The organism is Pseudarthrobacter sp. WHRI 8279, assembly GCF_040224115.2.
Taxonomy (GTDB): domain Bacteria; phylum Actinomycetota; class Actinomycetes; order Actinomycetales; family Micrococcaceae; genus Arthrobacter.
Window position 1 is genome coordinate 3,820,649 of record NZ_CP168162.1, and the last position, 113,654, is coordinate 3,934,302.

Consider the following 113,654-nt stretch of genomic DNA (forward strand, 5'->3'; position numbering starts at 1 on the left):
TTCGGGCAGCTTGTCCAGGATGTCCTCGGCCACCCTGCGCACCTTGATGTTGCGGTGGCTCGACGCCTTGGCCAGGATGGCGAAAGCCTCGTGGTAGGAGCACCTGTTCTGGGCCATGATCACTCCGCACGCCACGTTGATGGAGGTCCGGCTGTCCAGGGCTGAGCGCAGGTCCGTGGCGGTGGACCTGGCTGAATGCAGGCTGACGGCAACTTCCAGGCTCTTGGCCGCAAGGCCTGCGAAGCTGCGGGCTTCGGAGATGACCTGAAGCGGGAACGCCTTGGCGTCCTGGGCAAACAGTGCCAGGGCGGCAGGTGCGTCAGCCGGGCCGGTACCGTCGCCGTCGGCATCGGTTGCGATCCGAAGCCTGATCCCCATGGCACTGCCGAAACCCGCCATCTGCAGCTGGGTGGAATACCGCGGCCAGCGGAAATCACCGTTGCGCTGGAGCACGGCCACCGGATGGTGGCCGGCCAGCACCTCGTGCAAAGGGCCCTCGCCAGCCTGCTGCTCCCACTCCAGGAGCTCCACAACGCCCCCGGAGGTGCCGGTAACGGCGGAATTCCTCTTCGGCTGGTGCACCACAACACCGCACTCAATCCTCAGGCCCGTGGCCCGGACAATTGTCCGGACGGCTGCCGCGGCGAGCACGTCAAGGGATTCACGTAAGTTGTGGGTGCCGCTGACAAGGTCGAGGAGGATGCCGTCCTGGGCGCCGCTGTCGGCCGCCGCGGCCTCGCCCGCCGCGGCCAGGGCCGCCGGAGCGTGCTGTGCAGGCCGGCGGCCTTTGCCCTTCTGCGCATGAAGAGGGCCGGCGACGGCTGGGGGAGAGGCCTTGGTCTCAAAGGCCTCCTCGTCGCCGGCCCCGTTTAGTACCCGTGCCCTGCGGGCCGGGAAAGCCGAACTTATGTTTTGTGCGTGCATTGCAGTCTCACACCCCCTCGTGAGACAAGTACTACGAGTCAGAAGTCGTCTTGCCTCTGAGAAGAACTTAGTTGGGCCATCCGCGCCGGTGAATGCGTAAGGGATACCCGTTTTTCAGATTAGGTACTACTTGGATTTCGGCCGGCGCCGCATTCGTTTCGCCTTTGCCGCGGGTGGCCGGGAATAGGGCTGCCCGAATCCCGGCCTGCCTCCACTTGCCACCTTCCCTGCAGCTGCTTGACTCCTGCCACGGCAGCGCCAAGAATGTTTCTATAACGTTGTACAAATGAGAAACGAGGAAGTTTTCGTGACCGCTGCAGAACCAGCCACCGCCAGGATCACCATGGACCCCGCCTTCGCTGTGGGGCCGGTCCGGCGGCGCACTTTCGGTGCCTTCGTGGAGCACCTTGGCCGTTGTGTCTATACCGGGATCTTCGAGCCCGAACACCCGAAGGCGGACCAGGACGGTTTCCGCAGCGACGTGCTGGAACTGACCCGGGAACTCGGAGTCTCCACCGTCCGCTATCCCGGCGGCAACTTCGTGTCCGGCTACCGCTGGGAGGACGGCGTGGGTCCCGTGGACAAGCGCCCGGTCCGGCTGGACCTCGCCTGGCACTCCACCGACCCCAACCTGGTGGGCGTGGACGAGTTCGCCAAGTGGTCCGCCAAGGCAGGCGTCGAGCCCATGATGGCCGTGAACCTGGGCACCCGGGGCACGCAGGAAGCGCTTGATCTGCTGGAGTACTGCAACATCGACGGCGGCACGGCCTTCTCGGACCAGCGCCGGGCCAACGGCGCAGAGGAGGGCTACGGCATCAAGATGTGGTGCCTGGGCAACGAAATGGACGGCCCGTGGCAGATCGGCCACAAGAACGCCCTTGAATACGGGCGGCTGGCGGCAGACACCGCCCGCGGCATGCGGATGATCGAACCTGACCTGGAACTCGTGGCGTGCGGCAGTTCGGGGCCCACCATGGACACTTTCGGTGAGTGGGAGCGCGTTGTCCTCTCCGAAACCTACGAGCTGGTGGACCTGATCTCCGCCCACCAGTACTTCGAGGACTTCGGCGACCTGCAGGAACACCTCTCCGCCGGGCACCGGATGGAAACCTTCATCCAGGACATCGTCAGCCACATCGACCACGTGAAGTCGGTGAAGAAGTCCACCAAACAGGTCAACATCTCCTTCGACGAGTGGAACGTGTGGCACATGAGCCGCGACGAGTCGCGCGCGCCCACCGGCAAGGACTGGCCGGTGGCCCCGGTCCTCCTCGAGGACACCTACACCGTGGCGGACGCCGTCGTCGTCGGTGACCTGCTGATCACCCTGCTCAAGAACACGGACCGCGTCCACTCAGCCAGCCTGGCCCAGCTGGTGAACGTCATCGCGCCCATCATGACCGAGCCCGGAGGCCGCGCCTGGAAGCAGACCACCTTCCACCCGTTCGCCCTCACCTCCCGCCACGCCTCCGGGACGGTGCTTCAGCTCGCCGTCGAATCCCCGCTGGCCAGCGGCGGCAAGACCGCCGGCTTTGCCGCCGTGTCCGCCGTCGCAACGTACGACGCCGGCAAGGGTGAAGCCGTGGTGTTCGCCGTCAACCGCTCCGCCACGGATGCGCTGGGCCTGGATGCCGTGGTGTCCGGCCTGGGCAGCGTGCGCGTGCTTGAAGCGGTCACTTACGCCAACAAGGACCCGTACTGGCAGGCAACCGCCGATGATTCGACGTCGGTCCTGCCTACGGAAAACGTCACGGTCAAAACGGACGGCGGCAGGCTCACTGCGGACCTGCCGGCCGTATCCTGGTCCATGATCCGGCTGGCCGTCAACCAGTAACCCTGTCCAGGAGTTTTTGTCCAGGTATGCGGAGATAAACCGCCCACAACCCTGCATATCTGGACAAAAACTCCACGGGGCGGGACGGCATGACGGCGGCGCCACGCCTCTGGGAGGATGGACGGCATGGAACTGCACATCACGGGTGATCCCGCCGCGGACAAGTTGTTGAGTGAGGACGCCTTCGCGTTGCTGACAGGGATGCTGCTGGACCAGCAGGTGACCATGGAATCGGCCTTCGCCGGTCCGGAGAAAATCAGGGCACGGATCGGATCCGTGGAGCCCGGGGCCATCGCCTCGCAGGATCCGGGCGAGTTCGTGGAGATGTTCAAGGAACGTCCGGCCGTCCACCGCTTTCCCGGCTCGATGGCGGCCCGCGTGCAGGCGCTCGCTAAGACCGTGCACAACGAGTGGGACGGCGACGCCACCGCCATCTGGACCAGGGGCAACCCGGACGGAGCCGAGGTGCTGCGCCGGCTCAAGGCCCTGCCCGGCTTCGGTGATCAGAAAGCCAGGATCTTCCTTGCGCTGCTCGGCAAGCAGTGCGGACTGCAGGCTCCCGGGTGGCGTGAAGCGGCCGGGCACTACGGAGAGGAAGGCTCCTACCTCTCCGTGGCAGACATCGTGGATCCGGAATCCCTCGCCAAGGTGCGGGCCAGCAAGCAGGCCGCCAAGGCAGCCGCGAAAGCGGCGAAGGCCTGACCGCACTTCATACGCCGCGCCGCATACGCCGCGCCGCAGTGACCATGCGTGGCCGGCGGGTGCAGCGTGGCCGCGAAATTCTGCAACGATGTATGGCAGGAACTGGCGGAACCACCTAAAGGAGCCATGATGGCGGTCACCATGAATGACGTTGCGAGGGCGGCGGGGGTGTCGCTCAAGACGGTCTCCAACGTGCTCAACGACTACGAGTTCATTCGCCCTGCCACCAAGAAACGGGTCCAGGACGCCATCGCGGAGTTGGGCTACGAGGCAAACCTGACGGCCCGGAGCCTGCGTTCCGGGAAAACCAGGATGCTGGGCCTGGTCCTGTCCGACCTCTCGGCGCCGTACTACGCGGAACTTGCCTCCAGGCTGATGAAGGCCGCCTCCCGCCGCGGCTACCGGGTCCTGGTGGAACAGTCGGACGCAGCGGGAGAGGTGGAACTGAACGCCCTGCAGGGCCCGTTCCGGCAGCTCACCGACGGCCTGCTGTTCACCCCATTGGTTATCGACGCGGACACCATTGCCGCCCGGCTGGGAAAGAAACCCCTGGTTTTGCTGGGCGAACACATCCTGGATCCCCGGTTCGACCTGGTCACCATGAAAAACGGGGAAGCCGCTGCCGCCCTGACCGCCCACCTGCTGGCCGGCGGACGCCGCCGGATCGCCGTCATAGGCGCCCACCCGGACGAGTCCGCCGGCAGCGCGGGCCTGCGCCTCAACGGCTACCGCAAGGCCCTGGATGAGGCCGGCATTCCCTTCGACCCGGCGCTGATCGCCCCGTGCGACTGGCGCCGGGACAACGGCGCCGCCGCCGTCGCCGGGCTGCTGGACAGCGGCGTGGAGTTCGACGCCGTATTCGGCCTGAACGACGTCCTGGCCCTGGGTGCCATGCACGAGCTGCTGATCCGCGGCGTCCAGGTGCCCCGGGACGTGGCGGTGGCGGGCTTCGATGACATCGACGAGGCCCGGTTCGCCTCGCCTTCCCTGACCACCGTCTCGCCGGGCATGGAGGAGATCGCCGAACGGTCCATCAGCCTGCTGATCGACCGGATCGAGGGGCGGGAGGCGGAGGGCCAGGCAGCGCACATCGAAGCCGGATTCCAGCTGGAAGTCCGAGAGTCGGCGCCCCAGGTGTCCTGAACCAGGTTTCGCCCGCCCAACCTCGGGGTACTTCTCCGGCAGACCAACGAGGAAAGGTGGCCCCATGATTGCCCTTCTTGTCATTGACATGCAGAACGCGTTTTTCGAGGCGCCGGAACTTGCCGCGCAGCAGGAGCGCCTGGTGGCGTCCTGCAACAAGCTGATGGAGGGCTTCGAAGCGAGCGGCCACAAGGTCCTGCTGGTGGGGACGGAACACGAGCGGGATAAATCCACCTGGTCACTGAACATGCTGGACGATGACCAAGGCTTCATTTTCCGCGGCAGCAGCCAGGCGCAGGCGGTGTCCGGCTTGGCCACCGGGGGCCTGCCGCAGCTGACCAAAACGCGGGACAGCGCGTTTGTGGGAACCAACCTGCTGGCCAGGCTGCGCAACTGGGGCGCTGAGGAGATCGTGCTCGCCGGAGTTTCCACACACAACTGCATCGCCCAGACGGGCGCGGACGCGTTCGCCCACAACATCCGTGTCACGTACGCCAAGGATGCGATGGCCTCGGAGGACAGCCAGGACGCAGCGGACATGCTGCGCATCCTCTCCACAAGCTACCGCCAGCCGGTCCAGTCCAGTGACGAAATCCTGGCACGTCTCGGTCAGCCGTAACACCCCGGCTGCTCCGGCGGTGACGCCCGCTGCCGGTCTTAGCCGCTGAGCCTCCCCACCTTTTGGAGGGCACGACGGCGTGTCCCGGCCACGCGCCGTCGTCCTCGCCTTCCAGAGCGTGAAACTTGGGGAAATTCAGCGACGCGCACCCGTGCCCGGTGAATGGAGAGCCGGGCATAACAAACCTGAAACGTGGCGGAAACGTCCGCAACCTACTGTGGGTCCCAAGCCGCCGCAAGCGGCCCGTTGAAGGGACCAACATGCACCTGATGCCGCGCGAGCAGGAAAAGCTTTTGATCGTGGTGGCCGCCGACCTCGCGCGCCGCCGCCAGGCCCGCGGCCTCAAGCTCAACTACCCCGAGGCTGTGGCCATCATCAGCTACGAACTGATCGAGGGAGCCCGCGACGGACGCAGCGTAGCTGACCTCATGAGCTACGGCACCACCCTTCTGGGGCGGGAGGACGTCATGGAAGGCGTGCCCGAGATGATCCACGACGTGCAGATCGAGGCAACCTTTCCCGACGGCACCAAGCTCGTAACTGTCCACGATCCGATCCGCTGAGAGGGCACGCCATGATTCCAGGAGAGTACGTCTTCCGGTCCGGGTCGGTGACGGCCAACGCCGGGCGTGAGGCCATCGAGGTTGCAGTCACCAACACCGGAGACCGCCCCGTGCAGGTGGGCTCGCACTTCCACTTTGCCGAGGCCAACGCCGCGCTGGCCTTCGACCGGGAAGCCACGTACGGGCGGCGTCTGGACATCCCCGCCGGGACCGCGGCACGGTTTGAACCGGGGGACTCGCGCAGCGTCCGGCTGATAGAACTGGCCGGCGCCCGCGAGGTGTACGGGCTCAGCAATGCAATCAACGGAAAGCTCGACGGCGCCACCCGCCTGGGCGGGTCCGTCACGGAAGGGGACGGCAAATGAGCTTCGAGATCCCCCGCCGGCAATACGCCGACCTTTACGGCCCGACGACGGGCGACGCCATCCGCCTGGCGGACACCGACCTGTTCCTGGAGATCGAGAACGACCTCACCGTCTACGGCGAGGAGGTTGTCTTCGGCGGCGGCAAGGTGATCCGTGACGGCATGGGCCAGAACGGCCAGGTGGTGCGGGATGAGGACGTCCCGGACACCGTGATCACCAACGTGGTGATCCTGGACTACACCGGGATCTACAAGGCGGACGTTGCCATCAGGGACGGGCATGTCTTCAGGATCGGCAAAGCCGGCAACCCGCAGATCACCGACGGCGTGGATATCATAATCGGCGCCAGCACCGAGATCATTGCCGGTGAACGCAAGATCCTCACTGCCGGGGGAGTGGACAGCCATATCCACTTCATCTCCCCGGACCAGATCCCCACGGCGCTGACCAGCGGCATCACCACCATGATTGGTGGCGGAACCGGCCCTGCCGAAGGCACCAAAGCCACCACCGTGACGCCCGGAAAATGGCACATCCAGCGCATGCTGCAGGCCGCCGAAGGCTTCCCCATGAACATCGGCCTGTTCGGCAAGGGGCACGCCTCCGCCGTCGAACCCCTGGCGGAGCAGATCCGCGCCGGGGCCATTGGGCTGAAAGTGCACGAGGACTGGGGCTCCACCACCTCCTCGATCGACACCTCCCTCACCGTGGCTGACGAGTACGACGTCCAGGTGGCCATCCACACGGACACCCTCAACGAGTGCGGCTTTGTGGAGGACACCATCCGCGCCATCAACGGCCGCGTCATCCACACGTTCCACACCGAAGGCGCCGGAGGCGGGCACGCCCCGGACATCATCAAAATCGCCGGAATGCCCAACGTCCTGCCGGCATCCACCAACCCCACGCTGCCGTACACGCGCAACACCATCGAAGAGCACTTGGACATGCTCATGGTGTGCCACCACCTCAACCCGGACATCCCGGAGGATGTAGCCTTCGCCGATTCCCGGATCCGTGCCGAGACCATTGCCGCCGAGGACGTCCTGCAGGACCTGGGGATCTTCTCCATCACGTCCTCGGACTCCCAGGCGATGGGCCGGGTGGGGGAAGTGGTCACCCGTACGTGGCAGGTTGCGGACAAGATGAAGAAGCAGCGCGGGGTCCTGGCAGCTGACGACGGCGGCTCCCACGGCAGTGCGGGCAGCGACAACTTCCGCCTCAAGCGCTACGTGGCCAAGTACACCATCAACCCGGCCATCGCCCAGGGCATCGCGGACTCCGTGGGGTCCGTGGAGGTGGGCAAGTTCGCGGACCTGGTCCTGTGGGATCCTGCCTTCTTTGGCGTCAAGCCGGAGCTGGTGATCAAGGGCGGGCAGATCGCCTACGCGCTGATGGGGGATGCCAACGCCTCTATCCCCACCCCGCAGCCGCGCACCATGCGGCCCATGTTCGCCGCGTTCGGGAAAGCCGTGCAGCAGTCCTCCATCACCTTCCTGTCCAAAGCCGCGATCGACGCCGGGGTTCCCGCGGAGCTTGGGCTGGAGAAGGTCATCCGGCCCGTTTCCGGCATCCGCTCCCTCACCAAGGCGGACCTGAAATACAACGACGCCACGCCGGACATCCAGGTGGACCCCGAAACGTACCAGGTGACGGTCGACGGCGAAGACGTCACCTGTGAACCGTCCGATGTGCTGCCCATGGCCCAGCGCTACTTCCTCTTCTGATTTCTTCCAAGCCCTCGGAGACCCAGTGATCATCGAAAAAATCCTCGGCAACCTGCACGAGCTGCCGGACCCGGCCACCTACGCGAGCCTGCACCAGGAGAAAGTGGTGTTGCCGAGCGCGCAGCTGGTCAAGCGGATCCAGCGCGCCACCACGGACCACGGCAAGGAAATCGGCATCCGGCTCCCGTCCGGCTCCGGCGACCTGCGCGACGGCGACATTTTGCACGTCGAGGACGCCAACATGATTGTGGTGTCCGTGCTGCCCACCGACGTCCTGGTGATCGCGCCACGGACCATCCACGAGATGGGCGTCGTGGCCCACTCCCTCGGCAACCGGCACCTCCAGGCCCAGTTCTTCGATGCATCGTCGGAATACCAAGCTGAAGTCATGGTGTGCGCCTACGACCACACCGTCGAGGACTACCTTCTCCACGTGGGTGTGCCCTACTCCCGCCAGGAACGCGTCATGCCTGTACCTTTCCGCCATGCTGAGCACAGTCATTAGCTACCAGTTGGCGCTCCAGCAGCTCACCGACTCCGCGCTTCCTACTGGGGCCTTTGCTCACTCTCTTGGTTTCGAGACTTATGTCGACGGCGGCGTGGTCGCTGATGAGGCTGGTTTCGGGGTGTGGTTGTCCGCGTTCGTATCTCAATCGCTTACTTACTCCGACGGGCTGGCTATCCGGTTCCTGTACGAGGGGTGGGATGTTGGGGAGCTGGATGAACTGTTGTCCGCCTCACTGTTGCCTCGGCAGCTTCGGGAGGCTTCCGTGAAAATGGGCGGGCGGCTGCTGGAAATTGGCGCGGAGGTCTTTCCCTCGCCTGCGCTGGAACTGTACCGGGACCTGGTGGCCACCGGCCGGGCCGCGGGGCACCAGCCGCTGGCGTTCGCCGTCGTCGCCCGTTCGCTGGGGGTGCCGCTGCAGGAGGCGCTCGCCGCCTACCTTTTTGCCTCCGTCACGTCCCTGACGCAGAACGCCGTCCGCGCCATCCCGCTCGGCCAGAACGCCGGGCAGCGGCTGCTTCGCCAGGCGGCCGACGACGTCGCTGCCGCGGTCGAACGGGTCTCCCACCTGACGCCGGACGACTTTGGGGCCGTCACCCCCGGACTGGAAATTTCGCAAATGCGGCACGAACGCCAACGTGCCCGGATGTTCATGAGCTAGCAGGAGGACAATATGACTGAACCTATCAAGATCGGCATCGGCGGGCCCGTGGGCGCAGGGAAGACCCAGCTCGTGGAGCGGCTCACCCGGCACATGAGCGTCGAGATCTCCATGGCCGCCATCACCAACGACATCTACACCATCGAGGACGCCAAAATCCTGGCCGCCAACGGCATCCTTCCCGTGGACCGCATCATCGGCGTCGAAACCGGCGGCTGCCCGCACACCGCCATCCGCGAGGACACCTCCATGAACACCGCCGCCATCGAGGAACTCAAAGCCCGCCACCCCGACCTGCAGGTCATCTTCGTCGAATCCGGCGGTGACAACCTCTCCGCCACCTTCAGCCCCGAACTCGTGGACTTCTCCATCTACATCATCGACGTGGCCCAGGGTGAGAAGATCCCGCGGAAGGCCGGCCAGGGCATGATCAAATCCGACCTCTTCATCATCAACAAAACCGACCTCGCACCCCACGTCGGCGCCGACCTCAACGTCATGGAACGGGACTCGCGGGAATTCAGGGGCGCCAAGCCGTTCTGCTTCACCAACCTCAAGACCGACGAAGGCCTCGACAAGGTCATTGATTGGGTGAGGCGCGACGTCCTGATGCTCGACCTCGCGTCATGACCACGACGGCGGCCGCCGGGCCCGTCCACGGCGTGGCACCTATGGGGGTGCTTGAGCTTCGGGTCGCTGTGCGTGGGGAGCGTTCAGTAGCCGCGCACCAGTACCATCAGGGTGCTCTTCGCGTTTTGCGGCCTCACTATCTCGATGACTCGGGGCAGGTTTGTTATGTCGTGGTGAATCCTGGCGGGGCATATCTTGGAGCGGATCTCTTTGTGCTGGATGTGGAGGTCCAGGATGGGGCCGACCTGCTGTTGACTACCCAGTCCGCTACGAAGGTTTACCGGACTCCCGGGTCCTTTGCCGAGCAGCGGATGACCCTTCGGCTGGGGGAGGGGGCCCGGCTGGAGCTGATGCCGGACCAGCTCATCGCCTACCGGGAGGCCAGCTACCGGCAGCGTACGCACATCACCTTACGGCCGTCGTCGTCCCTGGTCATGGCTGAAGTGGTGACTCCGGGATGGTCTCCGGACGGCGCCGCTTTCCGGTACGAGGAAGTACGGCTGCGCAACGATATCCGTGTTGAAGGCCCTGGCGGAACCCGGCTCCTGGCCCTCGACAATCTCCTGATCCGGCCGCCGGCCGGGGATGTCACGGGAATGGGGTACATGGAGGGCTTCAGCCACGTGGGCTCGCTGGTGGTGGTGGACCCCAGGGTGGACCAGGCGCTCGCCGACGACCTGCATGCACTGACCCTGGACCGCGATGCCCGTGCAGGCGTTTCCCTGACCGGCACGGTCTGGGGAACCACCGGGCTGGTACTGCGTGCCCTCTCCAACAGCACCGGCGAACTGAACTGCCTGCTCAATGCCTGCGCCAACCTCCTCCGGAAGCGATGGCACGGGCAGGAACCCCTGAACCTGAGGAAGCACTGATGACAGTCCTCACGAATTTCGCCACGCTGTACCGCCGGCGGGAATCGCTGCCGCTACGGACCCGCCTGATGTTCACCTTCGGTGCCGTGGCTGCCTTGCACGCGGCCGCCGTCGTCATCCTGCTGGCCGGCAACGCCGCAGGCTCCGGCGCGGAGCCGCTCATGTGGGGGTTGGTGCTCACGGCCTACCTCGCCGGCGTCAAGCACAGCTACGACTGGGACCACCTCGCCGCGATCGACAACTCGACCCGCAAGTTTGTGGCGCAGCGCCAGGACCCGGTGAGCGTGGGCTTCGCCTTCAGCCTCGGGCACAGTTCGGTGGTGACGCTGGCAGGGATCCTGGTCATCGCAGGAGCCGGCCTGGTGGGCCAGTTCATGCAGGACGGGACCACGGGCAACCTGGTGCTTGGCCTGATTGGAAGCGGTGTTTCGGGGCTGTTCCTGCTGGCCATGGGCCTCTTCAACGGCTCGGCCTTCGCCCGTTCAGCGCGGGCCTTCCGCCGGGCCCGTGCCGGGGCGGCGATAGGGTCCAGCGACCTTGAGCCGCACGGACTGGTGGCGCGGCTGCTGGCCCGGCCGCTGTCCAGGGTGCGGCGGCCCCGGAACATCTACGTGATCGGATTCCTGTTCGGGCTGGGCTTCGACACCGCCACCACCATCGGGCTGCTGATGATGACGACGGCGGCCTCGCTGGCGGGAGTGCCACCGTTCGGCCTGCTCGCCCTGCCGCTGGCGTTCACAGCGGCGATGACCCTCTGCGATTCCGTGAACGGGGTGGCCATGATGCGGATGTACCGTTCCGCGCTCGATGACCCGCAGCGGCGGCTGGGCTTCAATGCCCTGGTCACCGGCATCTCGGCGGTGTCCGCCCTGTTCATCGCAGCAATAACGCTGGGCGGGTTCACTAATGCCGCCTTCGCGCTGGAGGATCCCCTGACGGTGTGGCTGGGATCAATAGACCTGGGCGACGCCGGCCTGCTGCTGGTGGCGCTGCTGCTGGCGGTGTGGGGAGCGGCAGGAGTGACGGGGCGCCTGGCGGGCAGCCGCAGGCCCTGAACGCCCAGGCACTCAGCACCTCAGGCGGCCACCCGGCCCCTGGCCTGCCGGCGCTGCCTGCTCTTCCCCTGGGCCCGCCGCGGGGCGCGCGGCCCAGCGAGGACCTCCCCGCCGTCGGGAATTGCGGAGTCTGCGTGGACCTGGGCCCCGTGCTCGATCAGGACCCCGGAGCCGATCCGTGAGTGGCTGCCGATGTTCGCACGGTTTCCAACCACCGTTCCCCGGCCGATGCGCACGCCGTCGCCAATAATGGCACGATCGCCGATCGTGGCATCGCGGTCAATCCAGCTGCCGTGGCCGATCCGGCAGCCGGAACCCACCTTTGCCCCCGGCTCCACATACGTCATGGGTCCGATGCGGGTAGTTTCCGGGACCGAGGCTCCGGGGGCAACGAGCCCGCCGCCGTTAACATGCCGGACGTACCGGGTGACCTTCCCGGCGTCGTCCTCCACTGAAACAAACTTCGCGTTCATTCAATCCCTCGTTAACCGGAGCGGCGCTTCAGCCGCACACTGGGTTAACGGTTCACAACTCAAAGGGATTCCCGAACGGCGCCGGGCAGCCCTTCCGCTACGGCAAGGCCTCCCCGTGCTGCGCGCCTTCTTCCTGGTCAGGGGCGGCAATCTCCTCCGTCAGCAGCAGCGCGGTCCCCTGGTAGGCAGGCAGTTCGAGGAAGAAACTGTGCAGGTCGTCAACCTGGCCAACTGTTGCGCCGCTGAAGAGGTCGTGGACGGTGGCGCCGGGAACCAGGTGGCTGGACTGGATGCTGCCGGAAATATCCTGGTCGGAGAAATTCAGCACTGTCACCTCCAGCGCCCCGCTCCCCAGCCGGATGACCATCACCAGCAGGCCGCGGTGTGAAACGTCCGGCACGTCCAGCAGGGCCCCGGTGGCGATGCCGTGTTCTTCGCGGACAGCCAGGATCCGCTGGAGCCGCCTGGCGTAGGAACCCGGGTTCTGCAGCTGGTCGGGGAGCGGGCCATACAGGCTGCGGGCGCGCGGCATGCCCGAGGAGGAGGATTCAGCGTCCGGGCTGGTGCCCATGATGTCGTGGGCCCCGCGGTTGATCCAGCGGGTGTCGCCCTGGGCCGTGAGTTCCTCGACGCGCTTGCGGTCCAGCGCGGTGATGCCGGCAAGGTCCCAGCCGGACAGGGCGAAGACGCCCGGCTGCAGGGCGTTGTACATGGAGAGGAGGATGTGCACGTCAAGGATCTGCGCCTCCTGCTCTGGAGTGACAGCGTCAGGGTCCTGGACCCCCAGGGCGGCCATGATGAAGCTGACCGTTGTGCAGGCGATCCCGTTGGTGGTGAACACCGCGTTGTAGGGGGCGTTCTCCCCGGTGAGGCGTTCCCGCATGGTCTGCTGGACCTGCTCCGCGAGCTGCGCCCCCGTAAGTTCCTGGCCGTTGAGCTCAAAGATCTCGTCCCGGTGCCCGGCGGCGAAGTGCATCAGCTCGTAGGTCAGTTCGTCGTGGTTTTGCAGCGCGTGGACCAGTGACGCCTGGTCCACTCCGATCTCCATGGACAGGCGGAGCGTCAGGCGCAGCAGCTCGGTGTCGGCGGTGACCAGCGCGTAATGGTAGGCCGGCCGGGTGATGAAGTCGTAGGAAAGGTCCGGGCCCGCTTCCGAGGTCGCCTTGATGTCGTCGATGGTCAGGTTCAGCTCCTGGAAGGAGAACCCGCCCACCTTGCGGATCATGGATCCGATGAGCTGGTTGGCTGCCTCGGAGAGGGGATGCCCCTCGGACCAGCCGGGCTGCTCCTCCGCACTCTTTTCCACGCCAAGGAAGCCGTTCGCGTCGAGCCTGAGCGCACCGGTGCCAAGGTCAACCAGGGAGTGCAGTGCGTCGCCGACCACCAGGCGCATCCCGGCAAAAGTGGGATCCAGCCAGTTGATGGAGGGCTGGCCTGCCTTGAAGTAGTGGAGGTAGACCCAGCGGCGGGTTTTCCCTGCGGTGTCAACGATCGCCCGGGTTGCGCTCCAGTTCGTCTCCTTGACGCCGGGCTCGTAGAAGATGACCCGCTGCAACCGGCCGATGATGTATCCGGCCTTCTGCAGGGCCTGCTCGGAGTCGGGGCTCAGGTTTACCGAGTCCTGCCCCTCGGGGACGTCCGGCAGCAGGTGCCAGTCCTCCTCCGGGATGTCAATCATGTGGTAGATCCCCGGGTAGTCCCGGAAGTTCATTTCGGCAAGGCGGAAGTCGGCGCCCTTCCCGGTGTGCCCGGGAACAATGTCATCGATGATCGTGCCGCCGTGGTCTGCGGCCACCTGGCACATGGAGCGGAACTCGTCCTCCGTGCCAAACACGGGATCGATTGCCATGCTGATCCGGTCAAAGTGCCCGTCCACGCTGGGGGTCTGCGACCAGCCGCTGATGCCGCCGGCCAGTTTGACCGGGCCCGTGTGGATGGCCCTGATCCCAATCTCGCTGAACGCTTCCCACATGGCCGGATCGCCCAGGGCGGAGAGGAAGGACTGGCTGGACCTGGTGATGAAGGACAGGGGATAGGCGGTGAACCATACGGGTGCACGCTCAACCGCAGCCCGGGGATTGGGATGCGCGTAAGAGTTCTGCCACATGCTGGCCTGCCCTGAGAGCTGCCGGGCCAGCGTGTTGGCGTCTCCCAGCATGGCCTGGTTCCGCAGCCACTCAACGTAGGCGGCGTTGCGCCCGTCGAATTCGAAGGACGGCCTGGTGGCGAAATATTGGCGCCGCCGCGCAGTGGGCCTCAGCGCCTTGGGGCGGGCCGGATACAGATGTTCATCGAAATTGACGTCCGGGTCCACTGACGGTTCAGCAGCTGCTTCCTCGTTTTCGCCGGCAACGGTCTCCGCTTCAAAAACTCCGTCGCTGGTCTTCGGTTCCCGCATTGAGTCCTCTTTCTACAGTTGGTCCCGCGGTCCCAAGGCGTAATGCCTGGCCACCCGGCTCTTAGTCCAACGTACCCGGGGGCGGCCGGACTATTCGCGCGAATTACGAAACTACCAAGTAGAAACTAAGACACAAGGTTCGCGGCGGCCGTGTCCATGTGCTCCAAAATGGTCTTGCGGGCCAGGGTGGCGTCGCCCGTGTCGATGGCGGCCACGATGTCCCGGTGGCGGTCCACACTCATGTTGCTGACGCCTTTTTCCAGCCCCGCGAACATGATGGACATCCTGATGGACCCTTCAAGCGACTCCCACGAGTGGAGGAGTGTCTCGTTCCCGGTCAGCCTGCACAGGGTGCGGTGGAATTCAAGATCGGACTCGATGCGTTCCTCCAGCGTTCCGTTGGCGGCTGCCGCCATCGCGTCTATGGCTTTGTGCAGTGATTCGGTGACCTGCTGCCGCTCCGGCAGTTCGCACAGGGTGCGGGCGGCGAGTGACTCGAGGGCCGCGCGCACGGCGTAGATGTCCCGGATTTCCTTCTCGTCCAGGTGCCGGACTGACAGCCGCCCGCGCGGCCCGGCGGCGAGCAGGCCCTCCTGTTCAAGCTGGCGGAGGGCCTCGCGGAGTGTGCCCCGGCTGATCTGGAGCATGTCCGAGAGTTCGGTTTCCACCAGATGCCTGCCGGGCTCCAGCTCCCCGCTGGTGATCGCGGTCCTCAGCGCCGCGAGGGCCTGCTCCCGCAGGCTCCGCTTTTGCAGTCCCAGCAGCGGTGCTGTCACTCCGGCCATCGTTTTGTCCTCAATGTTGGAAGTCGACTGTTTACAGTCGGCGTAGTTTCGATAGTACGGCAGAAGCACGGCCCCGGCTGGAACCGGTGCCGTGCTTCCTTGGGCCCCTGGTGTCAGCCGAGCTCGGCCAGCACCTTGGCGACGATCCGGTCCACCGCCAGGCCGTAGCGGTCGTGGAGGGTGGGCAGCGCGCCGGCGTCCAGGAACTGGTCCGGCAGTGCCACGGGGACCACGCGCTTGCCCAGGCCGGCCGTAACGACGGCGGAGGCAACGGTCTCGAACAGGCCGCCCACCACCGAGTGGTTTTCCAGTGTCACGGCCAGCCGGTCGGTGTTGATTTCCGCCAGGACGGTGGCGGCGTCGAACGGCTTGATGGTGGGGGCGTGCACGACGGCGACATCCACGTTGTGTGCCGCCAGCGCCTTGGCTGCCTGCAGCGCCCGCATGGTCATCAGGCCGGACGAGATGAACACGACGTCGTTGCCGCCGCGCAGCACCTTCGCCTTGCCCAGCTCAAACGTGTAGCCGTACTCATCCAGGACCGTGGGTACATTTCCCCGCAGCAGGCGCAGGTACGTGGGACCGTCGCTGGCAGCCAGTTGCGGGACGGCCTGCTCGATGTCGATCGAGTCGCAGGGGTCCACGATGGTCAGGTTGGGCATGCCGCGGAAGATCGCCATGTCCTCTGTGGCCTGGTGGCTGGGCCCGTACCCGGTGGTCAGGCCCGGCAGGCCACCCACGATGTTCACGTTCAGGTTCGGTTCGGCGGCGTCCAGGCACAGGAAGTCGTAGGCCCGGCGGGCGGCGAATACGGAGTAGGTGGACGCGAACGGCACCAGCCCGGTTTCGGCCAGGCCGGCGGCTGCGCCGAAGAGCAGCTGCTCCGCCATGCCCATCTGGAAGAACCGCTCCGGGAACGCCTTGGCGAAGATGTGCATGTCCGTGTACTTGCCCAGGTCAGCGGTGAGGCCCACGATTTTGTCGTTTTGATGAGCGGCTTTGACCAGGGCGTGCCCGAAGGGGGCGGATGCCGTCTTCTGGCCAGGGTCGGCGAAGGACGCGATCATCGCCGAGGTCTTGAGCTTCGGCTTGGCGGCTGTTGACGTGGCTGCAGGTGCCGGCGCGGCCGTGGTGTTGGTGCTCATGCTGAAGCCTTTCCTTCATAACCGGCGGTCAGCTGCTCGCGGCAGATCTGCCATTCGTGTTCGTCGATGCGCATGAAGTGCGCCTTTTCGCGGTTTTCCAGCAGCGGAACTCCGCGGCCCACCTTGGTGTCGCACAGGATCACCGAGGGACGTCCGACGGCGGCGGCCTGGGCGGCCGCGTTGTCGAACGCCGCCAGCAACGCGCCGACGTCGTTCCCGTCCACCCGCTGCGTGTACCAGCCGAACGATTCCCACTTTTCGGTGACCGGCTCGGTGCGGAGCACGGTGTCTGTCTTGCCGTCCGCCTGGAGTGCGTTGATGTCCACCATGGCGGTGAGGTTGCCCAGCTGGTGGTGGTGGGCGCCCATGGCTGCTTCCCACGTGGAGCCTTCATCCAGCTCGCCGTCGGACAGGAAGTTGAACACCCTTGCTTCTGAGCCCTGGTACCGCAGGCCAAGGGCCATGCCGACGGCGATAGTCAGGCCGTGGCCCAGGGAGCCGCCGGAGATTTCCATGCCGGGCGTGTAGGTGGACATTCCGGACATCGGCAGCCGTGAGTCGTCTGAGCCGTAGGTCTCCAGCTCCTCCACCGGGACGATCCCGGCTTCGGCAAGGGCCGCATAGTGGCCGATGGCATAGTGGCCCGTGGAAAGCAGGAACCGGTCCCGGGCCTCCCAGTGCGGGTCCTCGGCGCGGAAGCGGAGCTGGTCACCGTAGACCGTGGCCAGCATGTCCGCCGCGCCCAGGGCCTGGCCCACGTAGCCCTGGCCCTGGACCTCGCCCATGTTCAGGGCGTGGTGCCTGATCCGGTACGCGGCGCTGCTGATCTTTGCGAACCGTTCCTGCGTCACCCCGTTCTGGACGGTGTGTTCCTGGATGGTATCCGTTGGCATGTCTCGCTCCGTGGTTGTTTCGTGGGTGGCGGTCATTAGACGCTCACCGTGTTCGGGGTGCTTTTGGTGGCTTCCTCGGCCAGCTGGCGCTCGCGCTTTCCCCAGGTTTCCCGGGTGACCACGGCGGCCCAGAGGCCGATCGCGGCGTAGAAGCTGAAGAGGAGTGCCGGGCCCATCCAGCCCAGGGCGACGAAAAGCAGGGTGGTGACGAAGGGCGTGAAGCCGGAGACCATGGCTGAGATCTGGTAGGCCAGGGAGGCTCCGGAGGAGCGGGTCTTGGCCTGGAACAGTTCGGGGAACCATGGGCCCTGGGCGCCGGCAAGGGAGTTCTGGCAGACGGCGTAGGAGATGACGATCGTGGCGATGACGAAGATGAACAGGCCGGTGTTGACCAGCAGGAACATCGGGATGCCGAACAGGGCGGCGAAAGCGCAGGACCAGACGTACAGCGGCCGGCGGCCGATGCGGTCCGTGAGGCGGGCCCAGGCCATGGTGGCGAAGATGCCAATGAAGGATGCGATGCAGAGGGCTACGAGCGTTTCGGTCTTGTCTGCGAGCTGCTGCGTGTGCAGGTAGGAAATCATGTACGTGATTGACACGGCGTAGCCGGCAGTCTCGGCAATGCGGAGGCCAATGCCGCGGACGATGCTGCGCCAGTCGGTCCTGATGACCTCGATGATGGGCGACTTCACAATGGAGCCGCTTTCCTTGACCTCATCGAAGACGGGTGACTCAGGAACCTTGGACCGGATGATCAGGCCGACGGCGACGAGCACGATGCTTGCGAGGAACGGGACGCGCCAGGCGAGCTCGCCGCCGAGGTTCACGCTGACCAGGAAGACGAGGTTGGCCAGCAGCAGGCCCACAGGGAAGCCGGCCTGCACGATACCCGTGTACTTGCCCTTGGACTTCCACGGCGCGTGCTCGTAGCTCATCAGGATGGCGCCGCCCCATTCAGCACCGAAGGCAAGGCCCTGGACGATGCGTACAAACACCAGCAGTGCCGGCGCCAGCAGGCCAACCTGTTCGTAGGTAGGGAGCAGGCCGATGAGGAACGTGGCCACTCCCATCAGGATCAGGGAGGCCACCAGGACGGGCTTGCGGCCCACCTTGTCACCCAGGTGACCGCCAATGATGCCGCCGATGGGGCGGGCAGCGAAGCCAACGCCGAGGGTGGCGAAGGCAGCCAGGGTGCCGGTGACCGGATCACCGGTGGGGAAGAAGGCAGTCCCGAAGTACAGCGCAGCGGCGGTGCCGAACCCGATGAAGTCGTATGTCTCAATGACAGCGCCGACACCTGAGCCGATGGCGACGCGCTTGGCGTCCTTGGTGCCATGGACATGCCCGCGCATTTTCAGAGCTTCATTGCTCATGGTGGTTCCCTTTCGAAAAGCGGCCGGATCGGATCCCCGCTGTCGACTGTTAACAAAATGATAGCTCCCAGTGTGACCTAGGCCATGCCGACTGTCAACAGTCGACTTCGAGAGTTGACTGTTGACAGTTAACTAAACTAATGTGGTGCCCATCACTAGTCATGGGCGTGGCCCGGGCTTGGCACGAACAAGAGGATCAATGATGTTCCATTCGCGGCTTGGGTGCTCATCCATCAGCTTCCGGCACCAGGAACTGGCTCTGGCCCTGCGCACCATGAAGGACCTTGGCTTCGAGGAAATCGACCTCGGCGCCCTTCCCGGGGTGTGCGACCACGTGCCCTACAACCTTGATCCTGAAGCGGTGGCCGCCGTCGCTGCTGAGGTTTCGGCGTCGGGCCTTCGCGTGCGCTCAGTGAACGGCGACATCGGGGACCTCAACGCAGTGCTCGACGCCGATGCCCGGTCAGCGCGGACACAGCACCTTGACGCCCTGCTGACCTTGGCCGCGGATACGGGCGCCCGGGCGCTGGTCCTTCCCTGCGGCGCCCTGGACCACACCCCGGTCCGAGGCCTCGACGAGGACCTGGACACCATCGCCGGCCAGCTGGTCAACGCCAGTGAACGCGCTGCCGGCTTCGGCGTTGAACTCTGGACCGAATCCCTGCACTTCCTGCGGTTCTGCTGGAACCTCGAGCGTGCAGGACTCCTGGCTGACCGGCTGGCGGGATCCGGCGTCGGAATCGTTATGGACTTCAGCCACATCACGGCGGCCGGCGAGGACGTCCATGCCTACCTCGACCGGCACCAAGGACGCATCAGCCACGTCCATTTGCGCGACGCCGTCCCGGGAAACATCAACCTCAGCATCGGCAATGGCACAGCCGACTTCGCAGGCGGCCTCAAGCGGCTGGCCGCGGACGGCTATACCGGACACTTCTCGCTCGAACTCGAAACCCGGGACGTCACCCACAGCGAGCGCCCCGCCGCGGCCGCCAAGGCCGCCAGCTTCATTACCGACCTCATCTGACCATCGACCCAAAGAAAACCCAAGGAGCACCATCATGAGCACCATCCAGCGCACCGCCGTCCTCACCGGGGCAACCTCGGACCGGGGCATCGGCATCACCACCGCCCGCCGCTACGCCAGCCAGGGCTGGGCCGTTGTCATCCTGGACCTCGACGGCGAGAAGTCCGCCAAGGTCGCCGCCGACATCGGCAATGAATTCAACGTCCCCGCCTTCGGCCACGAGATCGACGTCGCCAACGAAGCGTCCGTGACCGCCGCGCAGGCCGCCGTCGCCGCCGAAGTCACCGCCGGCAACCTGCCGCCGGTGGGCGCCCTGGCCAACATCGCCGGCATCACCTCGCCCGTTCCGTTCCTGGAAACCACCCTTGAGCTCTGGCACAAGGTCATGGACGTCAACGCCACCGGCACCTACCTGGTAACCAAGGCCTTCCTGCCGGACATGATCGGGAACGGCTGGGGCCGCATCGTGAACATGTCATCGGTCTCCGCCCAGCGCGGCGGCGGCGTGTTCGGCAAGGTTCCCTACTCCGCAGCCAAGGCCGCCATCCTCGGCTTCACCAAGGCGCTTGCCCGCGAGCTCGGCGCCACCGGCGTCACCGTCAACGCCATTACCCCGGGCGCCGTGGACACTAACATCCGCGTAGGCAGCACCGAGGAACAGGAAGCCGCCATCAACGCCGGCATCCCGCTGGGCCGCAACGCCACCACGGAGGAAGTCGCGGCCGTGATCACGTTCCTGTCCTCCGAGGACTCTGCCTACCTCACGGGCACCACCGTGGACATCAATGGCGGAAGCCACATGCACTAGGAGCCCACCGGAACCCACCTCCACCCGGACGACCGCACGTCAGAGAGCCCACCATGACAAAAATTTTCAATGACCCCTCAGATTTCGCCGAGGAGGCCCTGGCGGGCTTTTGCGACGCCCACGCGGACCTGGTGCGCCAGGTCCCGGGCGGCGCGGTGCGGCGCTCCCGCCCTGCGCAGCCCAAGGTTGCCGTCCTTGCCGGTGGCGGGTCAGGGCATTACCCGGCTTTCGCCGGCCTCATCGGAACAGGTTTGGCCGACGGCGCCGTGGTGGGCAATATCTTCACCTCCCCTTCGGCGCAGCAGGCGCACGCCGTGGCCAAGGCAGCAGAGTCCGGAGCCGGCGTCGTCTTCACCTACGGGAACTACGCCGGGGACGTGATGAACTTCGCCATGGCCAGCGAACGCCTGGCTGCAGAGGGCATAGCCGTGGAGAACGTCCTGGTGACGGACGACATCGCCAGCGCGCCGGCGTCGGAATCAGAAAAGCGCCGCGGCATCGCCGGCGACTTCACCGTCTTCAAGGTCATGGGGGCCGCCGCCGAGCGCGGTGACAGCCTGGCCGACGTCGTTCGCCTGGGCCGCAAGGCCAACCGCCTCACCCGCACTATCGGCAGCGCCTTTGCCGGTTGCACGTTCCCCGGTGCGGATTCACCGCTGTTCTCCCTGCCCGACGGGCAGATGGGGCTTGGCCTGGGAATCCACGGCGAACCCGGACTTTTCGATACGGACCTGCCGCCGGCAAAGGCGCTGGGTGAAGAGCTTGTGGCCCGCCTGCTGGCAGAGACCCCGCCCAACGCGGGCGGTCGGATCGCCGTCATCCTCAACGGACTGGGGTCTACAAAGCACGAGGAGCTCTTCGTTCTCTGGGGCACCGTGGCCCCGCTGCTCCGGGCGGCCGGATACACCCTGGTGATGCCGGAAGTCGGAGAACTCGTCACCAGCCTGGACATGGCCGGGGTTTCGCTCACCGTCACCTGGCTGGATGGGGAGCTGGAGCCGTTGTGGCTCGCCCCGGCGGAAACGCCAGCCTACCGCCGCGGCAACACAGTCGGGGAAGCCGGAGCGGCGGCCGAGCAGGGAACGTCCGACGCCGACGCAACTTCCGCCCCGTTCGTGGCTACCGGTGCCTCCCGGGACTATGCCACAGCATGCCTCGCCGCGCTGGAGGCCACGCAGTCCCTGCTGCACGACGCCGAGGAGCGGCTTGGCAGGATGGACGCGGTTGCCGGCGACGGCGACCACGGACGCGGCATGGTGCGGGGGATTGACGCTGCCGCGGCGGCTGCTTCCGCAGCCCTTGGGCACGGGGCCGGTGCCGGCGATGTGCTGGCGGCCGCCGGTGATGCCTGGGCGGATAAGGCAGGCGGGACCTCCGGCGTCCTGTGGGGAGCCGGCCTGCGGGCCTTCGGCGAAGCTGTGGGCAACAGTTCGGCGCCGGAACCTGAACAGCTGGCAGCTGCAGTAAGGGCCTTCGCTGACCGGATTGTTGGGCTCGGGAAGGCCGAGGCAGGCGACAAGACCATGGTGGACGCATTGCTGCCTTTTGCTTCCGGCTTTGCCGGCCTGGTGGCAGCAGGCGCGGAACCGGGCCGGGCGTGGCAGGACGCCGCCCGCGACGCCACGGCAGCAGCCGAAGCCACAGCCAGCCTCATGCCCCTCAAAGGCCGGGCCCGCCCGCTGGCCGAAAAGAGCCTGGGCACACCGGACCCCGGCGCAACCTCGCTGGCCATGATCTTCACCGTCATGGGCCCGCACCTCACCGCCGCCGCATCCCGGGAACCCGTTGGAGTGCGGCCTTGAACACTGAAGGAAGAACCATGGGACTGAGACTTGTTGTTGGTGCGGACGAGGCGGGAGTCGATTACAAGGACAAGGTCCTTGAGGACCTCCGGCAGGATCCCCGGGTCAGCGAAGTGATTGATATTGGAGTCAACCGCTCCGATGCTCCGGATGACTTCACCAGGCCGTACCCGTACGTGGGTATCGCGGCCGGAGAAATGATCAGGGACGGTGCCGCGGACCGGGCGATCCTCTTTTGCGGCACCGGCATCGGTGTGGCCATCGCGGCGAACAAGGTGGAGGGAATCAGGGCCACCGCGGCGCACGACTCCTTCTCCGTGGAACGCTCTGTCCTGTCCAACGACTGCCAGGTCCTGACAATGGGCCAGCGCGTGGTGGGCATCGAACTCGCGCGCCGGCTTGTCCGGGAGTGGATCGGCTACACCTTCGACCCTGCCTCCGCATCCGCGGGAAAGGTCAAGGTCCTGACGGACTTCGAAGCCTGCTAGGCCCTGTGCTTTTGCCAAGGCCTGTCCAGCTGCAGGAAGGATCACGATGGAGACTTACCGGTTCAGGGACTGGAGCCGCCTGATCGGCATTCCGGTGGAGGTCCGGAAGGACTTTGAGCACGTCCGGTCGGGCGTGGTGGACGATGCCATGGAGGATTCTTCAGCCCTGTGGCTCGCCGCGGATGCTTCCTCAGGCCGGGCGCTTTTCGCAGCTGCCGAGGGCTACGAAGTGTGGATCCGGCCCCGGGAGCTGGAAGGAAGGCTGTGCTACAAGATGGCCGCGGCCCTGCGGCCAATTCCTGCAGGTGCCACAGGCCGGGCATAGCCACAAGTGGGCGTGTCCATATGCTCAAGGGCTGTGATTCGGGGAGGCCTGTTCCTACACTGGGGTGATGATCACAGTCACCGGAAGTGTGGAAACCAAACTGTCCGCGGAAAAGGCCTTTGCCTTCCTGAGCGCGTTCGAGAACACCAGCGAGTGGGACCCTAACACCCCGGTCATGGATAAACTGACGCCCGGTCCGGTCGCCGTGGGGCACCGGTACCACGCCGAGTCCGAATTCCGGGGCAAGCGCCAGTCGCTTGAATATGAGGTTATCGAGCTCACCGAGAACCACATCAAGCTCCGCGGCCACAATAAAACGGTCACGGCCTTCGACTCGATCGACGTCAGCCCCAGCGGCACCGGTTCAGAGGTGAAGTACACGGCCGAGTTCAGCATCAACGGCCCGGCCAAGATCATCCAGCCGCTCCTCAAGCCTGCGTTTATGTCCTTGCGGGACCCCGCACTGAACGGAATCCGGGACACGCTCAACTCGCTGGCAGCTGCCTGAGCCAACGCATGCCAATCCAACGCCGGGCGGCCGCACCCGCGGCCCTTCGGGATGGTGGCCCTTCGGGATGGCGGCTCAGTGGGCAGCGGCTGCGAACAACTCCCGGAGCTCCCGCCGGGGATCGTCCTCTACCCGGAGCTCCTGGTCCAGGATCGCCGTGGCCCGCAACGGTCCATACTCCGGCCATTCCAGTCCGGGCAGCCGGGGAACTCCGGCCTCCGCGAAGGACGCCCACGCACCGCTCATGGCCTCGCTCAGGGAGGCCGGCGCCTTGCCGCGGGTGAGGAAGGCTGCCTGCGGAGTCTCCACGTGCCGGAAGACGAACGGGATGTCCAGTGCGTGGCAGGCGCCCAGCTTTCCGCCCATGGCCGGGCTGCGCCAGGTGAAAAGGTAGGAGAAGTTCCTGCCCTCGGATCCGCTCCGCGCGTCGAGGAGCCTGTTGCTTGGCTGCCGGTACACGGAATCGGCAATGGCGGCCTCCAGCAGCTGCCTGCCGCTCGGTTCGGCGTCCAGGACCTGCTCGAGGGCGGCCGCGTAGCCCGCGGTGTGCCCCGGCTGGAGGCCGCCGGTACTGGCCAGCACGGCCGCGGCCCTGTCCGGGTAGCCGGGGTCTCCAGGTGCGGGCGGCCGCATTTCAACGGCGAAGGAGCCTTCATTGAGGTTCGTCCCAAGCAGCAGGTCCACCCCTGTGTTGAGCCCGCCGCGCACCGCGTCCAGGGGAGGCCGTGGAAGTGAAGGGGTCCCGGCAGCGGGCTGGAATGGCAGGGGAACCGCGAATGTCACGGCCGCCGTCCGCTGCACCAGTTGCTCCTGGGCTTCCAGGATCCGTTCAACGGGCAGGGCAAGGATCTCCCCGGCCCGGGTCCGGTCCAGGCCGCACAATTCCAGGAACTCCGCACACACGCGGGCGGACTCCTGCGGGCTCCGGTAGCGTTCCGCGGTGCCGCTCTGCATGATGGCGCGCCTGAAAAGGCCGGCCGACGACGGCATGCCCAGGAGGGTGCCGACGGCCGCCGCCCCGGCCGACTCCCCGAACAGCGTGACGTTGCCGGGGTCGCCGCCGAAAGCCGCGATGTTGCCCTGCACCCACCGCAGCGCTTCCAGCAGGTCCAGGAGGCCAAGGTTTGAGGAGTCCTCATAACCGGCGCCCAGTACATCCGCCAGATGCAGGAAGCCCAGGGCGCCCAGCCGGTAATTGACCGTGACCACCACGGTGCCCGTCGCAGCGGCGAGGCCGCCGCCGTCGTACATCACGTCACTGTTGGAGCCGGAAAGGTAGGCGCCGCCATGAACCCACACCATCACAGGCCGGGCCGTGCCCGCGGTGCCGGGGGTCCAGATGTTCAGGTTGAGGCAGTCCTGCTCGCTCCACGTCCGCGGTTCCTGGCCGGGCGGGGCGGGGGATTCGGGGTTCTGCGGCGCGGCCGGACCGGGTGCCGTGCAGTCACGCACCCCCTGCCATGGAGCTGCGGGCACCGGCGGGCGGAAGCGCCGGGATCCTGTCGGCGGCCCGGCGTACGGTATTCCCAGGAAACGGTGGACGGTTGTTTCTTCCACTGCCACCGTGGTTCCGCGGACTGTTCCCGTCCGTGGGTGGGCGTCTGTCATGGTTGACACCTTAGGTCTTTCCCGGCGGGCGTGCGGTTGAGGGGCGAAACTGCCCGCATTCCGCTACGTGGGTGGGTATGGGCCCCGCGAATCACTGTGCGCCTGGACCAGGGGGGAACTGCTCAACGGTGCCCTGGCGGGCACGCCCGCGTCAGCGCAATGTTCGTTGACCCCCTGGGCCAGCGCGTCACGGTCCCTGGCGGGAAGCCCTGCCAGTCCGGCACAGTAGTCCCTGATTTCCTGCTCCGAGGCGTCGCCGCCCAGGGCCAGATGGTCCAGCCAGAGCCTGCCCGGGTCCAGCCCATGCTCAAGTATCACCGCACCGGTCAGGGCCTGCTGGTCCACGCTGTCCATCGTCCGTCCGTCCCCTCGGGATAGTTCTCCTCCCAAGGGTTTCGGAGCGGCGACGGCTGCTGGATGGGTGGGTTGGGGTGCTGGTCAGGCCGGCTGGACTGCCGGCTCCCGCACTGACTGGGCGGAAAGTTCCCGTGACCGGCCGCCAAGCCAGCGTGCACTCTCTTTGGGGGTGCGTTCCTGGGTTTCCCGGTCCACGGCGATGAGCCCGAACTTCGGACCGTAGCCGAACACCCATTCGTAGTTATCGAACGCGGTCCAGGCGATGTAGCCGTGCACCTCGATGCCGTCCGCAATGCAGGAGGCAACGCCGTCGACAGCTGCCTTCAGGTACGCCACGCGCTGCGTGTCATCCTCGGTGGCCAGGCCGTTCTCGGTGACGATCACGGGGATGCCGGCGATCCGGTGTGCCTCCCGGATGGTTGCCTCGAGGGCCTGCGGGTAGATTTCCTCGCCCATCTGGTTGGTTTCCGCGCCCTCCGGCGCCGGCACGTGGCCGTTCGGGCCGTAGACCGTGCGGCCGTAGGTCTGGATCCCCACAAAGTCGTCGCCCCGGGAGGCCTCCAGGAAGCGCTCGTTGACGTCGCGGCGCACCTGGTCAGCAAGTTCCTGGCCCCCCTCGATGGACTGGATGTCGGAGTTCGCGAGCGTCCAGCCCACGGGAATATCGGGGCGGCGGGCCTTGATGGCAGCGGTGGCGGCACGGTGCGCCGCCACCTTCACGTCGAATCCGGCCTCCGTGGAGGAGAACTGGAACGGGGCAATGGTGGAGGCGTCCACGCCCAGGCGATCCGCGGCTGCGGCCCACACCGGCACGGAGCCGCGGTTTTCCGGGGCGACGCCGCCAATGCCGAACGACTCGAGCAGCCAGGGCAGGTTCGGTTCGTTCAGGGTGCAGGCGACGCCGATGAGGTCACCCAGGTGCTCCATCACCCGGTCGCAATACCTGGCAAAGAGCCCGGCCGTCCGGGAGCCTTCCCAGCCGCCGAGGGCCAGCAGCCAGCGCGGGGACGTGAAGTGGTGGAACGTGACCACTGGGACGAGGCCGTGCTCATGGCAGGCCTTCAGCATGCGGCGGTAGTGGTCCAGCTCGGCCGTGGAGAAGAGTCCTTCTTCCGGCTCGATGCGTGCCCATTCGACGGAGAAGCGGTAGCTGGTGAACCCCAGGCTCGCGATCAGTGCGATGTCCTCGCGGTAGCGGTGGTAGTGGTCCACCGCATCTCCGGACGGTTCGGAGAACATGCTGCCGGGGAGGTGCTCCAGGAACCAGGTGTCGCTGTTGACGTTGTTTCCCTCCACCTGGTGGCCGGCGCTGGCGACGCCCCAGAGGAAGTCCTGCGGGAATGGTGATGCCGTGGTCATGTGGTTCCTTTCGGGTCAGCGCCGACGAACAGCGCACGGGCCTCTCTGCCCTGGCTTCCAATCCTTTCCCGTGAGGTGACCGGGGCCACAATACTTTTTCAATCAATGACATTCTCATGTGAGTGCCCAGTAAGCCCGGCCGATGCTTGTGAAGAGCCGGCGAGCAGCCAGCCCCCCACAGTTCTTCTCCGATGTCACATCAGAATGCAAAGGCGCACTACATGAAACTCCTGAACTCCACTGCCCGTGCGAGCTCCGCCGTTCTGGCCGGCGCGCTCCTGCTGGGATCATTGACCGCCTGCGGCGGCGGCTCCAGCCAGGCCACTGCCAAAGTGGATACCAGCACCCTGACCCTCGCCATCGACAGCGACTCGGCCTCGTTCGGCTTCGACCCGCTGCGCGTCTCGGCTGCCCAGCGGCAGTTCTTTGAGGGCCTCTACGAAAGCCTGATGGCTTTGCAGCCGGACGGCTCCGCAGGTCCGGGCCTGGCCAAGGAGTTCAGCTACAACGCAGACAACACGGTCCTGACGCTCACCCTCAAGGACGATGTGACCTTCACGGACGGCTCAAAGCTCGACGCCGAGCTGGTCAAGGCGAACCTGGACCGCCGGTCTGACCCCGCATTGAGCGCGTACTCGGCGGTGGCCAAGGGCGGCGCCCAGGAAATCACCTCCGTTGACGTGGTCAGCCCCACCCAGGTGGCCCTGACCTTCGCCAAGCCCCAGCCGGGATTCGAGAAGAACCTGGCATCCACCACCGGCATGATCGTGGGCAAGAACGGCGTCACCGACTCCGCCAGCCTCGCCGCGACCCCGGCAGGCTCCGGCCCCTACACGCTGGATCCCTCCACCGTGAAGGGCAACAAATACGTCCTGGTGAAGAAGGCGGACAGCCCGGAAGCCTCCAGGTACGCCTTCGACAAGGTCATCTTCAGCGTGGTCCAGGACCCCCAGGCGCGGGCAAACGCGCTGGTGTCCGGCCAGGCGGATGTGGCCATGCTGACCTCCTCAACAGTCGACTTCGCCAAGTCCAAGGGCGTAGGTGTGTCCCAGATCGGCGGCACGGTCAACACCATGATCTCCTTTGACAAGATAGGCAAGACCGCCCCGGCGTTCGCGGAGGAGAAGGTCCGCCAGGCGATCCAATACGCCATCAACCGCCAGGCCCTGGTGGATGCGCTGCACAAGGGTGACATCCCCGCCTGGAACGCACTGCCCAAGGACTCCGCCGGCTTCACCAAGGACCTCGAAACCTCATTCGCCTACAACCCGGAAAAGGCCAAGAGCCTGCTGGCCGAGGCCGGCTACCCGGACGGCTTCGACTTCACCATCATCGCCAGCGCCCAGACCCAGACGGACCTGCAGGCAGTCCAGAAGGACCTCGCCGCCGTCGGAATCACCATGAACGTGAAGATGGCCTCCTCCACCGACGAAGCCTTCGCCGCCGTCGCCACAACCCCGCTGGGCTACGCGCCGCTGAACTGGGACAACCCCGTTGGCGTCATGTACGGAGCAGTCCTCAACGGCTTCACCAACGTCCAGAAGGCCACCGACGAGCAGCTTAGTGCCGCCACCGGCGAACTGGCTGCCGCCAAGGACGACGCCACCGTCAAGGCCGCGGCCACCAAGCTGAACACCCGCCTGGTGGAATCCGGTTGGATGATCCCGCTTTATGAAGCACTGACCAACCAGGGCTACAACACCAAGAAGGTGGCCCCGGTGGAGTTCGCCGGCACCAACGCCTACCCGCTCCTCTCGTCCTACACACCGGCCAGCTAATTCCCGCTCCCGTCGGGCGGGCTCGCACAAGAGTCCGCCCGGCGGGGCCTGACCGATGGAGGTCACCATGGCACTATTCATCACCAAGCGCCTGTTGATGGCGGTGGCCACCGTGCTGGTGGTTGCGGTGCTGGCATTCCTGCTGGTGCACGCAATGCCTGGCAGCCCGGGAGCCGTATCCCTCGGTGCCGGCGCCAGCCAGGAAGCGATCGCTGAAGTCAACCAGCGCCTCGGCTGGAACGATCCGCTCCTGGCCCAGTTCTTCACGTGGCTCGGCGCCGCCGTCCAGGGCGACTTCGGAATCTCCCTCATTGACGGACGGTCGGTCAGTGCGGACCTTGCGAGCAGGCTCCCTGTCACAGCATCGCTTGCTGCCGGAGCAACGCTGCTCAGTGCTGTTCTTGGGATTGGACTGGGCGTCACCGCGGCTGTCCGCGGCGGCATGGTGGACCGCATCATCGGCGGCGTCTGCGGCATCGCCGTGGCCCTCCCGGCCTTCTGGATCGGCATCATCTTTGTCTACCTCCTGGCGGTCCAGTCCTCCGTTTTTCCGGCCACCGGCTATGTTCCGTTCGAGGCCTCGCCACAAGACTGGGCACTGTCACTGGCACTGCCCGTAATCACCTTGGCCGTGGGCGGGGGTGCGTTCATCGCCCGACAAACCAGGGCATCCATGCTTGAGGCGCTGCAGCAGGAACACATCCGGACCCTCCGGGCCACGGCCACCCCCACCTGGAAGATCCTGTACGTCCACGCCCTGCGCTATGCCAGCCTTCCGATCGTGGCCGGCATCGCGCTGCAGTTCATCCAGCTTTTTGGCGGCTCCGTCATCGCCGAGCAGCTGTTCGCCATGCCCGGCCTGGGCCAGGCCGTCCAAAACTCCGTCAGCACCCATGACGCCCCGTCCGTGCAGGGCGTGGTGGTGATCGCCACCGTGGTGGTGGTCGCCGTGAACCTGGTGCTGGAACTCGCCACCAAGTTCCTCGACCCGAAGTTGCGTGCCTCATGATCCCCAACGTTGCCCCCGCACCCGCAGATTCAGCGGAGCCGACGGCGGCTGCCGTCCCACCCAGGGCCCCCCGCCAAAGCGCGGCGAAGAAATTCGCCGGCAGCAAGCTGTTCGCCTCACCGGCAAGCGTCGCCGGGGTCCTCTGGCTTGCCGCCCTGGTGGCCGCCTCCCTGACCGCACCTCTCTGGCTGCCCTACAAGACCGAGGACCAGGACTTCACCGCTATCCTGTCCGGACCCACCGCCGCGCACTGGCTCGGCACAGACGAACTTGGCCGGGACCTCCTCAGCCGCATTTTCGCGTCCGCCGCCGGCACGCTGGGGACGTCCATGATCACGGTGATAGTCGCCGTCGGCCTCGGAACCCTCCTGGCCATGCTGGCGGCTGCCGCCGGTGACCGTGTGGAAACAGTCATCAGCCGCGTCACCGAAATCGTGATGTCCCTGCCCGGCACGGTCATCATCCTGGCCGTTATCGGTGCCGTGGGAACCAACATCCCCCTGATCATGGCCATCCTCGGCGTGCTGATCTCCGCGGGCATGTACCGGGTCATGCTGGGCCAGGCCAAGTCCCTCCAGTCCCAGCTCTACGTGGACGCAGCAAAGGTGGACGGTGCCAGCACGCTGGGCATCAGCCTCCGGCACGTCCTGCCCGGACTGACGAACACCATCGTGGTGCAGAGCGCCCTGATCTTCGCCGTCGGCATGCTCATCCAGGCCGGCCTTGCGTTCATCGGCTTCGGACCGCCCATTCCCGAACCGAGCTGGGGCGGCATGATCCAGGGCGCCTCCCAGAACGTCTACAACGCCCCGTGGCTCATGGTTCCCACCGGTGCCGTGCTGGCGCTGACGGTCCTCGCGGCCAATGCGATCGGCAACGCCCTCGGCAAGGCACCCAACGCCACCGCCTCACACTTGCCCTCGGCTGCGGCACGGCGACAGCGCGCCAAAGCGGTTGCCGCTAATGCTGCGGCTGCTCCGGCTGCGAAAGATGCACCAAAAGACACGCTCAGCGTCCGCAACCTCTCCGTCGGCGTTGACTCCATCGGTGCGGGCAACGGAGTCCGCCTGGTCACCGACGTCTCCTTCGACGTCGAACCCGGCACCGTGCTGGGCCTTGTTGGGGAATCAGGCTGTGGAAAGACCATGACCGCGCTGTCCCTGCTGGGGCTGCTGCCGTCCGGAGTTTCCGTGACCGGCGGCCAGATCCTCTGGAACGGCAGGAACCTGGCTGCTGCAACGGACAAGGACATGGAAAGCGTCCGTGGACGCGAGGTCGCGCTGATCTCGCAGGAACCCATGCGCGCCCTGGACCCGATGTTCACCGTGGGCTACCAGCTGACCGCCGCCATCCGGCGCCTCCGCGGAATGGGCAGGGCCGAGGCGAGAGCCGAAGCCCTTGCCCTGCTGGAGAAGGTGGGCATCGTGGACGCCGCGCGCATCCTGAAGACCTACCCGCACCAGATCAGCGGCGGCATGGCCCAGCGCGTGTCCATTGCCCTGGCGCTGTCCGGCCGGCCCCGGCTGCTTGTTGCGGACGAGCCCACCACAGCGCTGGACGTCACTGTCCAGGCCGAGATCCTTTCCCTGCTGCGCGGCCTGGTGAAGGACACCGGAATGTCCGTGGTGATGGTGACCCACGACCTCGGCGTGGTGGCCGACCTCTGCGACCAGGTGGCCGTGATGTACGCCGGCGAGGTGGTGGAGAACGGCCGGACGGACAGCATCCTGGACAACCCGCGGCACCCCTACACCCTGGCCCTGCTGGCGGCGGACCCGCATGCCAACCACGCCTCGGACATGCCCGAGCGACTGGCAACCATCAGCGGCCAGGTTCCCCAGCCCAAGGACTGGCCCAGCACCTGCCGGTTCGCCGCCCGCTGCCAGTTCGCCGGCTCCGCGTGCACGGTGCCCGTCCCGCTGCTTCCGTCCGGCACCGGGGACGGGTTGGTGCGCTGCGTCAAGGCGGACGAGCTCGCCGTCGAGGGCCTGGACTGGCTGGCCACGGACGTGCCCAGCCACCACGTCCTGAACCTCGTTGAAGCCAAGACAGCCGAAAAGGACCACGCATGAGCACCGCAACCTCAGTCCGCCCTGAAGCACCAGTGCCGGCCGCCGCCCAGCCCCTGCTGGATGTGAAGGACCTGGTGGTCCGCTACGGCCGCGGACGCAAGGCAGCCGCGGCGCCCGCCGCCGTCGACCGCGTCAGCTTCAGCATCGCGCCCGGGGAAACCGTGGGCCTGGTGGGGGAGTCCGGCTCGGGCAAATCCACCATCGGCAAGGCGATCCTGGGGCTGCAGCAAGTCTCAGGCGGGACCATCACCTATGAGGGCACGGACATCACGTCCGCCGGCGCCGCCCAGCGCAGGGCCCTGGGCGGGGAACTGCGGGCCGTCTTCCAGGACCCCAATTCCTCGCTGAATCCGCGGAACACCGTGGGCTCTTCGCTGGCAGAACCGCTACGGCTCCGCGGCGTGGGCGCTGCCGACGCCCGGCAGCGCGCGGAGGACATGCTGGAACGCGTGGGGCTTCCGCGTGATGCCGTGGACCGGTACCCCAGCCAGTTCTCCGGCGGCCAGCGCCAGCGCATCTCCGTGGCGCGGGCCCTCATCTGCGATCCTAAGCTGGTGGTCTGCGATGAAGCCGTGAGCGCACTGGACCTCTCCACCCAGGCGCAGGTGCTGAACCTCCTGGCCGACCTGCGCGACGAACGCGGCCTGGGCTATCTGTTCATCGCCCACGACATCGCCGTGGTCCAGTTCCTGGCCCAGCGCGTCGTCGTCCTCTACCGCGGGCAAGTGATGGAAAGCGGACCTGCCGCTGCCGTCACCGAAAACCCCAAGCACCCCTTCACGCAGGCGCTCGTCGCAGCGTCACCCGTGCCGCGGCCTGCCGAACAGGCTGCACGCCGCGAAGCCCGGGAGTCGCTCGGTGTCCGCACGGGAGCAGCCGCCGTGCCAGCGCCCGGCGGCTGCCCCTTCCGGCTCCGCTGCCCGCTGGCCACGGACCTCTGCGCGGCTGAACGCCCCGCCCTCCGCACGGTGGGCGGATCCGCCGTCGCCTGCCACTACGCCACCTGATTCCCGGCGCAGGTCCCCAGACTTCCCTGCGCCAACCCTGAGAACGTCAATGCTTACGAGTACAGAAACGGAAAACCATCCCATGCCACTGGCACCCTGGCAAGCAGCCATGATCACCCCCGCTGAGGATTTCGACGGCGCCCCGTTCCTGCGGAAGGAGTTCCAGCTCGCGGAGGGGCACGGCGGCCTAGCCCGGGCCACCCTGCGCGCCACGGCTTTTGGCGTCTATGAGGCGCTCATCAACGGGGTTCCCGTGGGTGAGGACGTACTGAGCCCCGGCTGGAGCTCGTATGAATGGCGGCTCCGCTACCGCAGCTACGACGTGACGTCCCTGCTGGGGCCCACCACGGTGATCGGGGTGTCCCTGGGGAACGGCTGGTACCGCGGACGCCTCGCCTGGCACGGTATGTCCAACCTCTACGGCAGCGAGCTGGGGTTCTTCGGGCAGTTGGACATCGAGTTCGAGGACGGACACATCCAGACCGTGGCGTCTGATTCCTCCTGGCAGTCCGGCCCTTCAGCAACCACCTTCAACGATTTCTACGACGGGCAGACCATCGACGCGCGCCGGAACCAACCAGGCTGGGCGGCGCCGGACTTCGACGCCGGCGCGGGTCCAGGCAGCTGGGCCGGGGTGCGCGCCCTGGAGTTCGACGCCGGCCGGCTGGCTGAGCCGGTCAGCCCGCCGGTCGTGCGCACCGGCGTCGTCAATCCTGTGAAGGTGTTCATCTCGCCCAGCGGCAAAACACTGGTTGACTTCGGCCAGAACCTGGTGGGCTGGCTCCGGTTCACCGTCCAGGGCGAGGCAGGGCAGACCATCACCGTGCGCCATGCGGAGGTGCTGGAGGACGGCGAGCTGGGCGTGCGTCCGCTCCGCTCTGCCAAGGCCACGGACACGTTCATTCTCTCTGGCGGCGAGGACTTCTTCGAACCGACCAAGACGTTTCACGGCTTCCGCTATGCAGAAATCTCCGGCTGGCCTGGCACGCTCACTGAGGATTCGCTGGAGGCAGTGGTGGTCCACTCGGACCTTGAGCGCACCGGCACCTTCGAGTGTTCCAACGAACTGGTGAACAAGCTGCACCGCAACATCGTCTGGGGCCTGCGGGGCAACTTCCTGGACCTGCCCACGGACTGCCCCCAACGGGACGAACGGCTCGGCTGGACAGGGGATATCGCCGTCTTCGCGCCAACCGCGGCATTCCTCTACGACGTCAAGGGCTTCCTGCAGGACTGGCTCCTTGACCTCGCCGCCGAGCAGAAAGCAGCCGACGGCCTGGTGCCCATCACCGTCCCGGACGCCCTGAAGTACTGCCCGCAGCCGCCCGAGTTTCCGTCGCCGGAATCCTCCGCGCTCTGGAGCGAAGCGTCGGTTTGGGTTCCGTGGGCGCTCTGGGAGGCTTACGGGGACAGAACGGTCCTGGAGAACCAGTACGAATCCATGGCCTCGCACACACGCCGGGTGGAGGGCCTGCTCTCAGACACGGGACTCTGGGATACGGGTTTCCAGTTCGGCGACTGGCTGGACCCCGACGCCGAGCCGGACAAGCCGTGGGATGCGAAGGCGGACACCGGCGTGGTAGCCACCACGTGCATGTTCCGTACCGCCTCCATCACCGCCCGGACGGCGCGGCTGCTGGGCCGCCAGTCGGACGCGGAGTACTTCGAACAGCTGTCGGCGCGTGTCCAGGCCTCCTTCCTGGAGCACTACGTGTCCGGCGACGGCACAATCCACAGCGACTGCACCACGGTCTATGCGCTGGCGATTGCCTTCGGGATCCTTCCCAGCCGGGAGCACGTCGACTTTGCCGGAGAACGCCTCGCCGAGCTGGTCCGGAAAAACGACTACCGCGTCTCCACCGGCTTCGCCGGCACCCCCTTCATCACCCACGCCCTCACCGATACCGGACATGCGGACGAGGCCTACCGCCTGCTCCTGGAGGAGGGCTGCCCGTCCTGGCTCTACCCCGTGACCATGGGCGCCACCACCGTCTGGGAACGCTGGGACTCGATGCTGCCGGACGGCACCATCAACCCGGGCGAGATGACCAGTTTCAACCACTACGCCCTGGGCGCGGTGGCGGACTGGATGCACAAGACGGTCGGCGGTATAAAGCCTTTGGCGCCCGGATATGGCAAGGTTCTCATCGCACCCGTACCTGGGCAGGGCATCGACTGGGCCAAGACCTCACTGAAGACCCCGTACGGAACCATCCGCGTGGAATGGAGGCTCGACGACGGCGCGTTCCACCTCGAGGCGACCGTACCTCAAGGGGTGGAGGCCGACGTCGTACTTCCGGACGGTGAGCCCCGCACCTTCCAGGGCGGCACCCACAGCTTTGATCACCGTATTGTGGCCGTCAACCTGGACAACCAGGGAAGCCGCTGATGGGCCGGAGCGGCCAGCCGGAGACCGTTCAACAACTGCGCCTCGGAGAGATCCGGATGCGCGACCCGTTCATACTCGAGACGGTTCCAGGTGAGTTTGTCCTGTTCGGGACCAGCGACGAGAACGTCTGGGGCGGACCAGCGACTGGCTTCGACTGCTACACCAGTAAGGACCTCGATCATTGGGATGAACCCATCGCCGCGTACCGCCCACCACCGGGCTTTTGGGCGGACACCCAGTTCTGGGCGCCGGAGGTTCATGCTCTGGAAGGACGGTTCTTTATGTTCGCCACCTTCGCTACCTCCACCGGTGCGCGCCCCCGTGGAGTCGCAGTCCTTGTCTCGGACCATGCCACTGGCCCCTACCAGCCATGGAGTGACGGGCCGGTGACACCGGCAAACGAATCGTGCCTGGACGGAACCCTTTACGTCGATGATGACTCCACGCGCTGGCTTGTCTACAGTCGCGGGACGGAAGGGACATCCGACAGCCTGGGGATCGCCGACGGTGAAATGTACGCCCTCCGGCTGTCACAGGACCTGCGCGCCGGCGTTGGTGAGCCGATCCTGTTGTTCGCCGCCTCCTCGGCGGGCTGGACCCGGCCGCTGCGGTTTCCAGAAGGGGTGGAACCTCCGAAGGGCCTGCACCTTGCCAAAGATCCCCTGTTCACCGACGGGCCCTTCCTGCTCCGCTCAAACGAGGGGACTCTGCTGATGCTTTGGTCGAGCCATGGTGAGGCAGGGTACGCGATGGGCGTCGCCGAGTCGGAGGGCGGAACCATCACGGGGCCCTGGATTCAGCACGAGGACCCCCTGTGGTCCAGCAACGGAGGTCACGGCATGGTTCTCCGCGCGTCCACCGGGCGAGACTACCTGGCCTTCCACTGGCCGAACAACACCCCGGACGAACGCGTCCAGCTCACCGAGGTCCACATCAACGGGGCCACCATAAAGATCCTGTGACCAAGGCCCGTACTGAAGCCAGGCTTGTCCGGATCCCGGCAGGCAGGCCCCATGCCACACCGCTTTCCCGATCAGGAGACGCCCACCCTATGTACTCCAACCCCATCCTTCCCGGCTTCAACCCGGATCCGAGCATCGTCAGAACGCCGGACGGCTACTACGTTGTCACATCCTCCTTCGAGTACCTTCCCGCGCTTCCCATCTATCACAGCATGGACCTGGAAAGCTGGCGGCTTGTCGGCCACGTGGCCACGCGTGAGCACCAGGTCCAGCTTGCGAACGTACCCACGCCGGGAGGTGTCTGGGCACCAACACTGCGGCACCGCGATGGTGTGTTCTACCTGATCGTCTCTGTGTTCCTCGGCGGCCGCGGGTGCGTCCTGTTCACGTCCACCGACCCCGCCGGGCCTTGGAGCGACGGAACGGTCATCGCGTCCGTCGACGGCATCGACCCCGATCTCGCCTGGGACGATGAGGGAACCGCGTATGTGACGTTCGCCCGGCACCCTGATGCGATCCAGCAGGTCCGGGTGGACCTCGCCACCGGTGAAGCGCTGGAAGCACCACGCCCCTTGTGGCCCGGCAGCGGGCTCTATGCGCCCGAAGGCCCGCACCTCCACCGGCGCGGCGAGTGGTGGTACCTGCTCGCGGCTGAAGGCGGGACCGACCGCGGCCATGCCGTCACAGTCGCCCGCTCACGCCGGCCGGAAGGCCCCTTCGAACCGGCGCCGAACAACCCCATTCTCACTGCGGCGGGGACGGGTTCGCCTGTACAGAACACCGGACACGCAGACTTTTTCGAACTTCCCGACGGCGGAACGGGCATGACCCTGCTGGGCGTCCGTCCGGTAGGGCTCACGCAGGCATTCTCACCCCTGGGCCGGGAGACCTTCCTGACCACGGTGGAGTGGATCGACGGCTGGCCCCATGCCCGCCTCCCGCACGTTGCCGGCACAGGCCCGGAACAGATCGAGTACGACTTCGCCAACGGCGCAGGCCTGGAAGATCCTGCCTGGATGGCCGTCCGCAGGATGCCCTCAGAATTCGCTCACCCCACACCCCACGGCCTGGTTGTCCGGGGCGAAGGGAACACGCTGGACGCACCCCGGCCCAGCTTCCTCGCCCAGCGGCAGCGCCACCTCGGCATCGAATGCAGGGTGGTGCTCGATGTCAGTGCCGGCACTGGCGGCCTCGCCGTGCGCAACGCCGAGGATAACTGGTTCGGCATTGAAGCTGCACGGGAAGGCGAAGCCATCAGGGTCACGGCCCGCGCGGTCGTGGCGAGCTTCGAACGCTCCTGGGAGGCCGAGGTGCCGGATGGGGACCTTGAGCTGGCAATTCTGACAAGCCCGCCACCGCGGGATTTCAGCGCGGGTGCCGTAGGCGGCGACAGAATCCGCCTTCTCGTCCGTTCCTCAGCGCCCCACTCCAGCACAGAGGAGGTGCTGCTCACCGAACTCGACGGCAGGCACTGGTCCTTTGAAACCGCCAAGGCGTTCACGGGTAGGGCCTTCGGTGTTTTCGCCATCGAAGGCGAAGTCCTGGTACGGCGGCTGGACTACTGCGGCGCAGACTGACCAGCCCGGACAACCGGGGCCAGCGCATCCTACCCCTGGGAGTGGGTCCGCACGTCGGGGCTGACCTCCGCGTGGTGGCCGAGGTTCCTCGAGACGGCGCGTGCCGCGGCGCGGACTGCCGGGGCCAGGACGTTCGGGGGAGTGGACCCGTCCGGGACCACGATGGACAGCGCGGCCACCACCGAACCCTGGGCGTCGAATACGGGCGAGGCAACTGAAACGGTCCGGGAGGGCAGGCTGCGGCGGATCATGGCGATCCCCGTGCGCCGAACATCGGAGAGCGTGCGGCGCACCTGGCCCTCGGGCATGTCCGGAACTCCAGGCTCGTTTTCGGGAGGCTTCCGCAGGATGGCCTCCTGGAATTGTTGATCAGCGCCTGCCAGCAGGACCAGGCCGACGGCGGTGGACCGCAGCGGAGCCCGGCCGCCCACCCGGTACGCCACCTCGGTTGCGTCCTTGGAGGACAGCCGTTCGATCAGCACCGCCTGTTCGTTGTCACGGACGGCCAGCAGGACGTGGTGCCTGGTCACCTCGAAAAGGTCCTCCAGGTAAGGGAGCGCGATTTCCCGCACGCCATGCCCGCGCGGCGACAGCGACGCGACCTCCCAAAGCCGGACCCCCACAACGTACCGGCCGTCGTCGAGCCTTTCCAGCGCGCCCCACGCAACCAGGCGGGCAATCAGCCGCAGCGCGGTGGGTGCGGGCATCCCCGCATAGCGGGCCATCTCGGACAGCGTCAGGGCGCGACGGCGGTCGGAGAAGACTGCGAGCAGGCTGAGGGCGCGGTCCACCACCGGTTCGCCCTGCTTGGGCCGCTTTCCGCGGGCGGGGGTGGTTTCGGTGTCCGGCTGGACGGTCATGGCTTGCTTCCTTGCAGTGTTTGTACGTGAGCTGCGTTGATACGTGAGCTACCCCACAATACTATTCCAACCAATGAAAGTCGGCTGTGGGGTGCAGGTGCCCGCGCAGGAAGCTGGAACAGTTACTGCCACACGTTCAGGAGCCCGCCCGCAATGACCTCCTCCAGCCTCGACGCCTACGTCGAAACCCAGCCCAGGGAACGGCCGGCACCCACCCGGCTCCGCGTTGAACACCTGAAAGAGGCCTTTGGAATCACGGCAAGTGCACCGCGGATGAGCTGGGCCCCGCCGGCCGGCACGGTGCAGCAGACCGCCTACCGGATCACAGCGGACAACGGCTGGGACACGGGAAAGCTCACCTCTGCCCGGCACCAGTTGATCCCCTACACCGGCCCGGCGCTCCAGTCCCGCAGCCGGTTCGAATGGCGGGTGCGCACCTGGAACACCGACGCCGACGGCACCGAAACTGCGAGCGCATGGTCCGATCCCATGCCGGTGGAGCTGGGACTCCTGCACGCCTCTGACTGGACGGCGCAATGGATCGGCCCGGAAGAACCGGACGTTCCGGCCCCCGGTGAACGCCCCGGGTACGCCCTCCACAAGGCCTTCACCCTGGACAGGGTTCCGGAAACTGGCCGCGCGTACGCCACCGCCCACGGGATCTATGAGCTGTTCCTGAACGGCGTGCGCGTCGGTGACCAGCAGCTCACCCCCGGCTCCACCAGCTACAACACCACCCTCCAGTTCCAGGCCTACGACATCACGGGACTGCTCCGCCCCGGCGCCAACACCATCCGGGCCGTCCTCACCGACGGCTGGTACCGCGGAACCTTCGGATACACGCGCGACGCCGACATGTACGGCAGCAGCACGGCCCTCCTTGCGCAGCTGGAGATACAGTCCGGAGACAGCAGGACCGTCATCGGCACCGACGGGTCATGGCGGGTGTCCCGGACGGAGATCCTGGGCGCGGACCTGATGGCAGGGCAGCGGACGGACTTCCGCGCGCTGGAGGGCACGGCCGACGACGGCGCACCTTGCGCAAGTGCCGCGGCGGAGGCCGGTGCCGTCGTCGTCCGTAACTGCAGTTACGGAACACTGACCGGCCCGGTGGCCCCGCCCACGCGGATCGTGGAAGAATTCCCGCCGGTCTCCGTCACCAGGCTGGCCAGCGGCCGCCAGGTGGTGGACTTCGGCCAAAACATCCACGGCTGGGTGCGGCTCTCCAGGCTGGGCGGGCTGGGCGAGGCGGTAACCCTCGTGTACGGCGAAGCTCTTGATGCCACAGGCGACGTTACCCAGGACCACCTGCGCCCGCACGACTTCCGGCGCCCCGGCCAGTTCCTGCCTGCCGGCCAGGTTGACGTGGTGACCGCCTCGGGCGCTCCGGGGGAAGTGTTCGAACCCCGGCACACCACCCACGGATTCCAGTACGTGTCCGTCCAGGGCCTCACCACGGACCTGGCGGCGGAAGACATCACCGCCTGTTTGGTCCACACGGACCTGGAACCCGTAGGCAGCTTCACCTGCAGCGACCCGCGGCTCAACAAGCTTCATGACATCGTCCAATGGAGCTTCCGGGACAACGCCTGCGAGGTTCCCACCGACTGCCCGCAACGCGAAAAGGCCGGCTGGACCGGGGACTGGCAGCTGTTTGTGCCCACCGCCTCGTACCTCTACGACGTCACCGGTTTCTCGCGGAAATGGCTCCGGGATGTCCGCGCCGACCAGTGGGAAAACGGCGTCATCGCGAACATCTCGCCGTCGGCTGGGCCCGGGGTCACTTCGGCTGAGTTCATGGCGTTCACCAACGGGTCCTGCGGCTGGGGCGACGCGGTCGCGATGGTGCCGTGGGAGCTGTACCTGGCTACCGGGGACGCGGGGATCCTGGCCGAAAACTGGGAGGCGATGAACCGCTGGCTCGGCTTCGTCGGCAGGACCGCCGTGTCGCAGCGGCACCCGTCCCGGGCAGCTGCCAGCCCGGTTCCTGCACCTCACGAGAAGTTCCTGTGGGACACCGGTTTCCACTTCGGCGAATGGATGGAGCCGGACGGTCCGGAACCGGACCTGTTCGCCGCCCGCTCCGCAGACCACAGCATCGTGGCAACCGCCTATTACCGGAACACCACTGCGGTCATGGCCCAGGCGGCTGCGGTCCTGGGCAGGCCGGAGGAAGCGCGGGCGCTGGCGGACCTTTCGGAAAACATCCGGCAGGCGTGGGAAAAGGAATACCTGGACCCGGCCGGCCAGGTAACCCAGCCAAGCCAGGCGAACTGTGTCCGGGCGCTCGCCTTTGACCTGGTCAGCCCGCAGCACCGTTCCAGCGTTACCGCCCAGCTGGTTTTACTCATCCGGGACGCCGGCACCCACGTGGGCACAGGCTTCCTGGCCACGCCCTACCTGCTGCCCGTCCTGGCGGACAACGGTGAACTGGACCTCGCCTACGACCTCCTCATGCAGGATTCCGAGCCCTCATGGCTGGTCATCGTGGACCGCGGTGCCACCACCATGTGGGAGCTGTGGAACGGCCTCGACGCCGGCGGCGCCCCGCACCAGTCCCTGAACCACTACAGCAAGGGCGCTGTGGTGTCCTTCCTGCACCGCTACACGGCCGGCCTCCGGCAGGCGCCCGGCAGCGCGGGGTACCAACGGATCATCATCGAGCCGCGGCCCGGTGCGGGCCTGTCCTCCGCTGCGACGTCCCATACGGGTCCGCAGGGACGCATTGACGTGACATGGGAAATCGACGACGGCGTGCTGGCACTTGGCGCCACGGTACCTTCCGGCACCACCGCCGAAGTCCGGCTTCCCGGTGAACCTGTAGCCGTCGTCGGCCCGGGGACCTATTCCTTCGTTGCCGCCGCCGGCAGCAAGAGCCCACACTTCCACCCAGCAAGGAGCAGTATGACCGCGGATCCAGCCACCGAGACGCTTGACACCACCCGCCCGGGCGGCGTGGACGTTCCGCCGTTCCCCGTCTTCGACGCACCGGGTGTTCCCGAAAACGCCTCGGACGTTTCCGCGGTGCACCGGGAAGTCACCTACGCACGTGCCATGGGTTTCCGGCCGTTGAAGATGGACATCTGGCTGCCCCGGCAGGCAACCGGCCCCGTTCCGCTGGTGGTGTGGGTGCACGGCGGCGCCTTCCAGCTGGGGGACCGTCGCGAGCTGCCGCCCACCTTTGCCCCCGACTCCGTGTTCCGGCTGCTCAATGAGGCCGGCATCGCCTGCGCCACAGTCGACTACCGGCATTCCCTGGAAGCTGCATTTCCGGCGCAGCTGCACGATCTGAAGGCGGCCGTCCGCTACCTGAGGGAATTCTCGGCGGACCTCGGCGTGGACCCTGCCCGCTTCGGAGCCTGGGGTGAGTCGGCCGGCGGCCACCTCGTGGCCATGCTTGGGCTGACGGGGAACCGGGAGGACCTTGACGGCGGCCTGGGTGCGCAGGGGCACCCAAGCGGCGTCAGCGCCGTCGTCGATTTTTATGGCGTCTCCTCACTGGTGGATATCCCGCCCATGGACACTCCGGACGGACTCTTTCCGCCAGCTTTGACGGCAGCGGTTCCGGCAGGGATGTCCCTGCAGCCTGAACAGATGCTGGTGGGCGGCTCCGCCAACCGGGACCTGCTCGCGGCCGCCAGCCCGGTCAGCTACGTGGCGCCCGGTGCGCCGCCGTTCCTGCTGATCCACGGGGACAGGGACGGCCTGGTCCCGCACTCGCAAACAGACCTGCTCTCAGCCGCGCTCGCGGACGCCGGCGTGGAACACCAGGTGGTCACCATCGAAGGCGGGGACCACTGCTTCTTCGGGGCCGAAGACCAGATGGACACCATCCTGGCCGCCGCCGTCGACTACTTCTCCCGGAAGCTGGGAACACCATGACACCACGAACAGAACCAGCACCTGCTTCCCCCGAGGCTGCCCCGGCCGGGACGCACGGACAGATCGCCGCCGGTTTCGCCGAATACCTTGCCAGCCCCGAGGGGCCGCAGTTCCTCAACCCGGACGCCGTCCGGACCCCGGGGCCTGATGTCCCCATCCGCACCGTAGCGGCCGACGGGCGGCACGGTCCGGTGGCCGTCCGGATCTATGGCGAACCGGCCGGCACGGACAGCCCCGCCCTCGTCTGGTTGCACGGCGGCGGATTTGTCAGCGGCAGCGTGGACATTCCCGAATCCGATTACCTGGCACGGGTACTGGCGGACCGGGGCACGCCGGTGCTGTCGGTGGACTACCGGCTGGCCCGCGACGGGGTGTCCTTCCCGATCCCGCACGACGACGCGTTGGCCGGGTGGTTTTGGGCCCGGAAGAACGCCGAATCCCTGGGGCTGAATCCTGGTTTGTTGTGCCTGGGCGGTGCCGGTGCCGGCGGCAACCTGGCCGTGGGCGCAGCGCTCTACCTGATCGACGCCGGCAAGCCGCTGCCTGCCAAGCTGCTGCTGGCCTACCCCTTCCTGGATGCCGAGCTCCCGCCGCCGGCCAGCGGACTGGACGAGTCGGTCATGGCGGGGCTTCCGCGCCACCTGCGGTTCACCCTGGAGGACTGCATCCGGACGGCGGAAAATTATGTTGGCGGCCCGGTCAGCATGGCACCGTCCTACGCGATGCCCGGCTACGCCGATCCGGCCGGGCTTCCACCCACCGCGCTGCTTGCCTGCGAGTACGACGACGCCCGCGGCTCCACCGAGCTGTTTGCCTCGGCTTTGGAGCGCGCCGCGGTTCCGGTGTCCCTCTTCCTTGCCGAAGGCGCTGTCCATGGCCACCTCAACCACACCGCCGGCCTGCCGGAAGGGCAGGCGGCCCTGGACTTCCTGGCCAGGGAACTGGCTGCCGCCACGGCAGCGTGATGCTGTTTCATTCAGTGAAACCGCCCACGCGGACACCGCCAGCCATGCCCCACAGTTGAGAGAAGACGCGGTCTGCAGCAGCGGCCGGCGGGGATAGAAACGGCGCGGCACACAATGGAGTCAACGATGACGGCAGGGCAGATCCTGAAGGGGATCGAGTTTTCCCATCCGGGGGGTGCAACCCCGTTGCTGCTGGACCTGTACCTGCCCGCCGGTTCATATGCTGGCGCTGACCAGGACTCGGAGGCAGGCGGCCCAGGATTCCCTGCTGTCATCCACTTCCACGGCGGCGGATGGCGGACGGGGGAGCGGTCATCGCTCGGACCCACCGTGGATGGCTTCGGCCTGAGCCCCATCGAGCAGCTGGTGGAAGCCGGCTTCGTGGTGGCGTCCGCCGACTACCGGCTCAGCGCCGCTGCCACCTTCCCGGCCCAGCTTTTGGACGCCAAGGCCGCAGTCCGGTGGCTCCGCACGAATGCTGCCGAGTACAACGTGGATCCGGACCGTATCTGCGCATGGGGCGATTCGGCCGGCGGCCATCTGGCCAGCCTGGTGGGACTCACGGCGGGTGCCGCGATGGAGGGCGAAACCAGGAAAACTGACGACCGCGTCGCGGCCGTCGCCGCCTGGTACCCGCCCACGGACCTGACCCGGATGGGCGAACAGGCCCGGCCCGACGCCGTGGCCAGCGCGGACGACCCCGGCTCCCGCGAAGCGCTGCTCATCGGCGCCCAGCCCGCGGATGCGCCGGACTTGGCGGCGGCGGCCAGCCCCATCACCTACGTGCGTGAGGGTGCCCCGCCCTTCCTCCTCGTCCACGGCACCGCCGACCGGTTCGTCCCGGTGGCCCAGTCCGCCAGTCTGGCCGAAGCGCTTCAAAAGGCGGGTGCCGGCGTCGAACTTCTCCTGATCGAAGGTGCGGACCACATGTGGTCCCTGCCGGACGGGAGCCAGGCCGCCGCACGGCAGGCCACCGCGGCCACCATAGATTTCTTCCGCCGCCAGGCGCAGAAGCACTGATCTCTTCGCAAACCGCCGGCCCGCTCGTGCCCGGCAAGACCTGAAAGGCCCCTCCATGCAGTTCATCGGCATCACCCGCCACGGCGAACCCTGGGCAGCAGCCCTCGTGGACTCCCGGGTTTTCCCGCTCGCCCCGATCAACGATTTCTGGTCCGACCCCAGCGGCTGGCAGGACAAAGCCGCCTCGCTCTCACCTGCCGTGTCCGCCTCCCATGGTTCTACTTCCAGCGCGTTCGACGCCCGCAGCTGGCTGGAGCGGACCAGCGTCACCGAAGTGCCGCTCGTCCCCGCCTCCGCACGGGTCATCTGCGTTGGCCTGAACTACAAGGCGCACGCAGCCGAGGGAAGCTACAAGGACCAGGAGCTGCCGCCGTACCCCACCCTGTTCGGCCGCTGGACGGCGTCCTTGTCCGTAGGCAATGTGCCGGTCCCGGTACCCGCCGGGGAAGCAGGCCTGGACTGGGAGGGCGAAGTTGCCGCGTACATCGGGCAGCGGGTGGAATCCGCGGACGAAGCAACCGCGGCGCGGGCCGTCTTCGGCTACTCAACCTTCAACGACATCACCTCCCGCACCGCGCAGAAACTCACTTCGCAGTGGACACTGGGCAAGAACGGCGACTTCAGCGGCCCCCTCGGACCGCTGGTCAGCCGGGACGAGGTGGGGGACCTCCGCGACGGGCTCCAGGTCCGGACCCGCGTCAACGGCATCGAGGCCCAGAACGGCAACACCAGGGACATGATCTTCTCCGTTCCGGAAATCATTGTGTTGATCAGCCAGACGTTCACCCTCCATCCTGGTGACGTGATCGCCACCGGCACCCCGGAAGGCGTCGGTTACGCCCGCGCCCCGCAGTGGCTCCTGCAGCCCGGGGACACCGTTGAGGTGGAAATCGACCGGCTCGGCACCCTGGTCACTCCGGTGGGAGACCTCACGCTCCGGAGCCGTGCCTGATGGGCGCCCTGGCCGCCGCCGTCCGGGAGCAGATCCCGGGGGAAGCGCAGGTCCTGATTTCCGGCGGGGGGCCGAGCGGCCTGTTCCTCGCCCTGGACCTCGCGGGGCGCGGCATCCCCAGCACCGTGATTGAACCCCGCGGATCCGTGGACCACACCAGGCCGCGGGCCAAGACCACCAACGCGCGCACCATGACCCACCTGCGCCGGCTGGGCCTGGCGGACGCACTGCGCGCAGCGGCCCCGCTTCCGGTGGACTACGCGCAGGACGTCATATTCTGCACCCGCCTGGCCGGACCGGCAGCGCACGAGCTGCGCCGGTTCCGGAACTCCTTCCAGCTGGTTCCCGGCCGTTATGGGCCGCAGCCCGAATGCGGGCAGCAGGTTCCCCAGCCTGTCCTCGAGGAGGTGCTCCGCGCCGCCGCAGCCCGCAACCCGCTGGTCACCTTCATCACCGGGTGGAGCGTCACGGAAGTACGGGAAGTACGGGGTGCGGAAGGCCCAGTCGCCGCACGTCCGGACGTTCAGGCTGCCGGAAGCCAGGCCGCGGCCACGCTGTACGCCGCCGTCGTCGCGGACGCCTCCGGCAGCACGGCAACCATCCGGAGCAGCTACGTGGTGGGGGCGGACGGTGGTTCCTCCGCGGTGCGGCGCAGCCTGGGTATCCGCCTGGAAGGAAGCTCCGCTGCACTGTCCAACATCAGCATCCTGTTCCGGTCGAAGGAGCTTGGCGCGGCCATCACCTTGGATTCCGCCGTCCAGTACTGGGTGGTTGGATCAGAGGCCGCCGGCATGGTGGGACGAATGGACCTGGCTGATACCTGGTGGGCCATCATCCAGGGCGTGGATCCCGGCAAGGATGTAGCCCCCGGCGACGCCGCGGCCCTGGTCCGTTCCTTGGTGGGCGCGGAGGTGGACGTGGACGTGGTGGCCACTGATCCGTGGACAGCCCGGATGCTGCTGGCCCCCGAGTACAGCCGCGGCAACATCTTCCTGGTGGGCGATGCGGCCCACCTGAACCCGCCCTGGGGAGGGCATGGCTTCAACACCTGCGTGGGCGATGCCGCCAACCTGGCCTGGAAGCTTGCAGGGGTCATACAGGGCTGGGCAAACCCCCGGCTCCTGGACAGCTACGGCCTGGAGCGGCGCCCGGTTGCGGCGCGGACCATCCGCGACGCCGCGGCAAACGGCAAGGCCCTGGCTTACCACTTCGCCGATCCCCGGCTTGCCGGCCACGGCCCCGAGGGCGTTGCGGCACGGCAGGCGGCGCATGAAGCCCTCGCTGTTAAGCAGAGCGAGTTTGATTCCCTGGGCCTGGTGCTGGGCTATGCCTACGCTGATTCCCCGGCAGTGGTGCCGGACGGGGCCCCGGTCCCTGCCGAGGACCCGATCCGCTACGTTGCTTCCGCCACCCCCGGTGCACTGCTTCCGCACGCCTGGCTGCAGGATTCCACGTCCCTGTACAGCCGGCTGGGCGGCGGCTTCACGCTTATGGCCTACGACGGCGCGCCGGGCGGGATGCACGGAGGCCATGCCTTCGCAGAGGTATTGGAGGCCGGTGCCCGGCAGGGCATTCCGGTAACGGTAGCCATGGTGGGGCCGGCCGACGACGGCACCCCGCTGTCCGAACTGTGGGGCGCCCCCGCGGTGCTGGTCCGTCCCGACCAGCACGTGGCGTGGCGCGGGAGTTCAGCCGAGGCCGCAGCGGCAGCCCTAACCGTTGCAGCGGGCTCCGCACCAGCCGGGTACGCATCTGCCGGGGCATCACCGCAGAGCACATCATTCACCAGCAGCCAGGACGAAGCCAGGAGCAGCTATGTCGACGCCGTCATTCCGTGATTACCTCTTTGCCCCCGATCATCCCCGCGTGGCGGAAATCAGGGGCCTGGATGCCCGCGAGTACGCGGAGGCCGCCACGCGGGACTCCTTTGCCGGTCCCATGATCGAGGGCTGGAAGAAGCTGTACCCGCAACCCTTCGTGGGCATCACCAGTGACGGCGTGCGGCGTGGGGGTTTGTTCCCGGTGGCGCCGGCCCAGTCCGGCGAGGAGGCACCCACCGCGGAGATGGTGGCAGCAGCCCGGAAGCTACTGGGGGTGGCGGCGCCCGAACAGGCGGGAAAGCTCACCTATGCCGTGGACGCCCCGGAATGGCAGAGCTGGGCCAACCCGGAATTCATGCAGCACGACACCGGCCTGCGGCTGGATGAGCTGGAAACGCCGGTCCGCGACGCTGCCCTGGCCGTGGTGGAGGCGTCCCTGAGCACCGAGGGCTTTGACCTGGTCCGCAACCTGATGCGCATCAACGGGTTCCTGGGGGACCTGGTGGATCTGCCGCTGCTGATGAACGAGTTCAGCTACAACTTCGCGCTGTACGGCGAGCCGTCCGAAACTGAGCCCTGGGGATGGCAGATCTTCGGCCACCATGCCGCGCTCAACTGCCTGGTGGCGGGGACCCAGATGGTGATCTCCCCGGTGTTCATGGGCGCCGAGCCGGACATGATCGACGACGGTCCGCACAAGGGCGTCAGGGTCTTCAAGGAGCGCATCGCACTGGCCCGTGACCTGATGGAGGCACTGCCGGCGGACCTGCGGGCGGAGGCCACAGTGTATGAAGCAATGGTGGATCCGGCAATGCCGGAAGGCCGCATCCATCCCGGCGACGAACGCCATTTGGGCGGGTGTTTCCAGGACAACCGGGTGATTCCCTACGAAGGCATCCGGGTCAGCCGCATGCCGGCGGAAGCCCGCACCATCCTGGACGCCCTGGTTGACGACTTCATTGCCTACCTGCCTGCCGGCCCCCGTTCAGCCCGCCGTCGGGAGATCCGCGAGCAGTACGGCGAAACCTTTTTCAGCTGGATCGGCGGCTGGGAAGGGCAGGACGCGTTCTACTTCCGGCTGCAGAGTCCCGTGGTGGTGCTGGAGCTCGACCACCACACCGGCGTCTTCCTGGACAATGACCAGCCTGCCCCGTTCCACATGCACACCGTGGTCCGCACACCCAACGGGAACGACTACGGCCGCGAACTGGTGAAGCAATATCCGTCCATTGCTCCATAACTGCCGTTTTCAGGGTCCATAACGACACCTACTCAGCAGTCGATAGTTCTTAAAACCCAAATGGCCCGGACTTCCTCTCGGAGGTCCGGGCCATTGATTTTTGAATGGGTTACTTGGAGCGCTAGGAGAGCTCCAGCGCGGTGCGGCGCTGGGGCGGCGGGCCCACCACGGTGAGGTCCATCTCTGCCTGGGCGCGCGAGAAACCCTCCATGTCCATATAGGGGGTCCCGCCTTCGGTGTACATGTAGTCGTCAGTGGGCTTGTTGAAGTACTCGAAGAACCCGTTGAACACCGACGGTGTGAGGAAGCCCAGCATCTGGGTGTTGTGGGAGTCCAGGGCGAAGGAGTGGACGGTGCCAGCCGGGGCGTGGACAAAGTCGCCCTTGGTGAGCAGCATTTCCCTGCCGTTGGCGTACAGCCACATCCGGCCTTCCGTGCAGATGAAGTTCTCCGTGTGTTCCGAGTGGAAGTGCAGCGGAATGTAGGGCGTCTTGGCTCCCTTGGTGTGCACGGCGAAGTAGTTCGAGCCGGTGTTGGCCGGCCGGGACAGGTAGGTGAACATCGTCTGGTAGCTGGCCAGGCGCTCGCCCTCGTGGGCGCTGAGGAAGTAGGGGCTCTGCGTGGGCGGCAGGCCGGCGTCGTGCTTGAACGTGGGGGTAACGCGTTCCACGTGCGGGAAGGTGATGCCGAATTCAGCGCCCACCTCAGCTTGTTCCTGGTGGCCGGCCGTCCGGCCTGCACGGACCGGGGGAACGTGCGAATCGATGGGCGTGCCCACCCGCTCGTAGTAGGCCTCGGCCCCGCCCGGCGTCATCCAGTTCAGGAAGCGGGTGTAGTGGCTGGCCATCCGGTACGCGTGAGGCGTGTTCGGCGGGATGACCACGGAGTCTCCCGGGGTGAGGATGCGGCTTTCGCCGGGCAGCCAGACATGAAGGATCCCGTCGAAAACGTAGAGCGTCTTGTGCTCCACCTTGTGGCTGACGAATGGCGACTCTGCCCCCATGCCCCCCGAAATGTAGGCGGCGCTGAAGATGCCCCCGGTATCCGCTGCACGGGCAATGATCGTCACCAGCTGGCCGTTGATTTCGTAGCGTGCGCCCTCGCCCGAGGCCATGTAGTAGGGGACGGCTTCGCCGGGCAGCGCGTTGGCAACCGGCAGCTGCTTGTTCATTTCCTCAACGCTGAGGGACATGGGTTCCTTCTTTCCAGTCGGCCGGCCATCGCCGGAGCGTGACCTACATCATGGCTGGAGGGCACCTTCAGTCACTAGATGGGATTCCATTGAGTGAAAGCCCCATGTGGCTTAAATCGTGGCGGAAGCGGCGCAGCTCCGCTTCCGCATTGCCTGGCAATCCTAGGACTCACACTCCTTGCAGTACTTCCTGCCGTCCTTCTCCCTGGCGAGCTGGCTGCGGTGGTGCACCAGGAAGCAGGACATGCAGGTGAATTCGTCGGCCTGGACGGGCACCACCTGAATCAGCAGTTCTTCGTTGGACAGGTCCGCGCCGGGCAGTTCGAAGTTGTCGGCGAGGTCGGTTTCGTCGACGTCGGCAATGGCCTCCCTTCGGCCCGGCTTCTCGGTTTTCAGCTCCTCGAAGCCGCGGTTCGGCTCTTCCTCGGGCGTTACCCGGGGAGCGTCGTAGTCAACTGACATTGGTGCGTTCTCCTGTCGGCTGGAAGCAGTTCGTCCTGAACAGAGCAACAACAGAAGGCAGGGCGCGGATATTCCCGAACCAAGTTATAGGTAGACTGACCTACCTACTGCCGTTTTCGAAGGAGCCTTGTGTCTGCCCGGAGTGCCGTTGCGCACACCCCTGCGCCGTCAAAGCGCCCGGCCCGCGCGCTGCTGCTCGAGGCGGCGGCGCGGCTTTTCTATTCCCGGGGGGTGGCTGCCACCGGCATCGACGCCATCACCGCCGAAGCCGGGGTGGCCAAGAAGAGCCTCTACAACAACTTCGCTTCCAAGGCTGAGCTGGTAGCTGCCTATCTTGAAGCCCGGCATGCGGAATGGCTGGAGCTGTACAGGCGGCGGCTGGAAAACTCCCGGAATCCAATCGAACGGGTGCTGGCGATCTTTGACGCCTATGCGGACCATGCCAATGGTGCCTACCTCAACGGCTTTCGTGGCTGCGGGCTGCTCAATGCAGCGGCGGAGCTGCCGGCAGGTGCGCCCGGCCGGCTGGCGGTCCGGAAACACAAGGAAGAAGTGGAGGAACTGCTGGCACTGCACGTTGCCGACTTGCTGCCGGGGGACGATCCGCGAGCTGCAGGCTTGGCCCGGCACCTGGCCTTCCTCCTCGAGGGTGCAATGGCCCGGGCCGGGCTCGAGGGCGATGACGCCTGCCTGAAAGAGTGCCGGATGATTGCTTCCCGGCTGCTGGCGGACCTGTGAGCGCGTCAGCGGGTTCGGCCAACGGTTCGTCCAACGCGCCGCTCTGGGGTGCTCTGTGCGTGGTGGCGGCTTCGGTGCTCTGGGGCACCACGGGCACGGCTGCAACATTTGCGCCGTCCGTGAGTCCGCTGGCCGTCGGTGCGGTGGCCATGGGAGTCGGCGGGTTGCTGCAGGCACTGTACGCAGCCAACGCGATAACGGGGCAGTGGCCGGGCCTGCTGGCCCGCTGGCGCCTGGTGTCCCTGGGCGCGCTGGCGGTGGCCGTCTATCCGCTGGCCTTTTACAGCTCCATGCGTCTTTCCGGCGTGGCAGTGGGAACGGTGGTATCCATCGGCTCGGCGCCAGTGGCGGCCGCGCTCATCGAGCGTTTCGCCGACGGCAAACTGCTCACCCGCCGGTGGATGGCGGGGGCGTTATTGGGCGTCTCGGGCGCTGCCTTGCTGTCCTTCGCCGGGCACGCGCCCGCCGGTTCCCCCGGCGGTTCCTGGGCATCCCTGGCCGGGATAGCCCTGGGCCTGCTCGCCGGCGCCACCTATGCCCTCTATTCCTGGGCGGCCCACCGCCTGATCGGCGGCGGGCTTTCGTCGCGGGCGGCCATGGGGGCTGTCTTTGGGCTCGGCGGGTTGCTGCTGATGCCCGTGCTGGCGGTCACCGGCCGGCCCCTGCTTGAGTCATGGGTCAATTTCTCCGTGGGCGCCTATATGGCACTGGTCCCGATGTTTGCCGGGTACGTCCTCTTTGGGTGGGGCCTGGCCAGGATCCGGGCCAGCACGGCCACCGGGATATCCCTGCTTGAAACGGTGGTGGCCGCACTGCTTGCGGTTCTGGTGGTGGGTGAGAGGCTGCCCCGGCATGGCTGGCTTGGCGCCGCCGTCGTCCTCTTCAGCCTCTTTATCCTGGCGCCGCGGCAGTCAACCAGCGTGCCGCTCCGGCCGCCGTCGCCTGCTGGGGAAGGGCTTGCCCAGCAGCAGGCCGGTGCCCAGCCCCACGAGTGAAAGCCCCAGGACCACCAGCGCAACGATCTGGCCGCTGACGCCGGCGATCAGCAGAACCAGCCCGGCAAGGCCTGCGAGCGCGCCGAAAAAGAGGTCGGCCCTGAACCGGGGCGCGGGGTAGCCGGAGAGCAGCTCCATGGCCAGGTGGGGGTCGTCGGCGATCAGCCCCAGCTCCAGCTCCTTGAGCAGCCGCCGTTCCTCTTCGGACATTGGCACGGGATGCCCCCGGTTTTCGGCTAAACGGGATATCGGTATTGACGCTAAAACTCCCGTGGCGCTGCGTCAAGAGGCCCGGCTGCATCGCCGCGAGCATCACTTCAGGACGTCGTACCGCAGCTCATTCCCCAGGACCCTCACGCCCTGGGTGGGGACGTGCGGCGTGGCCTTGGCGGGCGGCATCAGGTGGGTAACGGGCAGCCCGGCGAGCAGGAGGCAATGGTCCGCGATGAGCCTGCGGTGGCAGCGCCACCAGACGGTTTCGCTGCACATGATGGCAGTCTGTTCCGACTGTGCGGCAGCAACGAGCGCTTCCGCTGCAACGCCGAAGTCCGCGGTGCGCATGTAGGCGGCGTAGGCCCGGAACGACTCATTGCGCAGGGCGGTATCGGGGGAGTCCGGCGGAAGCTTGCGGAAACCGCCCAGCTGCCGTTCCCACCGGTAGCTGATTCCCGCTTCCGGCAGCCACGCCTCCATGCGGTCCTTGCCGAAGTGGGGGTGCTTCCTGCTGCCCGGACCGATCCGGACATCCACCAGCGACGCCACACCGGCATCCCGCAGGCGCGAGGCGAACTCCGCCTGGGACGCAGTCCCGTGACCGACAGTGAACAGGGCCTTCACGCAAGCAATGATAGGCACGGCTCCCAGCCCCCTCCCAACAGGCCGTGGTGAAGTAGCCATTTCAGGGAATCAGCCTGCAACCGGCAGCGCCTGGAAGCGCAGCCGGTTGCAGGCTGATGGAAAACGCCGGGCAATGCCTTAGGAAATGCCCTCTACGACGTACTCGAAGCGTCCAGGCCCGACGTCGGCAGGGGCGCGCCCCGGCAGTTCCACGCGGGCGGTGGTTCCGGTGGGCACCTCGATTTCCACGCTGTGTCCGCTTCCGTCGCGCTTCCAGGAGATGGATGCCCGCCCGTAGGGCGTCTCGTGGGCTGCGGACGCTGAGCTCAGCCCGCCACCCGGCTGGGGGCGGAAGAGGATCCGCCGGTACCCTGGCTCAAGCGGGGCCAGGCCGGCCACCGAGCGGTGCATCCAGTCCGCCACCGCGCCGAGGGCGTAATGGTTGAAGGAAGTCATTTCCCCCGGATTGACCGTCCCGTCCGGTAGCAGGGAGTCCCAGCGTTCCCAGATTGTTGTGCCGCCCTGTCCCACGGAGTAGAGCCAGGAGGGGCATTCCTTCTCCAGGAGCAGGTCATATGCCGTCTCCAGTTCGCCAACACTGGTGAGGGCATCGGCGATGACTGGAGTCCCCGCAAAGCCGGTGGCGATACGGTTGCCCGCCTCGCGCACCAGTTCGGCGAGGCGTTTACCTGCCAACTGTCTGTGCTCCACGTTTGGGAAGAGGTCGAAAACGATGGCAAGTGCGTACGCGGTCTGTGCGTCGCTGGTCATGCGTCCATCGGGAAGGATGTATTCCTTGGCGAAAGCTTCAGAGGCCGCGCGCGCAAGTTCCAGATACCGGAGTTCGTCGTCGGACTTTCCCAGCACCCCGGCCATCTTTGCCAGATGACGTGCCGACCAGGCAAAGTAGGCGCTTGCAACGAGGTGGCGGTCGGTTTTGGCTTCACTTGGGTTCTCCGGCGGGGCGCTGGGGTCCAGCCAATCACCGAGCTGGAAGCCTGTGTTCCACAGGTGGCTCCTACCGGCTAGCGAATCCAACAGGTCCACCCACGCTTTCGCGCTCTGGTACTGGTCAGCGAGTACCTTCGCATCGTTGAACCGCTCGTAGAGCACCCACGGAGTGAGGACCGCGACGTCTCCCCAAACCGCCCCGGGCCGGACTGGCGTCCAGTACTCTCCGCCGGGGATAACGGGCACGTACCAGGGCACTGTCCCGTCCGGTGCCTGCTCTGCTGCCACGTCCTTGAGCCAGGAAGACAGCATCCCTGAACAGTCGTAAAGGAAGGTGGCGGTAGGCGCGAAGACCTGCAGGTCGCCGGTCCAGCCCAGGCGCTCATCCCGTTGGGGGCAGTCGGTGGGAATGTCCACAAAGTTGCCCTTCATGCTCCACCGAACGTTTTCATGCAGCCGGTTGAGGTCAGGATCCGAGCATTCGAACCACCCAGTGCGGGCCATGTCCGTGTGGTAGACCCGGGCAATGACGTTTTCCGCCACGTTCCCGCCGGTCCAGCCGCTGATTTCGGCGTAGCGGAACCCATGGATGGTAAAGCGCGGCTCCCACGTTTCCGGTGCACCGCCCGCCAGCGTATACACGTCTGTGGCGGCGGCGCCCCGCAATGGGCGGGTGTAAAGCTCACCATCCTGGAGGACCTCGGCGTGGCGGACGGTGACAGTCCTTCCGGCTTCGCCCTGAACGTTGACCCGCAGGCGCCCTACGAGGTTCTGCCCGAAGTCGAGGATCAGCTTCCCTGACGGAGACGTGGTCACCTTCACCGCCCGCACCTCGTCAGTGCACCTGACCGGCGGACCTTCGGGGGCCACCAGCGTGGCGGGGTCACGGTGGACTTCGGTGACGGGATGCCATTCGCCGTCATTGAATTCCGGCCGGCTCCAACCGGCTGGCAGCAACCGGGCGTCGTACTGCTCACCCTCGTAAAGCCCCGTGAACAGGATGGGTCCGAAGGACGCCTTCCACTCCCCGTCCGTTCCCACCACGGTGACGGAGCCGTCGTCGTGCGTCACCTGGAGCTGTGCGAGGAGGGCAACGTTGTCGCCGTAGAGGTTCCGGTGCCCGCCGTTGAAACCGAAGCGGCCACGGTACCAGCCGTCCGCCAGCCAGGCCCCCATTGCGTTCCCGCCCTGCGCAAGGTGGTCGGTGACGTCGTACGTGTAATAGCGCAGGCGCTCGCCATAAACGGTCCAGCCCGGCGAGAAAGCGTCCTTTCCAATCCTGTTTCCGTTGACCTCCATCTCGTACAGCCCGTGGGCGGTGACATAGAGGCGGGCCGATGCCACTGGCCGAGGCAGTTGGAAAGTCCGCCGCAGCAGCGGCGGGCGGCGGTCGGAGTCACGGTCCTCGTCCCAGGCAGGTGTGATGGGGGAGGCTACCCAGTCTTCCGGGGCAAGGAGTCCGGTTTCGACGGCGGCGGGCGGGCTCCAGCCGCTTGGTTCCACGGCTGCCGTCCCCCAGACCCGGACACTTACGTCCGCCCGCTGGCCTGAGTTGAGTGCTTCGGCAGGCCACGGCTGAAGAACTGACCCGTCGGACTCGAACCGCTCACTGGTCCAGCGTCCTGCCTCTGTGGTGATGGAGAGCTGGTAGGCGCCCTGCACCCAGCCGGGCTCGGCACGCGTTTTCCAGGAGATCCGTGGCTTTCCGGTTCCTATGCCCAGCGCATCGGGAAGATGCTCGAAGGTCACCGGTTGGACGGTGGTTGTCATGAAATTGCCCTCTTCCTTGCAGGGTTGATGAACGGGCGGTTAGCAGCCCGTAAGCGACGTGATGTGTTTGTAGTGCCGGGGATCTAGCCCTTGACTGCACCAGCGGTCATGCCGGCCACAATCTGGCGGTTGAAGAACAGGTACATGACCAGTGGCGGGATGGTGATCAACAGGATGTTCATGAAGAGCAGGTTGTACGCAGTGGTGAACTGGCTCTGGAAGTTGAACAGAGTGAGCTGGACCGTGGCATTGGCGTCACCGGGGAGGAAGTACAGCGGGTTCTGGAACGTGTTGAAGATACTGACGGACTGGACCACGATCACCGTAACGATGACTGATTTCAACAGCGGAAAGACTACGCGGAAGAACAACCGGATGGGTCCGCAGCCGTCAATCACCGCGGCTTCGTCGAGTTCTTTGGGAATGGAGGAGATAAAAGCCCGGAAGAGCAGAACGCAGAAGGACAGCCCGAAGGCCACTTCGATGAAGATCAGTCCGGTGAGGGTCTTGAACAGGCCCAGGCCTTGGAGCACCCAGATGGTGGGGATGACCGCGGGCGGGATGATCAGGCCGGAGAGGATGAGGAAGTTGATTGCCGGGTTCCAGCGGCTGCGGCGGCGCTGCAGGACCCAGGCAACCATGGCGGCGAGGATCACCAGGATGGCGACGCTGGCCACCGTGAGGATGGTGCTGTTGATGAAGGCCGTGACCAGCATGAACTTCCTTGCGGAGAGGACCTCCTGGAAGTTCTCAATGAGGGAGAAATTAGTGGGCCAGGAGAATTCAAGTCTGTTGGCCTCGCGGCGGTCCTTCATGGCGATGAGGGCCATGAAGAGCAGCGGAACCACGAAGACAATGAACGTGACGGCGATGGCCAGGACTCCCAGGCCATAGCGCTTGATGGCGGCGGTCATGCTTCGACTTCCTTGCGGTTCAGGAACATGGACAGGGGCACGATGACGGCGGTGACGATCAGGAAGAGAACCACATTGCCTGCTGTGGAGAGGCCATAGAAGCCGGCCTGGTACTGCTTGAAGATGACGGAGGCGATCACATCCGAGGTGAAGCCCGGGCCGCCCTTGGTCATTGCCCAGATCAAATCGAACGACCTCAGCCCGCCTATGAGGGACAGGATGATGACTGTTGCGGTGGCAGGACGGGCGAGGGGGAGGGTGATGTTGAAGAAGCTCTTGACCGGGCTGGCGCCGTCCATTTTGGCTGCTTCAAAGTACTCGGCCGGGATGGAGACGATTCCTGCGATGTAGATGACGGTGGCCAGGCCCACGCCCTTCCACACGTCCACGAAGGCAACGGACATGAGCGCCCATGCGGGGTCGGTGAGCCACGCCGGGCCATCAATGCCGACGACGGCGAGGGCTTTGTTGATGAGCCCAGTGGAGGGATCCATCAGGACGGTGAACACAATGCCTACCCCGATACTGCTGAGCAGGACCGGGAAGAAGATAATGGATCGCAGGTAGCCGCGGGCGATGATCTGGGACGTCAGCAGCACAGCGAGGAGCATGCCAATGACTACCTTGAGGGCCGACGTCACCACTCCATAGATGAACGTGTTGGTCAGGCCCTTGAGCAGCGCTTCCTCTGAGAAGAACTGGACGAAATTGTCCGTCCCTATCCAGGTGAAGTCGGTGAGGTTCCATCGGGTGAAGCTGAAGAAGAACGACGCGAAGGTGGGAATCAGGAACAGGGTTGCGTAGATCAGGGCGGCCGGAAGGTAGAACCAGTAGGGATAGGCGGACCGGGCGGAACGGCGTTTGGGCTTCGCCTGGTCGATGCGGCGGGCAGCTGGCGTGGGTGCTGTGGTGGTATTCGTGGTCATGTCAATAGCTCCAAGGTGCCGTCCGGTCCTGGCAGGCAGGCCCGGACGGCGGGTGGTTTCGGAGGTCAGTTCCAGCCGGGCAGGTTCAGCTGCTTGGCCTGCTTGGTGACGTCTGCGTCGTAGAGGGCCGCGCCGTCCTTAGCCGAGCGGATGCCGGAGCCGACCTCAACGGTGATCTGTTCGAGCGCCGGACCTTTGACGGGTGAGAGGAATTCGAGCGCCGGGCTGTTCCTGGATTCGTCTTCGAAGAACGGAAGCATGTCCTTCACGGCGGTGGGAACGTCCTCGGGGAGGTCGCAGCCTTCTACGAGGTAAGGGCCGTTGGCTCCCACAGCTGCCGTCTGCGACTCGCAACCTTCAGTGCTCGCGATGAAGGCCAGGAACTTCTTTGCTTCGTCGACGTTTTCCGTGGACTTGGGCAGGTACACGCCACCGGGGAGCCATACCGTCAACGGGTTCTTCGCCGGGTCATCGCCCGGCAGCGGAAACAGCCCGATGTCGTTCAGCTGGTCGGGGTAGGCCACCTTCAGCTCCGGCAAGGCGAAACTGAGGATGGGGTACTGGGCCCCCTCGCCGTTGGCCAGTTTCTCCAAGGCCTGAGCGTAGGTAGTGGATGCGAAATCTTCGTTGAAGAGCCCGGCCTTGTACGCCTCTTCAAGGTGTTCGAAGCCCTTGATGGCTGCGGGATCCGTGGCGTACTTGACCTTGTTGGCGGTGTAGTCCTCAGGGAACGTGGGGTTGGCGGCGGCCACGTTGGCGAAATCGCCCAGGACAAAGAGCTGCGAGGTCCATGTGGTCTGGTACGACTGGATGATGGCCGCAGTCCCGGAATCCTTGATCTTGCGGCTGTTCTCCATGAACTCGTCCCACGTCTTGGGGACCGAGAGGCCGAGTTCCTCATACACCTTCTTGTTGTAGAGGACTGCCCCGGCACTGCCGGTGCCCACAGGTACACCGTAAACATCGTCCCCAGCGGTCACAACCGGCTTGAAGGATTCGGAAACGTTGTCCATGTAGGACTCGCCGGTGAGGGGGACAAGGTTCTGCTCCGGGTTGATCTGCTGGAAGAGCGATCCGGTGTTGTAGGAGAACACGTCCGCCATGTCTCCCGTGGCCAGTCTGGTCTTGACGATGTTGTCCCCGTCGCCGCCCTGGGGACGGGTTTCAATTTCAACGGTGATGTCGGGGTTTGCCGCGTGGAAGTCCTCGGCGAGCTGCTCGGCGTAGGTGATGGTGTTTTCAGTGTTGTCGACGAGCCATGTGATGGTCTTGCCGCCGCCGTTTTCGCCTCCGCCGCCGGAGCAACCGGTGAGGACCAATGCCGCTGCGGCGACGCTTCCGGCGATGGCCGGCCAGCGCCGGTTGGGGGTGAGTATCATCTTTACCTCCTCGTAAAGCCGCAGGTCCTGCTGGTCCTGTGGAACGTTTCAAAGCAAACTTTTCCCGAAAGGAATTGCGAAAAGTGGCTTATGTAGATCGGTCTACGTTTTTACTGTAAGGGAACTCACAACAGGAATCAAGGATTTTCTGTAGATCAGTCTACAATTACTCCTGGGGCAACCAGAGAGGCTGGGGATGTGAACAAACATCCGAAGAGGGCGACCATCAGTGACGTCGCGGAACACGCAGGCGTCTCCCGTGCAGCGGTATCAAAAGTACTTCGCGGGGCGTACGGCGTTAGCGACGTCATGAAGGCGCGGGTCGAGGCCTCCATGGATGCCCTTGGTTACCGGCCCTCCGCGTTGGCGCGGGGCATGCGCGGCAGGAGTTTCACCCTCGGGGTGTTCGTGGTGGACCTTTCGAACACCTTCGTTACGGTGCTCATCGAGGGGATCCGGGCAGAGGCGGGCAGTCGCGGTTACCAAGTGTTCATCGGGGAGGCGAACATGGGCCTCGCGCAGCAGAAGCAGATGATAGAGGCCATGATTGACCGGAAAATGGACGGCCTGGTCCTCATTGCGCCGTTCGGCCCGGACGAGGAGCTGGAGAAGATCGGACGGATCACGCCCACGGTCGTCCTTGGGCGTCATGGGCCCGGACAGGATTATGACACCGTAGCAAGCGATGATTTGGCGGGCAGCGCCCTGATTGTCGACCATCTGGTGTCGTTGGGGCACCGGCGGATTTCCCACCTGAAGCACGTGGGCAAAGAGAAGAACGAAGCAACAATGCCACAGGTTGTCCGTGCTGACGGATACATCCAAGCCATGGTCCGCCATGGCTTGGATGCAGAAGTCGACGTCATCGAAACCAAGTGGAACCACCAGGGCGGTGCTGATGCCGTCGACCTCATGCTGGACCGGGATGCCCCTCCCACCGCCGTACACACCGGAACGGACATGGCCGGCTTTGGGGTGCTCTCCCGATTTCATGAGTTGTCGGTTCCGGTGCCGGAGGCTTTCTCCGTGGTGGGCTATGACAACGCGCTGGCGGCTTCACTTCCCCAGATTTCCCTCACCACCGTGGACCAGTCGGGGTTCGAAATGGGCTCGCTGGCTTCGCGACTGCTGGTGGAGCGGATCGAGGGCAGGGTGGAACCTGTATCCACCCTGGTCAAGCCCACACTGATGGTCCGCACTACCACCGGCCCCGTACCGGTTGGGAGCGGCGTGAAGCCGGAACTCCTACGTAACGTGGCGCAAGGGTAAGGGATCCACTGCAGGTGACCGTGCCGCAAGCCAGTCCTGGTTTCGTCTCTGCGCCGCCCTGCAATAATCTGAACCAATCGGTTGTGCGCGGGGGTGCAGGCGCCCGGTGCAACAGGCAGCACTGTAAGTTCGGGCCACATCACACCAGACGAGGCGGACACGCATGACGGCTTCAGACCAGCAGCACCCACAGCGCACAGGGATGCCAACAGACCCTCCCGGGCTTTCGCGCGCCGCGGGCGGTGCTGCTGCCGGCGCGGCCGTGGACCCCCATCTGCTCCAGAAGCTGGCCGACGCGCATGGCGTGGGTACCTCGTTCCAGGGCTGGGATGGGCTGCCGCATACGGTAGCTGGAGAGACGCTGATTAAGGTGCTGGCCGCTTTGGGCGTGCAGGCGGACACCAACCAGGCCATCGAGGCCGCGCTGGCGCAAGCTGAACTGGCCCCCTGGCGCCGGATGCTGCCTCCCGCCGTCGTCATCCAGCAGGGTGAACCCGCGCTGGTCCCGGTCCATGCGCGTGATGGCGCAGCCGTGCAGCTGGGCATTGCCCTCGAAGACGGTTCCGGCGTCAAGGCGGTCCAGGAGGACGTCCGGGAACAGCCGCGGGATGTCGACGGCGTGGCCACCCGCCGCCTTACCTTCGCCCTCCCGCAGGACCTGCCCCTCGGCTGGCACACCCTGACCGCCCGTGCCGGCGACGTGACCGCGGAGGCCACCCTGGTGGTGACGCCGCGCCAGCTCAGCACCGCGCAGCCGCTCGAAGAGCGCCGCGGCTGGGGGCTGGCCACGCAGCTCTATTCCGTCCGGTCCAGGCGCTCCTGGGGAATCGGCGATTTCGCGGACCTCGCCGACCTCGCGGCCATCAGCGGCGAACGCGGCGCCGACTACGTGCTGGTCAACCCGCTGCACGCGGCTGAGCCCGTGCCGCCGGTGCAGCCGTCCCCGTACTCGCCCTCTACGCGCCGGTTCTTCAACCCGCTCTACATCCGTATCGAGGCCATTCCCGAGCTGGGCTACCTGAAGCCGCGCCGGCGCGCAGCGGTGGAAAAGCTCCGTGAGGAAGTGTCCGGGCTTAACAAGGATGGCGCCCGGTTGGACCGGAACGCCGTCTACGCGGCCAAGCTCCAGGCCCTGGAAATGCTCTACCATGCACGCCGGTCCCCGGCCCGGCAGGCCGCCTTTGACGAGTTCTGCCGGATTTCCGGCAAGGGGCTGGACGATTTTGCCCTCTGGTCCGCAATCCGTGAAGACCTTGCGCCGGATGATCCGCTGTGGACCGATCCCGCCTTCGCACTGGGCACCCGGGAGGCGGAGGCGCTGCGGGACAAACTTGGGGACCGGATCGGGTTCCACCGGTGGCTGCAGTGGATCTGCGACGAGCAGCTCGAAGAGGCCCAGCGGGCCGCCCTCCGGTCCGGCATGCGGCTCGGCGTGGTGCACGACCTCGCCGTCGGCGTGGACCACAGCAGCGCCGATGCCTGGACACTGCGCGACGTACTGGCTCCCGCCACCAGCGTGGGCGCCCCGCCGGACATGTACAACCAGCAGGGACAGGACTGGGGGCAGCCGCCCTGGCACCCCGCCCGCCTGGCCGAGGCCGGCTACATACCGTTCCGGAACATGCTGGCCACGGTGCTGCGGCACGCGGGCGGCATCCGGGTGGACCACATCCTTGGCCTGTTCCGGCTTTGGTGGATCCCGGTGGGAAATGCCCCGGGCGACGGCGCCTACGTGCGCTACGACCATGAGGCACTGATCGGCATCCTCGCCCTGGAGGCGCAGCGTGCCGGAGCCGTGGTGATCGGCGAGGACCTGGGCACCTTCGAGCCCTGGGTGCGGGACTACCTGGCTGCCCGCGGCATCCTGGGCACGTCCATCCTCTGGTTCGAGTACGACGGCGACTCGCCCCTTGCGCCCGAAAAGTACCGGACGCAGGCGCTCGCCAGCGTCAACACCCATGACCTTCCGCCCACGGCCGGTTACCTCGCCGGGGACCACGTGGCGCTGCGCAGCGGGCTGGGCTTGCTGGAGCGGTCCGAGGCGGAGGAACGGGCCGAGCACAACGCCGCGCTGGAGAAAATGCTGGCCATGGTGCGGGAGCGTGGCTACCTGCCCGGAACAACCGCAGGCGGGCATCCGGAAACGGAAGAACAGACCATCGAGGCGCTGCACCTCCTGCTCACCCAGACGCCGTCGGTCCTGCTGGGCGTTGCCCTGGTGGACGCGGTGGGGGAGCGCCGGGTCCAGAACCAGCCCGGCACCACCGAAGCGCTGTACCCCAACTGGCAGGTTCCGCTGGGCGGGCCGGACGGCAAACCGGTGTTCCTTGACGATCTTCCCGCGAATGCCCGGTTCAACTCGCTGCTGGCGGCGGTGGAAGGAGCCCTGCGCGGCTAGCCGCCCGCCGGCTGCCTGTTGTCACGCACAACAACCTGTCAGCCAGCAACCTGTCAGCCACCAACGCGAGGCCACTCCCTCGACCGTCCGGGATCCGGAACGGCGAAGGAGTGGCCCCACGTTGGGGCTAAACGCCGGTTCCGCTAGCCGGCCGTGATCACGTGCGTAAAGTGGTCGTAACGGAAGGTGGCCGGGCCGCCGTCGTGCTTTAACACGATGTTGGAACCCGGTGAGGCGCCGCCCGCGCCGCAGCTGACATTCCAGGACCGGTCCAGGGCGGCCTTGAACTCATAAGTGCCGGCAGGCAGGGCCGGCGCGGACAGCTTCCATACGAGGTCGGCCGGATCGAGCATGAGCTGTGCCTGGTCGCAGGCAGGTTCCCAGTCCGTGGCGCAGCCAAGCTCACTGTTCATGCTCCCCGCGGCCGCCACAGCCCCGGGCTGCTGGGAGGCGTAGACGGCGCTGAGCAGGTGCGTGCTGTTGTCGTAGCGGAACGTCACCGGGCCGCCGGGATGGTCCAACGTGATGTTCGGTCCGTTGAACGCGCCGCCAGCCCCGTAGTTCTCGTCCCAGCCGCCGTTGAGCGCTGCCTTGTATTCGTACTGCCCCTCAGGAAGATCCACCGTGAGCCGCCAGACCTTGTCGGCGGGGTCGAGCACCATCATTGCCTGCGAACACGCCGGATCCCACGGTTTGGTGCAGCCCATTGCCTCGTTCAGGGAACCCGCTACTGTCACGGAGTCGGGCTGCGGTGCTTCGCCCACCGTCACCGTCCGGGTTTCACTGACCACGCTGAAGCCGTGGCCGGTCAAGACGGCCCGGTACGCCACCTTTGTACCGTCGTCGAGGCCGGAGACGTCGTCCTCCGCCGAGTACACGGGCGAGGAATCATCCGTGGCTACCGCAGTCCAGGCGCCGCCTGCCACGCTTCGTTCGAACGTCACTGTGTGGCTTGCCTTCTCGGGGTCCACGGTGGCGCTGAGCTCCACCTGGCCCTCGGCTCTGCTGCCTTCCGCGGGCTTGTTCAGCGTCACCACCGGCGCGGGCACGCTGGCCGTGCGTGGCTGCGAGCTGGCGGTGTGCCCGCCGTTGTCCAGCACAGTGGCTCGGTACTCGACCGGCGTCCCGGCGTCCAGCGCCGCCACGTCATGGAACACCTGGTACGGCGCGGTGTCATCGGTGCCGATAGGCGCCCACCCTCCGCCTGCCGTCCTGGCTTCAAAGGTGACCTCATAGAACGAAGAACCGCCGACGTCGGCCGTCACCTTGAGGCGCCCGTTGTCGCCGGGAGCCGCTGCCGGGTCCTGGAGGACGACGGCGGGCGCGGCCTTGGAGTGCGGGATCCGCCCGGAGGACTGGTAGACCACGGCGGAGAGCGGCGGCACCGTGACGGTCAGCGTGCCGGCCTCCGACGTCTTGGTTTCCGCGGCGGCGTCCCCGTAGATGCGGGTGTAGTTGCGTTTGGCGATGTAGGTGGGCACCTCTGCGGTCTGTGCCTGCTCGCTGTTGTTCAGCGCCACGACGTACTCGCGCTGGTCCCCGGCATCCGTACGGGAGAACGCGTAGATGCCCGGACCCTCGGAGGCGTAGCGGTGCTGGTGTGCGCCGTCGCGCAGGGCCGGGTGCTCCCTGGTGAGCGTGGCCAGTTCGCTGATCTTGTTGTACAGCGGGTGCGCGGTGTTGAAGTTGTCGGTGGCGTGCGTGGCGTCCGTGCCCAGCAGGTCGTCGTCGAGGTACTCCGGCACCTGGCTGGCGAACAGCGTCTGGCGGGCGTCCTGGTCACCGCCCGGGCCGGTGAAGCCCTGCTCGTCGCCGTAATAGATGACGGGGTTGCCGCGGGAAAAGTACATGAGCTCGTGGGCCAGCTGGTCGCGGGCCACCTGCTCGGCGCCGGACGATCCCGGGTTGTCCGCGGCGATGAAGCTGCCGATGCGGCCCATGTCGTGGTTCCCCAGGAACGTTGGCAGCTGGTAGACGTTCGAGTCCGCGTCCGTGTACCAGTCATCGCCGGCGAAGAAGGTCTCCAGCGTGCGGGCGTCCTGGCTCTTGGAGGCGAAACTCCGGGCGGCGTCCTGGAAGGGGAAGTCCAGGACGGCCTGCATCTGGTTCCGGGTTGTGAACTGGGAAGTGAAGCTCTTGGTGGTGTCGAAGACCTCGCCGAACATGAAGAACTCGTCCTTGCCCTGGGCATTGGCGTAGCTCAGGACGTCCGGGCCGAACTCCTGCCAGAACTCGTTGTTGACGTGCTTCATCGTGTCGATGCGGAAGCCGTCAACGCCGAAGTCTGCAATCCAGGTCTTGTAGATGTCCTTCATGCCGTCCACGACAGTGGGATGCTCGGTGAACAGGTCGTCCAGGCCGAAGAAATCCCCGTAGTAGGCGTCCTCGCCAACGAAGGTTGTGTCGCCGCGGTTGTGGTAGAGCGCGGGATCGTTCAACCAGGCGGGAACCTTCAGGTCCTCCTCGCCCTCCTCCAGGACCGGAACGTAGGGGAAGGACGTTTCCGGGGCGAGGTCCGGGAAGCTCTCCGAACCGGCGTAGTCGCGGTCGTCGAACGGCTCGCCGTCCGCGGTCTTGTATGGCACCTCGTCCTTGGAGGTGTATCCCTTGCGGGCGCCGCCCTCGTAGCCGATGACATCCGCCGTGTGGTTGGTGATGATGTCGAAGTAGACCTTCATGCCACGGGAGTGGGCCTCGTCGATGAGGGCCTTCAGCTCATCATTGGTGCCGAGATGCGGGTCGATTTGGGTGAAGTCCGTAATCCAGTACCCGTGGTACCCGGCGGATTTGTCCTCGGGCTGAACCGCCTTGTTTTTGAAGCTGGGGGTGAGCCAGATGGACGTGGTGCCCAGGCCCTGGATGTAGTCGATTTTGTCCAGCAGGCCTGCCAGGTCCCCGCCGTTGTAGAACCCCTTTTTGGCGGGGTCGAACCCGGAAACCATGGAATCGCCGCCCAGTCCGCCGTCGTCATTCGCGGCGTTCCCGTTGTTGAAGCGGTCAGCCATGACGAAATAGAAGTTCTCGTCCGTGACGGGAGCGCGGAGTGAATGGAAGGCCGACGCCGTGCCGGGGTCCTTCGGGCCGGGTGCGGCCTGGGCGGGGAGGACTGCCGCTGAAACCGCGACGGCGGCCGCCAGCAACCCGGCGGCTGAACGGAAGGCGGTGGTTTTGAGGGATGTGCGGGCGGGTGGTGGCGCGGCGGAGGGGCGGGGGCGCGCGGACACGCTGAGATGGGTGCGGAATGACAAGGGTGAGACCTTCCTGGGAGCGTCGCTGCTGTTCAGGCTTGCCGAGGGAAAACAGGCGGCAAGGAGGAGTGCGTTTCACAGGAAAGCCAGCCTTTCCGTGAGGCACGTCACAACTGTAAGCGCTTGCACGAAATAACTCCAGCGATTGTGCTGGACTGTCCCGGTCCGGCTGGTTGTTTCTCCGGCCCGTGCCAGGACCCTCCGGAAAGCGGCAGTGTTTCGTAACAGGCTGCCCGGAGGAGACCTAGCCTGCGGGCACCAGGGCGGTGGGCGAGGCGATCTCTAGATTGTGGACTACTTCTCCCGGGCAGCCCGTGAGGGTATCCAGCGCAAAGGTGGCCACGTTGTCGGACCGCTCATGGGCCACGTGGAGCCAGTTACCCCTCACCAGGTGGTGACGCGGCCAGTTTCCGCCGCTGGGCGTGTCCTTGACGGGTACCAGTTCCGTCCCCCCGGCACCGACCTCAAGCACGCTGATGATATTGGAGCCACGCACGCCCACATAGGCATAGGACCCCCGGAAGCCGAGACAGATTTCCGCGCCGGAGTCGTCCGGGAGGCTGCCGCCGGACGTTGCCGGCCCGCGGAAAACCAGCTCGAAGGTACCCGCTTCCGGTCTCACGATGAACACTTCGACGGAGTACTCAGACACCACGAACACGTTCCCGTTCTGATGCTGAACCATGTGCCGTGGGCCAGTGCCGAAGGGCAGAACAACCTCGTGGTCAGCAACCAGCCCGGTGCCCGGCGCGTAGTTCCAGACCCGAAGGGTGTCGTGGCCCAGGTCTGTGGTCATGATGCGCCCGTCCGCCAGCATCAGGCTGGCGTGGGCGCGGCTCTGCCGCGGCTCACCCGGATTGAGGCCGGCGTGCGGATCGACCGACGGCACCGCGGGGAGCCGCCGGGTCATCCCGCCGTCGGCATCCAGTTCGTAGAGCAGGACCTGGCCGTCGCCCCAGCAGGCTGCGGTGACGAAGCGGCCCTGCGGGTCCACAGCAACGTGGCAGGTTGCTTCTCCGGCGCGTTGCGGCTCACCGAGGGGCTCCAGCCCGAAGTCGCCGGAGCGGCGGAAAGCCCGGACCATTTTGCGCTGCTCGGCCACTGCGTACACCACGGGCAGCGTGGGATGGACGGCAACGAAGGACGGCGAGTCCGTCTCCGCCGCAGTTCCCAGCCATTCGAGGCTTCCGTCCGGGTGCTCGGCCAAAGCACCGATGCCGTCCGCCCTGCCTCCTCCGTCGGGGGTGTAGGTACCGGTCCAAATGACGGGGTGCGGGGCAGGAGAAGTCATGGTTCCATCCTGCCAAAAAATGGATGCCTTACGGTGCACTTGCCCACTAACATTGGGCTCCAGCCACGCCTCTGGCTATCGGGGGCGTGCGGAAGGGGTGATGATGCGCAACTGCGAGCCGACTGCTGAGCCCCAGACCCTTGCTCCGGTGGTTTCCGCCCTGCGGGCAGCGGGCTGTGTCTTCGCAGAAGACGAGGCGCTGCTGCTAATAGCTGAGGCCCCGGATTCCGCGGTACTCGCAGAATGGGTGGACCGCCGCATATCCGGCATGCCACTGGAACATGTTCTGGGATGGGCGGATTTTTGCGGGGACCGCATCGCCGTGGACCCGGGTGTTTTTGTGCCTCGGCGGCGGACGGAGCTGCTGGTTCACCAGGCAGTAAGCCTGCTGCGGGACCGGACACTTTCACCGCCCCCGATTGTTGTGGACCTTTGCTGCGGTTCGGGCGCGGTTGGTACGGCCATTGCCCGGCTGCACCCAAGGGCGGAAGTGCACTTGGCTGATATCGATCCTGCGGCAGTGAACTGTGCCCGCCGCAATGTGGATCCCGTTAGGGGCCGCGTGTACCAGGGTGATCTGTTCGCGGCGCTGCCGCCGGCGCTTCAAGGCCGGGTGCGGATTCTTGCCGTCAACGCTCCTTACGTCCCCACGGAAGCGATAAGAACAATGCCGCCTGAAGCGCGCCTCTACGAATCGCGCGCTGCGCTCGACGGGGGCGGTGACGGACTGGACTTCCACCGCCGCGTGGCAGCACACGCCCTCCAATGGCTTTCGCCTGGCGGACACCTGCTGATCGAGACCAGTGGGCAGCAGGCCGGGCGGACATCCGCGATCGCGGCTGAGGCGGGGTTAACCGTCCGGACCGTCCATGATGATGAGCTGGACGGGACTGTGGTGGTCGGTTCCCTCCATCGGGGCACGCGGACCCAGGCAGTTACGTGACGGTAATTGCGCCTGCACTGTCTTGTCCAGGCCCTGGCCGGAGGCAGGTCAGGGTGCGGCGCCCTGGATCCGCGACTGGAGTACAGGCAAACCGGGTCCCGCGAGCTCGTTCACGTAAGGTTTACGGCCAGCCATGGACATCACCAGGGCGAGCGTCGATCCGGTGACCAGCGGTCCGGTGCCCGTTGCGAAGGGTCCGTCGTCAGCGCGCAGCTTCAGGCCTGCGATGCTTGTGCGGCTGTCCACGGTGAAGTCGCGTTCGGCGAAAAATTCGGCCACGAAGGTCAAAGCCTCGATGCTGGGTGTTCGGGGAAGTCCCAGCGGCTGGCGGATGTCTTGGGCATGCACGACGACTTCGCCGAGGTAGGCCGCAGTGTGGCTTGAAGGCGCCGTGGTACTCCCGATTACCGCCCGGAAGCGCTCGAGGGTCTCGGTAGGTGTCCTGCCGCGGTGCTCGGTCAGCCTGCGCTGGTTGTGGACATCGGGCCGGAAACGCGCGCCCAGTATGCTGCGGAACCACTGCCACTGGTTCAGGCTGGCTGCGGCCGTGAGGTGGGCGAGAACCTGCTCAATGTCCCACTGCCCACAGAGACTACGATGCTGCCACTGCTCCGGGTTGAGTCCAGAGAGATCCTCTGCCAGCGTGGTCCGCTCAATGTGGGCCAGCGCCCATAAGTGCTCGCTTGTCGGTGTCGTCATGGAACCCTCTCGGCTGGCGTTAGTTGATGGTGCTCATACAAAGCCGATGTGCCAGCGGCTGCCCGGATGAGACGGGAGGCGCCGCTGTCTCGTTGGGAGGAATACTGAGAGTGACAATATCGGGAATCACGCATCTTCGCCGCCTGGTTTATCGAACGAGTCACGGCTTGGAGTCTTCTCACTCCCGCTGCGTTCGCGGGGGCGGGGGTGGCCTGAAGTAACCGTTTTGTTGGGGCTTTTGTTGGGGGTCGATGTGTTTCGGGGGCGTGTACCAGGGTGTGCCGTGGCGGGTGGTGATGATCCATTGTTCTTTGTGGATGAGGTGGTGGTGCGCTGAGCAGAGAAGTGCGCCGTTGCTGGTGGATGTGGGGCCGCCGTCTGACCAGTAGGTGATGTGGTGGGCTTCGCACCACGGTGCGGGAATGGTGCAGTTGGGGAAGGTGCAACCTTGGTCGCGGGCTGTGAGGGCGAGCCGCTGGGCGGGGGTAAAGAGGCGGGTTTTGCGTCCGAGGTCCAGGATTTCGCCGTGGCTGCCCAGGACAGCGGGGATGATGTCGGCGTCGCAGGCCATTTTACGCAGGGTAGCGGCGGCCACGGGCCCGGTAAAGACGAAGTTACCCGACGCAAGACTGGGTTCTGTTCCGGTCGTGGTGTCTAGGTCCGTGCGGGTGCCAGTGCCGCTGCCGACACCCGCAGCTGCGTCCATGCTTACGTCGGTGCCGGTGCCTGCGTTCATGCCAGTGCCCGTGCCTGCACTACCCCCGCCTGCGCCGCGCGGGCCGGATTCCTGGCCGCCGGAGGGGTCGCCGCGGTGGAGGAAAAGGTCCTTGTAGTTGATGGTGGCAATGATCTGGGGCCGGTTGCCGCCGGTGATGGGGAGGGCATTGGTGGTGAGCCCTGCTTTGACGGCGCTGATAATGCCATCCAGTTGTTTTTGGGGGCGGGTGCGGCGGTCCAGGTCCCAGCCGGACCCCGGGCCGGCGTCGTGCCAAGCAGAGTCTTGCGCGGTCCCACTTCCGTCTCCGCTATCGGCGCCTATGACTATGTCCCTTGTGCTGCAACTTCCCCCGCCGGTGCCGCTGCCGGCGTCGGAGTCTGTCCCGGTCCCTGTACCGGAACCGGCGTTGGTGTCGGCGCAAGCGCCGTTGGAAAGGCCGAGACCGTTGGGGACGGAGGTGCGGGGGTTGGTGGCGGCGTTCATGACCGTGAGGAGGTGTTCGTACTGGTCGGTGGTGGCGAAGATTTCGAGGCGGTGCAAGCCGTGGCGGGGTTTGCGGATGAACGCGCCCTGGGTGTGGCGGAGGGCTTCCTCGGTGGGTTCGGTGCCGTCGGCGTCGATGGTCTCGGCCCAGCGCTGGGCCAACCGGGCTACGAAGTCGGGATCGGCGGCGGCCGCGGCGGCGGTGAGGTCATGTTCAATCCGGTCCAATACATCCGGAGTGGTGTGATGCCGGATCCGGTCCAGCGCAGCAGTGATGATCGTCCCGGCGTAAGAGGACACCACGGGCGCTGAAGCGACGGCCGCCAGCGAGTCCCCGTTCGTGCCCTCAGTCGTGTCGTTGGGCGTGTCCGCGGCTGTTGCCTCAGGAGTCGCTGCGCCATCGGCTGGCCCAGCCGAAAGTGGGTTGGGTGCCGGGGCAAGGGCGCAGGCGAGATGTGGCAGGGCCGGTGGAAGGGGTTCGCCGGTGAGGCTGGTGCCGGGCAGGGCCTGGTGGGCAAGTGCGAGGCGGCGGCGGGCCTCGCGCAGGGGAATCCGGAGCCGGAGGCGGAGGAACTCCGCGGTGGTCCTGCACCCGTCGTCGGCCGGCGAAGTAACGACCGGCACGCCACCCCTCGTCCCGGTACCCGCACCGGCAGTGACAACGCCATGAGCAGCAGTGGCTGCGCTGGGTGTCTGGTCGCTGGGTGTCGGGTCGCCGGGTTTCGGGTCGCTGGGCTCCGCGTCGCCCGGTGTAGCCTGGCCCGGCCAGCCGGCGTCTGTCTCATTGAGTATTTCGACGTCGTTCTCCCACCCGGTGACCCAGCCCCGGGACCGGGTGGACCGGGCCGCAGTCGCGGCGGTGATTGCTTCGCTTCGGGTGCGGTCCACAGCGCCGGCAGCGAGTAGCTGCAGGCATTCAACACTCCGGGCGAGGTCCTCAACCTGGCCGGCGAAGTCAGAAGCCTCAACATAGCCGGCCACTGCAAGAGCATCCGGCGCGGCCAGCGCCGCAGCATTGAGGAGGCCCCCGATTTCAGCCAGCCCGGCTTGCGGCTGTCCACCTGGTTCCTCGACACGTCCGGATGCATCGTCAACAGCCGGCGCGGGGAGCGAAGCGGGATCCGGGGGAGCCACAGTGCCCTCGCCTACGACTTCATAGAGGCGGGCTGAGACGGGCCGGGCGGCAGGAGCAAGACTACATTCGCCAGCTACTGCAGAGCACTGGCTGGGGACAATAGTCCGGGTGCCTGACGCAGGCCGGGGGCTTGTTGTTTTAGCTTTGTCAGGTGGAGGGAGGGAACCTGCGTTGGAAAGCAGGGCGGCATAACCGCCGAACTCTGCAAGCTGGTTCCCAAGCACCTTCATGGGACAACTCTGCCAAAGACCACTGACAAAAGTGCCGGCTAGATTGGCTATGTGGATAACACGGAAAGCAGGGGCCAGCCTGGGCGGGGTTATCCACACGGGGAGCCGTGTTGTGTTGGCGACCGCCTGCCGTGCTGGTTACCGGCTGAGGTCTTAAGACGCCGCTGGCCGCCGCGTCCCCCAAGGATCGCGACGGCCAGCAAAGCCATTCAGTTGTAGCACACGCAAACGGTGATTACGTTGTCAAGCGGCAACCGCTCTGCCGCAAGCCGTACGAGCGGCCTGTTATGACTTCGAACCAGTCTCGTCCGAGGTCCCGAGATTGTGCGTTTCCGGGTGTGTGCTGTGGGCGGGGATGTGGTCCCCGCCAAGGTCGCCACTGCCCGGGGTACCAGCAGCACCGGTACCAGTCGTACCCAAACCGCCCGAAGTACCCGCAGCGCCGGTGCTGGCAGCACCCGCTGTTGCGGCGTCGTCGGACGTTGAGGACTTCTTGTCACCGGCCGCGCCCTCGCGGTGCATTGCGGAACCAATGACTGTGCCTGCCCGGCGGGCCGCCTCAGTCAGCTGGTCCGCCACTTCAGGAGCCTTTTCCTTGATGGCATCCGTGGCAACAGCAACCTTGTCCTGAACCGGCTTGCTGTCCCAGATGCCCGCGGCGCGAGCCTTGAGTTTGTCGTACGCTGCCCGTCCCGACCGTGATCCAAGCACATAGCCGGCGGCAATTCCTACGCCCAAAAGAAGTTTGTTTTTCATGATGAGGTCCTGCTCCCTGAGAAGGTTCAGTTCCGGCCAGAGAGGCCGGGAGATAGAAAAACCGGCCCGGGGATGTTGTCCCCAGGCCGGCTCTCCTGGCTGGCGCGTCAGTTAGCTGCGTGCGCCACGCTTGGTGACCATGCCGTATACCAGCAGCACGATCAGCGCACCGCCGATGGCCAGCAGCCACGTCTGCAGGGAGAAGAACTCCTGCAGTCCGGTGCCAAAGATCATTCCGCCGATCCAGCCGCCGAGGAGTGCTCCAACGACGCCGAGGACCAGGGTGATGACCCAGCCGCCACCCTGGCGGCCCGGGAGGATCGCCTTAGCGATCGCGCCAGCAATAAGTCCGAGAATTAGAAATGCAATGAATCCCATTTTTTGTTCCTCTTCCTAAGTAAAGGAGGCCTCCGGATCCCGGAGACACTTCATCCTTCTGCCTCAATAGTAATCATGCTTACTATCTATTTGCCAACCCCAGTTGGAAGAAAAAGCCCATTTCAGGGCGGTTTAGTGCCCCGTTACGTCTGAGTCGTTGCCAGCATCGGGCCCCTCATCGAGGATAGCCAATTCCGCTAGATCCTGCGGGTCCAGGGTGAAATCGAAGATATCCAGGTTTTCCCTCATACGCTCCGGACTGGCTGTTTTCGGAATCGTTACAATTCCGTTCTGGACATGCCACCGAAGGACAAGCTGGCCGGGCGTTTTCCCATGCTTTTCGCCGAGCTGGGACAGGATGGGAGCGCCGAGCAGGCCGGCCCCGGAACCGCCCAGCGGGCTGTAGGACTCGGTGATGATGCCGTGCCTCTTATGGAAGTCCCGCTCAGCGGTCCGGGTTATTGCTGGGGACAGCTGAATCTGGTTGAGGGCGGGAATAACATCAGTTTCCGCCATCAGCCGTTCCAGGTGTGCAGGCTTGAAATTGGAGACCCCAATAGAGCGCACCTTCCCCTCCGCCTGGAGCCGTTCGAAGGTCCGCCAGGTAGAGACGTAGTCGTCCCGCGCCGGCAGGGGCCAGTGGATCAGCAGCAGGTCAACATAATCCAGCCCAAGCCGCTTCAAGGACCCCTCCAGTCCCTCCACGGCCCTGCCATTCCCCTGGAACTGGCCGTCCAGCTTGGTGGTGATGAACAGCTCGTCCCGGTCCACGCCGCTGGCGCGGATGCCGTTGCCCACACCCTGTTCATTGCCGTACTTCACGGCAGTGTCGATATGCCGGTATCCGGCTTCCAGGGCTTGTACGACGGCGGTGGCCGCCTCATCATCGGCCAGCGGCCAGGTGCCAAGCCCCACCTGCGGAATGGAGTAGCCGTCATTGAGTGTGATCAGCGGTGCACGTGTCATTGGAACAGTCTCTCCCGGATTCGGCTGCTTAGCCCTTGAAAGCCCTGAGAATGTTGTCCCCGTTGTACTCCAGGGACACCCTGGCGGTATCAGAAACGGCATCCGGGCCCTTCTGCTGCGCCAGGAAGTCCATGAAGCGCTGGATGGCCTGCCCGGCCTTCGCGGCGTCGCCGTTTTCAACAGCGGCCGCGGCCTGCTTGATGCTGGTTGCCAACTGGCTGGCCACGGGCCCTGACACGTCCCCTGACTCCACCAGGTCTTCAAGCACATGCTGCAGCGTCTTCACGCTGCCGGGGAGCCAGGCTGCGCGCAGGGGCACGCCGGCGAAGTCCATGTCCGAGGCAAGATAGAAGTCCGTGTAGGACGGCTGGTTGTAGGTGGTGTTCTGCCGGGCAACCTCGGCACGGTACTGGGGATCGTGCATGAGGGTGTAGAGCTTGTGGTTGGTCACCTCGGTGCTCAGGTACATGCGCAGCGCCGAACTATCAGCCGTCCGCACCAGCATTTCCTCGCGCCAGTCGCCCACCACGTCTGCCACCAGGCTGGGCGTGCCCTTGGTGCCGTTGTTGGTGCGGGTCCCCTCGGCTGTCAGCAGCCTGCCACGCTTCCAGTCATCGATGGTGGGCGTCTGCTCGCCTGAGCCGTTGATGATCTGCGTGGTCATGTCCGCGGCCCACTTGATGCTCATGTTGGTGCCGGGAGTGGCGGTTGACAGCTTGTCGCCGTCGGCCGACTGCATGCCGATGGCCCAGTTCTCGATGCCGGGGACGCCCGGGTCCACGTCGCCGATCATGCCGCGGCCGGTGTCCCTGCCGGAGTAGGCGCCGAAGAGCACCTCGCCGGTGGCGGCGTCGCGCATGGCGTAGCCGTAGGGGGCGTAGGTGCCGCCCTCGTGCACCGTGAAGATCTCTTTGCCTGGACGGGCGGGGTCGATGTCCGTGACGTGCATGGCGTCGCCGTGGCCCAATCGGGCTTCCCCGCCAGGGATGGCGCTGGCGTCGGGCATCGTGTCGAAGGAGCTGTACAGCAGCGAGCCGTCGTCGTCGATGGTGGCGGAGCCGTAAACGATCTCCTGCCTGCCGTCGCCGTCCACGTCTGCTGCGCTGAGCGAGTGGAAGCCCTGTGTAGTAAGCGTGCCGAATTCCGGATCGGTGCCGTCCCGGCCGTGCGGGCCGTCGTTGAACGGGTTGGTCATGGGCGTCCAGCCGGAGTCGACGTTCCACACGGGCGCGAGGTCTGACCCGTCCCAGGTGTAGGCGGCCAGTGTGGTCCGCGTGTAGTAGCCGCGGGCGAACACCGCAGCCGGCCTCTTGCCGTCAAGGTACGCGACGCCGGCAAGGAAGCGGTCCACCCTGTTGCCAGGCTCAATACGGGACATGGCGTAGTCACCCCACATGAGTCCGTCGTCGTGCCTGCCCGGCTCATACGCGACGGTCTTCAGTTCCTTGCCCGACGCGCCTTCAAACACCGTCAGGTATTCAGGGCCGGAAACGATGAAGCCCTCGAAGGCCCGCAGGTTGTTCCTGGCGCTGCGCGAGGGGGCGTAGACGTCCATGAAGTAGTCGGTGAGTGCTTCAGCGTCAGCCTGGGACAGGGGGTACTGGTACTTCGGCGCGGTGCCGAACGCTTCCTCCAGGGTGGCGGGCCAGTTGCCGGCCTTCACCTCCGGATGTTCGGTCCAGCCCTGGAACGTTTCCACCATGTGCCGGTAGTAGTCCGCCGCGCTCATGCGGTAGTCGTCCGAGTTGGAGTAGCCGGCCTCGATGTCCTGCTGCAGCAGCGAGATGAAGTTTTCGGAAGCGACGCTGCCGTCGGCCTTGAAGCTGGTGCTCTTGGTTCCCGGAGCCGTTTTCATCATCATTTCGGCGCGGCCGTCGCCGTCGAAATCGTTGACCAGCATCTGGGTGTAGTGGGCCCCCGAACGGATGTTGACGCCGAGGTCGATGCGGTGGAGCAGCGTGCCGTCCGCTTTGTAGGTATCCACGTAGGTGTTGCCGGTGTAGCCCACCTGTGAGACGTCTTTGGAGTTGTTCGGATCCCACTTGACGATGAATTCGTACTGGCCATCGCCGTCGACGTCTCCTACGGACGCGTCATTGGCGTTGTAGGTGTACGCCTGCCCGGCGGGGGTGGTTCCGTCTGCTGGCTTCTTCAGCGGGATGTCCACGAAGTTGCCGCCCCATGGCGTGGCGGTTGCGCTGCTGTCCACTTCCACGCCTGCGACGACGGCCCGCACCTGGTACCCGGACGCGGCGGTTCCGCCGGTGTCCTGGAAGTTGGTGCTGTTGGTCACCGTGGCCAGCTTCTCGCCGTCGCGGTAGACGTTGAAGTCCGTCCCGGTGAGGCCTGTGGCGGAAGAACCGGAGGCCTCGTGGCCCAGGAGCCGCCAGCTCAGGAAGACGCCTTCGGACGTCTTGGCGGCCACCAGGCCGCGGTCAAGGTGGTCCAGTTGGACGTCCGGCGTACCGGGCTTGGGAGAGCGTTCGACGGCGGACGCGGGGGCAGCGAGGCAGCCTACGGTAAGGGCAATTCCGACGGCGGCGACGGACAGGAGGCGCGCGGGAGTACGGTGCGGACTCATCAGTGAATCCTTTCAATTTGAGAACGGGAAAACGCTTCCCCGATAACCTAGCGGGGGAGTGCGGCAGAAAACAAGCCTTGCCGCCGGGCAGCAAGGAAGATATTTAGAACGTTGTAGAAGAGGCGGGGCGGCCGGGGACGCAGGAAGGGTGCGGGGACGCTGCAAGCTTTCCGGCGTCCCCGCACCCTTCCGGCAATCCGAGAGCCGCGCACTCTCAGTTCCAGGGCGGGTGGATGGATCTTATGCACCGCTCCGCGCCCAAGCTGTGAGCCGGTCTGTCAGGGCCATATAGCCCTGGTCCACGGTCTGCAGCTCGGGGTTTGCATCGAACCACTGCACGATTTCGCGGGCGCCGTCGGCGAAAGGGATGGTGGCGCGGTAGCCGGGCACCAGGGACTTGATCTTGGTGTTGTCGAAAACCACGGAGTGTGAGCGGTCTCCGAGGAGGTTGGCCCCCAGTTCGGCGCTGTGCGCGGCGATGGTTTCGGAAGCCACATGGACCAGTTCCGGCTCCGGGACGCCGGCCGCCCGCGCGAACAGTTGGTAAATCTGGTTCCAGGGCAGGTACTCGTCCGAGGTGATGGTGAAGCTTTCGCCCACCGCCTGCGGCCGGCCCAGAAGCCCCACGAAGGCCTTGGCGAAGTCCTGGCTGTGGGTCAGGGTCCACAGCGATGTCCCGTCCCCGTGCACCATGACCGGCAGCCCCGTGCGCATCCGGTGGATGTCGGTCCAGCCTCCCACCATGGCGATCTTGGTGCGGTCGTAGGTGTGCGAAGGCCGTACCACCGTGAGCGGGAAATCCTGCTCGCGGTATGCCTGGTAGAACAGTTCCTCGCACGAAATCTTGTCCCGGGAGTACTGCCAGAACGGATTCTTCAGCGGCGTGGACTCGCGGATCGGCAGCCTGGTGGGCGGTTTCTGGTAGGCGGAGGCGGAACTGATGAAAACGTACTGCCCGGTTCGCCCGGCGAACAGGTCCAGGCTGGCCTTTGCCTGGTCAGGCGTGAAGGTAATAAAGTCCGCCACGGCGTCGAACTCGCGCCCGGCGAGCACGGCGCGGACCGCGGAGGCATCCCGCACATCGGCCGTGAGGATTTCCGCCCCATCCGGGACCGGCCTTGTGGACCGGCCCCGGTTGAGGATGGTGAGCCGGTGTCCCAGCGCGACGGCTCGTTCTGCCGCCGCCGTGCTGATGACTCCGGTGCCGCCGATGAAAAGGATGTTTCTCGGCGCCACCGTGTCGGCGTCAGGGGTGAGTGGGTTCACCACGCGTAGTCTTCCGGAGCCGTGCGGTGCCCCGGGAAGATGTCATCGAGCCGCTTGAGGGCGTCGGCGTCCAGGGCGACGTCGAGGGCGCGGACAGCGGCGTCGAGCTGGTCCTGGGTTCGCGGTCCCACGATAGGTGCGGTGACGGCGGGCTGGTGCAGGAGCCAGGCAAGGGCAACGTCGCCGGGCTCGTGGCCGAGTTCATCCGCGAAATCCTCGTACTGCCGGATCTGGTCTTCGTGCTTCTTGAGGGTCTCCGCCGCACGGCCCTCGGTGCGGCGGACGCCGTCGCGCTCTTTCTTCAGTACACCGCCCAGGAGGCCGCCCTGCAGCGGCGACCAGGGAATGAGGCCCAGTCCGTACTGCTGGGCGGCCGGAATCACTTCCAATTCCACTTGGCGCATGAAGAGGTTGTAAATGGACTGCTCGCTGACCAGGCCCGTGTAATGGCGCCGCTGCGCCGCTTCCTGCGCCTGGGCAATGTGCCAGCCGGCAAAGTTGCTGCTGCCGGAGTAGAGGATTTTGCCCTGCTGGACGGCCACCTCGAAGGCTTGCCAGATTTCATCCCAGGGGGTGTCGCGGTCGATGTGGTGGAACTGGTAGACGTCGATGTAGTCGGTCTGCAGCCGCTTCAGGCTGGCGTCCAGGGCCCGGCGGATGTTCAAGGCGGAAAGCTTGGACTCGTTGGGCCGGTCCGTCATGGTGCCGTACAGCTTGGTGGCCAGCACCGTGTGTTCGCGGCGCTCGCCGCCCTTCGCGAACCAGCGGCCGATGATCTCCTCGGTCCAGCCGCGGTGGCCGGCGCCGCCGTAGACGTTGGCGGTGTCGAAGAAGTTGATGCCCTGCTCGTGTGCCGAATCCATGATGGAGTGGGCGTCCGCTTCTTCCGTCTGGGGGCCGAAGTTCATGGTGCCGAGGCAGAGGCGGGAGACTGTCAGGCCGGAGCGGCCCAGGTGGGTGTACTGCATGGGGTGTCCTTTCGGGGGACGGGGTCCAGGAGTTGGTCTACAGCTGGGTGAAGGCGGCGACGGCGGGATCGGAGCCGATCCGGGCGCCGGACTCGAGGGCAGTGATGGCGGCGAGTTCGTCATCCGTGAGCTTCAGGGTGGATGCGGCGAAGTTCTCCCGCATGCGTCCCGGGTCCACGGACTTGGGGATCACAATGTTCCCGGTAGCGAGGTGCCAGGCGAGCACTACTTGGGCCGTGGTGGCGTTGTGGGCGTTGGCAATGGCGGTCACGGCGTTTCCGTTGAGGTCCCCGCCCTGGCCGAGCGGGCTGTACGCCTCGACTCCGATGCCCAGTTCCCGGCACTTGGCCGCAAGGGGGGCTTGCTGGTAGCTGGGATGGAGTTCGATCTGGTTGACGGCAGGGACGATTTCCGCGGATTCCAGCAGGTGGTCCAGGTGTTCGGTCAGGAAGTTGGAGACGCCAATGGCGCGGATCTGGTTGTTCTCGTACAGCCGCTCCATCTCCTTCCAGGCCTGGACGTACAGTCCTTGGGAGGGGACGGGCCAGTGGATCAGGTAGAGGTCCACGAACTCCAGGCCCAGTGCTTTGCGGCTGTTCTGGAATGCTTCCTGCGCCCGGCCCTGTTCGCCGTTCCGCAGCTTGGTGGTCACGAAGATCTCCTCGCGGGGAATCCCCGTGGCCGCGATGGCCGCGCCCACTCCGGCCTCGTTGCGGTAACCGGCGGCGGTGTCGATGTGGCGGTAGCCGGCCTCGAAGGCATCTTCCACGATCCGCTGCGTGTCTTCGGGCGGGACCTGGAAAACGCCGAGGCCAAGCTGGGGGATAGTGACGCCGTTGTTCAGTGTCAGCTCTGACATGGGGGCTCCTTGATGCGCTGGTGCGGTAGTGGGATGCCGTGGATCGATAGGAAGAAAGCGGTTTCCAGTGGCTCCCTTCCGAGCCTATGCAGTTTTCGCCCGTAAGTCAGCAGGGCTGCGTGATTCTGTTTTTCCTAGGACTGCCAGTCCTACCTTCGTTGTAGAACGGGACCACCCGGCCGGGCAGAATGGTCTGCATGGGTCAAAGCGCCGAATTCGGAAAATTCCTCAAAGCCATGCGGTCCCGCCTGAGTCCCGAGGACGCCGGAGCGGGGCCCGCTTCCGGTGCGCGCCGGGTGCCCGGCCTCCGCCGCGAGGAAGTTGCCCGCCTGGCAGGAGTCAGCACTGACTATTACGTCCGCCTGGAGCAGGGCCGGAACATCCACCCTTCGCGGACGGTCCTGGATGCAGTGTCGCGGGCCCTCAGGCTGGACACCGGGGAACATGCGCACATGCTGGACCTGCTGGAGAACTGCGCCGGGTCCGCCCGGTCCAGCGTTCCCGCCGCCCAGGGCGTCCGCCCGGCACTCCGCCAGCTCCTTGAAGCCGTGGGTGATGTGCCTGCCATGGTGCTGGGGCGGCGCAGCGATGTCCTTGCCGGAAACCGGATGGCCTTCCTGCTGTTCACTGATTTCCCCGCACTTCCGGCAGCTGAGCGGAACCTGACCCGTTGGCTCATTCTTGATCCCGGTGCCCGGGAGCTCTTTCGCGACTGGAAGACTGTCGCCGCGGAAGCGGCAGGCGCGCTAAGGGTGGACGTTGGCCGGCACCCGAACGACGCCCAGGCCAACCAGCTGGTGGGCGAACTTGCCGTCCACAGCGAGCACTTCCGGCAGTGGTGGGCAGGGCACCGCGTGGCTACGCGGTCGGCGGGCAGCGTGCGGCTGCATCATCCCGCCGTCGGGGACCTGGAACTGAACTTTGAGAACCTGGTCCTCCCGGACGATCCCGACCAGACGCTCAGGGTGTACTCGGCGAAGGCGGGCTCGCCGTCGGCCGATGCGCTGGCGTTGCTGGGGAGCCTGGGGGCTGCCGCTCCCGCCGCGGAGCCGCGGACCCGCGACGCCTCGCCGGCCGTTGCGGAGAACCGGGAGTAGGGGCTCGGGGAGCATTGTGCTTTTGGCCAGTTGAAGTGGTGGATTCTGGCCACGAGCCCATTGGGGAAGGACCGGCCGCTTCCTAGGCTGGAGTAACACGCTTCTTCACCCAAGGATGGTCTCAACGATGAAACGCATCGCACTGCTTAAGGAACGCAAGGGTGCCGCGGCCGGCGTTCCTTCCACCGCCACCGGATCGCACTGCCCTGTGTCCGGCCTCTGGAGTCCGGACCATGACCCGCACACCGTGCTGTCCTTCTTCGAAGGCCACGTTTTTCCCGCGTTCGACGGCGTCCCAACAGTCTGGCGGCGGCGCTCAGCAGGCATGGTCTCGGCCAACTAGTTAAACGGCAACTGGCTCGCAGCCAACGTCCCCCTCTCGGGTAATTGGGGACGTCGGCTGCGAGCCAGTTGCGTTGGAACCGCTATTCTTCGAGGCGGAAACCGACCTTCATGGTGACCTGCCAGTCAGCGATCTTGCCCTCTTCCAGGTGGCCCCGGATCTCCTTCACCTCGAACCAGTCCAGGTTCCGGAGGGTCTGTGAGGCCTTCGCGATGCCATTGCGGACGGCCTCGTCCACACCCTGGTCCGACGTGCCGACAATTTCAGAAATGCTGTACGTGTGGTTGGACAACTTCGCTCCTAGTGATCGCCTTGCGGCTCCCGGTTGCGGGCCGTTCTTGAAGACTAGTAGGACTGCAAGAACATTGGCCAGCCTTAGCCGGGTGTTCCGTGGCTGCCGGCGGGAGGGTCCTCACGGCCCCGCCGGCACTAAATCCAGGGAGAAGCCAGCCTACTTCGCCTCGAGCACCAGGTTCTTGAGGTCGTCCAGCGTCTGCTGCATGTGGGCGTCCATGGCCTGCCGTGAGCGCACAGGGTCGCGGGACTCCAGCGCCTCGGCAATCTTCTGGTGGTGTCCGATTGCGTGCTCCTGGATCTCAGGGACCGCGGACGTCTGGGTGCGGCGCTTCTGCAGCACCTGGTGCAGCGGTTCGAACAGCACGGACACAAAGACATTTTCGGAAGCATGCAGGATAAGGTCGTGGAACGCCAGGTCCGCTTCCACAAAGGCGGCGACATCGTTCACCTCGTGGGCGGCGCGCATGCTGTCCACGTAGCTGTGGAGCGTCCGGATATCTTCGTCGCGTATCCGCCCTGCGGCGAGTTCGCAGGCACCTGTTTCCAGCATCCGCCGGAGTTCGATGAGCTGGACCGAGGTCTCTGCCTCGTTCTTCCCCTCCGACGCGGCACGCAACACCGCCTCGAGCGACGCCCAGCGGTTGAGCGGGTTCACGAATGTGCCGCGGCCGCGTTCAACGCTGAGGATCCGCTGGGCCTGCAGGGTCTTCATGGCCTCGCGCACCGTCATGCGGCTGACCTCGTGCCGGGCGCTCAGTTCGTGCTCGCCCGGGACCGTGGCGCCGGGCGGAAACTCACCGGTGATGATGCGGTCCAGTAGCTCATCGGCCACCTGGCCCACCAGTGATTGCCTCGCCATTGTGCCCCCGTTGATTCCTTCACTGCATATGTCGGACAAGTCTACTTGCGCGTCCCTATGTCGTATGCCACACTAAACCAAATGCAAGATGTCTGACATCTTACAGTTACCTTTACCGCAGGATCCGCCGCCCGGATTCATATACCGGATTCAACACAACGGAGTGCATCGTGACGCTTGAAGCAGACGTTCTGGCCGCCTACCCGGCCGAGGTCCAGATTCCCGCCCACCTGGTGGCCGGCACCCTGGCCGCCTCCAACGCGGAGACCCCGCGGATCCTGGTAGTGCTCGACGACGATCCCACCGGTACGCAGTCCGTGGCAGATTTGCCCGTGCTTACCCGTTGGGAAGTAGCGGACTTCATCTGGGCCTTCAGCCAGTCCAAGCCCGCCGTCTACGTCCTGACGAACACCCGCAGCCTGGACCCGGCCGAGGCCGCCGCCCGCAATGAGGAAGTGGTGCGCAACGCCCTTGCTGCAGCAGGCTCACCGCAGGAACTCCGCCTCGGGTTCGTCAGCCGCAGCGATTCCACCCTCCGCGGCCACTACCCCCTGGAGCCGGACGTTATCGCCGCGACCGTGGCGGATGTCAGCGGTGAAAAGACCGACGGCGTGGTCCTGGTTCCAGCCTTCCCCGACGCCGGGCGGGTCACCATCGGCGGAGTCCACTACATGCGCGGCACCGCTGAGGCAGCCGGCACCCTCACCCCGGTCTCCGAGACCGAATTCGCCAAGGACGCCACCTTCGGCTTCAGCACCTCGGTCATGGCCGACTACGTTGCCGAGAAGTCGCAGGGCCGCTTCGCCGCCGGTTCGGTGATCGTGCTGGACCTGAACATTATCCGCGCCGGCGCGTCCGCGCAGGATCCGGCAATCTCCGCGAAGGCTATTGCCGACGCCATCGAACCGGCCACCGACTCCACCCCGATCGTGGCCGACATCGTGACCGAAAACGACCTCCGCGCCCTGTCCCTCGGCCTCGAAGAGGCCGAACGGCGCGGCAAGAAGCTCCTCTACCGGGTGGGCCCTCCATTCGGTCGTGCCCGGATCGGCCAGGAAATCCGCACCGAACTCAGCGGCGCCGAGGCCTACGCAGGCAACACGCCCTCCGAGGCAGGGGGCCTGATTGTCGTCGGCTCCCATGTGGGAGTCACCACCCGCCAGCTCAAGGTCCTCACGGACCAGCACAGCGCGGCTCGGATCGTGGAGATCGACGTCGAAAAGCTCCTCGGTGCCCCCAGCGGCGCCGAAGCGCACCTTGACCAGACCGTGGAAACCGTCGTCGAAGCCCTGCGCGGCGGTGACGTCATCGTCCACACAAGCCGGCTGCTGATCAAGGCAGACGACCCCGCGGAAAGCCTGCGGATCGCCCGCACGGTCTCCGCCGCCGTCGTCGCCGTCGTCAACCGCACCCTGAAGACCTTCCCGCCCCGGTTCGTCATCGCCAAGGGCGGCATCACCTCCTCGGACGTCGCCGCGCACGGCCTCGAAATCCGCCACGCAATTGTCCGCGGCCCCATGCTGCCGGGCATCGTCTCCCTCTGGGAGCCCGTGGATGGCCCCGCCAAGGGCATTCCCTACATCGTCTTCGCCGGCAACGTGGGCGATGACCAGTCCCTCGCCGACGTCACCCGCAAACTCAGCAACACCTTCTAATCACCGGCTCCCGCACACATTTCAATGGAGAACACCATGACCAGCAACTACACCATCACCGTCCTGGGCCTCGGTGCCATGGGCCTGCCCATGGCCACCCGCCTGGCATCGCAGCTCACCGTCCACGGCTTCGACATCGCCGAACCCCGGCTGAAGCTCGCTGAAGAAGCCGGCATCGCGACGTTCGCCACCGCCCGTGAAGCCGCCAAGGGCGCCGACGCCGTGCTCCTGGCCGTCCGCAACGGCGAACAGCTCAACGATGTCCTCTTCGGCGAGAACGGCGTGGCCTCCGTACTGGAGCGCGGCGCCGTCGTCATCCTCGGCAGCACCGTGGGCACCGAAGCCATCCCCGCCACCGTTGAAAAACTTGCCGAATACGGCGTCGAACTGGTTGATGCCCCGCTGTCCGGCGGCCCGAAGCGCGCCGGCGAAGGAGACCTGCTGATCGTCGTCGGAGCTTCCCCGGAAGCCCGCGAAAAGGCGGCCCCCGCCCTGGAACTGCTCGCTTCCACCCTGACGGTGGTGGGCGACAAGCCGGGCGACGGCCAGGCCCTCAAGACCGTCAACCAGCTCCTCTGCGGCGTCCACATCGCCGCCGCGGCGGAAGCAATGGCCCTCGCGGACGCGCTCGGCCTGGACCAGGCCAAGACCCTCGCCGCCCTCGAAGCCGGCGCGGCCGGGTCCTTCATGCTGTCCAACCGCGGCCCCCGGATCCTCGAGGCGTACACCGAGGACGGCGCCGAGGTTTTGTCCCGCCTGGATATCTTCGTCAAGGACATGGGCATCGTGGGCAAGGCCACCCGCGCCGCCGGACTGGCAGCCCCGGTTGCCGCCGCTGCCGAGCAGCTCTACCTCCTGGGCCAGGCCCAGGGCCTCGCCGCTGCCGATGACTCCGCCGTCATCAAGGTTGTGGCCCCCACCAAGCGCACCAAGTAGCCCCACCTTCCCGGAGTTTTTGTCCAGATAAGCCGACTTAAAGCCCCTTTTGGCCTGCATATCTGGACAAAAACTCCCCTTGGACAGGTGCGACGGCGGCGGTCCCCCCTCCGCCGTCGTCGCACCCTCCCTGCCGTACCCCCGGCATTCCCCTAGAAAAACCAGCTCGCTAGTCTTAACTGGCGATGTCAAAGGAGACACACGATGAGCGCACTAGCTCTCCTGGCCATAGCAGCAGCGGGCGTCGCCCTGTTGCTCGTGGCCGTCATCAAGTTCAAGATCCCCGCTTTCCTCGCCCTTCTGGTGGTCAGCGTCGCCGTTGCCCTGGTGGCTGGCATCCCCCTGCCGGACGTCATCAAGACCGTTACCGAAGGCATGGGCGGAACCCTCGGGTCCGTCGCCATCCTGGTTGGCCTCGGCGCCATGCTCGGCAAGATGATCGAGATTTCCGGCGGTGCACAGTCGCTGGCCGGGAAGTTCACGCAGCTGCTCGGCCCGCGGCGGGTCATCGCAGCGTTGACTGCCGCAGCCTTCCTGCTGGCCATCCCCGTCTTCTTCGACGTCGGATTCATCATCCTGATTCCCATCATCTACGGCTTCGCCAAGGCTGCCGGCGTCAACCCCGTCAAGATCGGCCTTCCGGTGGGTGCCATCATGCTCGCCATCCACGTTGTTGTCCCGCCGCACCCCGGCGTTGTGGGCGGCGCCGGCATCCTCGGCGCCGATATCGGCTGGACCACCATCCTGGGCCTCGTGCTGTGCATTCCCGTCGGCGTCCTGGGCTACTTCGTTGCCCGAAAGCTGAACAAGCGCGACTTCACCATGCTTCCCGCCACCGCCGAGCAGTTCCGCCTCTTTGGCACCGGCACGTCCCAGGTTGAGCAGGAAGCGGCGCAGGGGACCTCCTCGGTTGCCGTCAGGAACCAGGTGAAGACGGCCCCCAGCCCGGCCATGATCATCACGCTCATCGTCCTGCCCATCCTGATGATCATGGTTGGCACCGTGGGTGCAGTCATCCTGCCCAAGGATTCCTTCCCCGCCCAGCTCGCCGCGTTCATTGGCGCCCCGCTGATCGCCCTGCTCACGGCCCTCGGCCTGGCGTACTACTTCCTGGGAATCCGCCGCGGCTGGTCCTCCCAGCACACCGGTGAAGTCATGGACTCGGCCCTGGCTCCCACGGCCATCGTCATCCTGGTCACCGGCGCGGGCGGCGTCTTCGGCAAGGTCCTCACGGTCTCCGGCATCGGCAAGGCCCTCGCCGAAGGCCTGCAGACCGCAGGCCTTCCGGTCATCTTGATGGCGTTCATCCTCGCCGCCATCCTGCGCGCTTCCCAGGGATCCGCCACCGTTGCGATCATCACCACCTCCGGCCTGCTGGCAGCATCCGTTGCCGACGGCGGGTTCTCACCCATCCAGACGGCCCTCATCCTGGTTGCCATTGGGTTCGGCGCGTTCGGACTCAGCCACGTCAACGACTCCGGCTTCTGGATCGTCACCCGGTACCTGGGCCTGTCCGTGGCCGATGGCCTCAAAACCTGGACCGTGCTCACCACCATCCTGGGCCTGGCCGGCTTCGCCCTGACCTTCCTGGTGTGGATCCTCGTGGGCGGCCTGGGCGTCTGATGCGCACCCGACTCGACCACCTGGTCACCTCCGCCCTCCAGCACGGCTCCGCCGTACCGGCCTTCACCTGCTACGACTTCACCACCGCCATGGCCGTGGTGGCCGCAGCGGAGGAGGCGGGCCGCGGCGCCATCCTGCTGGTGGCTCCCAAGACCGCCGCCACGCCCAACGGCCTGCGCCTCATCGGAGCCCTCCGCGGCCTCGCTGACGCCGCATCCGTGCCCGTGGCCGTGCAGCTTGACCATGTAAGCGACCTTCAGGTGATGGCCGACGCCGTCACGGCAGGGGCGGATTCCGTCCTCGCCGACGGCTCCGGCCTGCCGTACGAGGAGAACATTGCGCTGGTCCGCGAGGCGCGGAGGCTGTTGGGCGCCGACGTGGTGCTTGAAGCCGAGCTTGGCGGCCTTGCCGGCGACGAGGACCGGGCCTTTGGTGCAGACCAGTCAGGCGTGGCCGTGGCCGGCCTGACCGATTCGGCACTGGTGGAGGACTTCGTGTCCCGGACCGGCGCGGAACTGCTCGCCGTGGCGGTGGGGAACGTGCACGGCAAGTACAAGGGCGAGCCGCAGCTGCGCTGGGACGTCCTGCAGGACATCGCGGTGCGGACGCATATTCCACTGGTGCTGCATGGCGCCTCCGGAATTCCCGCGGAGGAACTGGTGAAGGCAGCAGCCATGAACGTTGGCAAGGTCAACTTCAACACCGAGCTCCGCACCGGGGTGCTCGCCACCCTGCAGGACCAGCTGTCGGGGCACCGGTCCGACGGTGAAAACCTCCAGGGGCTTCTGGGCCACTGGGACAGCTCGGCCCGCGGCTTCGCCTCCACCACGCTGGCGACGCTCACGCGCTGACGTTCACTGGAGTTTTGTCCAGCTGTGCAGGGTTGAACCCGGCGTGGGGCCTGGATGCGTGGACAAAGACTCCGGGAGGGGAGGCTAGGATCAACCCATGATCCTGGCCTCCCTCCTTTTTGCCCTCCTGGCCGCAGCGCTACACATCTATATCTTCACCATGGAGTCCATCACCTGGACCAGGCCGGCCACCTGGAAGCGCTTCGGGGTGGCCAGCCAGGATGACGCGGAGACCACCAAAGCGCTTGCGTACAACCAGGGTTTCTACAATCTGTTCCTGGCCGTGGGAGCCCTTGCGGGAGCAGGTTTCGTGGCGCTGGCTGCGGAGGATCAAGTCCTCACAGCCGCAGGCTGGACCCTGGTCTTCAGCTGCTGCGGCTCCATGCTGCTGGCCGCGCTCGTCCTGGCACTGTCCGGCAGGAAGTACCTCCGCGCTGCCGCAACCCAGGGGGCCACGCCGCTGCTCGCCGTCGTGCTCGGCGTCGCCGCCCTTGCTGCCTAGCCGCCGGACCCTCCTGGGCCTGGGCAGATTTCCGGCGGTGAAAGGGCAGTGGGGGAGGAGCCATTGCCAGCGGAGTGAAGTAGTGCCACTGTCGAACCATGACCGAGAACATGACGTCCACCGAAGATCAGTTCAGCCCTGACGTTTCACTGGCACGCAATGATGCAGACCACCGGTATGAGCTGCGGGTGGACGGGAAACTGGCTGTCCAGTCCTTCTTCACGGACAAGCCCGGGCACATAGACTTCAGCCACACCGAAACCACGGAGGGCTTCGAAGGCCAGGGCCTGGGAAAGGTGCTGGCCCACTTCGCGCTCGATGACGTGGTAGCCACGGGCAAACGAATCATTCCCCACTGCCCCTTCATCGCAGCCTATCTGCGGAAGCATGAGGGCTACGAACAGTTCGTTGACTGGCCTGAGGGCTGACGCCCGGACTGATCGGCCCTGCTGGTCAGCCGCCCGGACGGGACGCGCCTGGAGCAGGTGCTGCCACAGCCTTGCGGCAGCAGTCAGCTGGCCAGGGCGTGCCCACTCAGTACTGGCGCGTCGATGGTGAAACCACAAGCGCACCGGTAGGTCTCCACGTGCTCGGAAACCGGGCCGGCGCCCATCGGTACCACCGTGCTTCCGTCCACGTACACGGGCAGCCGGACAGGCATATCTTCAGGATCCACCCGCTGCATCGGGGCGCGGCAGTGCATCCGGGAGTTAAGCGTGAGCAGCAGCCCCATGTCCGCAGGTTCAGTGGAGTCCAGCGGAGTGTGTGCCAGTGCGCCGGTGTCTCCAGGCGCCGTAAGCTGGTGGTCTGCAACGGTGGTCATGATGGGTCATCCTTGGGCTTCTTCACGGAACTGCCGGCGTTGGCAGCCCCGCCGCGAACTGCTTGCGGAGGTTCATTTACCCCAATACCTAAGCATGCTTACTAATCTCCGGGCAAATCCGGGTGTGAGCCAGTCCACGCCGGACCGCGCTCCGCAGTGCGGACGATGCGTCCCGGCCGGCGTGAAATCTCCAGGCACGCCGGTGCTGCCACTGTAGGGCATGCCAGAACAGCAGGCAGACCAGCGCTGCGAGTCCGGCGAAAATCGCATAAGGGGCGAAGGTGAACACAAGGAAAGATGTTGGCATTCCTCCGGCGGAGGGGCCCACCATGGAATTCGCATTGAGGAACACCCAGGCGCCTCCGCCGATGAGCGCGGCGGCAAGGAGCCGGAGGGCGGCAATAAACGGGTTGACGGTCAAGGCGCTGCCTCCGCTATAGCCATCATTCCGCTCGGCGGGGGCTTCATTGTGGACAGGGTTGCCGTTGCGGTCCACTTCCCGGAATCCCACTGCGCCTGCTGTTTCCTGCTCCATGCATCCCCCTGAGCGAGTTGCGGCCTGGACTGGCCGCTGGTGGGTCAACCCTAGCCCGGAGGATCGCGGGCGTCTTGTCATACGCCCGGACTGGGGTGGGGAATTCTGAAGCAGATTGCCGGCAGGTGCCAGTCAATGACGGCACAACACGTCCAAAAGCGGAGCAATGGCGGCTATTTCGGGAAATACATCACAGAAGTTTGATTAAAAGGGTCACCTAAGTAAGGCTGTCCTTTGTTATTTTTTGTGATTCCCGACAGAAGGACGACCAGTGCCGCTGATGCCCCGCCTTGATGAGACAAATGTGGATGAGGCCGCCAACTCCCCGGCAGCGCTTGCCCCGCTGGAACAGAGCCCGCTGGAACAGGGCCCGCGGGAACAGAGCCCACGGGGCCAGGAGGGTCCACTGGGGCAGGGCCAGGACTTCGGCTCCCGGGTGGAACTTGCCCTGGGCGCCACCAACCACCTCCTCAATGCCCGCAACTCGCCGCGCTATGTCGCCCAGGTTTTGCAGGGCGTCACTGCCGTGGCCACCAAGCTGGAGCGGACCACCCAGCCGTTCACCGGCGTCGGACCTGACGGCATGAAGGCCCGCGTAGGTGCCGTGGACCTCGACGTCCCGCTCCCGGATACGGCAGCCGCGTTGCAGGAACTCGAGGACGTGTACCTGCGCGACGCCGTCTACTTCCACGACCCCAAGTACGCGGCCCACCTGAACTGCCCCGTGGTGATTCCGGCCCTGGTGGGGGAGGCCGTCCTGTCCGCGGTCAATTCCTCCATGGACACCTGGGACCAAAGTGCCGGCGCCACCATGATTGAGCGCCGGCTCATCGACTGGGCGGCCGAACGGCTGCACCTCGGCGGGGGCGCCGACGGCATTTTCACCTCCGGCGGAAGCCAGTCCAACCTGCAGGCACTGCTGATCGCGCGCAACCATGCAGTGGCCGGCCTCCGGCAGGACCCGGCACGTGCCGGCCTCCGCCTGCCGGCGCTGCTGGACTCCCTGCGGATCTTCACCTCGGAGGACAGCCACTTCAGCATCCAAAAGTCATCCTCCATGCTGGGCCTGGGGTTCGACGCCGTCATCTCCGTGCCGTGCACGCCCGACCATCGTATGGATTCCGCTGCCCTCGCCGAGGCAATGGCAGACGCACGCGGCGCCGGCCTGGTCCCCATGGCGGTGGTGGCCACCGCCGGAACCACGGACTTCGGCGTGGTGGACCCGCTCGCGGAAACCGCCGCGCTCGCCAGGGCCTATGGTGCGTGGTTCCACATCGACGCCGCCTACGGGGGCGGACTGATGGTGTCCAACCGGTACCGCCGCCTCCTTGACGGAACGCGGCTGGCGGACTCGGTCACCGTGGACTTCCACAAGACCTTCTTCCAGCCGGTCAGTTCCAGTGCCCTGCTGGTCCGGGACCGGAGCATGCTGCGGCACATCACGTACTACGCCGACTACCTGAACCCGGAAAGCGCGGCCCTGGCCGAGATCCCCAACCAGGTGGACAAGAGCATCCAGACCACCCGCCGGTTCGATGCCCTGAAACTGTGGCTCACCCTGAGGATCATGGGAGCGGACGCTATCGGCGCCCTGTTCGACGAAGCCATCGACCTTGCAGCCCGCGTGGGCACGGTCCTGGCGGCCGATGAGGACTTTGAACTGGCCGCCCCGCCGCAGCTCAGCACCCTTGTGTTCCGCTACCGGCCCCGCCTGGAAAACGGGGAAAGGCTGTCCGAGGACGCTGCCGATACGCTCAACCCGGCCATCCGCGCGGCCGTCTTCGCTTCAGGAGAAGCGGTTGTGGCGGGAACAAAGGTGGCCGGCCGCCACTACCTGAAGTTCACCCTGCTCAACGCCGAGGCCACGCTGGAGGACATCGCCGGCATCATCCACCTCTTGCGCCGTACCGGCGCCGGGCTGCTGCAGACCGAGGTGGCCGCATGAGCCGCATCTACGACTTTGCCGCCGTCGGCGTCGGGCCCTTCAACCTGGGGCTCGCCGCACTCGCTGAGCCCGTGGAAGGCCTCGAGGGCATCTTCCTGGAGCGGCGCGATTCCTTTGACTGGCACCCCGGCATGATGCTTGAACCGGCCCACCTGCAGGTTCCCTTCATGGCGGACCTCGTCACCTTGGCGGACCCCACCTCGCCCTATTCGTTCCTCAACTTCCTCAAGCAGACCGGGCGGCTGTACCGCTTCTATATCCGGGAAAACTTCTACCCGCTCCGGGCCGAGTACAACCAGTACTGCCAGTGGGTGGCCGGGCAGTTGCCGTCGGTCCGTTTTGGCACGGCTGTGCTGGACGTAACGTACGACGACGGCGTGTACCGGCTTTCAGTGTCCGGCCCGGGCGGGCAGGAGGTGCTGCTGGCGCGGCGGCTGGTGCTGGGCACCGGCACCTCCCCGTACGTCCCATCGCCGGCCGGGGGCATTGTTGCGGAGGCCGCGGCCGGCGGCGGGGGAGTGGCCTTCCACAATGCCGACTACCTGTCCCGGAAGGCGGAGCTGCAGCAGCAGAGCAGCATCACCATCCTGGGCAGCGGCCAGAGCGCGGCGGAGATTTACTACGACCTGCTGCAGGAGGCGGACGCGCACGGCTACCAGTTGAACTGGGTCACCCGCTCCGGCCGGTTCTTCCCCCTGGAGTACACCAAGCTGACCCTGGAGATGACTTCCCCGGAATATGTGGACTACTTCCACGGCCTGCCGCAGCACCAGCGCGACCATCTGAACAAGACCCAGAAGAACCTCTACAAGGGCATCAACTCCGACCTGATCGACGCCATCTACGACCTCCTTTACACCAGGAGCCTCTCCGGCATGGTGGATACGCAGCTGCTGACGCACTCGTCCCTGACCGCCGCGCAGTGGAACCCGGCGTCCGGAACCCACACGCTGCACCTGAGGCACGAAGAGCAGGGCAGCTCCTACACGCTGGACACCGGCGCCGTGGTGCTCGCCACGGGCTACAGCTACCGGGAGCCGGCATTCCTGGCAGGCGTCCAGGAGCGCATCGCCCGGGACAGTGCCGGCAGGTTCGCGGTGGACCGGAACTACAGCGCCGGCGTCCGGCCCGGGGAAATCTTCGTCCAGAACGCCGAGCTGCATACCCACGGCTTCGTCACTCCGGACCTGGGCATGGGCGCGTACCGGAACTCCTGCATCCTACGGGAAATCACCGGCAGGGAGGTGTATCAGGTGGAGGAGAGCATCGCCTTCCAGCACTTCGGGGCGCCTCCGGCCCTGGGGCCCGGAGTGGTAGGACGAGCCGTCCGTGGGGCTGGGAACACCACGGCTCCCGGCAGCGCGGCTTCTGGCACTTCGGCTTCCGGCGCTGCAGCCTCAGACGTCGGGGCGGGGGTGCCGGCGTGAGGTTCACGTTCCGCTGCCTGGATGCCGCAGCCGACGCCGCACTTGTACACAGCTGGGTGACCCGGCCCTATGCTTCGTTTTGGGGCATGCTTTCGGCCACCGTGGAAGACGTTGCCGTTGAGTACGCAAAAATCCAGGCCAGCGGCCACCACCACGCGCTGCTGGGGCTCGACCGTGGCATCCCCGCCTTCCTGATGGAGGAATACCAGCCGGCAGCCTCGCCGCTGGCAGCCGTTTATCCCGTCCTTCCCGGAGACGTGGGGATGCACCTGCTGGTGGCCCCACCGTCGGACGGTCCCGAGCCTGGCTACACCGCAGCGGTGATGGACGCCGTCCTGGCCCGCCTGTTCAGCGAGCCCGGTGTGGAGCGCATCGTGGTGGAACCGGATGCGCGGAACACAAAGATCCATGCCCTCAACGAACGGCTGGGCTTCCAGCATGCCGGCGTGGTGGCCCTTCCGGACAAGGAAGCGCTACTGAGCTTCTGCCACCGGTCCGACTACCTCGCCGCCCGCACCGCCCTGCAAGCCACCCCGTCCCGTCCGCTTATCTCCCAGGGAGCATCACTGTGACCATCCAGCTCGAACCAACCAGCACCGTGCCCGCGTCCGCCAAGGCCGCAGCCGCCAAGCCCGCAGCCGCCAACTCCAAGCCCGCGCCAAGCACCGCCGCCGCCTCTGGCACCGCCTCCTCCGGCACCGCCGTCCCGGGCACCACCCAACCAGTCGGCCAGGTCCCGCACCTCACGGCAGGGGCCTGGGCCAGGGCCAACCGGCACCTGATGCGCAAGGCGCTCGCCGAGTTCTCGCACGAGCGAATCCTTGTCCCCGAACCCGAAACCGGACCCGGACACCAATCCGAGCCCGGACCCGGACACCAATCCGAGCCCGGACACCAATCCAAATCCTTGAACGGAAGCGGCAGCTACCGGCTCAGCAGCGCCGACGGCACGCACCAGTACCGCTTCGACGCGCGGATCCTGGAACTGGACCACTGGTCCATTGACGCGGAGTCCATCCGGCACTTCCGGAACGGCACCGAAGCACCGCTGGACGTGCTCGAGTTCATCACGGCGTTCCACGAAACCCTTGGCATCAATATCCAGATGCTGCCCGTCTACCTCGAGGAGATCACCAGCACCCTGGCAAGCCACGCGTACAAGCAATGGGCAGGCCAGCCGTCTTCCGCCCAACTGGCGGCCGGCATCACCGGCGGGCGCAACCCGTCCGCGGACTTCCAGGCCATCGAGCGTAGCATGACCGAAGGCCACCAGTGCTTCGTTGCCAACAACGGGCGGCTGGGGTTCGGCATCAACGATTATCACGCCTTCGCCCCGGAAACTGGCGCCCCTGTCCTGCTGGAATGGATCGCCGTGCACCGGAGCAACGCCGTCTTCACCTCCGCCGAAGGGCTCGACTACCGGTCCCACCTGGGCGCCGAACTGGGCCCCCTGCTGGGCAGCTTCCATGCCCGGCTCCACGCGCTGGGACTGGACCCGGACCACTACTTCCTGATGCCGGTCCACCCGTGGCAGTGGGAGAACAAGCTGGCAGTCACCTTCGCCGCGGAGATTGCCCTGCAGCGCATCGTCCATCTGGGAAGCGGGACTGACGGCTACCAGGCCCAGCAGTCCATCCGCACGTTCTTCAACGTCACGGCACCGGAGCGGAGCTACGTCAAGACCGCCATGTCCGTCCTGAACATGGGTTTCATGCGCGGCCTGTCGCCCCAGTACATGAAAGCCACGCCGGCCATCAACGAGTGGCTGCGGACCCTGATCCTGGAGGACCCCGCCCTGCACCAGCGCGGCTTCACCATGATCGCCGAGGTGGCAGCAATCGGCTACCACAACGGGTACTACGAAGCCGGGTCCGCACCCGGCTCCCCCTACCGGAAGATGCTCTCCGCCCTCTGGCGCGAAAGCCCCCTGCCGCTGCTGGCGGACGGCCAGCAACTGGCCACCATGGCCTCCCTCCTGCACACCGATTCCGCCGGCAAGCCCATCGCCGCGGCCCTGATCGAGCGCTCCGGCCTCAGCCCGGAAAAGTGGCTGCGCCGTTACTTCGAGGCCTACCTCGTCCCGCTGGTCCACTGCCTCTACCGGTACGAGCTGGCCTTCATGCCGCACGGCGAGAACGTGATCCTGGTGCTTGAAGACGGCGTTCCGGTCAAGGCCATCATGAAGGACATCGCGGAAGAAATCGTGGTGATGGGGGACAGGCTGGAGCTCCCCGGGGACGTGTCCCGGATCAAGGCGGACATCCCGGACAGCGAACGGGTGCTTGCCATCTTCACAGACGTCTTCGACTGCATCTTCCGCTTCCTGGCCGCCCTCCTGGACGATGACGGCACACTGTCCCAGGATGACTTCTGGCGCACGGCCGCGGAAGCCATCAAGGACTACCAGGCCCGGCATCCCGAACTTGCAGGCCAGTTCGCCCGCCACGACCTCTTCGCGGCGGACTTCGAACTGTCCTGCCTCAACCGGCTCCAGCTCCGTAACAACCAGCAGATGCTGGACCTCACCGACCCCTCCGGAGGACTCCAGATGGCCGGCCGGCTGGCCAACCCCCTGGCCAAATTCCGCGCAGCGCAGGCCGCAGAGGAGGGATCTGGCTAGGCTTGCCCCATGACCCCAGACGCTCCCCATGCACCTTCAAGGACCACCGCCCTCATCACCGGCGCCAGCGCCGGGCTTGGCGCCGAGTTCGCCCGGCAGCTCGCCGCGCAGGGCCACAACGTGGTGCTGGTGGCCCGGAACCGCGCCCGACTCGAGGAATCCGCAGCGGAGCTGGAACGGCGCTACGGGGTCACGGCGGAAGTACTCCCGGCGGACCTGACGTCCGACGACGGCGTGGCAGCCGTCGTCGGACGCCTGTCCGATCCGGAGCGGCCGGTGGAGGTCCTGGTGAACAACGCCGGCATCGGGCTGCTGCACAACTTCGAGGACAACCCCATCGCGGAGGAGAAAAAACACCTGAAGCTGCACGGTGAAACAGCCATGGAGCTGACCCACGCAGCCGTGAAAGGGATGCTGGCGCGCCATTCCGGCCGGATCATCAACGTAGCCAGCATTGCGGCCTTCCTCCCCCGGGGAACGTACTCCGCTGCCAAGGCCTGGCTGGTGAGCTTCAGCCGCTGGGCCAACCTCGCGTACGGCAGGCAGGGCATCAAGGTCACCGCTGTTTGTCCGGGCTTCACCCACACGGAGTTCCACGACCGGATGGGCATGGACAAGTCGGTGGCGCCGTCCTGGGCGTGGCTGCACGCCGGGCGGGTGGTGCGTGAGGGCCTGGCGGACAACGCGCGGGGCAAAGCCCTGTCCATCCCGTCCAAGCGGTACAAGGTGGTGGCGGCCGTGGCGCGGATTGCGCCGGCGAGGCTAGTGGCGGGGCCTGCGCGGAAGCCTAAGGATGCGCGTTCGCCCCAGTAGCGCTGCCAGCGTCCGGGTCCCGGCCCGCCGGACAGCCACTACCACGGCAATCCCCACCAGCGCCCCCACCAGGGTCTCCACCCCGCGTTCCAGGATCAGGACTGTGGGGTCGATTGGGTCGGCGAGCTGGCTCATCAGCAGGATCACGGGCGTAAAGGAAACCATGGCCAGGCCGTAGTGGCGGGTCATGAACAGCTCCGTGGTGAACTGGAAGAGGACCACCAGGAGGGCCAGCACCACGGCCTGCCCGCCCGGGACAAGCCCCGCCAGGGACCACGGAACGGGAAGGATGACGACGGCGGTCACCCCAAGTCCCAGGAACGTTCCCACAATGCGGTGGACGCCGCGCCGGACGCTGCTGGGGAGGTCGGCTCCTGCCAGCGGCACGGCAGCAGCCGCCATGGCCCAGTGCGGATGGCCGCTTCCGGTCAGGACGCCCACCGCGCCGGCGGCGCCTACCGCCAGGATGTAGCGGGCAGCGTGCACCAGCAGATCCCGGTGGCCGGCGGGGGTCACCGCTGGAACAGCCCGGACCGCGCCGCGCTGCCAGGACCTGCGGCGGAACCAGCCGCCGAAACCCACCAGCACGGAGAACGCGGCGGAGCCGGCTGCGATGAGCATGGCCACCTGCCATGGCACCACGGTGGGTACCGACGCGCAGGCCCCCAGCGCCAGGATCCCAAAAAACGGTCCGTTGGGCTTGAGCCGTACCCGGTCCGCAAAAACAGATCCGACGCCGGCCAGGGCTGCCTCCAAGCCCACCAGCCACCACGATTGGAGATGGTTGACGGACAGGAATACGCCCACCGCCACTCCCGTGAGCAGGATGACGGCGGCCTGGCCCTGGTGCCGGAGCCGGAGCTGGTGCGGCTCGGACCGCCCGTACATGCCGGTCAGGGCACCGAAGACGGCGTAGATGATGAGGTCCGGGCGGCCCGCCGCCAGGAGCAGGAGGGATGGGACCGCCACGCTGAGGGCAACCCGCGCCGCAGCCAGATGGTCATTGCTGGCGGGCTCAAGCCGGTGGAGCGCGCGCACCTGCAGGAGGATCCGTTCCATGCCCACCTCCTGATGCTTTCCTGATTTGGCCCTCTGGAAGCTATCACCGGCTGGTCCGGCCAGTCATGTCCAGCGAAAAAAGGGGACATGGGGCGTCATTGTGACTGGCACGCCAAAGGCCCGCCCACCGTGCTTCCCCCAAGGAAACACGCTGGACGGGCCTTCTGAGCGGGGGCTACAGGACATGCCCCGGAAGGGTTGTGCCGCATGCGGTGCCGCGGCAGGACAGGCTAGACGCCGGCCGTAACCTTCCCGGTGCCGTTTGAGTCCGTGATGTCCTGTGTCTCGAACGGGAGTTCGTCCACGTTGATCAGCGGGTTCTCGTCCTGGGTGGCAACAAGTTCGCGGGCCTCAGCCTGGGTATCCACGCTGGGCATGGAGCCGGGCAGCGGACGCCGGGCCGATTCCTTCAGGAAGTAGATGGCCACGGCACCAATCAGCGAGGTTGCCATCAGGTAGTACGCAGGCATCATGTCGTTGCCCGTGGCGCTGATGAGGGCCGCGACGATGAACGGAGTGGTGCCGCCGAAGATCGCCACCGAGAAGTTGTAGGCGATGCCCATGGCGCCATACCGGCTGGAGGTGGGGAACTGGGCCGGGAGGGCCGAGGCCAGGTTGGCAACGTAGAACGTCACGGGGAAGGCAATCAGCGCCAGGCCGGTCAGGGTGGACCAGATCTCGCCGATGCCGATCAGCAGGAAGGCCGGAATGGCCAGGACCACTGTGCTGACTGCACCGATCCACAGGACGGGCCTGCGGCCGATCCGGTCCGACAGCTTTCCGGTCAGCGGAATGCAGAGGCTCATGACTACCAGCACGGGGATGGTCAGCAGGGTGCCGTGCACCGGATCGTAGCCCTTGGACTCCGTGAGGTAGGTGGGCATGTAGGACGTCAGGGCGTAACCGGCCGTGTTGGCGGCAGCCACCAGGACCATGGCAACGATGATGGAGCGCCAGTAGGCCTTGACGATTCCTACCGGTCCCTTGACAACGGCCCCGTCGCCGGCAGCGGCGTGCTTGGCCAGATCCTCCTGGGCGTCCATGGTTGCCTGGAACTGCGGTGATTCCTCGATCTTGCTCCGGAAGTAGACGGCGATCAGGCCCAGGGGACCGGCAATCAGGAAGGGAATCCGCCAGCCCCATTCCTCCATGGCTGCCTGGCCGAGCGTCAGCTGCAGGACGGAGACCAGGGCGGCGCCGATGGCGAAGCCCATGTAGCTGCCCAGGTCCAGGAAGCTCGCGAAGTAGCCGCGGCGTTTGTCCGGGGAGTATTCGCTGACGAACGTTGTGGCACCGGCGTACTCGCCGCCGGTGGAGAAGCCCTGGATGATCTTCAGGAGCACCAGAAGTCCGGCGGCCCACAGTCCGATCTGCGCATATCCGGGCAGGAGGCCGATGGCGAACGTGCTCGCTGCCATCAGCATCAGCGTGGCGGCGAGGACCTTTTGGCGGCCCATCTTGTCGCCCAGCCAGCCGAAGATCACTCCGCCCAGGGGGCGGGCGATGAAGGTGGCCGCGAAGGTACCCAGGAGGAACAGGGTCTGGGTGGTGGGGTCTGATTCCGGCAGGAAGACAGGACCCATGGTGGTGATGAGGTAGCCGAACACGCCCACGTCGTACCACTCCATGGTGTTGCCCACGATGGTTCCGCCGAGGGCCTTCTTCAGCATGGGCTGGTCAACCACGTTGACGTCCGACTCCTTGAGCCGGCGCCGGGCGAGGATTTTTGGTTTCCGCGGGTTCGTGGAAGCCACCGGCGACGGCGTTCCAGGCGGTGCAGTTGGGTTGGTTCCGGAGGCGGGATTAAGGCCTGCGGAAGAGTCGGTCATGCTTCGGTCTGTGGGCATTTGGGTAACTCCTGTGGAGGTCATTTGCTTGCGACTTGTAGCTGCCCCGCTCTGGGCAGGCCTTCAATTTTACGCGAATGCCGTGCCGGAGCACCGCGTGATGCCGTAGGATCACCCTTTTTTGGGGCCTCATGGACAATTTCCGCGGCGTTTCCCTGCCCCCGCGGATCCCTTGCCAGCACTGGGAAGAACGGCCGGTGGCGCCGCGGCTGCCGAACTATTTAAGTGGTATAGGCCACACTGCTGCTATTTCCGCCGCTACGGAGCCCCTAAGTGACGCGTGCCACGCCCTTTCCTGCCGTTCCGCGGCACGGGCTGCGCGCCGCCGTCGGCCCTTTCCGGCCCTGGCAAGAAGGGGGGTTCACAGGCGCGCTGCGCCTCCCTAAGGTTGTGCCATGGGAACACTCTTTTTCACTTAGGCGGACGCCTGCTGCCCGCGCCGGGCCCGCCCTCCTTCAGTCGCAAAGGCCCACAGCGGCCACCCCTGGCACCACTTCATTTCACCGCGGAAAGGAAGAACAAAATGGCTGACGAAAACATGGAAAAGCAGATCAAACCGGAGGTGGCGAGCCACCTTGCCGAGGCGATGAACACCCCCGACATGCCCGGCGCGGAAGCACCGCTTGCCCCGATCGCGGGAACCGGGCAGCGCACCTGGCCGGACGGATACGGAAAGCGGCGGCACCCGAAAGAACGGGATGCGGGCCATGGCCGCATGGGGCAGGGAGCGGCGGTGACGGCCATCCACCGCACCAGCCGGCCGCAAATGCCCCACTCATCCTGAGGACACGCAACGGACGCGCCAAGACTCTGACGACGCGCAAGTAACGTGGCGACACCCGTATACGGGTGTCGCCATGTTTCTGCTTCATCGCAAACGATTTTGCGCGTCGCATCGGAACTGGCGCATCCCAGGTGAACTTGCGCGTCGCAAAGCGGCTCAGCCTTCGCGCACCACCTCCGACGGTTCCTTGTCCAGCCGCCAGCCCCGCCACACGGGATGCCGGAGCCGCCCTGTCCCGGTCCACTCGCTGTACGTCACTTCGCCCACCAGCTCCGGGGTGATCCAGTGTGCATCTGCGGCGTCCTCCCGGGGGACGTCCTGGAACGGTGATGTTTTTCGGGCCAGGCGTTCAACGGTCTGGCGGAGCTCGGTCAGCTCCCTGGAACTGAACCCGCTGCCCACCCGCCCCGCGTACTGCAGTTTCCTTCCGTCCGGGATGCCCACCAGGAGCGAACCCACGGTGTCCTGCCGGCCGCCCTTGCCGGGGCGCCAGCCGCCCACCACCACCTCCTGCGTCTGCTCCACTTTCAGCTTGGTCCAGGTGCGGGTCCGCTGCCCGCTCACGTACCGGCTGTCCGTTCGTTTGGCCATTACCCCTTCCAGGCCCAGTTCCCGTGCGCTCTCCAGGATGTGCTCCACGCGCTCCTCCAATACCGGGGAGAGCCCGGCCGGGCAGTCCGAAGGAGTGAAGAATTCCTCCAGCCGCTGCCGGCGCTTGGCGAGCGGCAGCTTCCGGAGGTCCGTTCCGCCTTCGTTCAGCAGGTCGAAGAGCATCAGCTGGACCGGGATGGCCGTCCGGGCGCGTGCCACGTCCGCCGGGCGGGTCAGCTTCATCCGTCCCTGGAGCAGGCCGAAGTCGGGCCTGCCGGATGGCCCGACGGCGATGATCTCACCGTCCGCGACGAACGGCTGTTCCGGCCAGCACTTCCTTTCGGCCAGCTCCGGGTAGGTCCGGGTGACGTCGTTCCCGTTGCGGCTGAAAATCCGTACCGCCTTTTCATCGGCCACCAGGACGGCCCGCACCCCGTCCCACTTGAGTTCGAACTGCCAATTGCTGCCCTGCAAGTCGGCCACGTCACCGGAAGTGGCCATCATGGGCCTGTAATCCTCGGGTCCAGGCGCGGAGGTGCCGGCTGCCGCCTTGGCGGACGTCCCGCCGTCGTCCTTTGCCTGCCGCTCGTCCTTTGGCAGCCCGGCATCCGCAGGCCCGGCAGCCTTATCCGCGTCGCCTTCCTCCGGCGGCTCCTCCTGCTCCCCAGGCCCGGACGCGTGCCTCCGCCGTCCGCTGTGGCGCTCCGGGTCCATCAGGTGGATGAGCCACTGCCCCTCGGAATCCTTTCCCTGGCCGCGGCCGGTGTGGATGAGCGCGAACTTCCTGGTCCCGCCCAATCCGCCTCCTTCAGAGCCTGTGAGGGTGACGATGACTTCCCTGCCGTTGATCCACTTGTGCAGCTCGTAGGTTCCGTGGTCCCAGATAGTTACCTCCCCTGCGCCGTACTCGCCCTTGGGGATAGTCCCTTCGAAACCGGCGTAATCCAGGGGGTGGTCCTCGGTCTGGACCGCAAGGTGGTTCTTGCCGCTCGACTCGGGGACACCCTTGGGCAGCGCCCAGGACACCAGCACGCCCTCATGCTCCAGCCGGAAGTCATAGTGCAGGCGGCTGGCATGGTGCTCCTGGATCACAAAGGTGTCCCCGCTGCCGGATGTACCCGTGAACGGCTCGGGAGTCTTGGCTGGATCGCGCATGGAGCGGTACTTGCCCAGGCGGGGGTCGCCGTCGGCATGGACGACGGCGGCGAACGGGTCCGTGCCGTCCTGCACCCGCCGCATCACCTCCTTGTAGTCCAGGTGCTTGAGGCCTGGGGAACCAATCTCCTCCCACGTCCGGGGTGCGGCCACCATGGGCGTGGGGCGGCCGCGGAGGGAATAGGGCACGATGGTGGTTTTGGCCGCGTTGTTCTGGCTCCAGTCCACCAGCACCTTGCCCTTGCGCAGGGTTTTTTTCATGTCGCTGACGGCAAGGTCGGGGTGGTCCGCTTCGAGGGCCCGCGCGAGCTCACGGGCGAAGGCGGAGATCTGCTCCGAGGTCTGGGACCTGTCCAGGGCGGCGTACAGGTGGATGCCCTTGCTGCCGCTCGTTACCGGGACCGGATCCATCCCCACGTCCTGCAGGATGGCGCGGGCGAGGAGGGCCACCTCCACGCAGGCCTCCAGGCCTGCGCCTTCCCCGGGATCCAGGTCCAGGACCAGCCTGTCAGGGTTCAGCTGGCTGCCGTGGGAATCCACCTGCCACTGGGGCACGTGGATTTCCAGCGAGTTGATCTGGCCGAACCAGGTAAGCGTGGCGGGGTCGTTGACCATCGGATAGTGGATGGTGCGGTCCTTGTGGGTGATGGCGGCCCGGGGGAGCCACCCCGGGGCCGAGTCCTCGAGGTTTTTCTGGAAGAACACCTCGCCGGGCTTCTCTGCGGTCCCCACGCCGTTCACCCACCGCTTCCGGGTGGCCGGCCTGTTGTACGCCGCGGGGATCAGGACGTGGGCCACGGCGGCGTAGTAGGCCAGCACGTCCGCCTTGGTGGTGCCGGCCTCCGGATAGATGACCTTGTCCAGGTTGGTGAGGGTCAGTTCCCGCCCGGCGACCCGGACACGTTCCTTAGCTGCGGGCATGGGGCTTCACCTGCGGCGTTGCGTGATGTTCACTTGATGAATGAGAGCCATTTGGAAGGGTGCCATCGCGTTCGGGCTGGTCAACGTGCCTGTGAAGGTCTACAGCGCCACTGAGGATCATGACATCAGTCTGCACCAGGTCCACAACGCCGACGGCGGCAGGATCCGCTACCAGCGGCGCTGCGAGGTCTGCAGCCAGGTCATCGACTACTCGGACATCGAGAAGGCCTTCGAGGAGGACGGCCGGACGGTGGTCCTGTCCAAAGACGAGCTCAAGGCGATTCCGGCCGAGAACAGCCACGAGATTGAAGTGGTCCAGTTCGTTCCGTCGGAGCAGCTGGAACCCATGATGTTCGAGAAGAGCTATTACCTGGAGCCGGACTCCAAGTCGCCCAAGGCCTACGTGCTGCTGCGCAGGGCGCTGGAGGACACGGACAGGGTGGCCATCGTCCAGTTCGCGCTGCGGGAGAAGACGAGGCTCGGCGCTTTGCGGATCAAGGACGATGTCCTGGTGCTCCAGTCCCTGCTCTGGCCGGACGAGGTGCGCGAGGCGAACTTCCCGTCCTTGGAGGCGGACGTCCGGATCAGCGCGCAGGAACGGGACATGTCCGCCGCCCTGGTGGAGTCCATGGCGGCGGATTTCGATCCCGCCTCTTTCACTGACGAGTACCAGGTGCAGCTCCGTCAGCTCATCGAGGCCAAGCTGGAGCAGGGTGAATCCCTGGACACGGAGGAAACCTTTGGGGTGGAAGCGGGCGAGGGCGGCAAGGGCGAAGTCATCGACCTGATGGAGGCCCTGAAGCGCAGCCTCGACCGGAAACGCGGCGGCGGGTCCGGCGCAGCAGGAACCTCGGAAGAGGACTCCGGCGGGGACTCCGGCAGTGCTGCCGGGGATGGCGGGGATGAAGCGAAGCCGGCGCGCAAGCGGTCCGCGTCCGCAAAACCCGCCGCGGCCAAGTCCGATGGGAAGCCTGCTGCCCGCAGCACCAGTTCCGCGAAATCGGATGATGACAAGGCAGGCACCGCGACGTCCTCCGGTGCCAAGGGCACGGCAAGCAAGTCCGGTGCGTCCAAACCCGCGGCGACAAGGTCCACGGCCGCTAAATCCGGTACGGCCAGGTCCACCGCTAAGTCCGCCGAAAAACCTGCCGCGAAAACCGCCGCGGGAAAGGCAACAGGAACGCGGGCGCGCAAGCCTGCGTGATGGTCCGCGGATTCCGGAGCCTGCTCCCTTGCTCAATGCCATGCCTAAGAAACTACTAAGGCTGCTTGCGTTGCGGTAGCGGCGGCCCCTTTGCGGCGGGTCCTTTACAGCGGCGTCCGGGGCGTCCACAATGAGTCGCATCACAGCCTCCGCTGTGGCCCACAGCGTGCTGTCACTCACTCTGACCTGCCACCTGAGAGGGGCGCGGAAATGAACGATCAGACGGACGCAGCCACGGCGGACCGGGAGCTCAAACAGAAGCACCGGGCCATGTGGGCCTCCGGCGACTACCCGGCCCTCGCAGACGAGATGCTCCTGGAGTTGGGCGCCATCCTGGTGGAAGCCTGCGGCATCACGTCGCGCAACAGCGTGCTGGATGTCGCCGCCGGATCAGGCAATGCGGCCATTCCGGCGGCGATGATGGGCGCAAAGGTGGTGGCCAGTGATCTCACCCCTGAGCTTTTCGAGGCCGGCCGGCGTGAGGCAGCCAACCGGGGTGTCAGCCTGGACTGGAAGGAGGCCGACGCGGAAGCCCTGCCGTTCGCTGACGCCGAGTTCGACGTCGTGATGTCCTGCCTTGGCGTCATGTTCGCTCCCCATCATCAGCAGGCGGCTGACGAACTCTTGAGGGTGTGCAAGCCGGGCGGCACCATCGGACTCCTCCACTGGACTCCGGACGGGTTCATCGGCAAGATGTTCGCCACCATGAAGCCTTTCGCACCCCCGCCTCCGCCCGGCGCCCAGCCGGCGCCGCTGTGGGGGAGCGAGGACCACGTCCGCGAACTGCTGGGGGACGGGATCACGGACACCGCGTCACGCAAGCAGACACTGGCTGTGCGGAGCTTCCACCAGCCCGGCGATTTTGTCCGCTACTTCAAATCCCACTACGGCCCCACCATCTCCGTCTACAAATACATTGGGGAGGACGCGGACAAGGTCAAAGCCCTGGACCAGGCACTGACTGAACTGGCTGATTCGTTCGGCGATGCCCATGGCGACTCTCCCTTCCAGATGGAGTGGGAGTATCTGCTGTTCACAGCCAAGAAGGCCAAATAGGCAAGGAAGGGCTTAAAAGCCAGCGGCCGCCGTCGGGCGTTTCCCGGGAAGGGAAGGCCCGACGGCGGCCGCTGAAGCGGGTGCGCTACTCGGCGTCGTGATCCGTTTCCAGGATCTGGACCAGGTGGTTCAGCGCATCGTCAGCGCCGTCGCCCTCTGCGCGGAGGACCACAACGTCGCCGTGTGAGGCTCCCAGGCTCATGAGGGAAAGGATGCTGGCAGCATCCATGGCCTCGTCGGCCGGCTCGCCTTCACGTGCGATGGTGATGTCCAGGTCGTACTCTCCTGCTGCCTCGGCAAAGATGGCGGCGGGGCGGGCGTGCAGGCCTACTCGGCTGGCGACGGTTGCGGTGCGTTCTGGCATTGTTGCTCCTTTTGTCTTTCGGCTTGCTGTAGGTCCAGTGCCGGATAGCTGTGGTGGTTGGGGTCAGACCGTTGCGGGAACGGGTTCCACGGTATCAGCGGTCTTGGGGGCTGCCCAGCGCTTCAGTGCCACCACGGCCAGGGCTGTGACGATGGTACCGGCAATGATCGAGAGTACGAACATCAGCACGTTGCCGATGGCGAAGAACACGAAGATGCCGCCGTGGGGTGCCTGCGATGTGACGCCGAAGGCCATGGTCAGCGCGCCGGTGAGGGCACCGCCCAGCATGCTCGCGGGGATAACGCGCAGTGGGTCGGCCGCGGCGAACGGGATGGCACCTTCGGAAATAAAAGATGCACCCAACAGCCAGGCGGCCTTGCCGTTTTCACGCTCGGCCAGGCTGAAGAGCTTCTTGTCCAGGACCGTGGCCAGGGCCATAGCCAGGGGCGGAACCATGCCGGCGGCCATGACGGTTGCCATGATCTGCCACGGCGCCTGGTTGTCTGCGCTGCCGGCGCTCAGGCCGGCGACGGCGAAGGCGTAGGCCACCTTGTTGACCGGGCCGCCGAGGTCAAAGCACATCATCAGGCCGAGGATAATGCCCAGGACGACGGCGGAGGCGCCGGTCATTCCGGACAGCCAGCCGTTGAGGGCCAGCGTCAGGCCTGCGATGGGACCGCCGAGGACCAGGAACATCAGGCCGGAGGCGAAAATGGAGGCGAGCAGCGGGATGATGACAACCGGCATCAGGCCGCGCAGCCACCTGGGGACGGTCCAGGTTCCGATCAGGTGTGCCATGTAACCGGCCAGCAGGCCGCCCACGATGCCGCCCAGGAAGCCTGCGCCCATGAACCCGGAGACCGCGCCGGCGACGAAGCCCGGTGCGATGCCGGGCCTGTCGGCAATGGCGTAGGCGATGTAGCCGGCCAGCGCCGGAACCAGGAAGCCCATGGACAGGGCGCCGATCTTGAACAGCACAGCACCGAGGTAGATGGCGAGGCCACCTTCGGGAAGGTTCCCGAAGTTGTTCTCCACCACCACGGTGTCCGCTACGTCGGTGATGTCGTAGCCGCCCAGCAGGAAGCCCAGGGCGATCAGCAGGCCGCCGCCCGCGACGAACGGGATCATGTAGCTCACGCCGGTCAGCAGGGCCCGCTTGAGCTTCTGGCCGATGTGCTCGCCCTTTTCCTCGGCGTCGTGCTCTGCCTGTTCCTCGGCACCGAAGTGCGGAACCCGGCGGGCGTTGGGGTTGTCCGCAGCAGCCAGGGCTTCCTGGACCATCTTGGCGGGCTCGTCGATGCCGCGCTTGACCGGTGCGTTGATCACCGGTTTGCCGGCGAAGCGCTCCTTGCCGCGTACGTCCACGTCCACCGCGAAGATGACGGCGTCAGCAGCAGCGATCACGGCGGGGTCCAGCGGCTTGGCGCCGGAGGAGCCCTGGGTTTCCACCTGGAGGTCCACGCCCATTTCCTGGGCAGCGGCGACGAGCGAGTCGGCAGCCATGTAGGTGTGGGCGATGCCGGTGGGGCAAGCAGTTACGGCCACCAGGCGCTTGGGCCCGGCTGCGGGGGCGGCCCCGGCGGCAGAAGAACCGGCGGCAGCAGGTGTAGCAGCTGTCGGGGCAGCAGCGGGCGCAGCATCCGTGGGGGCAGCGGCTGCGTGGGCGGCCGGCTTGTCAGCCAGTGCGCCGTCCACCAGTTCCACGATCTCCTCGCGCGAGGAGGCGTTGCGCAGGGCTGCGGTGAAGTCCTTCTTGATGAGGGACCGGGCGAGCTTGGAGAGCAGCTTCAGGTGCGCCTGGTCTGCTCCGTCCGGTGCCGCGATGAAGAAGATCAGGTCCGCGGGGCCGTCCTTTGCCCCGAAGTCCACCTTGGGGTTCAGGCGGGCCATGGCCAGGGTGGGTTCGGTGACGGCGGCCGAGCGGCAGTGCGGGATGGCGATGCCGCCGGGGATGCCGGTGGCGGTCTTCTGCTCGCGGGCGAAGGCGTCGGCGAAGAGGCCTTCGACTTCTGATGCGCGTCCGGTGGCAGCAACCTTGCTTGCCAGGTGCCGGATCACCGCTTCGGGGGAGTTGCCCAGGTTCTGGTCGAGCTCGACCAGTTCCGTGGTGATGAGCTGGGTCACTGTCAATCCTTTCGAAGGGCCGTGATGGTTACGGCATCCGGGGTGGTTTGGTGTACTGCCGGAACGGTGGAACCGGGCAGGGAGGCGGCTGCGGCACCGTGGGCCACAGCCTGTCGAAGGCAGTCGGCCGGGGCGGCGCCCTGGCCGTGGGCGAGCAGGTAGCCGGCAAGCGCGGAGTCTCCCGCGCCTACCGTGCTGACCGCGGCGACCGGCGGATGCGTGGCCAGCCACGCGCCGTCGGCCGTTACCAGGACAGCTCCCTTGGAACCGAGAGTTGCCAGCACAGCACCCACACCGGAACGCACGACGGCGGCGGCGGCTGCCGCGGCAGCCACCGGATCCGCTTCCAGTTCGTCAGCGGTGGCCGTGGCAAAGCCGGCTGCAGCAGCCAGTTCCGCCAGTTCTTCGGCGTTGGGTTTGAGGAGGTCCGGTTTCCCGGAACCAGTGGGGGTCCCGTCAGCGCCGGTACCGTCTCCGGACATCGCCGCGGCGAGCGGCGCTCCGGAGGAGTCCACGGCGATGCGCGGGGCGCTGCCGTTTCCGGCCGCGCGGATCCGCCGGGCCGCCGTGGCGTAGAAGTCTGCCGGGAACCCCGGCGGGAGGGAACCGGCCAGGACCACCCAGCTGGCGCCGCGCGAGCTTTCCAGCAGCAGCTTGATGAGGGCCTCCTGCTGGTCCTCGTCCAGCCTGGGGCCGGGTTCGTTGATCTTGGTGGTCACGCCGCCGGGCTCGGTGAGGGCAACGTTGGTGCGCAGCGGCTCATCGATGGGGAGCGATACGAACGGCACCCCGATTTCCCGCAGGCCCGCGAGGACGGGGTCGCTGTCGGCGCCGGGAAGCACCGCCACGGATTCCAGGCCGGAGGCGACGAGCGCGCGCGAAACGTTGACTCCCTTGCCCCCCGATTCCTGGCTGACGGAGACGGCACGCTGCACTTCGCCCCGTTCCAGGGGACCGGGAAGTGCAACCGTGCGGTCCAGGCTTGGGTTGGCGGTGAACGTGACGATCATGCGATCACCACGTCAACGCCGGCTTCTTCCAGGGCGGCCGCGAGTTCCGGGCCTGGTTGGCTGTCTGTAATCAAGGTGTCCAGATCTTTCAGGGAGGCGAACTGGACCAGGGTTTCCGTGTCCAGCTTGGAGGAATCGGCCAGCACCACAATGCGGCGGGCCGAACGGACGAAGGCTGCCTTAACGGCGGCTTCTTCAGGATCGGGTGTGCTCAGGCCAAAACTTGCGTGGATCCCGTTGGTGCCGATGAAGGCGATGTCGGGACGGAGTTTGCCGGCAGCCTCCACGGTTGCCTGCCCTACGGCCACCTGGGTGATGCCGCGTACCCGGCCGCCCAGGACGTCAAGGGCGATCCCGGGAACGCTGGACAGCTTGCCGGCGATGGGAACGGCGTGGGTGATGGCAACCAGTTCCGCCCGTGGTTCCGTTGCGTCGGAAGGTTCGACGGCGGCGCGGCGGGAGAGCATGTCGGCCAGGACTTCGGTGGTGGTTCCGCCGTCGATCAGGACGCTCCCCGCAGAGTTCCGCGGAATGAGGGCCAGGGCAGCCTCGGCGATGCGGATCTTCTGGTCAGGCCGCTGGATGGCCCGCTCGTTGACGCTTTCCTCCGTGGTGCTGAAGCGGTCAGCGGCCACGGCGCCGCCGTGGACGCGGCGGACTGTGCCCGCGGTTTCGAGGGTGGCAAGGTCGCGGCGGACGGTTTCGGTGGTGATGCGGAAGCGCTCGGCCAGGAGGGTCACGCTGACCCGGCCGCTGCCGGCAACAAGCTCGGCAATCTTTTGCTGGCGCTCCTCGGCGAACACGTACCCTCCGTTGCGTAAGTTCAGTTGGTGCGGTGGTCCTGCGGTGCCCACGCGATGCCATGCGCAAGCCTGGAATCAGTGGGGTGACTGGCATCACATGATGTTGAGATACTTGACTTTATCTTTGCTTGTGTTGGTTTGTCAATGGAAACCCACACGAAACAAAGTGCATGCGGAGTGTGCCCCTCATCCGCTTGGAGTTTTTGGGCAGATAAGGGGACTTCCCGGCCCCGGAACCCTGCATATCTGGACAAAAACTCACTGGTGGGAAGCGAAAAGCCGGGCCGGACCGCAATGGTCCGGCCCGGCTCGTCGGGTTCATTCCTTGTCCAGCCAGGCAATCCGGCCGGGACTTCCTTGTGCCTAGAGTCCGCCGTCGCGGCTTTCGTTCCGGGTGATGCGTTCGCCCGTGTTGGGATCCACCACGGAGCGGGTCTCGCTGACGCGGCGGCTGCGGCCGGGTGAAGCGAGGATGAGGGAGGCGATGAGGCCGATGACGCCGACGGCCATCAGGATGTAGCCGATAAGGACCTGGTCCACGGCCGGGATGAGGCCCGGAGCCACCGCCCACGCGAGGATGGCGCCGAGTGCGATGAGGAAAATGGAGGATCCGATTCTCATGAGTTGCTCCTTGATTGGGGGCCGGGCCTGGTCATAACCCGTTGACGGTTGCTAAGCATGCTGTCCGTTAAGCGTCACGCTACCCCGCCGGGTTGCCGGGTTCAATGCTCCCGGGCGGTGCGTAACCCATTCGTTGCGCTGTGGCCACTGTGAAAGGTGGGACGGTGCCTGCCGGGTTTCAGTCCGCGTTGCCGCCGTCGGACAGCCAACCGGTCCCGGCACGGCGTCAGGCTCCGGCCCGGCCTGCCTCGATAGGCTGATCCGATGGAAACAGTTGTTTGGTCCAGGCCTGAAGACCAGCGGGCGGGTACGCCGCTGCTTGTCATGATGCACGGCTACGGTACGGACGAGTCCCGCATGGTCCGCCTCTTCGAATACCTGCCGGCGGAATTTACCTGCGCGGCACTGCGGGCCCCCATGGACATCGGTGACCACTACGGCTGGTTCCTGCTGGATTACTTCCTGGCCAACGACTTCGCCGACGTCATCAAGGCAGCCAACGCCGTCCAAACCTGGATCAACAGCGTCAAGGGCCAGCACAGCAGCGTAAGCCTGCTCGGATATTCCCAGGGAATGGCGATGGCCAGCACCTTGCTGCGCCTCCACCCCAAGGACTACGAAGCGGTGGTGGGGCTGTCCGGCTTCGTGCTGCAAAACGAGCTGCTTTCCCTCACTGAATCCTTTGATGCCCGGCCGCCCTTTTTCTGGGGGCGGGACAAGGCTGACCTGGTCATCAATGAAGACGCCATCGCGTACACCCAGGAATGGCTGCAGGAGAACACCCTCCTCACCGCCAGGACGTACCCGGGCATGGGCCACGCCATGTCAAAGACGGAAATGGTGGACGTGAGTTCGTTCCTGCGCCACTACGTGCTGCGGCCGGAGGGGTCCACCGACAACCGGCGGTGAGGCCGCACGGGCCTTGTGAAGTGCGTCACGTTGTCCCACAAAGAAAAAACAGTTGCAGGCTAAATTTGTAAGCGCTTACACTCGTCTTCGGCCGTGATAGCGGCACTGGACTGGGTGAACAGGAGATCGGCGCGGTGCGGAGAATGTACTGCAGCGGGCTGCGGCCCGATGATCCGTACCAGGCCTGCACCCCTGGCGGTTCCGCCTGGCTTGTCTCCGGGCGCCGGCATGCCCATGATGGTAGAAGTGCATGGGCCGGCAGGGTCAAGGCCGCCACGTTCCCGCCGTGAGCGAAGACCTGCCGCATTTCCTGCGCATCCGGGCATCGTCGCCGCCACCTACGCTGCATCCTTCCGTCCGCTGCATCTTTCCGTACAAGGCTGCCCGCCGTCCTGAAAGGACACCCACCACCCATGAGCGATAACACGGCAACAGGCCATCCAACCGGCGGTCTCTCCGCCTGGGCCGGCGCGTCGGCAATCCTCTTTGACCTGGACGGCGTGCTGACCCCCACAGCCACAGTCCACGAGCGGGCCTGGCAGGAACTGTTCGAGGGCTTCCTGGCGTCGCAGCCACAGGTGGCCGGTTACAGCGAAAGCGACTACTTCGATCACATCGACGGCAAGCCACGCTTCGACGGCGTGCGGGACTTCCTGGCTTCACGCGGGATTGTGCTTCCCGAGGGTCCCACTGACGATGACCCCGCGAACACCACCGTGCAGGGCCTGGGGAACCGGAAGAACCGGATCTTCAACGACATCGTGAGCACCGGCGTGGAGCCCTTCGAAGGTTCTGTCCGCTTCCTCGAAGCCGTACTGCAGCGCGGCCTGAAGGTCGCCGTCGTCTCTTCCTCACGCAACGCACCCGCCGTCCTGCAGGCGGCCGGGCTCAGCGAGCGCTTCCCCGTGGTGGTGGACGGCGTGGTGGCCGCAGGCGAAGGCCTGCCCGGCAAGCCGAGCCCGGCCACCTATGAGTATGCAGCGCATCTGCTTGGCCTGCCGAGCGAGGAATGCGTGGTGGTGGAGGACGCAGTCTCCGGTGTCCAGGCCGGGGAGGCCGGATCCTTCCACTCCGTCATCGGCGTGGACCGTGGAGCAGGGCGTCAGACCCTTCTCGACGCCGGCGCAACCCTGGTGGTCAATGACCTCAAGGAACTGCTTCCCTAAAGAACGTCCGCCGTCCCCCGGGCGGCGCCCGCTGCTTTCCCCGGCAGCTCCCGTCAGTACCCTTCCCCCAATATCCCCCGGGCCGGCAGCAAACCAGCTGCCCGGCCACACGTCAAAGGACCCAACACCATGGCCCTGATCTCCGCGGACCGCGAAAGATTCCCCAACACCCCCTGGCAGCTCGTGGAAACACGCCACGAACAGGGCAACGAGGGGACGCTGGAAACCCTCTTTTCCCTCGGAAACGGGCACCTGGGCATCCGCGGCGCCCACTGGGCCGCAGCCGATTCCGACCTTCCAGGCAGCTTCATCAACGGGCTGCACGAAATCTGGGACATCAAACATGCGGAAAACGCCTTTGGCTTCGCCCGCACCGGCCAGCGCATCCTCTACATCCCGGATGCCAACAACTTCACGGTCGTCCTTGACGGGGAGTCTCTGAGCCTGGCTGAGTCAGAGGTGCTGGATTACCGGCGCTCCGTCGACTTCTCCACGGGCATCTACGAATGCCGCATCACCTGGCAGTGCCGCTCCGGCGCCGTGGTCACCACCACCGAGCGGCGCGCCGTGGGTTTCGCGTCCCGGGGAAGCCTTGGCATCTCCCTTGAGGTGGCCACGGACCGCGAGGTGTCCGTGGACGTCACCTCCTCATTGATCAACCGGCAGGACCAGCCGGTGGAGGACCACTCCGTCCACGATCCCCGCCGTGCAGGCCGGCACGCAGGCCGCGTCCTGCTGCCCCTTCGCCTTGACGGCGGCGACGGGTCGCTCCGGCTGGCCTGGGAGGCCGCGGAATCCAAGCAGCGCGTGGGCGTCGCCGTGGACCACTGGACCTCCGCGGGCCATCAGCCGTTCGAGACCCTCGTGGACCAGGACGACAGCAGCGTCCGCTATGTCCTGGCGGTTGGCCCCGGCGAGCCGTTCCGCCTGGAAAAGAGCGTCAGCTACGCCGCCGGCCGGGCCATCCAGGACCCGTCAGTGGACCCGGCCGCTGCCGCCGAGGAAGGCCTGCGGCCGGTAGCGGACATCTTTGCCGAGAGCGAGGCGCACTACCGGAACTACTGGGCCACCTCGGACATCGTGGTGACCAACCAGTCCGAGCTGCAGCAGGCCATCCGGTGGAACCTGTTCCAGCTTGCCCAGGCGACGGCGCGCGCGGACGTTGCCGGCATTCCCGCGAAGGGCGTGACAGGTTCCGGCTACGAGGGCCACTATTTCTGGGACCAGGAGGTCTACCTCCTGCCCTACCTGACCTACACCAACCCCGACGGCGCGCGGCGGGTCCTTGAGTTCCGCCACGGCATGCTTCCCGAGGCCAAGGTCCGGGCCAAGGAGCTGAGCGTGGACGGTGCACTGTTCCCGTGGCGCACCATCAACGGGCTCGAGGCGAGTGCGTACTACGCCGCCGGCACGGCACAGTTCCACATTGCGGCCGCCATCGCCTTTGCCACCAACCGGTACGTGTGGGCCACGAAGGACGCCGAGTTCCGGGACGGGATGGGCGCCGAACTGCTGATTGAAACGGCGCGCATGTGGATCTCGCTGGGCTTCTTCGGCAAGGATGGGCTTTTCCATATCCATGGCGTCACGGGCCCTGACGAGTACACCGCCGTGGTCAATGACAACCTCTACACCAACGTGATGGCCCGCTTTAACCTCCGGGCTGCCGCTGCCCTGGAGCATGCGGGCGTCACCGACGAGGAGCGGCAGTTGTGGGAAGCGGCTGCGAGCCGCATGCAGCTGCCCTTCGATGAGCGGATGCAGGTGCATTCCCAGGACAACGACTTCATGCACCTCGAACCCTGGGACTGGAACACGCCCCGGTCCAAGTACCCTTTGCTGCTGCACTTCCACCCGCTGGTGATCTACCGCCACCAGGTCCTCAAGCAGGCGGACACCGTCCTGGCGATGTTCCTGCAGTGGCAGGACTTCACGGCGGAGGAGAAGCACCGGGCCTTCGACTTCTACGATCCGCTGACAACGGGCGATTCCACGCTGTCCGCCTGCGTCCAGGGCATCATGGCGGCCGAGGTGGGGTACTCCCGGGAGGCACTGGAGCACTTCACCAACGCCGTGTTCATCGACCTTGACGACACCCACGGCAACACCATCGACGGCGTGCACATTGCCTCCACCGGCGGGGTCTGGAGCTCCCTGGTCTGCGGTTTCGCCGGGCTAAGGGACCAGGGTCCGGTTCCCTACTTCGACCCCCGCCTCCCCGCGGAATGGGAGGGATTGGACTTCCATCTCAAGATCCAGGGCCGCCTGCTGCGGGTGGAGCTCGGGAACGGCTCCATCACGCTGGCAGTCTCTGAAGGGGAACCCTTGGCGGTTGATGTCCGCGGCCGGGAGCTCATCATCGGCGCCGATCCCGTGAAGGTGGCGCTGGATCCCGTGCCGCAGCCGGAGCCCACGGTGTTCCCCAGCGGACATCCGACGGCGAGCATTCCGGTGGTGCGTGCCAACAGCTAAGTGCGGGGCGGCGGCGGGAGCCTAGTCTCCCGCCGCCGTCGTGCGTTGCAGCCTGGGTTCCTGGTCCAGGGGGTGGGCCAGTTCATCGGCGGGCATCCGCGCAGCAGCCATGGCGATGACCGCCATCACCGGGCAGACGCCGCCGGCCACCAGGAAGATCAGCCAGATGGGCAGCACCTCCGCCGCGGGCCCGGCCAGGGCCATGGACACCGGCATCAGGGCCAGCGAGACGAAGAAATCCAGGCTGGAGACCCGGCCCAGGAGGTGCGGTGGTACCCGCCGCTGGAGCAGGGTGCCCCAGATGACCATGCCCACGCTGCCGGTGGCGCCGAAGATGAACAGTGCCGCGGCGATTGCCCAGAAGCTGTCCATGACGCCGATGGCGGCCAGCGGCAGGCTGCCCGCACC

At 66.2% G+C, this 113,654-nt stretch carries 98 protein-coding genes (2 of these 98 running past the window's edge); 55 read left to right on the top strand and 43 right to left on the bottom strand.

All coding sequences use genetic code 11. The features are described 5' to 3' along the window. Positions 1 to 924: the 5' portion of an ANTAR domain-containing protein gene (locus ABRP28_RS17525; protein WP_350001211.1), read on the bottom strand. Its footprint begins 30 nt before the window's first position; the window shows 924 of its 954 coding nt (coding positions 1–924); it begins with the start codon at positions 922 to 924; its stop codon lies off the left edge, out of view. Between the two features lie 286 nt (positions 925 to 1,210). Here ABRP28_RS17525 and ABRP28_RS17530 point away from each other — a divergent pair, with 286 nt between their 5' ends. From ABRP28_RS17530 to ABRP28_RS17585, 12 genes are all read left to right on the top strand, one after another. Then, on the top strand, positions 1,211 to 2,758 hold the full coding sequence (locus ABRP28_RS17530) for an alpha-N-arabinofuranosidase (RefSeq protein WP_350001209.1): 1,548 nt from the start codon (positions 1,211 to 1,213) through the stop codon (positions 2,756 to 2,758). A 117-nt stretch (positions 2,759 to 2,875) separates the two neighbouring features. Further along, a complete protein-coding gene (locus ABRP28_RS17535) occupies positions 2,876 to 3,460 on the top strand; it encodes an HhH-GPD-type base excision DNA repair protein (protein WP_350001207.1) in 585 nt (194 codons plus the stop codon). 129 nt (positions 3,461 to 3,589) lie between these two features. Then, positions 3,590 to 4,603 (top strand): LacI family DNA-binding transcriptional regulator, encoded by a 1,014-nt coding sequence (locus tag ABRP28_RS17540; RefSeq protein WP_350001205.1) that lies wholly within the window; start codon positions 3,590 to 3,592, stop codon positions 4,601 to 4,603. A 64-nt stretch (positions 4,604 to 4,667) separates the two neighbouring features. Continuing rightward, complete coding sequence (locus ABRP28_RS17545; RefSeq protein WP_350001202.1) at positions 4,668 to 5,222, top strand: isochorismatase family cysteine hydrolase; 555 nt, start codon at positions 4,668 to 4,670, stop codon at positions 5,220 to 5,222. Between the two features lie 260 nt (positions 5,223 to 5,482). Continuing rightward, entirely contained in the window at positions 5,483 to 5,785 is a 303-nt protein-coding gene (locus ABRP28_RS17550; protein WP_066273243.1) for an urease subunit gamma, read from the top strand. An 11-nt stretch (positions 5,786 to 5,796) separates the two neighbouring features. After that, positions 5,797 to 6,150, top strand: coding sequence for an urease subunit beta (locus ABRP28_RS17555; protein ID WP_350001200.1), 354 nt, complete (start codon positions 5,797 to 5,799; stop codon positions 6,148 to 6,150). Beyond that, complete coding sequence (gene ureC / locus ABRP28_RS17560) at positions 6,147 to 7,877, top strand: urease subunit alpha (RefSeq protein ID WP_350001198.1); 1,731 nt, start codon at positions 6,147 to 6,149, stop codon at positions 7,875 to 7,877. Before ABRP28_RS17555 ends, ureC begins: the two co-directional genes overlap by 4 nt. Before the next feature lie 25 nt (positions 7,878 to 7,902). After that, positions 7,903 to 8,382: an urease accessory protein UreE gene (gene ureE, locus ABRP28_RS17565; RefSeq protein ID WP_350001196.1), complete on the top strand. Its 480-nt coding sequence runs from the start codon at positions 7,903 to 7,905 to the stop codon at positions 8,380 to 8,382. Further along, entirely contained in the window at positions 8,363 to 9,043 is a 681-nt protein-coding gene (locus ABRP28_RS17570; RefSeq protein ID WP_350001194.1) for an urease accessory protein UreF, read from the top strand. The genes ureE and ABRP28_RS17570 overlap by 20 nt, the downstream gene beginning before the upstream one ends. Positions 9,044 to 9,055: 12 nt before the next feature. Continuing rightward, positions 9,056 to 9,673, top strand: a complete 618-nt coding sequence (ureG, locus tag ABRP28_RS17575; RefSeq protein ID WP_350001192.1) for an urease accessory protein UreG — start codon at positions 9,056 to 9,058, stop codon at positions 9,671 to 9,673. Positions 9,674 to 9,714: 41 nt separating this feature from the next. After that, complete coding sequence (locus tag ABRP28_RS17580) at positions 9,715 to 10,545, top strand: urease accessory protein UreD (protein ID WP_374152986.1); 831 nt, start codon at positions 9,715 to 9,717, stop codon at positions 10,543 to 10,545. Then, positions 10,545 to 11,600 carry a nickel transporter gene (locus ABRP28_RS17585; protein WP_350001188.1) on the top strand — a complete coding sequence of 352 codons (1,056 nt, stop codon included), beginning with the start codon at positions 10,545 to 10,547 and terminating at the stop codon, positions 11,598 to 11,600. The genes ABRP28_RS17580 and ABRP28_RS17585 overlap by 1 nt, the downstream gene beginning before the upstream one ends. A 20-nt stretch (positions 11,601 to 11,620) precedes the next feature. Here ABRP28_RS17585 and ABRP28_RS17590 read toward each other — a convergent pair whose 3' ends face one another. The 6 genes from ABRP28_RS17590 to ABRP28_RS17615 all read right to left on the bottom strand — a co-directional run bounded on the left by ABRP28_RS17590 (position 11,621) and on the right by ABRP28_RS17615 (position 18,667). Next, positions 11,621 to 12,073 carry a transferase gene (locus ABRP28_RS17590; protein WP_350001182.1) on the bottom strand — a complete coding sequence of 151 codons (453 nt, stop codon included), beginning with the start codon at positions 12,071 to 12,073 and terminating at the stop codon, positions 11,621 to 11,623. A gap of 97 nt (positions 12,074 to 12,170) precedes the next feature. After that, positions 12,171 to 14,471: a maltose alpha-D-glucosyltransferase gene (treS, locus tag ABRP28_RS17595; protein WP_350001180.1), complete on the bottom strand. Its 2,301-nt coding sequence runs from the start codon at positions 14,469 to 14,471 to the stop codon at positions 12,171 to 12,173. A 125-nt stretch (positions 14,472 to 14,596) separates the two neighbouring features. Then, on the bottom strand, positions 14,597 to 15,256 hold the full coding sequence (locus ABRP28_RS17600; RefSeq protein ID WP_350001178.1) for a GntR family transcriptional regulator: 660 nt from the start codon (positions 15,254 to 15,256) through the stop codon (positions 14,597 to 14,599). 113 nt (positions 15,257 to 15,369) lie between these two features. After that, complete coding sequence (locus tag ABRP28_RS17605) at positions 15,370 to 16,401, bottom strand: transketolase C-terminal domain-containing protein (protein ID WP_350001176.1); 1,032 nt, start codon at positions 16,399 to 16,401, stop codon at positions 15,370 to 15,372. Then, on the bottom strand, positions 16,398 to 17,294 hold the full coding sequence (locus ABRP28_RS17610) for a transketolase (RefSeq protein ID WP_350001174.1): 897 nt from the start codon (positions 17,292 to 17,294) through the stop codon (positions 16,398 to 16,400). Before ABRP28_RS17610 ends, ABRP28_RS17605 begins: the two co-directional genes overlap by 4 nt. Before the next feature lie 35 nt (positions 17,295 to 17,329). Further along, a complete protein-coding gene (locus ABRP28_RS17615) occupies positions 17,330 to 18,667 on the bottom strand; it encodes an MFS transporter (protein ID WP_350001172.1) in 1,338 nt (445 codons plus the stop codon). 202 nt (positions 18,668 to 18,869) lie between these two features. On the opposite strand from ABRP28_RS17615, the gene ABRP28_RS17620 reads away from it, so the two are divergent. The 6 genes from ABRP28_RS17620 to ABRP28_RS17645 all read left to right on the top strand — a co-directional run bounded on the left by ABRP28_RS17620 (position 18,870) and on the right by ABRP28_RS17645 (position 23,625). Continuing rightward, positions 18,870 to 19,694 (top strand): sugar phosphate isomerase/epimerase, encoded by an 825-nt coding sequence (locus tag ABRP28_RS17620; RefSeq protein ID WP_350001581.1) that lies wholly within the window; start codon positions 18,870 to 18,872, stop codon positions 19,692 to 19,694. A gap of 34 nt (positions 19,695 to 19,728) precedes the next feature. Then, positions 19,729 to 20,502 carry an SDR family NAD(P)-dependent oxidoreductase gene (locus ABRP28_RS17625; RefSeq protein WP_350001170.1) on the top strand — a complete coding sequence of 258 codons (774 nt, stop codon included), beginning with the start codon at positions 19,729 to 19,731 and terminating at the stop codon, positions 20,500 to 20,502. A gap of 53 nt (positions 20,503 to 20,555) precedes the next feature. Beyond that, the gene (locus ABRP28_RS17630) at positions 20,556 to 22,304 is read left to right on the top strand and encodes a dihydroxyacetone kinase family protein (RefSeq protein WP_350001168.1); all 1,749 of its coding nucleotides are present in this window, start codon (positions 20,556 to 20,558) and stop codon (positions 22,302 to 22,304) included. A 17-nt stretch (positions 22,305 to 22,321) separates the two neighbouring features. Further along, a complete protein-coding gene (locus tag ABRP28_RS17635; RefSeq protein ID WP_231456141.1) occupies positions 22,322 to 22,792 on the top strand; it encodes a ribose-5-phosphate isomerase in 471 nt (156 codons plus the stop codon). 46 nt (positions 22,793 to 22,838) lie between these two features. Continuing rightward, positions 22,839 to 23,117 (top strand): hypothetical protein, encoded by a 279-nt coding sequence (locus ABRP28_RS17640; protein WP_350001166.1) that lies wholly within the window; start codon positions 22,839 to 22,841, stop codon positions 23,115 to 23,117. Between the two features lie 67 nt (positions 23,118 to 23,184). Beyond that, a complete protein-coding gene (locus tag ABRP28_RS17645; RefSeq protein WP_231456143.1) occupies positions 23,185 to 23,625 on the top strand; it encodes an SRPBCC family protein in 441 nt (146 codons plus the stop codon). A 75-nt stretch (positions 23,626 to 23,700) separates the two neighbouring features. Here the strand turns inward: ABRP28_RS17645 and ABRP28_RS17650 are convergent, their stop codons facing one another. From ABRP28_RS17650 to ABRP28_RS17660, 3 genes are all read right to left on the bottom strand, one after another. Then, positions 23,701 to 25,233, bottom strand: a complete 1,533-nt coding sequence (locus tag ABRP28_RS17650) for a carboxylesterase family protein (protein WP_350001164.1) — start codon at positions 25,231 to 25,233, stop codon at positions 23,701 to 23,703. Between the two features lie 63 nt (positions 25,234 to 25,296). Continuing rightward, entirely contained in the window at positions 25,297 to 25,587 is a 291-nt protein-coding gene (locus ABRP28_RS17655) for a hypothetical protein (protein WP_350001162.1), read from the bottom strand. A gap of 84 nt (positions 25,588 to 25,671) precedes the next feature. After that, positions 25,672 to 26,949, bottom strand: a complete 1,278-nt coding sequence (locus ABRP28_RS17660) for a family 1 glycosylhydrolase (protein ID WP_350001159.1) — start codon at positions 26,947 to 26,949, stop codon at positions 25,672 to 25,674. A 221-nt stretch (positions 26,950 to 27,170) separates the two neighbouring features. Between ABRP28_RS17660 and ABRP28_RS17665 the strand changes: the two genes are divergently transcribed. From ABRP28_RS17665 to ABRP28_RS17695, 7 genes are all read left to right on the top strand, one after another. Next, complete coding sequence (locus ABRP28_RS17665) at positions 27,171 to 28,727, top strand: ABC transporter substrate-binding protein (protein ID WP_350001156.1); 1,557 nt, start codon at positions 27,171 to 27,173, stop codon at positions 28,725 to 28,727. 55 nt (positions 28,728 to 28,782) lie between these two features. Continuing rightward, positions 28,783 to 29,736 carry an ABC transporter permease gene (locus ABRP28_RS17670; protein ID WP_350001154.1) on the top strand — a complete coding sequence of 318 codons (954 nt, stop codon included), beginning with the start codon at positions 28,783 to 28,785 and terminating at the stop codon, positions 29,734 to 29,736. Then, positions 29,733 to 31,808, top strand: a complete 2,076-nt coding sequence (locus ABRP28_RS17675; protein WP_350001152.1) for a dipeptide/oligopeptide/nickel ABC transporter permease/ATP-binding protein — start codon at positions 29,733 to 29,735, stop codon at positions 31,806 to 31,808. The genes ABRP28_RS17670 and ABRP28_RS17675 overlap by 4 nt, the downstream gene beginning before the upstream one ends. Continuing rightward, on the top strand, positions 31,805 to 32,815 hold the full coding sequence (locus tag ABRP28_RS17680; RefSeq protein ID WP_350001150.1) for an ABC transporter ATP-binding protein: 1,011 nt from the start codon (positions 31,805 to 31,807) through the stop codon (positions 32,813 to 32,815). The genes ABRP28_RS17675 and ABRP28_RS17680 overlap by 4 nt, the downstream gene beginning before the upstream one ends. 82 nt (positions 32,816 to 32,897) lie before the next feature. Further along, positions 32,898 to 35,204, top strand: a complete 2,307-nt coding sequence (locus tag ABRP28_RS17685; protein ID WP_350001148.1) for a family 78 glycoside hydrolase catalytic domain — start codon at positions 32,898 to 32,900, stop codon at positions 35,202 to 35,204. Then, a complete protein-coding gene (locus tag ABRP28_RS17690) occupies positions 35,204 to 36,166 on the top strand; it encodes a glycoside hydrolase family 43 protein (protein ID WP_350001146.1) in 963 nt (320 codons plus the stop codon). The genes ABRP28_RS17685 and ABRP28_RS17690 overlap by 1 nt, the downstream gene beginning before the upstream one ends. Positions 36,167 to 36,255: 89 nt before the next feature. Next, entirely contained in the window at positions 36,256 to 37,743 is a 1,488-nt protein-coding gene (locus tag ABRP28_RS17695) for a family 43 glycosylhydrolase (RefSeq protein WP_350001145.1), read from the top strand. 29 nt (positions 37,744 to 37,772) lie between these two features. Here the strand turns inward: ABRP28_RS17695 and ABRP28_RS17700 are convergent, their stop codons facing one another. Beyond that, positions 37,773 to 38,603 (bottom strand): IclR family transcriptional regulator, encoded by an 831-nt coding sequence (locus tag ABRP28_RS17700; RefSeq protein WP_350001143.1) that lies wholly within the window; start codon positions 38,601 to 38,603, stop codon positions 37,773 to 37,775. A 153-nt stretch (positions 38,604 to 38,756) separates the two neighbouring features. Between ABRP28_RS17700 and ABRP28_RS17705 the strand changes: the two genes are divergently transcribed. The 6 genes from ABRP28_RS17705 (at position 38,757) to ABRP28_RS17730 (ending at position 48,482) form a co-directional block, all read left to right on the top strand. Beyond that, the gene (locus ABRP28_RS17705) at positions 38,757 to 42,485 is read left to right on the top strand and encodes a family 78 glycoside hydrolase catalytic domain (RefSeq protein ID WP_350001142.1); all 3,729 of its coding nucleotides are present in this window, start codon (positions 38,757 to 38,759) and stop codon (positions 42,483 to 42,485) included. Beyond that, positions 42,482 to 43,450, top strand: coding sequence for an alpha/beta hydrolase (locus ABRP28_RS17710; protein ID WP_350001140.1), 969 nt, complete (start codon positions 42,482 to 42,484; stop codon positions 43,448 to 43,450). The genes ABRP28_RS17705 and ABRP28_RS17710 overlap by 4 nt, the downstream gene beginning before the upstream one ends. 126 nt (positions 43,451 to 43,576) lie before the next feature. Next, positions 43,577 to 44,470, top strand: coding sequence for an alpha/beta hydrolase (locus ABRP28_RS17715; RefSeq protein WP_350001139.1), 894 nt, complete (start codon positions 43,577 to 43,579; stop codon positions 44,468 to 44,470). A gap of 55 nt (positions 44,471 to 44,525) precedes the next feature. Further along, positions 44,526 to 45,422, top strand: coding sequence for a fumarylacetoacetate hydrolase family protein (locus ABRP28_RS17720; protein ID WP_350001138.1), 897 nt, complete (start codon positions 44,526 to 44,528; stop codon positions 45,420 to 45,422). Further along, the gene (locus tag ABRP28_RS17725) at positions 45,422 to 47,260 is read left to right on the top strand and encodes an FAD-dependent monooxygenase (RefSeq protein WP_350001136.1); all 1,839 of its coding nucleotides are present in this window, start codon (positions 45,422 to 45,424) and stop codon (positions 47,258 to 47,260) included. The genes ABRP28_RS17720 and ABRP28_RS17725 overlap by 1 nt, the downstream gene beginning before the upstream one ends. Then, positions 47,238 to 48,482 (top strand): DUF3500 domain-containing protein, encoded by a 1,245-nt coding sequence (locus tag ABRP28_RS17730; protein ID WP_350001135.1) that lies wholly within the window; start codon positions 47,238 to 47,240, stop codon positions 48,480 to 48,482. The genes ABRP28_RS17725 and ABRP28_RS17730 overlap by 23 nt, the downstream gene beginning before the upstream one ends. A gap of 121 nt (positions 48,483 to 48,603) precedes the next feature. On the opposite strand, the gene ABRP28_RS17735 is transcribed toward ABRP28_RS17730, so the two are convergent. Together ABRP28_RS17735 and ABRP28_RS17740 are read right to left on the bottom strand one after the other, a co-directional pair. Further along, on the bottom strand, positions 48,604 to 49,674 hold the full coding sequence (locus ABRP28_RS17735) for a quercetin 2,3-dioxygenase (RefSeq protein WP_350001133.1): 1,071 nt from the start codon (positions 49,672 to 49,674) through the stop codon (positions 48,604 to 48,606). A gap of 162 nt (positions 49,675 to 49,836) precedes the next feature. Beyond that, positions 49,837 to 50,136, bottom strand: coding sequence for a DUF4193 domain-containing protein (locus ABRP28_RS17740; RefSeq protein ID WP_350001131.1), 300 nt, complete (start codon positions 50,134 to 50,136; stop codon positions 49,837 to 49,839). Between the two features lie 129 nt (positions 50,137 to 50,265). Between ABRP28_RS17740 and ABRP28_RS17745 the strand changes: the two genes are divergently transcribed. Together ABRP28_RS17745 and ABRP28_RS17750 are read left to right on the top strand one after the other, a co-directional pair. After that, positions 50,266 to 50,874, top strand: coding sequence for a TetR/AcrR family transcriptional regulator (locus ABRP28_RS17745; protein ID WP_350001130.1), 609 nt, complete (start codon positions 50,266 to 50,268; stop codon positions 50,872 to 50,874). Next, positions 50,871 to 51,869, top strand: a complete 999-nt coding sequence (locus ABRP28_RS17750) for a DMT family transporter (RefSeq protein ID WP_350001129.1) — start codon at positions 50,871 to 50,873, stop codon at positions 51,867 to 51,869. The genes ABRP28_RS17745 and ABRP28_RS17750 overlap by 4 nt, the downstream gene beginning before the upstream one ends. On the opposite strand, the gene ABRP28_RS17755 is transcribed toward ABRP28_RS17750, so the two are convergent. The 6 genes from ABRP28_RS17755 to ABRP28_RS17780 all read right to left on the bottom strand — a co-directional run bounded on the left by ABRP28_RS17755 (position 51,786) and on the right by ABRP28_RS17780 (position 58,646). Then, positions 51,786 to 52,079, bottom strand: a complete 294-nt coding sequence (locus tag ABRP28_RS17755) for a DUF3040 domain-containing protein (RefSeq protein ID WP_350001580.1) — start codon at positions 52,077 to 52,079, stop codon at positions 51,786 to 51,788. The two genes, ABRP28_RS17750 and ABRP28_RS17755, sit on opposite strands and share 84 nt — an antisense overlap. 102 nt (positions 52,080 to 52,181) lie before the next feature. Next, the gene (locus ABRP28_RS17760; protein WP_374152884.1) at positions 52,182 to 52,724 is read right to left on the bottom strand and encodes a DUF488 family protein; all 543 of its coding nucleotides are present in this window, start codon (positions 52,722 to 52,724) and stop codon (positions 52,182 to 52,184) included. Between the two features lie 120 nt (positions 52,725 to 52,844). Beyond that, positions 52,845 to 55,427, bottom strand: coding sequence for a glycoside hydrolase family 78 protein (locus ABRP28_RS17765; protein ID WP_350001126.1), 2,583 nt, complete (start codon positions 55,425 to 55,427; stop codon positions 52,845 to 52,847). A gap of 83 nt (positions 55,428 to 55,510) precedes the next feature. Then, a complete protein-coding gene (locus ABRP28_RS17770) occupies positions 55,511 to 56,341 on the bottom strand; it encodes a carbohydrate ABC transporter permease (RefSeq protein WP_350001125.1) in 831 nt (276 codons plus the stop codon). Beyond that, on the bottom strand, positions 56,338 to 57,267 hold the full coding sequence (locus tag ABRP28_RS17775) for a sugar ABC transporter permease (protein WP_350001123.1): 930 nt from the start codon (positions 57,265 to 57,267) through the stop codon (positions 56,338 to 56,340). Before ABRP28_RS17775 ends, ABRP28_RS17770 begins: the two co-directional genes overlap by 4 nt. A gap of 65 nt (positions 57,268 to 57,332) precedes the next feature. Continuing rightward, entirely contained in the window at positions 57,333 to 58,646 is a 1,314-nt protein-coding gene (locus tag ABRP28_RS17780) for an extracellular solute-binding protein (RefSeq protein WP_350001121.1), read from the bottom strand. Positions 58,647 to 58,844: 198 nt separating this feature from the next. Here ABRP28_RS17780 and ABRP28_RS17785 point away from each other — a divergent pair, with 198 nt between their 5' ends. After that, positions 58,845 to 59,915 carry a LacI family DNA-binding transcriptional regulator gene (locus ABRP28_RS17785; protein ID WP_350001119.1) on the top strand — a complete coding sequence of 357 codons (1,071 nt, stop codon included), beginning with the start codon at positions 58,845 to 58,847 and terminating at the stop codon, positions 59,913 to 59,915. 163 nt (positions 59,916 to 60,078) lie between these two features. Next, positions 60,079 to 62,313, top strand: a complete 2,235-nt coding sequence (gene malQ, locus ABRP28_RS17790; RefSeq protein WP_350001117.1) for a 4-alpha-glucanotransferase — start codon at positions 60,079 to 60,081, stop codon at positions 62,311 to 62,313. A 143-nt stretch (positions 62,314 to 62,456) separates the two neighbouring features. Here malQ and ABRP28_RS17795 read toward each other — a convergent pair whose 3' ends face one another. Both ABRP28_RS17795 and ABRP28_RS17800 read right to left on the bottom strand, forming a co-directional pair. Then, positions 62,457 to 65,561 (bottom strand): alpha-amylase family glycosyl hydrolase, encoded by a 3,105-nt coding sequence (locus ABRP28_RS17795; RefSeq protein ID WP_374152885.1) that lies wholly within the window; start codon positions 65,559 to 65,561, stop codon positions 62,457 to 62,459. A 244-nt stretch (positions 65,562 to 65,805) separates the two neighbouring features. Next, complete coding sequence (locus tag ABRP28_RS17800) at positions 65,806 to 66,852, bottom strand: beta-propeller fold lactonase family protein (protein ID WP_350001115.1); 1,047 nt, start codon at positions 66,850 to 66,852, stop codon at positions 65,806 to 65,808. A 100-nt stretch (positions 66,853 to 66,952) separates the two neighbouring features. Between ABRP28_RS17800 and ABRP28_RS17805 the strand changes: the two genes are divergently transcribed. After that, complete coding sequence (locus ABRP28_RS17805) at positions 66,953 to 67,795, top strand: putative protein N(5)-glutamine methyltransferase (protein WP_350001113.1); 843 nt, start codon at positions 66,953 to 66,955, stop codon at positions 67,793 to 67,795. Between the two features lie 48 nt (positions 67,796 to 67,843). Here the strand turns inward: ABRP28_RS17805 and ABRP28_RS17810 are convergent, their stop codons facing one another. The 9 genes from ABRP28_RS17810 to ABRP28_RS17850 all read right to left on the bottom strand — a co-directional run bounded on the left by ABRP28_RS17810 (position 67,844) and on the right by ABRP28_RS17850 (position 78,834). Beyond that, positions 67,844 to 68,494 carry a maleylpyruvate isomerase family mycothiol-dependent enzyme gene (locus tag ABRP28_RS17810; protein WP_350001112.1) on the bottom strand — a complete coding sequence of 217 codons (651 nt, stop codon included), beginning with the start codon at positions 68,492 to 68,494 and terminating at the stop codon, positions 67,844 to 67,846. A gap of 178 nt (positions 68,495 to 68,672) precedes the next feature. Next, positions 68,673 to 70,829: an HNH endonuclease gene (locus ABRP28_RS17815; RefSeq protein ID WP_350001110.1), complete on the bottom strand. Its 2,157-nt coding sequence runs from the start codon at positions 70,827 to 70,829 to the stop codon at positions 68,673 to 68,675. A 516-nt stretch (positions 70,830 to 71,345) separates the two neighbouring features. Then, positions 71,346 to 71,816, bottom strand: coding sequence for a YtxH domain-containing protein (locus ABRP28_RS17820; RefSeq protein ID WP_350001108.1), 471 nt, complete (start codon positions 71,814 to 71,816; stop codon positions 71,346 to 71,348). A gap of 111 nt (positions 71,817 to 71,927) precedes the next feature. Beyond that, the gene (locus ABRP28_RS17825; RefSeq protein WP_231457116.1) at positions 71,928 to 72,194 is read right to left on the bottom strand and encodes a GlsB/YeaQ/YmgE family stress response membrane protein; all 267 of its coding nucleotides are present in this window, start codon (positions 72,192 to 72,194) and stop codon (positions 71,928 to 71,930) included. A gap of 132 nt (positions 72,195 to 72,326) precedes the next feature. After that, the gene (locus tag ABRP28_RS17830; RefSeq protein WP_350001106.1) at positions 72,327 to 73,160 is read right to left on the bottom strand and encodes an aldo/keto reductase; all 834 of its coding nucleotides are present in this window, start codon (positions 73,158 to 73,160) and stop codon (positions 72,327 to 72,329) included. 28 nt (positions 73,161 to 73,188) lie between these two features. Next, complete coding sequence (locus tag ABRP28_RS17835) at positions 73,189 to 75,741, bottom strand: rhamnogalacturonan lyase (RefSeq protein ID WP_350001105.1); 2,553 nt, start codon at positions 75,739 to 75,741, stop codon at positions 73,189 to 73,191. A gap of 240 nt (positions 75,742 to 75,981) precedes the next feature. Further along, positions 75,982 to 77,010 carry an SDR family oxidoreductase gene (locus ABRP28_RS17840; protein WP_350001103.1) on the bottom strand — a complete coding sequence of 343 codons (1,029 nt, stop codon included), beginning with the start codon at positions 77,008 to 77,010 and terminating at the stop codon, positions 75,982 to 75,984. Beyond that, the gene (locus ABRP28_RS17845) at positions 77,004 to 77,975 is read right to left on the bottom strand and encodes an aldo/keto reductase (protein WP_350001101.1); all 972 of its coding nucleotides are present in this window, start codon (positions 77,973 to 77,975) and stop codon (positions 77,004 to 77,006) included. Before ABRP28_RS17845 ends, ABRP28_RS17840 begins: the two co-directional genes overlap by 7 nt. Positions 77,976 to 78,012: 37 nt before the next feature. Further along, positions 78,013 to 78,834, bottom strand: a complete 822-nt coding sequence (locus ABRP28_RS17850; RefSeq protein ID WP_350001099.1) for an aldo/keto reductase — start codon at positions 78,832 to 78,834, stop codon at positions 78,013 to 78,015. A 197-nt stretch (positions 78,835 to 79,031) separates the two neighbouring features. On the opposite strand from ABRP28_RS17850, the gene ABRP28_RS17855 reads away from it, so the two are divergent. Continuing rightward, entirely contained in the window at positions 79,032 to 79,931 is a 900-nt protein-coding gene (locus tag ABRP28_RS17855; RefSeq protein ID WP_350001097.1) for a helix-turn-helix transcriptional regulator, read from the top strand. A 127-nt stretch (positions 79,932 to 80,058) separates the two neighbouring features. Next, positions 80,059 to 80,274, top strand: coding sequence for a hypothetical protein (locus ABRP28_RS17860; RefSeq protein WP_350001096.1), 216 nt, complete (start codon positions 80,059 to 80,061; stop codon positions 80,272 to 80,274). 82 nt (positions 80,275 to 80,356) lie between these two features. Here the strand turns inward: ABRP28_RS17860 and ABRP28_RS17865 are convergent, their stop codons facing one another. Further along, entirely contained in the window at positions 80,357 to 80,566 is a 210-nt protein-coding gene (locus tag ABRP28_RS17865; protein ID WP_231457108.1) for a dodecin, read from the bottom strand. 159 nt (positions 80,567 to 80,725) lie between these two features. Then, positions 80,726 to 81,430 carry a FadR/GntR family transcriptional regulator gene (locus ABRP28_RS17870; RefSeq protein ID WP_350001094.1) on the bottom strand — a complete coding sequence of 235 codons (705 nt, stop codon included), beginning with the start codon at positions 81,428 to 81,430 and terminating at the stop codon, positions 80,726 to 80,728. A 170-nt stretch (positions 81,431 to 81,600) separates the two neighbouring features. Between ABRP28_RS17870 and ABRP28_RS17875 the strand changes: the two genes are divergently transcribed. From ABRP28_RS17875 to ABRP28_RS17900, 6 genes are all read left to right on the top strand, one after another. Further along, on the top strand, positions 81,601 to 83,085 hold the full coding sequence (locus tag ABRP28_RS17875; protein WP_350001092.1) for a four-carbon acid sugar kinase family protein: 1,485 nt from the start codon (positions 81,601 to 81,603) through the stop codon (positions 83,083 to 83,085). A gap of 36 nt (positions 83,086 to 83,121) precedes the next feature. Beyond that, on the top strand, positions 83,122 to 84,021 hold the full coding sequence (locus ABRP28_RS17880; RefSeq protein ID WP_350001090.1) for an NAD(P)-dependent oxidoreductase: 900 nt from the start codon (positions 83,122 to 83,124) through the stop codon (positions 84,019 to 84,021). A gap of 204 nt (positions 84,022 to 84,225) precedes the next feature. Further along, a complete protein-coding gene (locus ABRP28_RS17885) occupies positions 84,226 to 85,644 on the top strand; it encodes a GntP family transporter (RefSeq protein WP_231457104.1) in 1,419 nt (472 codons plus the stop codon). After that, a complete protein-coding gene (locus ABRP28_RS17890; RefSeq protein ID WP_350001088.1) occupies positions 85,644 to 86,495 on the top strand; it encodes a class II fructose-bisphosphate aldolase in 852 nt (283 codons plus the stop codon). Before ABRP28_RS17885 ends, ABRP28_RS17890 begins: the two co-directional genes overlap by 1 nt. Before the next feature lie 97 nt (positions 86,496 to 86,592). After that, on the top strand, positions 86,593 to 86,997 hold the full coding sequence (locus ABRP28_RS17895) for a DUF1304 domain-containing protein (protein WP_350001084.1): 405 nt from the start codon (positions 86,593 to 86,595) through the stop codon (positions 86,995 to 86,997). Between the two features lie 98 nt (positions 86,998 to 87,095). Further along, positions 87,096 to 87,425: a GNAT family N-acetyltransferase gene (locus tag ABRP28_RS17900; RefSeq protein ID WP_350001082.1), complete on the top strand. Its 330-nt coding sequence runs from the start codon at positions 87,096 to 87,098 to the stop codon at positions 87,423 to 87,425. Between the two features lie 83 nt (positions 87,426 to 87,508). On the opposite strand, the gene ABRP28_RS17905 is transcribed toward ABRP28_RS17900, so the two are convergent. Together ABRP28_RS17905 and ABRP28_RS17910 are read right to left on the bottom strand one after the other, a co-directional pair. Next, positions 87,509 to 87,820 carry a hypothetical protein gene (locus ABRP28_RS17905; RefSeq protein WP_350001080.1) on the bottom strand — a complete coding sequence of 104 codons (312 nt, stop codon included), beginning with the start codon at positions 87,818 to 87,820 and terminating at the stop codon, positions 87,509 to 87,511. An 88-nt stretch (positions 87,821 to 87,908) separates the two neighbouring features. Further along, the gene (locus ABRP28_RS17910; RefSeq protein ID WP_350001079.1) at positions 87,909 to 88,355 is read right to left on the bottom strand and encodes a hypothetical protein; all 447 of its coding nucleotides are present in this window, start codon (positions 88,353 to 88,355) and stop codon (positions 87,909 to 87,911) included. Between the two features lie 271 nt (positions 88,356 to 88,626). On the opposite strand from ABRP28_RS17910, the gene ABRP28_RS17915 reads away from it, so the two are divergent. The 5 genes from ABRP28_RS17915 to ABRP28_RS17935 all read left to right on the top strand — a co-directional run bounded on the left by ABRP28_RS17915 (position 88,627) and on the right by ABRP28_RS17935 (position 95,160). Then, positions 88,627 to 90,300, top strand: coding sequence for an aspartate aminotransferase family protein (locus ABRP28_RS17915; RefSeq protein WP_350001077.1), 1,674 nt, complete (start codon positions 88,627 to 88,629; stop codon positions 90,298 to 90,300). Beyond that, on the top strand, positions 90,297 to 91,727 hold the full coding sequence (locus ABRP28_RS17920; RefSeq protein WP_350001075.1) for a lysine N(6)-hydroxylase/L-ornithine N(5)-oxygenase family protein: 1,431 nt from the start codon (positions 90,297 to 90,299) through the stop codon (positions 91,725 to 91,727). The genes ABRP28_RS17915 and ABRP28_RS17920 overlap by 4 nt, the downstream gene beginning before the upstream one ends. After that, positions 91,724 to 92,299, top strand: coding sequence for a GNAT family N-acetyltransferase (locus ABRP28_RS17925; RefSeq protein WP_350001073.1), 576 nt, complete (start codon positions 91,724 to 91,726; stop codon positions 92,297 to 92,299). Before ABRP28_RS17920 ends, ABRP28_RS17925 begins: the two co-directional genes overlap by 4 nt. A 209-nt stretch (positions 92,300 to 92,508) precedes the next feature. After that, positions 92,509 to 94,347: an IucA/IucC family siderophore biosynthesis protein gene (locus ABRP28_RS17930; RefSeq protein ID WP_374152987.1), complete on the top strand. Its 1,839-nt coding sequence runs from the start codon at positions 92,509 to 92,511 to the stop codon at positions 94,345 to 94,347. A 9-nt stretch (positions 94,348 to 94,356) separates the two neighbouring features. Next, positions 94,357 to 95,160, top strand: a complete 804-nt coding sequence (locus ABRP28_RS17935; RefSeq protein WP_350001070.1) for an SDR family oxidoreductase — start codon at positions 94,357 to 94,359, stop codon at positions 95,158 to 95,160. Here the strand turns inward: ABRP28_RS17935 and ABRP28_RS17940 are convergent. Together ABRP28_RS17940 and ABRP28_RS17945 are read right to left on the bottom strand one after the other, a co-directional pair. Next, positions 95,110 to 96,219 carry an FUSC family protein gene (locus tag ABRP28_RS17940; RefSeq protein WP_350001068.1) on the bottom strand — a complete coding sequence of 370 codons (1,110 nt, stop codon included), beginning with the start codon at positions 96,217 to 96,219 and terminating at the stop codon, positions 95,110 to 95,112. The two genes, ABRP28_RS17935 and ABRP28_RS17940, sit on opposite strands and share 51 nt — an antisense overlap. Before the next feature lie 230 nt (positions 96,220 to 96,449). Beyond that, positions 96,450 to 98,066, bottom strand: a complete 1,617-nt coding sequence (locus ABRP28_RS17945; RefSeq protein WP_350001066.1) for an MFS transporter — start codon at positions 98,064 to 98,066, stop codon at positions 96,450 to 96,452. Between the two features lie 523 nt (positions 98,067 to 98,589). Here ABRP28_RS17945 and ABRP28_RS17950 point away from each other — a divergent pair. Further along, a complete protein-coding gene (locus tag ABRP28_RS17950) occupies positions 98,590 to 98,850 on the top strand; it encodes a hypothetical protein (RefSeq protein WP_350001065.1) in 261 nt (86 codons plus the stop codon). Between the two features lie 156 nt (positions 98,851 to 99,006). Here the strand turns inward: ABRP28_RS17950 and ABRP28_RS17955 are convergent, their stop codons facing one another. Then, positions 99,007 to 101,517, bottom strand: a complete 2,511-nt coding sequence (locus ABRP28_RS17955) for an ATP-dependent DNA ligase (protein WP_350001063.1) — start codon at positions 101,515 to 101,517, stop codon at positions 99,007 to 99,009. Between the two features lie 40 nt (positions 101,518 to 101,557). Between ABRP28_RS17955 and ABRP28_RS17960 the strand changes: the two genes are divergently transcribed. Together ABRP28_RS17960 and ABRP28_RS17965 are read left to right on the top strand one after the other, a co-directional pair. Continuing rightward, positions 101,558 to 102,721, top strand: a complete 1,164-nt coding sequence (locus ABRP28_RS17960; protein ID WP_350001062.1) for a Ku protein — start codon at positions 101,558 to 101,560, stop codon at positions 102,719 to 102,721. Positions 102,722 to 102,931: 210 nt separating this feature from the next. Continuing rightward, complete coding sequence (locus ABRP28_RS17965; protein WP_350001057.1) at positions 102,932 to 103,777, top strand: class I SAM-dependent methyltransferase; 846 nt, start codon at positions 102,932 to 102,934, stop codon at positions 103,775 to 103,777. 85 nt (positions 103,778 to 103,862) lie between these two features. On the opposite strand, the gene ABRP28_RS17970 is transcribed toward ABRP28_RS17965, so the two are convergent. The 5 genes from ABRP28_RS17970 to ABRP28_RS17990 form a co-directional block, all read right to left on the bottom strand. After that, entirely contained in the window at positions 103,863 to 104,141 is a 279-nt protein-coding gene (locus ABRP28_RS17970; protein WP_104185572.1) for an HPr family phosphocarrier protein, read from the bottom strand. A 63-nt stretch (positions 104,142 to 104,204) separates the two neighbouring features. Beyond that, positions 104,205 to 106,265 (bottom strand): fructose-specific PTS transporter subunit EIIC, encoded by a 2,061-nt coding sequence (locus tag ABRP28_RS17975; RefSeq protein ID WP_350001055.1) that lies wholly within the window; start codon positions 106,263 to 106,265, stop codon positions 104,205 to 104,207. 2 nt (positions 106,266 to 106,267) lie between these two features. Beyond that, complete coding sequence (locus tag ABRP28_RS17980) at positions 106,268 to 107,275, bottom strand: hexose kinase (RefSeq protein ID WP_350001054.1); 1,008 nt, start codon at positions 107,273 to 107,275, stop codon at positions 106,268 to 106,270. Then, positions 107,272 to 108,078: a DeoR/GlpR family DNA-binding transcription regulator gene (locus tag ABRP28_RS17985; protein WP_350001053.1), complete on the bottom strand. Its 807-nt coding sequence runs from the start codon at positions 108,076 to 108,078 to the stop codon at positions 107,272 to 107,274. Before ABRP28_RS17985 ends, ABRP28_RS17980 begins: the two co-directional genes overlap by 4 nt. Before the next feature lie 363 nt (positions 108,079 to 108,441). Further along, positions 108,442 to 108,699, bottom strand: a complete 258-nt coding sequence (locus ABRP28_RS17990) for a DUF6458 family protein (RefSeq protein WP_104185568.1) — start codon at positions 108,697 to 108,699, stop codon at positions 108,442 to 108,444. 264 nt (positions 108,700 to 108,963) lie between these two features. Here ABRP28_RS17990 and ABRP28_RS17995 point away from each other — a divergent pair, with 264 nt between their 5' ends. From ABRP28_RS17995 to ABRP28_RS18005, 3 genes are all read left to right on the top strand, one after another. After that, entirely contained in the window at positions 108,964 to 109,608 is a 645-nt protein-coding gene (locus tag ABRP28_RS17995) for a phospholipase (RefSeq protein ID WP_350001050.1), read from the top strand. A 413-nt stretch (positions 109,609 to 110,021) separates the two neighbouring features. Further along, complete coding sequence (locus ABRP28_RS18000) at positions 110,022 to 110,774, top strand: HAD-IA family hydrolase (protein WP_350001049.1); 753 nt, start codon at positions 110,022 to 110,024, stop codon at positions 110,772 to 110,774. A gap of 129 nt (positions 110,775 to 110,903) precedes the next feature. Beyond that, positions 110,904 to 113,246: a glycosyl hydrolase family 65 protein gene (locus tag ABRP28_RS18005; RefSeq protein WP_350001047.1), complete on the top strand. Its 2,343-nt coding sequence runs from the start codon at positions 110,904 to 110,906 to the stop codon at positions 113,244 to 113,246. A 21-nt stretch (positions 113,247 to 113,267) separates the two neighbouring features. On the opposite strand, the gene ABRP28_RS18010 is transcribed toward ABRP28_RS18005, so the two are convergent. Further along, positions 113,268 to 113,654, bottom strand: partial view of an MFS transporter gene (locus tag ABRP28_RS18010; RefSeq protein ID WP_350001045.1) — the end only. Its footprint extends 912 nt past the window's final position; only the last 387 of its 1,299 coding nucleotides appear in the window; its start codon lies off the right edge, out of view; its stop codon occupies positions 113,268 to 113,270.

Bases quoted from the DNA above. Each gene is read 5' to 3' on its own strand.
- ABRP28_RS17660 (WP_350001159.1), bottom strand. From the start codon at position 26,949: ATGACCACGGCATCACCATTCCCGCAGGACTTCCTCTGGGGCGTCGCC.
- ABRP28_RS17610 (WP_350001174.1), bottom strand. From the start codon at position 17,294: ATGCCAACGGATACCATCCAGGAACACACCGTCCAGAACGGGGTGACG.
- ABRP28_RS17665 (WP_350001156.1), top strand. From the start codon at position 27,171: ATGAAACTCCTGAACTCCACTGCCCGTGCGAGCTCCGCCGTTCTGGCC.
- treS (WP_350001180.1), bottom strand. From the start codon at position 14,471: ATGCGGGAACCGAAGACCAGCGACGGAGTTTTTGAAGCGGAGACCGTT.
- ABRP28_RS17615 (WP_350001172.1), bottom strand. From the start codon at position 18,667: ATGAGCAATGAAGCTCTGAAAATGCGCGGGCATGTCCATGGCACCAAG.
- ABRP28_RS17535 (WP_350001207.1), top strand. From the start codon at position 2,876: ATGGACGGCATGGAACTGCACATCACGGGTGATCCCGCCGCGGACAAG.
- ABRP28_RS17820 (WP_350001108.1), bottom strand. From the start codon at position 71,816: ATGAAAAACAAACTTCTTTTGGGCGTAGGAATTGCCGCCGGCTATGTG.
- ABRP28_RS17650 (WP_350001164.1), bottom strand. From the start codon at position 25,233: ATGACAGACGCCCACCCACGGACGGGAACAGTCCGCGGAACCACGGTG.
- ABRP28_RS17655 (WP_350001162.1), bottom strand. From the start codon at position 25,587: ATGGACAGCGTGGACCAGCAGGCCCTGACCGGTGCGGTGATACTTGAG.
- ABRP28_RS17990 (WP_104185568.1), bottom strand. From the start codon at position 108,699: ATGAGAATCGGATCCTCCATTTTCCTCATCGCACTCGGCGCCATCCTC.
- ureG (WP_350001192.1), top strand. From the start codon at position 9,056: ATGACTGAACCTATCAAGATCGGCATCGGCGGGCCCGTGGGCGCAGGG.
- ABRP28_RS17570 (WP_350001194.1), top strand. From the start codon at position 8,363: ATGCTGAGCACAGTCATTAGCTACCAGTTGGCGCTCCAGCAGCTCACC.
- ABRP28_RS17920 (WP_350001075.1), top strand. From the start codon at position 90,297: ATGAGCCGCATCTACGACTTTGCCGCCGTCGGCGTCGGGCCCTTCAAC.
- ABRP28_RS17670 (WP_350001154.1), top strand. From the start codon at position 28,783: ATGGAGGTCACCATGGCACTATTCATCACCAAGCGCCTGTTGATGGCG.
- ABRP28_RS18005 (WP_350001047.1), top strand. From the start codon at position 110,904: ATGGCCCTGATCTCCGCGGACCGCGAAAGATTCCCCAACACCCCCTGG.
- ABRP28_RS17830 (WP_350001106.1), bottom strand. From the start codon at position 73,160: ATGACACGTGCACCGCTGATCACACTCAATGACGGCTACTCCATTCCG.
- ABRP28_RS17720 (WP_350001138.1), top strand. From the start codon at position 44,526: ATGCAGTTCATCGGCATCACCCGCCACGGCGAACCCTGGGCAGCAGCC.
- ABRP28_RS17680 (WP_350001150.1), top strand. From the start codon at position 31,805: ATGAGCACCGCAACCTCAGTCCGCCCTGAAGCACCAGTGCCGGCCGCC.
- ABRP28_RS17965 (WP_350001057.1), top strand. From the start codon at position 102,932: ATGAACGATCAGACGGACGCAGCCACGGCGGACCGGGAGCTCAAACAG.
- ABRP28_RS17905 (WP_350001080.1), bottom strand. From the start codon at position 87,820: ATGACCACCGTTGCAGACCACCAGCTTACGGCGCCTGGAGACACCGGC.
- ABRP28_RS17765 (WP_350001126.1), bottom strand. From the start codon at position 55,427: ATGACAACCACCGTCCAACCGGTGACCTTCGAGCATCTTCCCGATGCG.
- ABRP28_RS17705 (WP_350001142.1), top strand. From the start codon at position 38,757: ATGACCTCCTCCAGCCTCGACGCCTACGTCGAAACCCAGCCCAGGGAA.
- ABRP28_RS17935 (WP_350001070.1), top strand. From the start codon at position 94,357: ATGACCCCAGACGCTCCCCATGCACCTTCAAGGACCACCGCCCTCATC.
- ABRP28_RS17620 (WP_350001581.1), top strand. From the start codon at position 18,870: ATGTTCCATTCGCGGCTTGGGTGCTCATCCATCAGCTTCCGGCACCAG.
- ABRP28_RS17645 (WP_231456143.1), top strand. From the start codon at position 23,185: ATGATCACAGTCACCGGAAGTGTGGAAACCAAACTGTCCGCGGAAAAG.
- ABRP28_RS17585 (WP_350001188.1), top strand. From the start codon at position 10,545: ATGACAGTCCTCACGAATTTCGCCACGCTGTACCGCCGGCGGGAATCG.
- ABRP28_RS17880 (WP_350001090.1), top strand. From the start codon at position 83,122: ATGACCAGCAACTACACCATCACCGTCCTGGGCCTCGGTGCCATGGGC.
- ABRP28_RS17635 (WP_231456141.1), top strand. From the start codon at position 22,322: ATGGGACTGAGACTTGTTGTTGGTGCGGACGAGGCGGGAGTCGATTAC.
- ABRP28_RS18000 (WP_350001049.1), top strand. From the start codon at position 110,022: ATGAGCGATAACACGGCAACAGGCCATCCAACCGGCGGTCTCTCCGCC.
- ABRP28_RS17710 (WP_350001140.1), top strand. From the start codon at position 42,482: ATGACACCACGAACAGAACCAGCACCTGCTTCCCCCGAGGCTGCCCCG.
- ABRP28_RS17850 (WP_350001099.1), bottom strand. From the start codon at position 78,834: ATGTCAGAGCTGACACTGAACAACGGCGTCACTATCCCCCAGCTTGGC.
- ABRP28_RS17625 (WP_350001170.1), top strand. From the start codon at position 19,729: ATGAGCACCATCCAGCGCACCGCCGTCCTCACCGGGGCAACCTCGGAC.
- ABRP28_RS17980 (WP_350001054.1), bottom strand. From the start codon at position 107,275: ATGATCGTCACGTTCACCGCCAACCCAAGCCTGGACCGCACGGTTGCA.
- ABRP28_RS17995 (WP_350001050.1), top strand. From the start codon at position 108,964: ATGGAAACAGTTGTTTGGTCCAGGCCTGAAGACCAGCGGGCGGGTACG.
- ABRP28_RS17725 (WP_350001136.1), top strand. From the start codon at position 45,422: ATGGGCGCCCTGGCCGCCGCCGTCCGGGAGCAGATCCCGGGGGAAGCG.
- ABRP28_RS17590 (WP_350001182.1), bottom strand. From the start codon at position 12,073: ATGAACGCGAAGTTTGTTTCAGTGGAGGACGACGCCGGGAAGGTCACC.
- ABRP28_RS17555 (WP_350001200.1), top strand. From the start codon at position 5,797: ATGATTCCAGGAGAGTACGTCTTCCGGTCCGGGTCGGTGACGGCCAAC.
- ABRP28_RS17895 (WP_350001084.1), top strand. From the start codon at position 86,593: ATGATCCTGGCCTCCCTCCTTTTTGCCCTCCTGGCCGCAGCGCTACAC.
- ABRP28_RS17530 (WP_350001209.1), top strand. From the start codon at position 1,211: ATGAGAAACGAGGAAGTTTTCGTGACCGCTGCAGAACCAGCCACCGCC.
- ABRP28_RS17685 (WP_350001148.1), top strand. From the start codon at position 32,898: ATGCCACTGGCACCCTGGCAAGCAGCCATGATCACCCCCGCTGAGGAT.
- ABRP28_RS17695 (WP_350001145.1), top strand. From the start codon at position 36,256: ATGTACTCCAACCCCATCCTTCCCGGCTTCAACCCGGATCCGAGCATC.
- ABRP28_RS17890 (WP_350001088.1), top strand. From the start codon at position 85,644: ATGCGCACCCGACTCGACCACCTGGTCACCTCCGCCCTCCAGCACGGC.
- ABRP28_RS17700 (WP_350001143.1), bottom strand. From the start codon at position 38,603: ATGACCGTCCAGCCGGACACCGAAACCACCCCCGCCCGCGGAAAGCGG.
- ABRP28_RS17740 (WP_350001131.1), bottom strand. From the start codon at position 50,136: ATGTCAGTTGACTACGACGCTCCCCGGGTAACGCCCGAGGAAGAGCCG.
- ABRP28_RS17900 (WP_350001082.1), top strand. From the start codon at position 87,096: ATGACCGAGAACATGACGTCCACCGAAGATCAGTTCAGCCCTGACGTT.
- ABRP28_RS17605 (WP_350001176.1), bottom strand. From the start codon at position 16,401: ATGAGCACCAACACCACGGCCGCGCCGGCACCTGCAGCCACGTCAACA.
- ABRP28_RS17800 (WP_350001115.1), bottom strand. From the start codon at position 66,852: ATGACTTCTCCTGCCCCGCACCCCGTCATTTGGACCGGTACCTACACC.
- ABRP28_RS17970 (WP_104185572.1), bottom strand. From the start codon at position 104,141: ATGCCAGAACGCACCGCAACCGTCGCCAGCCGAGTAGGCCTGCACGCC.
- ABRP28_RS17735 (WP_350001133.1), bottom strand. From the start codon at position 49,674: ATGTCCCTCAGCGTTGAGGAAATGAACAAGCAGCTGCCGGTTGCCAAC.
- ABRP28_RS17780 (WP_350001121.1), bottom strand. From the start codon at position 58,646: ATGATACTCACCCCCAACCGGCGCTGGCCGGCCATCGCCGGAAGCGTC.
- ABRP28_RS17580 (WP_374152986.1), top strand. From the start codon at position 9,715: ATGGGGGTGCTTGAGCTTCGGGTCGCTGTGCGTGGGGAGCGTTCAGTA.
- ABRP28_RS17640 (WP_350001166.1), top strand. From the start codon at position 22,839: ATGGAGACTTACCGGTTCAGGGACTGGAGCCGCCTGATCGGCATTCCG.
- ABRP28_RS17945 (WP_350001066.1), bottom strand. From the start codon at position 98,066: ATGCCCACAGACCGAAGCATGACCGACTCTTCCGCAGGCCTTAATCCC.
- ABRP28_RS17550 (WP_066273243.1), top strand. From the start codon at position 5,483: ATGCACCTGATGCCGCGCGAGCAGGAAAAGCTTTTGATCGTGGTGGCC.
- malQ (WP_350001117.1), top strand. From the start codon at position 60,079: ATGACGGCTTCAGACCAGCAGCACCCACAGCGCACAGGGATGCCAACA.
- ABRP28_RS17675 (WP_350001152.1), top strand. From the start codon at position 29,733: ATGATCCCCAACGTTGCCCCCGCACCCGCAGATTCAGCGGAGCCGACG.
- ABRP28_RS17730 (WP_350001135.1), top strand. From the start codon at position 47,238: ATGTCGACGCCGTCATTCCGTGATTACCTCTTTGCCCCCGATCATCCC.
- ABRP28_RS17715 (WP_350001139.1), top strand. From the start codon at position 43,577: ATGACGGCAGGGCAGATCCTGAAGGGGATCGAGTTTTCCCATCCGGGG.
- ABRP28_RS17870 (WP_350001094.1), bottom strand. From the start codon at position 81,430: ATGGCGAGGCAATCACTGGTGGGCCAGGTGGCCGATGAGCTACTGGAC.
- ureC (WP_350001198.1), top strand. From the start codon at position 6,147: ATGAGCTTCGAGATCCCCCGCCGGCAATACGCCGACCTTTACGGCCCG.
- ABRP28_RS17755 (WP_350001580.1), bottom strand. From the start codon at position 52,079: ATGTCCGAAGAGGAACGGCGGCTGCTCAAGGAGCTGGAGCTGGGGCTG.
- ABRP28_RS17860 (WP_350001096.1), top strand. From the start codon at position 80,059: ATGAAACGCATCGCACTGCTTAAGGAACGCAAGGGTGCCGCGGCCGGC.
- ABRP28_RS17540 (WP_350001205.1), top strand. From the start codon at position 3,590: ATGGCGGTCACCATGAATGACGTTGCGAGGGCGGCGGGGGTGTCGCTC.
- ABRP28_RS17545 (WP_350001202.1), top strand. From the start codon at position 4,668: ATGATTGCCCTTCTTGTCATTGACATGCAGAACGCGTTTTTCGAGGCG.
- ABRP28_RS17835 (WP_350001105.1), bottom strand. From the start codon at position 75,741: ATGAGTCCGCACCGTACTCCCGCGCGCCTCCTGTCCGTCGCCGCCGTC.
- ABRP28_RS17690 (WP_350001146.1), top strand. From the start codon at position 35,204: ATGGGCCGGAGCGGCCAGCCGGAGACCGTTCAACAACTGCGCCTCGGA.
- ABRP28_RS17775 (WP_350001123.1), bottom strand. From the start codon at position 57,267: ATGACCACGAATACCACCACAGCACCCACGCCAGCTGCCCGCCGCATC.
- ABRP28_RS17810 (WP_350001112.1), bottom strand. From the start codon at position 68,494: ATGACGACACCGACAAGCGAGCACTTATGGGCGCTGGCCCACATTGAG.
- ABRP28_RS17930 (WP_374152987.1), top strand. From the start codon at position 92,509: ATGCGCAAGGCGCTCGCCGAGTTCTCGCACGAGCGAATCCTTGTCCCC.
- ABRP28_RS17960 (WP_350001062.1), top strand. From the start codon at position 101,558: ATGAGAGCCATTTGGAAGGGTGCCATCGCGTTCGGGCTGGTCAACGTG.
- ABRP28_RS17950 (WP_350001065.1), top strand. From the start codon at position 98,590: ATGGCTGACGAAAACATGGAAAAGCAGATCAAACCGGAGGTGGCGAGC.
- ABRP28_RS17885 (WP_231457104.1), top strand. From the start codon at position 84,226: ATGAGCGCACTAGCTCTCCTGGCCATAGCAGCAGCGGGCGTCGCCCTG.
- ABRP28_RS17845 (WP_350001101.1), bottom strand. From the start codon at position 77,975: ATGCAGTACACCCACCTGGGCCGCTCCGGCCTGACAGTCTCCCGCCTC.
- ABRP28_RS17940 (WP_350001068.1), bottom strand. From the start codon at position 96,219: ATGGAACGGATCCTCCTGCAGGTGCGCGCGCTCCACCGGCTTGAGCCC.
- ABRP28_RS17805 (WP_350001113.1), top strand. From the start codon at position 66,953: ATGATGCGCAACTGCGAGCCGACTGCTGAGCCCCAGACCCTTGCTCCG.
- ABRP28_RS17910 (WP_350001079.1), bottom strand. From the start codon at position 88,355: ATGGAGCAGGAAACAGCAGGCGCAGTGGGATTCCGGGAAGTGGACCGC.
- ABRP28_RS17630 (WP_350001168.1), top strand. From the start codon at position 20,556: ATGACAAAAATTTTCAATGACCCCTCAGATTTCGCCGAGGAGGCCCTG.
- ABRP28_RS17600 (WP_350001178.1), bottom strand. From the start codon at position 15,256: ATGGCCGGAGTGACAGCACCGCTGCTGGGACTGCAAAAGCGGAGCCTG.
- ABRP28_RS17855 (WP_350001097.1), top strand. From the start codon at position 79,032: ATGGGTCAAAGCGCCGAATTCGGAAAATTCCTCAAAGCCATGCGGTCC.
- ABRP28_RS17770 (WP_350001125.1), bottom strand. From the start codon at position 56,341: ATGACCGCCGCCATCAAGCGCTATGGCCTGGGAGTCCTGGCCATCGCC.
- ABRP28_RS17825 (WP_231457116.1), bottom strand. From the start codon at position 72,194: ATGGGATTCATTGCATTTCTAATTCTCGGACTTATTGCTGGCGCGATC.
- ABRP28_RS17955 (WP_350001063.1), bottom strand. From the start codon at position 101,517: ATGCCCGCAGCTAAGGAACGTGTCCGGGTCGCCGGGCGGGAACTGACC.